A 110,186-nucleotide genomic window follows, 5' to 3' on the forward strand; every position below is an offset into this window, starting at 1 on the left:
CGTCGGCAAGAAAAAGGCCGCCAGAGATCGCGTTCAGGAACTCTCCAAGCGCCGAAAATCGCTTCAGGACAGCCTGAAGGATCTGGAAAAGAAGCAGGAAGAGAAAAACAAGTATATCGGCGACAAGAGCCTGAAGTCGCGCCTGGCCCAGACCGGCCTGCCGCTGACCATCGGTCGCTTCACCATGATTTCCGTTGCGCTCGGCGCCGTTGTGGCACTGGTCCTGCTGATTGCCGGCATGTCGCTGCTTGTCTGCCTCGGTGCCGGCTTCGTCATCGCCTTCGGCCTGCCGCGATGGATCATCGGCTTCCTCGTCAAGCGCCGCCAGAACAAGTTCCTCGAAGAGTTTCCGAACGCTCTCGACGTGATGGTTCGTTCGATCAAGTCGGGTCTGCCGCTCAACGATGCGATCAGGATGATCGCTGCCGACGGCAAGGACCCGGTCAGGACCGAATTCCAGCGCGTCGTCGAATCCCAGCGCATCGGCCTCAGCGTGCCGGATGCCTGCGCCCGCATGCTGCAGACCATGCCGCTCGCCGAGGTCAACTTCTTCTCGATCGTCATCGCCATCCAGAGCCAGGCCGGCGGCAATCTGTCCGAAGCGCTCGGCAATCTTGCCAAGGTGCTGCGCGAGCGGCGCAAGATGAAGGCCAAGGTCTCCGCACTTTCCATGGAAGCGAAAGCCTCCGCCGTCATCATCGGCGCGCTTCCCTTCATCGTTGCCACGCTCGTCTATCTCACGTCGCCGCAATACATGATGGTCCTGTTCACCGATCCGCGTGGACATATCATCATGCTCGCATCCGGTGTCTGGATGACGATCGGCATCGTGGTGATGCGCAACATGATCAACTTCGACATATGAGGACCGGACGGTGAAAGCAATTTCCGCAGCACTCACCGAACCGACGACGCTCTTCGCCATTTTGGTTGCCGTCGCCGTCTTTGCAACGCTCTACACGATCGCCGCATCTTTCATGGACGGCGGCAATCTCGACAAGCGCATGAAGGCGGTCTCCACCGAACGCGAACAATTGCGCGCCCGCGAGCGCGCCCGCATGAATTCGGATAGCAAGGCCAGCCTTCGGACGCAGAACAACCAGTCCGTCCGCCAGATCGTCGAGCGCTTCAATCTGCGCGAGGCGCTGGTCGACGAGGGGACGATCAACAAGCTGCGCGCCGCGGGTCTGAGAACTCAGAATGCGCTGAACATGTTTCTTCTGGCGCGCTTTCTTCTGCCCTTCCTGTTCCTGATCATCGCCACGGTCTGGGTTTTCGTCCTCGGAAATCTCGGTTCCAGACCCTTCGGCATCCGCATTCTGGCGGTTGTCGGCTTCGCCTATGTCGGCTTCTATGCGCCGAATATCTATGTTTCGAACAAGATGAAGAAGCGCCAGGCGTCGATCACGCGCGCCTGGCCGGATGCGCTCGACCTGATGCTGATCTGCGTCGAATCGGGCATTTCGATCGAACAGGCGATGCGCCGTGCGGCCGAAGAGATCGGCACCCAATCGCCCGAACTTGCCGAGGAACTGGCGCTGACCACGGCGGAACTCTCCTTCCTTCCCGACCGCAAGACCGCGCTCGAAAATCTCGGCAACCGCACCCAGCTCGATATCGTCCGTTCCGTCGTCCAGGCGCTCATCCAGGCAGACCGCTACGGTACACCGGTATCACAGGCACTGCGAGTTCTCGCCCAGGAAAGCCGTGACGAGCGGATGAACGAAGCAGAAAAGAAGGCCGCGGCCCTGCCGCCGAAACTGACCGTCCCGATGATCCTGTTCTTCCTGCCGGTTCTCGTCGCCGTCATCCTCGGCCCCGCCGGCATTCAGGTCTCCGACCGCTTCTGATCGTCATCATATTGGACTAGAGCCTTTCCTGGTTAAATTGAAGCGCTCTGCCGGAGCAGGTTTTCGACAGGGCAAAGGCGATTGGCGACGGGCATACCCTACGGTACGTCCGAGCCGATCGCCTTTGATCCTGGCGGAAAGATGCCCGGCCCTTCGGGTTGGCTGAAGCGGGCCGCCTGATCGACCGGCCGGCTTGGCCGTAAGCTTTGGCTACGACGCGCGCCGGCCGGTCGACCATGCGACTTCGCTTGAGCCAACAGAGCGTTTCAATTTAACCAGGAAAGGCTCTAAGGTCCTTGGCGTCATAGGCCATGGAAGGATGTTTTATGCCGGACGAAAACAGGGAAACACTCAACGGCGCCTGCCATTGCGGCACGGTGCGCTTTCACGTCCGTCTGACGGATGGCTTTAGCACGGCAAGGCGCTGCAACTGTTCCTATTGCCGGATGCGCGGAGCGATCGCCGTGTCGGCCGATCTGGAAGACATAGAGATCGTCGCCGGCGAGGATGCGCTGACCCTCTACCAGTTCAACAGCAAGACGGCGAAACACTATTTCTGCTCCGTCTGCGGCATCTACACCCACCACCAGCGGCGGTCGAACACGCAGCAATACGGCATCAACGTCGCCTGTCTCGAAGGCGTCAGCCCGTTTGACTTTGCCGAAGTGCCGGTGGCGGACGGTGTGTCGCATCCGGCCGATGGCCCAGCCGGAAGCAAGTCCCGTCTTTTCGGTGTTCTGAAATTTATCGCGGAATGACGTCTGTTGACTGGGCGGCGGTCAGTTGGTCGCCGTCTTTGCCTTGTCGTTGGCGGCAAGCTTGGCCCAGGAATTCTGCTGGGTCAGCATCGAGCGCAGATAGGTGACATTGGCATCGGCCTGCTGCTGCGAAAGTTCCTTGCGGGCAATCGTCTCGGCTTCCGAGAAGCGCCCCTGAAGGCCCACGACCAAAGCCAGGTTCTGTCGCACGCGGCTGTCGGCAGCCGGCTGCTGGGCGGCACTGCGCATGTAGGTTTCGGCCGTTTTCAGGTCGCCGGAAAGCACGTAGGACATGCCGAGATTGGACATCACGCTCGGTTCGTTCGGCTGCGTCTGCAACGCCATGCGATATTTCTGCCGGGCCTCGTCCGAACGCCCCATCTGGTCGAGCACGGCACCCTCTGCCGAGAACAGCCGCCAGTCCGGATGATCCGGCGTCTGCGCCCGGTCGATCGTGGCGAGCGCCTGTTCGAGCTGGCCGGCGGCCGCCTGCGCCTTGCCATAGGCGGCCAGCACCTGGCGGTCGGTCGGATTGGCGATCGCCACCTGCTGCATCACTGCGAGCGCCTGGTCATTCTTGCCCGTCATGCCGAGAATACTGGCATAGCGCAGCCCGATATCCTTGTTTTTCGGATCCTTGACATAGTCTGCACCGGCCGCCCTTTCGGCCACGGCCAGTTCGGAAGCATTCATCGAATCGAGTGGCGCCGACGAAACCCGGGGAATCGAGCCGGTCGTGATATTGTCGTTCTTCGTCGTGTTGCAGCCTGTGACGATCATGCCGAGGCAGATCATGGCGGCAGCGCGCGCGACCGAGGACCGGGAAAGGGATGAGAGCGAAAAGGCGGTCTTTGCTGCAGTCATCATGGTCTCGTCGATCCGTTGCATTGCCGTCCGTCACCGCCATCGGCAGGTGACGCATTTCCCCCTCAGCAATAAACTGTTAACCCTAACGAACCGTTAATTTCAGTGATTCCTGAAGGTTACGAAGACGCCATGACCCCCTTCCAGCATATTTCCCGCCCGTCCCCGTTCGCGCCCGTCGGTGCCGTCACCAAGCCCGTTCTGGCCGTCACTCCCTCTGTTCTGGACGATGGCACGCTGCCTGCCTCGACCGTTGCCTGGGCGTCCGCTGCAGGCTTCAAGGCGGAAGCCGGCGCCGTTCTGGCTGTCCCCGGCGAAGCTGAAACGGTCTCGACCGTGCTTTTCGGTCTCGGCAGCGATCCGGCCGACGCGCCTTTCATTTCCGGCAAGCTGGCAAAGCTCCTGCCGCCCGGCGATTGGTCGATCGACGCTGCGGGGATCAAGGCCGAACATCTGGCACTGGGCTTCGGCCTCGGCAGTTATTCCTTCGGCAAGTACAAGTCGGAAAAGGCCAGGGAGGCGCGCATCGCCATCCCGGATGCGGTCGATGCTGCCGATATCGAGCGGCAGCTTGCAGGCATTGAACTTGCCCGCGATCTCATCAACACCCCGACAAACGACATGGGGCCGGATAATCTGGAAGCGGCCTTCCGGGCGCTCGGCAGCCATTACGGCGCCACCCTCTTCTCGATCGTCGGGGAAGAGCTGCTGGAAAAGAATTTCCCGCTCATTCACACCGTCGGCCGCGCCAGCGCCGTCGCGCCCCGTCTGCTTGAGATGCGCTGGGGCAAGCAGGGCGATCCGAAGGTCACGCTCGTCGGCAAGGGCGTCTGCTTCGATACGGGCGGCCTCGACCTGAAGACCGCAGCCGGCATGGCGCTGATGAAAAAGGATATGGGCGGTGCGGCCAATGTCATGGGCCTCGCATTGATGATCATGGATGCAGGGCTGCCGGTCGATCTCACCGTGCTCGTGCCGGCCGTCGAGAATTCCGTCGCCGGAAACGCCTTCCGTCCGGGCGATATCTGCAAGAGCCGCAAGGGCATCACCGTCCAGATCGACAACACCGATGCCGAGGGCAGACTGATCCTCGCCGATGCGCTTGCCTATGCCGACGAGACGCCTGCCGATCTTCTCATTGACATGGCGACCCTGACGGGAGCGGCCCGCGTTGCGCTCGGTACCGAACTTGCGCCATTCTTTACCGATGACGAGATGCTTGCCGGCAAGCTGTCGGCCGCCGCGAGGGACGCCGCCGATCCCGTCTGGCGCATGCCGCTGTGGATGGGCTACGACAAAGATCTCCGCACCCGTGCGGCCGATATCACCAATGCCCCTTCCGGCGGCATGGGCGGTGCCATCACTGCGGCCCTGTTCCTCAAGCGGTTTGTCACTGCATCTCCAAGCTGGATCCATTTCGACATCTACGGCTGGAACCCTGCAGACAAGCCGCATGCGCCGATCGGCGGCGAGGCTTTCGCCATCCGCGCGCTCTATCGCGTCATCCAGGATCTGGCGGCCGGCAAGGTCTGACGGGAAAACCGACCGGTAAGAATTTATGACTAGAGCCTTTCCTGGTTAAATTGAAGCGCTCTGCCGGAGCAGATTTTCGACAGGGCAAAGGCGATTGGCGACGGGCATACCCTACGGTACGTCCGAGCCGATCGCCTTTGATCCTGGCGGAAAGATGCCCGGCCCTTCGGGTTGGCTTGAGCCAACAGAGCGTTTCAATTTAACCAGGAAAGGCTCTAGGCTCGGGCCGGTTTCGATTTTGGCCCGGAGTTCTGCATATGCCGGTTGAGCTGACCGCGACCGAGGCACTCGGCCTCTGGCATCGCGTCGCCTTGGAAGAGGTGAGGGGAGAAGCGCCCGACCTGACGCTGCGGCAGATGGCCATCCTCCTCGAGATCTACATGGTGCCGCCCCCGCATACCGTGCGGGGGCTCGCCGAAACGCTCGGCGTCAGCAAGCCGGTCATCACCCGTGCGCTCGATACGATGGGCGAGCTTGGCCTCGTCGAGCGCGAACGGGATGATCGCGATCGCCGCAATGTCGTGATAAAACGCACCGTCGCCGGCGCGCTTTATCTGGAAAAGCTCGGTGACCTGATCATCCGCGAAGGAAGACGCGCCGCGTCTTGAAGGATTTGCCTATGGAACTCGACAGACGCCTCAATGCCTTTCGTCCGGACCTCGCGGCAGACACGCTTGAGGGCAGGGTAGAGGCGGCCCGCTTCGTCAGGGGGGAACCCGCCTCCGTCATCGTGCCCGTCGCGGCCCTTCGTCCCGTGCCCGATCTCGCCCGCGGCATCGATACCGAACTCCTCCATGGCGAAGGCATCCGCGTCTTCGACAGGGCAGCAGGCTTCGCCTGGGTCCAGTCGGACTGGGATGGTTATGTCGGTTACCTGCCGGAAGAGATGATCGGCCCGCAGAGCGCCCCCACCCACCGCATCACCGCCCCGCGCACCTTCCTTTATCCTCAGGCCGAACTGCGCAAGCCACCCGTCACATCGCTCTCCATGGGCAGCCTCATCACGGTCGTCGGCGAGGCGGAGACGCGCGGCACGCGCTATTTCCTGCTTCCAAGTGGAGAAGCAGTCATTGCGGCCCATTGCCTGCCCGTCGGCGAGACTGCGGGCGACGACTATGTGGCGATAGCCTCGCGCCTTCTGGAAACGCCGTATCTCTGGGGCGGCCGATCCGGCTTCGGGATCGATTGTTCCGGCCTCGTGCAACTGGCGCTGATGATGGTCGGCAAAAAGGCGCCGCGCGATTCCGACATGCAGGCCAGCTTCGGCGAGCCGATCGGGCGCGAAGAGCTGCGACGCGGCGATCTCGTCTTCTGGAAGGGCCATGTCGGCATCATGGAGGACGCAGAAACCCTGTTGCACGCCAACGGCCACACGATGACGGTGGCGCGCGAGAATTTCGAGGCCGCGGTCAAGCGTATCGGCTGGCTCTATGATCTGCCGACTGGTTACCGGCGTATAGTCTGAACGGCTTTCCGGCTGTTGTCGACGTGACGTAGGCGATCACAGGAATGTTGCGGTTGGTCCATGGTATCGTCATGTTCCAACCCTTATCTTGATAGAGAAGACAGGCCGAAAGAAATGCAGATCGAGGACTACGGAGTGAATCCCATGCTGAAAGGTGCCTGGCTTTTGCCTGCAGCAATGCTGGTTGCGCTTATTCTGGTCGCACTGCCGGCAACGGTATTCGCGGCGGATAGCAATCCCTTCGGCAAGTCGATGAACAGCTATTTCAAGGATCTTCCGGGCGTTGCTCCACAGACCGGGGCGCAGGCGTCCAAGCCCGATGATTACAGCTGCACCAGCGATATCGGCTATGTGTCCCGTTATGGCGGTCGCTACTATGGTCTCGGCTGGCATGACGTGCCGGTCCGCCTCTATCATTGCAAGGCGGCAAACGGCGCGATCTATACCGGCACGCACATGCCGAACACCCAATGGGTGCCGGGCCTGAACCCGAAGTTCCTGCCCGAATAAAGATTTCGTCGGATAAGCTTGCAGGATGGAGCCCCAGCCGGGGCGCCGCATGCCCGGTTCTCGTTATCTCGATTACTGCTGTGCTTCAGCAACCGGTCGCGGATTGCCGTCGGCGTCGACCGCCACCATGATGAACACGGCTTCCGTCACCTTTTCGCGGGTATGCTCGTAATGCCTGCGGGTCCATGCCTCGATATTGAGGGTGATCGAAGTGCGGCCGACCTTCTTGATGCTGGTATAGACGCAGAGCGTATCGCCGATCTTGACCGGCTTCTTGAACACGATCTCATGGACCGCAACCGTGACCGTGCGCCCGCCGGCAAGCTCGTTTGCCCGCACAAAGGCCGCAAGGTCCATCTGCGACATGACCCAGCCACCGAATATGTCACCTGCAGGGTTTGCGTCGGCGGGCATGGCGATGGTTCTGAGCGTCATTTCCATGTCGGTGGGGGAGGGAGCATTCATAATTGCGGTTCCTTTGCGCGTGATTTCTACGGCGAAGGCCTAGGGGATAGCGGTCCAATTTGACAAACGTCTATTGCGCTGCGCTGCCCTTCGCAAAACGCAAGTCGGGCCGGAAAATGCTTATCGGCGTTTGGGTGGCAGAAGATGAATCGGACATGGTTTGGGAGTGACGTTCCGATGGTCGCAAAAGCTTTGGGAAAGTGGCGGTGCTGCGAGGAAGACACGACCGTTTCTGCAGCGGAGCCGAAACAATTATCCGGGCCGCTCGCTTTGTAAGCAAGTGGCGATGCGAATTTGCAATTTCGGATAATGAAGTCCAATCAAGGACTTAAGAATGGAATGGTGCCCAGAAGAGGACTCGAACCTCCACACCCTTTCGGGTACCAGCACCTGAAGCTGGCGCGTCTACCAATTCCGCCATCTGGGCGACGGAGAGCCATGTACGGGGCAGGGGCTGACCTGTCAACCGGGTTTTTGAAGTTTCTGTGTCAGCCGGCAAAAAACTTTCAAATTGGCTCTTCAGCCTGATGTCTGATCACCCGTATTCGCGGCTTTTCTGTCCAGATGGCCGAGGTCGCGGTCCGGGTCGATAACATCGCGTATCCTCTGCTTGAGCTCCTTCGGTCCCGGAAAGCCGCCGTCGCGTTTCCTCTCCCAGATCAGTGTGCCGTCGATGCGGATCTCGAACACGCCGCCGGTGCCGGGTATGAGGCCGACTTGTCCAAGTGCGTCGCCGAATGTCTGCAGCAGTTCCTGCGCCATCCAGCCGGCCCGAAGCAGCCAGTTGCACTGGGTGCAGTAGAGGATCGTGACATGCGGCCCGGTCGTCGAAGAGGGCGCCGTGGAGGAGGGCGCTGTTGACGAAGGCGCCGCCGCAGGCGCCTGGCCGGGCTGCGAGGCTTCCAGCGCGAGCTTGACCATGGTGGCAAGGTCGCTGTCGGCGAAGCCCGCCTGTGCCGCGCCCTCGAAACTCTTCAGGGCCGCCTGCATGGCGGGGATGGCGACGCCGATATGATTGGCATAGTCGCGTACCACGGTCAGGTCCTTTACCACGCCGGACACGGGAAAGCCGATATGATCGGTTTCGCCAAGCACGACCGGCAGCCGGCCTTTCATGGCCGGGCTTGCCGCGGGGCTGCCGGACAAAACGTCGATCATCCGCTCGCGCGCCAGCCCGGCCCTGCCTCCAAGCTGCAGCGCCTCCTTCAGGCTTTCCCACAGGCCCGACAGCATCATGTTGTTGATCAGCTTCGCGGCTGCCCCATGGCCGAGCGCGCCGACATGGTGGATACGGTCGGACAACACGTCCGCGACCGGCAGGAAGCGTTGGAAATCCCCGTCGGCGCCGCCGATATAAAGGCCGGCCTTTCCGCCAAGCAGGGTTTCCGGACCACCGGAGATCGGCGCGTCTATCAGCCTCGCCCCACGCTGCTCCAGGGCCTGCTGGTGGCTGCGGAGCGTCAGAGGGCTGACCGTACTGGTGTCGACGATCAACTTGCCGGTGAGATCGAGTTCTTCGATCCCGGCAAGGACGGCATGCACGGCAGCATCGTCGAGAAGCGCCAGAATGATGATGTCCGAATCGAGAACCACACGGGCCAGATCGACGGCGATGGTCACACCGGCGAGCTCTCGCGAAGCAAGGTCCGGCGAAATGCCGCTGCGGCTCCATCCGCTGACGGTAAAATCATGCGCGGCAAGTCGCGCCGCCATGGCGCGCCCCATCCGCCCCAGTCCGATAATGCCGATGCGCGTCCTCGTCATGTGTCGAAATTCCTTTCCCTGCTCCGCTTCCGGACATCAGTCCTATCCCGTCCCGCCGACAAAAGCCATTTCCCACAACTGGGGCGGCAGCAAATGTATCGTCAGGGAACAAACAGCGGTTGCGGGCATTGTACCGACTGGAAAAGGAGGAAACGAAATGGCTTATGATCCGAATCCGAATGAAAATCGTCCGGACCTTCGCACCCCGCCGGACCTTCGCACCCCGGTAGAGCCTCGTAGCGGCTCTTCCTGGATGGGCTGGGTCGCGGTACTGGCGGTGATCGTCGTCGGTGCATTCGTCTGGTCGCAGATGGGCGGCTCGTCGACCGATCCGACCACGACCTCGTCGACCACGGCTCCGGCCGCGCAACAGCCGGCCCCGGCTCCGGCAGCACCCGCAGCCCCGGCCACTCCGGCGCCTGCCACCCCCGCAACGCCTGCACCGGCAACGGGCGGCAGCCAGCAGCAGTAAGCACTGACATCGTATGAAAAGCCAAAGGCCGCCCGCTCATCGAGCCGGCGGCCTTTGTCGTTTTGATGACCCGAGAAGCTGCGGCTTCGCTCAGAACTCGTCCCAGCCGGGCTCTGCGGCGAGCGCCGTGGAGCCGACAGTGCGAAGCGTCGCAGCTGCCCTCGCGGGTGCCGGTCGAGCAGGTGCTGCATGCCTTCCGGCAGGAGCCGTGTGAGCTTCCCTGCGTCCCACCATCGGGCCGGTCTGGTCGAAACGGAACTGTTCGAGCAGCGTGAATAGCGCCTGCGATTCATGGGCGAGGCTGCGGCTTGCCGCGGTCTGCTGCTCCACCATCGCGGCGTTCTGCTGCGTGCCGTGATCGACGTCGTTGATTGCCTGGTTGATATTGCCGAGCGCCAGCGACTGTTCGCGCGACGCATCGATGATGGCGACGATGTCCGAGTTGATCCGGTGAACATGCCCGCCAATCTCCTGCAGCGCCGATCCGGCCTTGCTGACTAGGCTGACACCGCTGGTGACATGGTTGCTCGACGTGGTGATCAGCGCCTTGATCTCCTTGGCCGCACCTGCCGAACGCTGCGCCAGTTCGCGCACTTCCTGGGCAACGACGGCAAAGCCCTTGCCGGCCTCGCCGGCGCGTGCCGCCTCGACACCGGCATTGAGCGCCAGAAGGTTCGTCTGGAAGGCAATCTCGTCGATCACGCCGATAATATTGGAAATCTCGCGGGAAGAATTCTCGATCGCGTCCATGGCCTGGATCGCCTGGCGAACTATCTCGCCGGAATGCTCGGCATGGGTTGTGGCTGTCTTCACCAGTGACCCGGATTCTTCGGCGCGATGGCTGGAATCCTTGACCGTCGTGGTGATCTCTTCCAGCGCAGCAGCGGTCTGTTCTACAGATGCCGCCTGACGCTCTGTGCGTTGTGCCAGATCGTCTGCGGCAATGCGGACCTCGTTGGAACTGGCGGCAATGGCCTGCGCGTTGTCAGCAACGGTCGCCATAGCATTGCCGAGCTTGCGGGAAGCGGCATTGAAGTCGGTCCGCAGCTTTTCGAGCGAAGCAATGAAGGGCCGCTCGATCGTCTGCGACAGATCGCCATCGGCGAGCTTGGTAAGGCAGGAGGCCAGCTGCTCGACATTTTCAACGCGTTGCGTGACGTCGGTGGCGAACTTGACGACCTTGATCACTCTGCCGTTGTCGTCGAAGACCGGATTGTAGGACGCCTGGATGAACACCTGGCGTCCGCCCTTGCTGACGCGGGTGAATTCGCCGGCAACGAATTCGCCCGAGAGAAGGCGCTCCCAGAAACGCGCATAGTCTGATGAGGACGCATAGGCCTGATCGACGAAGATGCGGTGATGGCGTCCGACAATCTCGTCGAGCTTGTAGCCGAGCGCCGCCAGGAAATTCTCGTTGGCACCGATGATCGTGCCGTCCGTGTTGAACTCGATGGTTGCCTGAGCGCGCGAGATGGCATTGATCTTCGCAGCGCTGTCCAGTGCATAGAGCTTCGCTTCGGTGATGTCGTTGGCGAATTTAATCACCTTCAGTACCTTGCCGGCACTGTTCTTGACCGGATTGTAGTTGCCGCGGATATAGACTTCCTTGCCGCCCTTGCCGATCCGCTTGAAATCGTTGGAAAAAAACCGGCCCTTTCTGAGATCGCTCCAGAAGGCGGTATATTCCGGTGACCTGGCATAGGCCTGCTCGACGAACATGCTGTGATGCTTGCCCACAAGTTCCGCCGGTTGGTAACCCATCAGGTCGCAGAAGTTTTTGTTCGCCTTTAGGATGCGTCCCTCAAGATCGAATTCGATGATGGCCATCGACAGATCGACGGCGGAAAGTACTTGGTCTGAATTGGACTGAAATAAAGCCATATCTGATGTTCCTCAAAATGAGGTGTGTTGCTGAAAGAACTGGTATTTACATACGATACCGGAGTTAATTTCCTGATAATACAATAGGTTGCATGTTGCTACGCAGGGTTTTGGTTGATTTTCGTAGGCAAACGCCTTGGTTGTTTTTTCGTCGCCCTGTTAACCATTCGTTAACCAAACTGGCCAACGATTGCGTTGTCCGAAACCGCGGTTCCTAGAACCGGCTTGGCCAGGAGAAGCACATGACACTTGTGACGCTGCCCGGAAAAATTCTCGACAAGGCGCATCATACGCTGCTTTTGATGCAGGAGGATGCCGCCTGCCATGCAATCTGCGTGCTGAATGACAGCCGGATCGGCAACGTTCGCTCCAAGCTTCGGCTCATCGAGACGATCGCGGCGCGCAAGCTCGACCACGGTGAAATAGCCTTTGACGGGCGGGTCTGGATCACCACAGCCGATCTGCCGCACCCGACACCGCATTGATAAAGCGGCAGCCCTACCGGCCAAGTGCCTGCAGCGCCGCCATTATGTCCCGCTCGTCATAGGGTTTGCTCAAGAGCCTTGCCCCGGCAGGGGCTCCCTCCGGCAGTCGGCTTTCGCCGGTCGCGAATATGACGGCAAGGCCGGGCTTGATCACCACTGCACGCTGCGCTAGTTCCTCACCGCCGATGTCGGGCAGCCCGATATCCGTCAGCAGGACGTCGATCGAGGCATTGGCGAGTTCGGAAAGCGCTTCCCTGCCGTTGCCGGCCTCAATCACGTCATGCCCGAGTTCCGCCAGGATATCGGCCGTGTTGGAGCGGATGAGAAAGTCGTCCTCGACCAGCAGGATCGTCATCCGCCGGACCTCAGTTGCCGTGGCATCGGGCTGAGCGGTCTGCCGGCCTGCAACCTCTTCAAGCTGCTTCTGGTTGGCGATCACATGGCGCATGCGCCGTGCCAGCGCCTCGCGTGTATAGGGCTTGGAGAGAAGCTCGACGCCGACATCGAGAATGCCGCCGTGAACGATCGAATTTTCGGTATAGCCGGAGGTGAACAGCACCGCGAGATTGGGCAGTCGCTCCTTGGCGCGCCGCGCCATCTCCCGGCTCTTTAGCGGTCCGGGCATGACGACATCGGTGAAGATCACGTCGATCGGTATGCCGCTTTCGACAACGTTGAGACCCGCCTGCGCATCCTTCGCCGACAGAACCCGATAACCGAGATCGGCCAGCGTCTCGATGACGGTGTTGCGCACCTCTTCGTCGTCCTCGACGACAAGCACGGTCTCGCTTCCCCCGACGACCGGGCCACCATGGACCACGACCTCGCGGTCTTCATCCGCCACCGAGCGCGGCAGATAGACCTTGACCGTCGTGCCCTGACCGATTTCGCTGTAGATCTTCACATGGCCGCCCGATTGTTTGACGAAGCCATAGACCATCGAAAGCCCGAGCCCGGTGCCCTTGCCTTCCGGCTTGGTCGAGAAGAATGGCTCGAACACTTTTTCCAGCACCTCCGCCGTCATGCCCGATCCGGTATCGGTCACCGCGAGCATCACATATTGCCCGGCCGCAACCTCGGCATGGCCGCGTGCATAGTCCTGGTCGAGAAAGGCATTGCCGACCTCGATCGTCAGCTTGCCATAGCCCTCCATCGCGTCGCGTGCATTGATGGCAAGGTTGAGCAGGGCGTTTTCCACCTGGGTCGGGTCGGCATAGGTATTCCAAAGCCCGCCGCTGGCGATCACCTCCACCTCGACCGCTTCCCCCAGCGAGCGCCGCAGCAGGTCGTCCATGCCGCCGATGAACCGGCCGATATTGATCACCCGCGGTTCAAGCGCCTGCCGTCTGCCGAAGGCAAGCAACTGACTGGCAAGCTTGGCGCCGCGGCTGACCCCGGCCAGCGCATTGGCAACCCGCCGTTCGGCCTGTTCGTTGCCTGCAATATCCCTGGCGAGAAGCTGGAGATTGCCGGACACGACCTGCAAGAGATTGTTGAAATCATGCGCAACGCCGCCGGTCAGTTGTCCGATCGATTCCATCTTCTGCGCCTGCTGCAGCGCCCGCTCGGCCTGGCGCCTTTCGGCGATCTCGGCCTCGACGCGCGCCTCGAGGCTCTCGTTCAGCTGCTTGAGCTGCTCTTCCGCCCGCAGCCGGTGGCGCACCTGCCGCTCCAGATTGCTGGCATGTTCCTGCAGGCTGGCCTCTGCCGCCCGCTGGTCGGTAATGTCCGTATGCACGCCGACCCATTCCTCGATCTCGCCATCGGCATCGAGGATCGGCACGGCCCGGATCGCAAATGTCCGGTAGATCCCGTCATGCCGTCGCACCCGGTGTTCCCAGATATAGGTCGTCTTGGCGGCGACGGCCGTCTGCCAGCTGGCAACCGATCCGGCCCGATCATCGGGATGGACGGCGTCCGACCAGCCGTATCCCCGATATTCCTCCTCGGATTGCCCCGTCAGGGAAGCCCAGCCCGGCTGCTGGCCCAGCATCCTGCCGTCGGCGGTATTCGTCCACAACACGCCATGGATGGCGTTGACCGCCGCCCTGAACCGGCCATTGCTGCGCCGAAGCGCGTTTTCCGTCTGCTTGCGATCGTCGATATCGATGATCAGCACGTAGATGCCGTCGATTTCGCCCCTTGCGGTTCGGCGTGGCACATAGCGCACTTCCGCCATCCGCTCGGTGCCGTCGGGGCGTCGGATCAGCGTATCGGTGACGACCGTATCGCCCGCCATGGCCTCGTCGATCATCGGCTTGCGGACTCGGTAATTCCTTTCTCCGATCACCTCCGATGCCGTCCTGCCGAGCACCTCGCTACCGGAAAGCCCGAACCATTCGATATAGCCCTCATTGGCAAAGCGATAGACGTGATCGCGGTCGAGAAAGCCGACCAGGATCGGCAAGGCATTGGTCAGCCGGTCCAGTTCCTCGCGGCTCTCGGCAAGATCGGCCACCGCCTTCACCTTCTCGGTATTCTCGAGCACGGTGCACAGCACGCCGTCCACCTTGCCGCTCTCCGCGTAGATCGGCGTGTAGAACAGGTCGAAGATGACTTCCTCCGGCGCGCCGTTGCGGTTGAGCGTCATCGGCTGGTCGCGGAACGACTGCACCTCTCCGCGAAAGCCGGCGGCGAGTATCTTGCTGTTCCACTCCCAGATCTCCGGCCAAATGCCGGGAACCGTTTCGCCAAGCGCACGCGGATGATAATTGCCGGCGATCTCGATATAGCCGTCATTATAGATCATCACATGGTCATCGCCCCACATCAGCACCTGCGGAATGGGCGAATTGACGATCGAATTGACCTTGACCCTCAGGTGTTGCGGCCATTGCGATATCGGCCCGAGTGAGGTCTTCGACCAGTCGAACGAACGGACGAGCGCACCGGCTTCGCCTCCGCCAATAGGCCAAAGGGCGGATACGACCTGATTGTTCATGAAGTCACCGAATGCATGGGAATGAGACAAGCGCGCAGTATATGGAGCAGCGGCCTTGTTTTCCAATGGGTTTCAAGCGGAATTGCGCGATTGGCAAGGAACTGTACGGTCATGGTGAAAAACTGCCTGACGGACTGGCGGGAAGGCACACTGATCCCTTGGCGATCTGGGGCATTTGCAGTTCGGACGGGGCGCTGAAAGCTGCCTCGCATAAATAAAGTAAAGTGACACCTCTCAGCGCCCCGTTCGGCAGTTTTTATCCGCGACTCCGGTCTCTCTGCCTTGGCTTGTTCGGGATGATCTTTCGCCGCCGGGCCCTCCGTCTGAAACGGACGGACTGTCAAAGCCCTGCGAAACCATCCTTCAAAGCCACCCTGTGTGCCGCACAGGCACGCCCGGCGCGCTATTCGGGCATCAAGGGACGACAGGCCGGTCCGTACCTCGCCGCCTCTCCCCGTGTCGCCGGAGGGAGATCATTTTCCGCGGACCCCGGTGATGAAGACTTACGTCCTTCCTTCACCCCCGGAACCGATCCCGCCTCGCCGGCACGACTGCCGGTGTATCCGCGACGGAACGGCATGATTGTAGGCACGGGTTTTGGGGGTGGGGATGAAGATCGGCGAAATTTTTTCCGCGCGGCCTTCAGGCCGCTGCATCACCGTGCGACGATGAGATAGGCCGAGATTGTCAGCACTGACAGGATGGTGGTGATCAGCACCACGCGGCCCGTCAGGCTCGCTTCCCTGCCGTAGAATTCCGCCAGCATGAAAGGCCCGGTGCCGGTCGGCAGCGCGGCAAGCAGCACGACCGTATGCACGGATAGCGGCGCAAGGCCGAGCATTGGGCCGGCGACGATCCATGTCACGATCGGCTGTGCCACGAGCTTCAGCCCGACGAGAATGCCTGTCGTGGAAACCCGGCTTGCGGCTGTGGCTGCCTGTGGTCCGGCAAGGAACAGGCCGAGCGCAATCAGCGCGCAGGGCGACGCCGCGCCCGACAGCAGCTTCAGGAAGGAATCGACGGGCGCCGGCAGGGGCAGGCCCGACAGCATGAAGACTGCGCCGAGAACGGGCGACACCAGCAGCGGGTTCTTGCAGAGCGAAACAAGGGTCTTGAACACGATGTCACGGCGCCGGGTCTCGGATTGAAGCCCAGCCTCGATCAGGATGATGGCGACCGCAAACAGCACGCAGACGGTGATGATGGAGGCAATCAGCGTCGGCGCCATGCCGCTCTCGCCGATGAGTGATAGCACGAGTGGAAAGCCGACAAAGCCGGTATTGGCGTAGCTGGCATTCAGCGCATCGATGGCGGCATCCGCCAGATGCCGGCCCTTCGCCAGCCGCCAGAAGATCGTGCCGGCAAAGATGATTGCACAGCCGGCGCTGAAGGCAACGATGAAGCCCGGCTGCCAGATCTGCTCGACCTTCGCTTTCGCCATGATGTCGAACAGCAGTGCCGGCAGCGCTAGATAGACGACCAGCCTGTTGACCTCCCGCGTGGCATTGGGCCCGAGCGCACCGCTCTTTCGGGCGATCCAGCCGGCAAGAATAAGGGCGAAGATGGGCAGGACGATCAGCAGGTTGGTCAGCATGTCGGAAAGCTCGAATTGGCGATGCCCGTTGCCTAGCCCGGATGATCGATATAATCCAATATCATTTCAATGCATCATCAATACTCCTGAGGTATCGAATGGACACCCGCCACATGCGCTATTTCGTCGCTCTGGCCGAGACCCTGCATTTTGGCCAGGCTGCGGCGCGCATGAACATGAGCCAGCCGCCCTTCAGCAGGCAGATCGCTGCGATCGAGAAGACGCTGGGTGTCCGCCTGTTCGAAAGGAATTCGCGCAGCGTCGCGCTGACGGCCGCGGGAAAGCATTTTCTCGGTGATTGCCGCGCGGTCCTCTCTGCATTCGAAGCAGCCTGCCGCGACGCGCAGCTTGTGGCGAGCGGCGTTAAGGGCGAGCTGAAACTGGGTTTCACCATGTATGCGGCGCAGGTGATCGTGCCGAAACTGGTGCGGCTCTTTTCCGACGCCGTGCCGGACGTGCGGCTGACCCTTGAGGAACGCCTGCCGATCGATATCGACGAATTGCTGGTGGAGGGGCGGCTCGATGCCGCGGTCACCCTCGGCAACCCGACGGCGCCGCATCTGCAGACGCAATTGCTCGCCCGTGACCGGTTGCGCCTCATCGTCCATGCCGGGCATCCGTTGGCTGCGGCTGAAGACGTGGGCCCGCAGGCGCTTGCGGGAGAAAGGCTGATCGCCGCCCCGGCTTCCATCGTCCCGACCCTGCGCCTTGCGATCGGTGCCTATTGCGCGGCGGGCGGCATCGTTCCGCATTTCGCGCTCGAACCGCGCCTGCAGCACACCATCATCCGGCTGGTGGGCGAGGGCCTCGGCGTCGGCCTCATCCCACAATCGCTCTGCAGCGATCTCGGCGAAGGCGTCGTCTCCCGCCCCCTGATCGATCCGCCCGAATTCGATATCGTGCTTTGTGCGCGCACCGCCTCCAAAAACCCGGCCGTTGAACGGCTGTTCGACGTGGCGGGCCGCCTGTCTTTCTAAAGCGCTGGGCCAAGCCTGATCGGACTGCCATCCGAGAAGCGTGAAAACCGGAAGCGCTTGAGATTGTGTCCCACCGCATTGCCCTGGATGAGATCTGCCATGACACGGCCGACCCCGGGGCCGATGCCGAACCCATGGCCGCTCATGCCGGTGGCGACGTAGAGGCCGTCGACTGCGGGCACCCGGTCGATCACCGGAACGACATCCGGCATCGCATCGATCATGCCGGCCCAGGTCTTCTTCAGGCGAACCGGACCGACATTCGGGAAAAGCCGGGCAAATTCGCGCTCCACCAAGCGCAGCCCCTTTTGCGACGCGGCGGGGTTCAGAACGCGCATCCGTTCGAACGGGCTCTGCTCCTCTGCCGTCCAGCTCCGTGGCGTCGACCACGCATCCGGATAGCCCCACGGCGCGGCGGGCATGTAGCCGAGCCCGAATGGATTGTCCAACAGCGCCGGCAGATATTTGATCGCGTGGCGAAACGCATCCGGCCCGACATAGAGCGCGCTGGTGCCGCCGGGCGCCAGCGTATAGCCGCCATCCTGCCGGCGCCGGAAGGCGATATGATCGTCAACCGCAGCACCGGCATGCACCTCCGGCATCGGTTCGGTGGCGGCAACCGTCGAGCGCACGCTCAACTGCGGAATGGAAACACCATGCCGGCGCAAAAACAATGACGACCATGCGCCGCCTGCGACGAGCACGCTGGACGTCTCGATCAGGCCCGCTTCGGTCCACACGCCGCTGATCCGGCCTCCCGACATGTCGAGAACCCGCGCCGCGCAGTTTTCCACGATCACCGCACCCTTGCGCGCCGCAAGCCTTGCCAGCGCCGGAACCGCCAGCCAAGGCTCTGCCCGCATGTCGGATGGCGTCGTCATCGCGCCATGGAAAGCGCGCGACATGCCGGGAATGAGATCCGCCGTTTCCTTGGCACTCAGGAGGCGCGTATCGACGCCATGCCGGCCCGCGATCTTCATGAATTCGTCGTAGCCGGCCATGTCCTTCGCTGCATTGGCGAGATAGGTCACGCCGGTCTGCTGAAGGCCGATATCCTTGCCGCATTCCGCCGCAAGCTGTCTCCACAGCCGGCAGGCCTCGACGACGATCGGCAACTCGTCCGCATCGCGCCCCTGCTGGCGGATCCAGCCCCAGTTGCGCGAGGACTGCTCCGCCGCAACCCGCCCCTTTTCGACGAGAACGACGGCAACGCCCTTTTCGGCGAGATAAAGCGCTGTCGTGACCCCGATCACCCCGCCACCGATAATCACCACATCGGCACGCTTCGGCAGCGGCCCTGCAAACTGGACGGGATCGGCTTCGGAAAACGGAAAATTCGGCACGGCTTGCGTCCTGGCTGGCGGGATGGGGATGCACCCAGTCCTACAGCATCGGCCTGAAAATCGGAATCGATTTTCGCAAAGCGCGATGCATAGAATCAAGACGTTAGATCGTCCTTTGCGCCCGGCCGTCATACCGCGGAACGGGGCGGCTATACGTACGGATAGGGCAGCTTCCCCTTCGTATAATTGAGTCCCAGCCCGGCAGGTGAGACCTTTGTCTGCGAACGGGGCAGACGCCCTGTTCACGCAATCCCTCGCCGGTCGGCCTTGCCCTTCTCCTCCCGAAGAGCTCAGGCAAGGCCGATCCGGAAGCCGCACCATTGAAGGACAAGACAATGAAGGTTCTGAACGACAAGCTTCTTTCCCAGTCCGCTTATTCGCACGAGATCGACATTCCGCTGGAAGCGATCGATATCGCCGACTGGCTGTTCAATCTTCCGGAAGCGGAATACCAGCGCTGCTGCCCGCCCGACCATATCGCTGCGGGCGCCACCTTCACCGACGATGGCCGCCGCATGTCGATCAATGTCGAGATGATCGGCACCGGCCTCGTCGTCCAGCACTATGTTGCGGAAGAAGCGACCCCCTTCTATTGCCGGATGAACTCGATCTCCGACGTCTTCACCCCGACGGGTGAGCGCACCCAGGTCAATGTCATCTGGGAACTGATCGCCGAGGCGATCGACGGCAACCGCACCCGCTATACCAACCGCGTCACCTGCCACCCGACCGATGCCTTCATGGCCTTCATCGAAAAGCACGGCCAGACCTTCGAACAGGCCGCCGCCGCCCGCCAGGCCGCCGGTGGCGATCATAACCACCGCGAAACCCCGCTTTTCGCCGAAAGCATCGCCCGCAAGGCCCGCGCCAGAGCGGCAGTCAAAGCTACGGCCGAGTAAGCTCCGTCTCCCCCGCATAGTAAAACGCCGCCCGTTGGGGCGGCGTTTGCAATAGGGTTTGAAGCTGTGGTCGTTCCGGGTAGGTGCATCTATCCCTAACGTTTCAGTTGTAGGTCTCCGCAGCCACAAAATGGATCGAGCAAGCGGCAGCCGCGCAAGCGACTGCCATACCCCCTATTCAGCCTTTCGGCGGATAGGGATCGTTGCCGTAGGAGTTGCGCTCGCGAATACGACCGTTTTCTCCGTGGATCAGCATTTCCGTACCCTGTTTCTGGGCGATGCCTTTTGCAATGTTGATTGCCTCGCGTTGGGTATCGACAACCTTAGTGGCTCGTTCGGAGCCCGCGCCCTTGACGGCCCAGCCGTCGGCGTGGGGAACGACATGTTGGTTACGCTTGTTGTTCATCTTCAGAATCTTTTCCGGTTAAAGAGAAAGGCCGGCACTTTAGTGCCGGCCTCCATGTTTTCAGGCTGCTCGCCTCTTGAGCGCCATTTCGCGGCTGCCAATGAACTTCCGTTCCTTGAGAACTTCGTTCACGCGACCTGGATTGACGTCGAGGCTTGCCGCGATCCGGTTCTGGAATTCACCGTTCCAGTGGCGAAGCCAGATGTCGACGGCATCATCGAAAGTCAACGTATGGCTCGGCTTACAATTGTCGTTCATTAAACGATCCTTTCGTTTCAAATGGTTACCCTCTTGAAACGGAGGCCGGGAAATGCGATTCTGAATACGCAAACGGTTCAGAGATCGGCATCCCAGCCGTCCGTTCAACGGATTTTGGTTTGTCCGCTGACACCACGGGTCACATTGCAGGTCGGTGCCAGCCTTCCTGTTCTGTGGCCCTTTTTGTTGCAGCCAACCGCGACGGTGCTCGTGGTGTGGTCGGCTATATCTTTTCTCTTCATTCGCTACTCCTTTCCTGCCTTATACTTGGGCGAGTCTTGCTATCCTGTCAAGTTGTCCGGTTCTTATGACGGCCACAAGACATAGTTAATGACATTTATGGGTAGCTTGATTGTCAAGTAATGAACATATTGACATGGCTTTTTTCTAATTCTTTGAAGTTGAAATAATGTTTTAAAACAAATAGTTGTGTACTTGATGTCGAATGATGTTCAAGGGTTTTCTTGAGTCAAGATGATCTCGATTTGATTTGAGTCAAGCTTGACAATCAATGATATAGTTGACGGATTTGTGGGTTTTTGCGATAGTGCGAACGCTGATTAGGAGCGAAATATGGCTGGGCAAAAATCTCGAGCGGCTTTGTTAGACTTTATTGATTACTTGTCCCGAAAGGGGCTGATGAACAAAACTACGGCCTCGGCAAGAAAAGCTGCCGCCAATAACGTTCTTGGGATTCTGGATGAACAGGAGGCAGGAGATATCTCCAGCATTGATTTGGATGAAGTTATGCTTCGTTTCCAAAATCTCAATGGTATGAAATATACTGCAGACAGCCTCACGACCTACAAAAGCCGGGTCCGCTCTGCCATTGATGATTTTCTCAGCTACGTAGAAAATCCGATGGCATTTAAGCCCAGCACGAGCCTGAATCGCAAAGCACAAGATCGTACGCGCGCAACAGATGGCAAGGCCTCTAAAGATAGGAGCCCGATGCGCGCGCCAAATGCCGCTCTTGAGTCTGCATCTCCGCCACTTGTTGCATCGCTCGTCCTGCCAATACCAATTCGGGCAGACTTGACGGTTTACGTCCAAGGGTTGCCATATGACCTCACTCAGGGTGAGGCACTAAAAATAGCCAATGTCATTCGTGCCATGGCTGTTGGCGATTAGCCTCCAAAAGCGGATATCTCTCGAGGCAAATAGATTGCAGGAAGCTGCCGCCCTTAGTCGTCCTTCATCTTCAAGGCTGCGATGAACGCTTCCTGCGGGATGTCGACCTTGCCGAACTGGCGCATGCGCTTCTTGCCTTCCTTCTGCTTTTCCAGAAGTTTGCGCTTGCGGGTGGCATCGCCGCCGTAGCACTTGGCGGTCACGTCCTTGCGCATCGCCGAAATGGTCTCGCGGGCGATTACGTTGCCGCCGATTGCAGCCTGGATCGGGATCTTGAACATGTGCCGCGGGATCAGGTCCTTCAGCTTTTCCACCATGTCGCGGCCGCGCTTTTCGGCCGCCGAGCGGTGAACCAGCATCGACAGGGCATCGACAGGCTCGCCATTGACCATGATCGACATCTTGACGAGATTGCCCTCGCGATAGGTATCGAGGTGATAGTCGAACGAGGCATAGCCCTTGGAGATCGACTTCAGGCGATCGTAGAAATCGAACACCACTTCGTTGAGCGGCAGCTGATAGCTCAGCATGGCGCGCTTGCCGACATAGGTAAGCTCGGTCTGGATGCCGCGACGGTCCTGGCACAGTTTCAGGATGCCGCCGAGATAATCGTCCGGCGTCAGGATGGTGGCCTTGATCCACGGTTCGCGGATTTCGGCGATCTTCACCACGTCCGGCATGTCGGCCGGGTTGTGCAATTCGCGCTCCGAACCATCAGTCATCGTCAACTGGTAGACGACCGAGGGCGCGGTGGCGATCAGGTCGAGGTCGAACTCGCGCTCAAGGCGTTCCTGGATGATTTCCAGATGAAGCAGGCCGAGGAAGCCGCAACGGAAACCGAAACCGAGGGCTGCAGACGATTCCATCTCGAAGGAGAACGAGGCATCGTTGAGGCGCAACTTGCCCATCGCCGCGCGCAGGTCTTCGAAATCGGCGGCATCGACCGGGAAGAGACCGCAGAACACCACCGGCTGGGCCGGCTTGAAGCCCGGCAGCGCCTTCGCCGTCGGTCGCTTGTCTTCGGTGATCGTGTCACCGACGCGGGTATCGGCCACTTCCTTGATCGAGCCGGTGAAGAAGCCGATCTCGCCCGGTCCGAGTGAATCGACGGCCAGCATTTTCGGCGTCAGCACGCCGACGCGTTCCACCTGGTATTTGGCGTCCGTACCCATCATGCGGATGGTCATGCCCTTGGAAAGCACGCCATCGAGAATGCGCACCAGAACCATGACGCCGAGATAGGTATCGTACCAGCTGTCGACCAGCAGCGCCTTCAGCGGGCCTTTTTCGCCGGCTTCGCTCTTCGGCGCCGGCAATTGATGGACGATGGCTTCGAGAACATCGGGAATGCCTAGCCCGGTCTTGGCCGAGATCAGCACGGCCTGGGATGCATCGATGCCGATCACTTCCTCGATCTGCTCCTTGATCCGGTCCGGTTCGGCGGCGGGAAGGTCGATCTTGTTGAGGACGGTGACGATCTCGTGGTTGTTGTCGATCGCCTGATAGACATTGGCAAGCGTCTGCGCCTCGACGCCCTGGGACGCATCGACGACCAGCAGCGAACCTTCGCAGGCGCTGAGCGAGCGCGAGACTTCATAGGCGAAGTCGACATGGCCGGGCGTGTCGATCAGGTTGAGAATATAGGTCTCGCCATTATTCGCCTTGTAATGCAGGCGAACCGTCTGGGCCTTGATGGTAATGCCGCGCTCGCGCTCGATATCCATCGAGTCCAGCACCTGCTCCGACATATCGCGCTCGGCAAGGCCGCCTGTCGACTGGATCAACCGGTCGGCGAGCGTCGACTTGCCGTGGTCGATATGGGCCACGATCGAGAAGTTGCGGATATGGTCAAGGGGCGTTCGGGACGAGGTGCTCATGGCTCGCGCATATAGCAGTGCGAATCCCCGCCGCAAAGCGGAAAGATAAGGCTTTGTTGACGATAAGTGACGGCAACCCTGGATATTGGCAGGGTCGTGCCTCCTTTCGTCATCGGCTGGTCAATTGCCGGCCTGCGCCTTTGCTTCCGCCTGTGCTTCTGCGGCGCCCGGTTCGGTAATGATCGCCGCATTCGGCATCTGCGCGCTTCGAACGCCATGCGTATCGCGCTCGTCTTCCGGTGCCGGACCACGTTCCTTCAGGCGCCAGACGATATAGACGCCATAGGCGATGGCAACCAGAATGATCGCATAGATGAAGGTCTGCTGGCCGAGTTCCGGGGCGAGGAAGGTGATCGCAAGCGGCACGATCGTCGCTGCCGTCGACCATGCGACGAGCAATGTCGAGGAGAGCGGCACGAAATCGCCGGGATCTGCACGGTCATTGGCATGCGCATTGGCGACCGAATAGACGGTTTCCACAGAACCGCCGAAGACCAGGAAGACGATCATCAGAAGCACGAAGGTCGAGAACGACACCATCAGCGCCGCAATGCCGGCCACCACGATCAGGCAGCAGGTGAACAGAAGCACGACACGGCGGTCGAGCCGGTCGGAAATGATGCCGAGCGGATACTGCACGAACAACAGCCCGGTCTGCATCACCAGCATCAAAAGCGCCACCTCGCCCTGCGATACGCCGTTCAGCGTCGCATAGATCGGGGTAAAGCCCTGCACCACCATCGAAAGCCCGCCGGAGGCAAGCACGCCGACGAGGCCGACGGGCGAGATCTTCCAGGCCATCTTGATATTGACGCTGACGCTTGCCGGCGCCGGTGGGTTGGGCAGGCGAGTGAGCCCGATCGGCAGGATCGACAGCGCGGTGACGAAGACGACGATCAGCGGCGCGAGATTGCTGCCCGCCGGTACCTGGCCGAACAGCCAGGCACCGCCGCCGAGCGCCAGCACGAAGGCCATGTAGAAGAACGACATCGCCCGTCCGCGCCATTCGTTGGAAGCCGCATGGTTGAGCCAGCTCTGGGCGATGATGAAATTGACGTTGGATGCCGCGCCATAGATCGCGCGGGCGAGAATCCACCATCCGGCCGGAAGATTGGCGGCCACCAGCACCGCGCCGATGATGACCATCGCCATCGAGCAGGCAAAGAGGCGCGCATGGCCGACCCGGCGGATCAGCGGCCCCGCCAGCACGCAGCCGACAAGTCCGCCGAAGGCAAGCGCCGGCACGGCCATGCGCGCCGCCCAAGCCTCGCCGCTCTGGGTCAGCACGAAAGGCACATAGGTTGCCATGATGCCGCTGCCGATCGCCGCAATCGTCATCGAGATGATGATGCTGGCGATCGAGAAGGGCGATGCCGCCATATGCGACTGCGCGTGGGGTTCAACAGGCGGCTGACTGGTCTGACCCGTCATGCAAGATCTCCGGGGGCTGCGTGCTGTTCGCGCGGCTTCCGCGCCTCCATAGCCTATCGCACCGCATGTTAGCTATCGCACAAACGCCACCGCGTCGAAATTTCCGGCCGATCGTCCAACTGAATTATCGGCGCTTGACTCCACTATAAGAGAATGAAATTCTTAAATCATGGAAAAGACGGATACGGAACTGGAACTGGCGATTGGGGAGCGGCTGAAGATGCTGCGTTCAGCCGCATCGCTGACACTCGATCAGCTGTCGGAGCGCTCGGGCGTCAGCCGGGCGATGATTTCGCGCATCGAGCGCGCCGAGGCAAGCCCGACGGCGGCCCTTCTGGCAAGGCTCTGCGAAGGGCTCGGCCTGACGCTGTCAGCCTTCTTCGCGCCCGAAGAGCCATCCTCGTCTCCGTTCTTGAAGCAATCGGAGCAAAGGCTGTGGCGCGACCCGACGACCGGCTATCTGCGCCGTTCCGTCTCGCCGCCGGGCATGCCGACACCGGTCGATATCGTCGAGGTGGAGTTTCCCGCCGGCGCTCGTGTCAGCTTTCCGCCGCGCGAGGAAAGTCGGGCGATCACCCAGCATGTCTGGCTGTTCGAAGGACGGCTCGACATGATCCTTCCGCAACAGACCTTTGCACTTCATCCCGGCGACTGCCTGTTCATGGATATCGGCGACGCCTTCGACTTCCACAACCCGTCCGATCAGCCCGCCCGCTATGCGGTGATCCTCAATCGGGGACGATAAGATGAAAACAGGAAAATCCGCATGACCGCCACCATCCGTATTCTCGACGGCCAGCAGGCCCGCGCCGCCATCCCGGATCTCTGCGAGGTCCTGTCCGACTGCGTCAATGGCGGCGCGTCCGTCGGCTTCATGCTGCCCTTCGAGCCGCAGGGCGCGGTGGATTATTGGCATGAGATCGCCGATGCGGTGGAAGGGGGCGGCATCATCCTTGCCGTAGCGGAGGTCGAGGGCAGGGTGGTCGGCACGGCGCAGATCGGCCTTGCGTCCAAGCCCAATCAGCCCCATCGCGGCGACCTGATGAAACTCCTCGTCCATCGCTCGGCCCGTGGCCTCGGCCTGTCGCGCAGGTTGGCCGAGGCAGTCGAGACGGAAGCCGCCCACCGCGGCCGCACGCTGCTCGTCCTCGACACGGCGACAGGCAGCGATGCCGAGGCGATCTATCCTCGCCTCGGCTGGCACCGTGTCGGCGTCATTCCCGATTATGCCCTGTGGCCTGAAGGCGGGTTTTGCGACACGACCTTTTTCTACAAGCGGATCGGCTGACCGACCCGCCTGCTTGGCGTCGATTATGCAGTCTTGTGCTGATGCGGCTTGCGCTCGGTGATGAAATAGGTGAGCGCCACGGCGGAAAGTGCCACGCCGATTACCGAGGCCAGCATCCAGCCGCCTTCGGCAAATGCCCATGCACCGATGGCCGAGCCCAGCGCACCACCGACGAAGAAGGTGGCCATGAACAGGCCGTTGAGCCGCGAGCGCAGGTCCGCACCGAGCGAATAGATTGCCCGCTGGCTGATGACGAGCGTCATCGACACGCCGAAATCGAGCAGCACGGCGGCGGCACCGAGGAGGATAAGTGCAATCGTCGAGCCTTCCGGAGCGATATGGGTGATCAGGAAGGCGGCTCCCACGGCAGTGATGCCGAAGGCCGTGGCCGGGCGGCTGAGACCCCGGTCGGCAAGGCGGCCGGCAATCGGCGAGGCGACGGCGCCGGCAACGCCCACAAGAGCAAAGATCGCAATGCCGGCCTGGCTGAGATTGAAGGCGGGGCCAGCGAGAACCAGCGGCGTCACCGTCCAGAACAGGCTGAAAGCACCGAACTGGCAGAACTGGTAAAAAGCGCGGCGGCGCAGCACCGGCTGCGTGGCGTAAAGCGTGCCGAGCGAGACGAGCAGTCCGCCATAGGAAAGCTTGGTATGCGGCACGCGCTTCGGCAGCTGTGTCGCCATGATGAAGACGAGCGCCACCATCACGGCGGCCGACAGGTAGAAGATCACGTGCCAGGATGTGGCCCCGGCAACGAAGCTTGCAACCGGCCGCGCCATCATGATGCCGATCATCAGGCCGCTCATCACATTGCCGACCACCCGGCCGCGATGCTCCTCAGGCGCAAGCCCTGCGGCGAAGGGAACGATCATCTGCACTGCGGTCGAGGCAAGTCCGACAGCGAGCGAGGCGACGAGGAAGGGGATCGCGGCGGTCGAAAGCCCGGCGGCCAGCATGGCGACGGCGGCAGCCCCGATCATGGTGACGATCAGCCGGCGGTTTTCGATGAGATCGCCGAGCGGCACGATGAACAGCAGGCCGAGCCCGTAACCGATCTGGGTCAGCGTGACGATCAGGCCGGTCAGGTGCGGCGGCAAGCCGATCGCCTGCGCAATCGGGCCGGCAAGCGGCTGGGCATAATAGAGATTGGCGACGATCAGGCCGGCCGCGGCGGCCATGACGAAGGTAAGGCCCGCCGTCATGCGGGAATGGGTTATCGGCGCCTTGATCGCCGCGGAGGAACTGTCCATCTTGGGTGTCCTTGAAGAATGCAAAAATGGTCTCAGTCGAGAAGCTTCATCGCTACATCGACAACGGAAAACGTCTGTTCGCGGTTCGGGCTGGTCTTGCCCAGGACCCTGAGGCCCTGGACGATGCTCAACAGCAACCGCGCCGTTCCTCCCGCATCGATCGACCGGCTGACGGAGCCATCCTCCTGGCCCCGCCTGATCAATGCCTCGAATATATGTTCGAACCGATCCATCGAACGCCCGACCCTGACCGCTGCCTCGTCGTCGAAGATTGCAAGTTCCACGGCCGTGCCGACTGCCAGGCATCCGCGGCGGCCCGCTTCGCCATGGGCACCCTCGGCATAAAACGCCAGCATCCGATAGACGCCGTCGCGCCCATCCGATGCCTTGGCCAGTTCTTCATCCAGAAGTGCGTTGCGAACCTGTTTGTACCGGTCGAAGGACGCCAGGAAGATCGCATGCTTGTCCTTGAAAGCCTTGTACAAACTTCCGGCCGTCAATCCCATTGCATCCCTGAGGTCGGCAATCGAGGTGCCGTGATAGCCCTGTTCGCTGAACACCGTGATCGCCTTGTCGAGCGCATCGTTGATATCGAACTCGCGTGGGCGCCCGGCCGGGCGGGTCATGATGGCACCATCGGTATTCATGGCGGTTTGCCTAATAGGGAATGATTGTTTCCAAATAGGCGAAGGTCGCCCTTCGGTCAAGGGGCGATATGCCGGGCCTATGCAGAAATCTCGGAACGGTTTCGATTGTCAGGGGTTGGTCCACTGTCACCAACATCAAAGCTGGAGGACAGACATGAGCAAAAGTGACGTACAGGAAGCTGTAAAGCGCGCCAAGCGACAGGTGGAAAACACCAGTTCCGGCGGCCATCTCGGTGGCACCTATTACGGCCAGAACCCCGATGGCAAGACGTCGTCGACAAATGCCAATGTCGGCAACAACCGCACCAATAGCGGCAGCTGACATCCTGTGCTTGTGAGTTTTCGAGAGCCCCGCCGCGCGCGGGGCTCGTTTCGTATGTAACGACTACCGCGCCGATGGCGGCGCAGATCCAGCAAAAATCCGCGTTACCCTGTCGGCATCTCTCTCCCCTTCGCGTCGTTGGTGTATCATGGCGTATCTTGCGCGCCGGAGGAGGCCCACGGGAGGGTGGAATGGAGAGCAGCAACTATCGTTGGGTCATCGTGTTTGCCGGCGGGCTGATGGGCTGCGTGGCGGTCGGCATCATGTTTTCGCTTGCCGTGTTTCTCGAACCGATCGCCCGCCAGACCGGCTGGTCGCACGCAGCCATATCGATGGCGATGACGGTCAATTTCATCGTCATGGGACTGGGGAGCTTCATGTGGGGCTGGGCGAGCGATCGCTTCGGCACCCGCATCGTCGTTCTGATCGGCTCGCTCCTCGCCGGCCTGTCGCTCGTTCTGGCCAGCCGGGCGGAAAGTCTTTTGTCGTTCCAGATCGCCTATGGCTGTCTTGTCGGCCTCTCGGCCAGCGCCTTCACCGCGCCGATGATCTCGCTCACCATGCGCTGGTTCGACACGCAGAGAAGCCTTGCGGTCTCCTTGGTTTCGGCCGGCATGGGCATGGCGCCGATGACGATTTCGCCTCTGGCGCGCTGGCTGATCACCGAGACAGGCGACTGGCGCACCGCAATGCTGGCGATCGGCATGGGCGCCTGGATCATCCTTCTGCCGACCGTGCTTCTGGTGCGCAATCCGCCACCCATGCGGGAGACTGCCGGTGAAACCGCTTTTGCCGATGATGCCGCAACGCCGCTTTCAACCGTCTTCCGCTCGCCACAATTCCTCGTCCTTGCCTTCACCTTCTTTGCCTGCTGCACGGCGCATTCCGGGCCCATATTCCACATGGTCAGCTATGCCATGTCCTGCGGCGTGGCACCGATGGCGGCGGTATCGATCTACAGCGTCGAGGGGGCGGCAGGTCTTGGCGGGCGCATCCTCTATGGCGTTGCCGCCGACCGGCTGGGCGTCAAGCCGGTGCTGATCACCGGCCTCCTGATCCAGGCTCTGGTGATCGCCGCCTATACGCTGGCGAGCGATATTACCCATTTCTATCTGCTGGCGGTGATCTTCGGCGGCACCTATGGCGGGGTGATGCCTCTCTACGCGGTTCTGGCGCGCGACTATTTCGGCGCGAAAATATTGGGAAGCGTGCTCGGCGCAGCCTCCATGCTGTCGAGCATCGGCATGGCCTTCGGCCCGCTTGCCGGGGGCTGGGCCTTCGACGCCTTCAACAATTACAACTGGCTCTTCTTCGGTTCGGCGCTGGTGGGCCTTGCCGCGGTTCTGATCGCTCTTGCCTTTCCGCCGCTGCCGCAAGGTGAGGCGCGGAAGCTTCAGCCGGCATGACATGCCCATCAAAAAAGCCCGGCAATGCCGGGCTCTTGGATCAGTGATCCTTCGCTTTTCGCTGCGTGCGAGCGGCCGGCGCGGCGGTTTCCTCGGCCTCCCGCTGGAGGCGAAGAATGCGCAATCGCTCGGTCTTTTCCTCGCGCGAATGCACTTCCGCAGCAATGATGGCGCGAGCGGCTTCATCGGTCACGGCGGCCTTTTCCCGGGCGGAAAGCTTGGGCGGGTTAGAGAGTTCTTCCTTGATGGCAGTCATGATCTCTTCCTTCCTGAGGGCGGGGAACGATGGTGTTTGGGCCTCAGCGCGTGCGCGCGGCCTTTTTCGGCGCGGGCAAGAGCCCTTCGCGCTGCATCTTCTTGCGGGCGAGCTTGCGGATGCGCCGCACCGCCTCCGACTTTTCGCGGGCGCGCCGCTCAGACGGCTTTTCATAGGCGCTGCGCGCCTTCATCTCGCGAAACACGCCTTCGCGCTGCATTTTCTTCTTCAGGACCCTGAGGGCCTGGTCGACATTGTTGTCTCTGACGATAACCTGCAAATGACATCCTTTCAGATCTGAAAAGGCCTGATGGCATGAACGAAAAAAGGCCGGGCAAACCCGACCTTTCCGGGACCGGCCGCCTGCACTCGCTGCCGGTACATCCGCGGTCAGGAGAGGCGACTGGCATTCAACGGAACCGACGCCAACGGTAATGCGCTGACTGCGCAAACGGGCCGGACGCGTTGAAGTTTCGATGATGCTGATATGGGGTGCCGATCAGGAAAATCAATAAGATCACGGCAATTAATTCGCCCGCTATGCTTTTGCCGGCCACAAAGCGGCAAGCCCGGACATGCGCTCCGGGCTTGCATTTCAGGGCGTCCGGCGATCAGAGCGTGCCGTTGCGCTGCTGCATGATCATGAACGTGTCGTAGCTGTATTCAGCCACCTGCGTCCACAGATAGGCGTCCTTCTTGAACGCCTGCTGGTGGTCGTAGATCTTCTTGAAGGACGGGCTCTTTTCCGACAGGCCGGCATAAACATCCATGGCCGCCTTGAAGCAGGTTTCCATGATGTCCTTGCTGAACGGTTTCAGGATCGCGCCTTCGGCAACGAGCTTGCGCAAGGCCACCGCATTACGGGCATCGTAATTCGCCAGCATGCTCGTATTGGCCGAGGCGCAGGCGGCCTTCAGGATCGCCTGGTAGTGCTTCGGCAGGCCGTTGAACTTTTCCAGGTTGAAGAAGGCATGCATGGCCGGGCCACCCTCCCACCATGCCGGATAGTAGTAGTACTTGGCCACCTTGACGAAGCCGAGCTTCTCGTCGTCATAGGGGCCGACGAATTCGGTGGCGTCGATCGTGCCTTTTTCGAGCGCGGCATAAACGTCGCCGCCGGCAATCTGCTGCGGCGTCACGCCGACCTTCGACATCACCTGGCCGGCAAGACCGGCAATCCGCATCTTCAGGCCCTTCAGATCGTCGATCGTGACGATCTCCTTGCGGAACCAGCCACCCATCTGCGTGCCGCTATTGCCGGCCGGCAGCGCATAGAGGCCGCGCGGCGCAAGGAATTCGTTGATCAGCGCGTTGCCGCCGTTCTGGAACCAGGCATTGGTCATGCGCGCATTGAGGCCGAACGGGATCGCCGTGCCGAGCGCAAACGCCGGATCCTGCCCGATATAGTAGTAGGAGCAGGTATGCGCCATCTCGACCGTGCCGTCGGCCACCGCATCGGCGGCCTGCAGGCCGGGCACGAGTTCGCCGGCAGCGAAGGTCTGGATGGTAAAATTGCCATCCGTCGCCTCGTTGACGATCTGCGCGATCTCATTGCCGGCGCCGAAAATGATATCGAGGCTCTTCGGGAAGGAGGATGTCATCCGCCAGTTGATCTTCGGATTGTCCTGCGCGAGGGCCGGGGTGGCCAAGGGGATGGCCAGGGGAGCGGTAACCGCTGCCGATGCCGCAACGCCGATCCCGGTCGTCGTCGCCTTCCTGAAGAACTGCCTGCGATCCATGAAAATTCTCCTCCCCTTCGATCTGCCCTCTGCAATCGTGGGGCATTTGATAATCCTATTGATTTGGCGAGAACAAGTCGAAACCCCAGACTTCGTCGCGATTTTTCCGGTTTTCGCCAACTCCGCCTATGCGTCTGAACGCATATGGCCGCGGCGCGCTCATGGCACTTGCATTCGCCGGCGAAAATCCACAATTTAGAATTATTCTAAATTGGAGTTTGCAATGCTGCGCCGCCTCATGCCGTCCTCCCGCCGGTCCTTTTCATCCCTGTCCGAAGAGGAAATTCTAGCACTCGCAATCGGCTCGGAAGAGGAAGATGCGCGTATCTACCTGGGCTATGCGGATGGCTTGAGGGCTGAATATCCGGCTTCCGCAAAAGTCTTCGAGGAGATGGCCGAGGTCGAGCAGACCCACAGGAACATGCTGATCGAAATGTTCCGCTCGCGCTTCGGCGAGCGCATTCCGCTGATCCGCCGCGAACATGTCCAGGGATTCTATGCCCGCAAGCCCGACTGGCTGCGCAAGAACCTGTCGCTCGATGCCGTGCGGGCCGAAGCCGAAGGCATGGAGCAGCAGGCGGCCCGCTTTTATCGCGAGGCGATGAAGAACGTCTCCGATGCCTCGACACGCAAGCTGCTGGGTGATCTGGCGCTCGCCGAGGAAGGGCATGAGGATATCGCCCGCATGCTGGCCGAGCGGAACGTGCCGCCGGAGGCGCTGAGCGAGGAGGATGAGACCGCCCGCCGCCGGTTCATCCTCACCTATGTCCAGCCCGGTCTCGCCGGCCTGATGGATGGCTCGGTGTCCACGCTGGCACCAATCTTTGCTGCCGCCTTCGCCACGCAGGACACCTGGTCGACATTCCTGATCGGCCTTTCCGCCTCGGTCGGCGCCGGCATTTCCATGGGCTTTACCGAAGCCGCCCATGACGACGGCAAGATTTCCGGCCGCGGCTCGCCGATCAGGCGCGGCCTTGCCTCGGGCATCATGACGGCGCTCGGCGGTCTCGGCCACGCGCTGCCCTACCTGATCCCGCATTTCTGGACCGCCACGATCGTCGCCGCCGTCGTCGTCTTCTTCGAGCTCTGGGCGATCGCCTTCATCCAGAACCGTTACATGGAAACGCCGTTCCTGCGCGCCGTCTTCCAGGTCGTGTTCGGCGGTTCGCTGGTCCTTGCTGCCGGCATCTTCATCGGCAATGCAGGCTGAGCTGGATCAGGCGGCCTCTCTGGCATCGGTGCCGAGCGGTGCCGTCAGCGTGAACACGGCGCCGTTGTCGTTGTGGATCTCCGATTGCCCGCCGAGCTGGCGCACGAAGCTTGAGATGAGCTTCGTGCCCATGCCCGTGGTCCGGGCGTCTTCGGCAAGCCCCGGACCGTCGTCACGGATCGTCAGCTTCAATGTCTCGCCCTCGGCAACGAGGCGGACGGTGAGCCTGCCCTGGTCGCGACCGGCAAAGGCATATTTGAAGGCGTTCGATACCACCTCGTTGATGATCATGCCGAGCGGCAGGGCCTGGTCGCGGTCGAGCGCGATCGGCTGCAGGTCGAGATCGAGCGTCACCGGCATGTCGTAGCCGGATGCGATGTCGGAGATCAGCCGGCTGGCATAGGGTGCCACCTCGATCTCCTCGAACTGGTCCGTATTGTAGATCTGCTCGTGCACGGCGATCATCGCGCCGATGCGCCTTGCCATGTCGTCGCGCGCTTCCTGCGGCAGGCGCTGCAGCCTCACCAGCGCCAGAACCGCCTGCAGATTGTTCTTTACCCGGTGATGGATCTCCCGCAGCAGAAAGCGGTTGCGCTCGACGGCCTGTTCCAGTTCGTCATTGCGCAGTGCCGTGCGGTAGAGCAGTGCATAGATCCAGAAGGATGCGCCGACGAGGATCGCCATCAGCGGCACGATCAACAGGGCATCGGCAAACAGATTTTTCCAGAACTGGTCGAGAACCTCCTGGCGCTCGATCGCCGCAAGCGCAAACAGCGGCCAGCCCTGCACCTTCCAGAAGGCCACGATGCGCGAAAGCCCGTCGATCTGTGAGACGGGATTGTGGTAGAAACCGGTCTCGCTCTTGCGGGTCAGCGGATACCATTCCGTCTTGCTGAGATCGACCGGCTTCAGTGCTGGCGGGCGCCGCGCCATCAGCCAGCCGTCGTCGCGCACGACGGATATCGTCGAGTTGGGCCCGAGATTCATCGAGGCCCAGAAGCGATCCAGATTGTCGTTCGGGATGGTGATCGTCGCCACCCCGTTGAACTCGTCCCGCCCGCCGATCCGTCTCGCGATGATGAAGCCAGGTCTGCCGGCGCGCTCATTGTCGAGAAGCCGGCTGAACGTCAGTTCCTCGCCGTCCTTCAACCGCTTGAAATAGGCGCGGTTGGCGTGGTTCGGCAACGTATCGTCTATGGCGCTGGAGTAACGTGTCTGGCCGTCCTGGTCGAGAATGGCATATTGGAAACCCGCCGGCAGTTCGCCGACGGCCCGCTCCATGTCGACGATCAGTTCGGCGGAACTGTCGATCGGCCGTCCGTCGATGGCAGCCTCGATCCGGCGTAGCGCCAGATCGCTTGCCTCCATCATCCATTCCATATGGGCGGCAACCACATGGGCGGACGAAACCGCGCGGGCTTCGCCCTCCTTCAGGGCATTGTTGTAGTTTTCATAGACTGTCAGGGCGCCGACGCTGAGCACGGCAGCAATCAGCACACCGGCAAGCCAAAGCGGCAGGGTTGGCCGGGCGGACCCATGCGGGCGTATCAAGCCTGTCAACCGATTGTCACGCACCGCTGGTCTCCATGGCGGAAAGGTATCGTATGTCCGGGCGGCGATCCGGGCACCTTTCCGAGTCACGAAAACTAGAGACAACAACCCGCCACTGCAAGCAGAGCGGGTTATATGCTTAATAGCTTATTTTTAAAGCTTGGTGTCCGCGGCCGGTCAGCGCAATGCGCCGACGAGCAGATCCCGGCCGTTTTCGATGGTGACCCAGCGCCCCGTGTTGAACGTCGCCTGACGCTTGAGGTAGGTATAGGGGGTCTTGTACCAGACGAGCACGTCGTTATCGAGATTGTCGAGGATGAAGTCGCCATCGGTGGTGCGCAGCGTCAGGACCGCATGGCCTTCGCCATCCGGCTTGCGCACGACGGTGATCAAAAGGTCGGAAAGCGGGAAGCCGGCCTGGGCCAGTTCCTTGCGCTTCTCCAAGGCATAGTCTTCGCAATCGGCATAGACGGTCGGGTAGGCCCAATATTCCTCGACGCCATAGGTCTCAAGATCGGTCTGCGGGATGTAGCGCACGTTGACGGCGTGATTGATGTCGCGCACCGTGTTCCAGGCGGCATCGTCCATCCGGGCGGCCGGCGCGGAGCGGCTCTTGATATCGCATTCGTCGGGAAGCCGCTGGCAGAATTCGTAATGGCCGATGGGCTGCGAGGTCACCGCACCGGTGACCATCGCGGCAGAAGGCTGCTGCGGAGCCGGTATTGCGGCGCTAACCGGTGCAAGCACACCAATGAGGATCGCAGCTACACGCCACGTCTTCAGGGCTATTCTCATCGACCCGTCCCTTAAATTCCTAACAAAAAGTTAAGAGGGGATCGGGCCCAGAGTCAATTGTTCAGCTTTTGTTAAGGTGAGGCTCTTTACGAATATGGTTAAAACTGCTGCATTTCTGTCTCAGGCGGCAGTTCAATCCCGTACAATCATGCTTCTGACGGCCGCTTCCATCTTCTCCAGATCCTGCGGGCGCGACAGTCTGTGGTCGCCATCCCTGATCAGGGTCAGCACGACATCGTCGGCCGGCAGGAATTCCATCAGCTTGAGCGCATGGGCATAAGGCACGTCCGGATCGGCCATGCCCTGCAGGATATGCACCGGGCAGCCCGTCTGGATGATGCCGGTCAGCACCCGGTTGCGCCTTCCGTCTTCCATCAGCGCGCGCGTATAGATGTTCGGCTCGGGGCTGTATTCGGAAAGCTCTTCGAAATAGCCTTTCTCCTCGAGCGACAGGCGTTCCTTGTCGCTCAGCGCCGGTTCGACCAGCTCGCTGGTGAAATCCGGTGCTGGCGCAATCAGCACCATGCCGGCAACTTTCGGGCCCGACTGACGCTTGTTGAGCTCCTGGACGAGCCGCAGCGCGATCCAGCCACCCATCGAAGAGCCGACGAGGATGACGCTTTTCGGGTCTGCCGCCTCGATGACGGCGAGCGCCTCTTCCAGCCAGCGGGAAATCGAGCCATCGCGGAATTCGCCTCCGGAGGCGCCATGGCCGGAATAGTCGAAACGGATGCAACTCGTGCCGGTCGCTTCTGCCAGCGCGTCGAGTGCGACCGCCTTGGTGCCGGTCATGTCGGAGCGGTAACCGCCGAGCCACACCAGCGCCGGTGCCGTGCTGGCAGCCGTTGCCGGGCGCTCGATGACCGCGATCTTGCGGATGTCGGTACCCGTACCTACAGTAATGGCAGCGGTCTTGGCGATGGTTACTTCGGTCATTAGCTCACTCCTGGAAACGGCAGGAGCTATAAAGCAGATTTTAACCGGTTGTCAGGAGGTGATTTTTTCGCGCCGCCATGCTATTGACTTCCACCCGGTAATCGCGACATTCCGCTCGGCTCTTGGCCGCGCGCGATTTTCGTCGTTGCCTGCGCCCGAAACGTTCTAGGAGAATACGACCATTCGCAGACCATTCAAAGCCGATGCCCCCGTCAAGGAGGGCCCGCGCTCCAACCGGGAAATTCGCGTTCCCAAGGTCCAGCTTATCGATGCCGAAGGCCAGAATCTCGGTGCAGTACCGACTGATCAGGCCCTTCGCATGGCCGAAGAGGCGGGACTCGATCTTGTAGAAATCTCGCCGAACAACGATCCGCCGGTGTGCAAGATCCTCGATCTCGGCAAGCTGAAATACGCGAACCAGAAAAAGGCGGCCGAAGCTCGCAAGAAGCAGAAGATCGTTGAAGTCAAAGAAATCAAGATGCGCCCGAACATCGACACGCACGATTACGACGTGAAGATGAAGGCGATGAACCGCTTCTTCGAAGAAGGCGACAAGGTGAAGGTGACGCTGAAGTTCCGCGGCCGCGAAATGGCCCACCAGGAACTCGGCATGAAGCTTCTGTTGCAGGTCAAGGAAGACACGCTGGAGATCGCCAAGGTCGAAGCCGAGCCCAAGCTCGAAGGCCGTCAGATGATGATGGTTCTGGCGCCGAAGTAAGCTTTGCCTCTGCACTTCGATGAGGAGATCGAAGGGCGGTTGGCCGGTCTCAAAGCCCGGCTTTCGAGGAGGATTTCCCCCATTGCGCTTTTGACCGACTGCGGTTATAAGCGCGCGTCCGAACGGTCCGGCAGGGCATGCCGTGGCCGTTCTAAATGCTTGAAGCTGACCTCGTCAGTCGGCTTCGATACAAAAACGGAGTAGCAAAATGCCCAAGATGAAGACGAAGTCGGCTGCCAAGAAGCGGTTCAAGGTAACCGCCACCGGTAAGGTCGTTGCAGCTGCTGCTGGCAAGCGCCACGGCATGATCAAGCGTTCCAACAAGTTCATCCGCGATGCACGCGGCACGATGATCCTCGCTGAGCCGGATGGCAAGAAGGTCATCAAGAACTACCTGCCCAACGGTCTCTGAGACTTTACGGCTTTTTGGATCAGTTAAGGAGATCATGACATGGCACGCGTAAAACGTGGCGTAACATCCCGCGCCAAGCACACCAAGACCCTCAAGGCAGCCAAGGGCTTCTACGGCCGCCGCAAGAATACCATCCGCGCCGCAAAGGCTGCAGTTGACCGTTCGCGTCAGTTTGCAACCCGCGACCGTCGCGTCAAGAAGCGCAACTTCCGCGCTCTGTGGATCCAGCGTATCAACGCTGCCGTCCGCGACGCAGGCCTGACCTACGGCCGTTTCATCGACGGTCTCAACAAGGCTGGCATCGAAGTCGACCGCAAGGTTCTGTCCGACATGGCAATCCATGAGCCGGCAGCATTCGGCGCTCTCGTCGAAGCTTCCAAGAAGGCTCTTGCCTATCTGAAGAACACCGGCACTGCCAACGAGTTTGAAAGCGCGGTCAAGTAAACCGGCGCAAGCGAACCGTTTCGCATTTTTGAAGAACCCGCGCCGGCCAAGGGTCTGCGCGGGTTTTTCTGTTTCGACTTTTGCGCTGATGCGGACCGGCATATCGCGCAAATGTGTGCAGCCACTTATACAACTGGCATGCAATAAGGGGCCGCGCCTGAAACGCGAATCCAAAGGGTCGCAACACGCTTCGGGCGATCCCTTTATAATCCCGGTGGCAGGAGATGCCGTCATTGCCTGATAATATCGTTGATTTGAAAAACCGGCCCAAATTGCCCGCGGCCGATATCGAAACGCTTCTTACGGCCCTTGTTGCGGACGACAACCGGGTGCAGTCGGTGTCGCTGACCTGCGGCACGGTGTGGATCAAGCGCCACGGAGATAAGGGCCGCAACGCCATCGTGGCCGTCCAGCGCGCTATCGCCCGCCTCCTGCGCCTGCCTTTCATGCGTCCGTCGCCGACGGTCAATGGCGAGGGCATGGTGGCACGCGACCTTCGCCGCATGGACAAATTTGCCCGTGCCGATATCCCCACCGCCGCAATCGTCTACTCGTCCGGCAGCGCCATCGTGCTGAGCGACATTACCCCAACGGTCGATCAGCAGCTGCGGACGCTGCGAAAGTCCGATCATGCCGCCTATGACGATCTTCTCGTCTTCTGCTGCGCCGAACTGGGTCGCCTTCATGCGGCCGACCTTTGCCATGGCCGTCCCGTCCCGCGCGATATGTTCGTCAAGGATGGCCGCCTCGGCTATATCGATTTCGAGGAGGAGCCCGAGGCGATCATGCCCTTGCCGATGGCGCAGGCGCGTGATCTCTGGCTGTTCTTCCTGCAGGTGAGTGATAGGGCATTCGACCGTAAGGCGACGCAGGATCGGGCCTATCAGGCCTGGGCGAATACCGCACCTCAGGCTGCAATTGCCGAACTCGGCAAGCTGGGGCGCTCGATGGAGCGCTTTTTATGGTTTGCACGGTTGATTGGCCGATTTCACATGGGTAGAGATTTGCGGCAATTCATCCTGGCCACAACCTATCTGACAACAGTATTCAACGGCTGACGGGCCGCAAAGCAGGAAAAGATGACCGAACTCGAAACATTGAAGAGCGCGCTCCTGGCCGAGATTGCCGAAGCCGGCGACGAAGCGACGATCGAGGCTGTGCGCGTCTCGGCTCTGGGCAAGAAGGGGTCCGTCTCCGAACTCCTGAAGACGCTCGGCTCCATGACGCCGGAAGAGCGCCAGACCCGCGGCGCCGCGATCAACGCGCTGAAGAACGAGATCACCGATGCCATCACGGCGCGCAAGACCGTGCTGAAGGATGCCGCGATCGATGCGCGCCTCAAGGCCGAGACACTCGACGTGTCGCTGCCGGTCCGCTCTTCGCCGGCCGAACGTGGCCGTATCCATCCGATCAGCCAGATCGTCGACGAGATCACCGCCGTCTTCGCCGACATGGGTTTCTCCATCGCCGAAGGCCCGGATGTCGAGACCGACTATTATAACTTCACCGCGCTGAATTTTCCCGAAGGTCACCCGGCGCGCGAGATGCACGACACCTTCTTCTTCCAGCCGGATGAAAAGGGCGAGCGCAAGGTGCTGCGCACTCACACCTCGCCGGTCCAGGTCCGCACCATGGAAGCACAGGATCCGCCGATCCGCATCGTCATTCCCGGCAAGACCTACCGCCAGGATTCGGACGCCACCCACTCGCCGATGTTCCATCAGGTCGAAGGCCTCGTCATCGACCGGAAGTCGAATGTCGGCAACATGCGCTGGGTTCTGGAAGAGTTCTGCAAGGCCTTCTTCGAAGTGCCGTCGGTGACGATGCGCTTCCGCCCGTCCTTCTTCCCCTTCACCGAACCGTCCTTCGAGGTCGATATCCAGTGCGACCGCTCCGGCCCGATCGTCAAGTTCGGCGAGGGCACCGACTGGATGGAAATTTTGGGCTGCGGCATGGTCCATCCGAACGTGCTGCGCTCCGGCGGGCTCGATCCGGACGAATACCAGGGCTTTGCCTGGGGCATGGGCCTCGACCGCATCGCCATGCTGAAATACGGCATGCCCGACCTGCGCGACTTCTTCAACGCCGATGTCCGCTGGATGAACCATTACGGCTTCCGCCCGCTCGACATGCCGACATTGTTCGGTGGTCTGAGCCAGTAAGGAAGGGATAAAACAATGAAATTCACGCTTTCCTGGCTCAAGGATCATCTTGAGACCGACGCCACGCTGGACCAGATCTGCGAGCGCCTCACCGCAATCGGCCTCGAAGTCGATGACGTCGATGACAAGGCTGTCTACAAGCCCTTCGTCATTGCCAAAGTCCTGTCCGCCGAACAGCATCCGGAAGCCGACCGCCTCAAGGTCCTGTCCGTCGATGCCGGCCCCGGCGTCAATGGCGGCAAGCCGCTGCAGATCGTCTGCGGCGCGCCGAATGCCCGCGCCGGTCTGGTCGGCGCATTGGCACGTCCGGGCGACTATGTTCCCGGCATCGACGTGACGCTCGGCGTCGGCAAGATCCGTGGCGTCGAAAGCCATGGCATGATGTGCTCCGAAAAGGAGCTCAACATGTCCGACGATCATAACGGCATCATCGACCTGCCGGTGGATGCGCCCATCGGCACCTCCTTTGCCGCCTATGCCGGCATCGACGATCCGGTCATCGACATCAACCTGACGCCGAACCGCCCGGATTGCACCTCGATCTACGGCATCGCCCGCGATCTCGCCGCCTCCGGTCTCGGCACGCTGAAGGTCCCGGCCAAGCCGGAGCTGAAGCTCGACGGCGACACCACTGTCGGCCTAACGATCGATCTCGACGATGAAAAGCTCTGCCCCGGCTTCGGCCTGCGCCTCGTGCGCGGCGTCAGGAACGGCCCGAGCCCGGCCTGGATGCAGACCCGCCTCAAGGCGATCGGCCTTCGCCCGATCAACGCGCTGGTCGACATCACCAACTACATGACCTTCGACCAGGGCCGCCCGATGCACGTCTTCGACGCTGCCAAGGTGAAGGGCAGCCTCACCGTCCGCCGCGCCAACGAAGGCGAGACGGTTCTGGCGCTCGATACCCGCGAATACAAGCTCGGCCCGAACAATGTCGTCATCGCCGATGACAACGGCGTCGAATCGATCGGCGGCATCATGGGCGGCGAACATTCCGGCTGCGATGAAAATACCGTCGACGTGCTGATCGAGAGCGCACTCTGGGACCCGATCAACATCGCCAAGTCCGGCCGCGTGCTCGGCATCATCACCGATGCGCGCTACCGCTTCGAACGCGGCGTCGATCCCGAGTACATGATCCCCGGCCTCGACCGCACGACGCAGCTCGTCCTCGAGCTTTGCGGCGGCACGCCGGCCAAGGAAAAGATCGTCGGTTACAAGGGCTATGACGCGAAAACCGTCGATTTCCCCTTCTCGGAAGTCAAGCGCCTGACCGGCCTCGACGTCTCGACCGAGGAAAGCCGGCAAATCCTCACCCGCCTCGGCTTTGTCGTCGAAGGTTCTGGTGAACGTGTTTCCGTCAAGGTTCCGTCCTGGCGCCCGGATGTCGATGGCAAGGCCGATCTGGTCGAAGAGGTCATGCGCATCCACGGCGTCGACAACATCAAGCCGGAGCCACTGGAAAATCTCGGCACGGTGAATGGCCGCATCCTGACCACGCTGCAGGTCCGCACCCGCACCGCCAAGCGCGCGCTCGCCTCGCGCGGCATGCTGGAGGCGGTCACCTGGTCGTTTATCTCCGAAGAGCAGGCAAAGCTGTTCGGCGGCGGCTCGTCGGCGCTGAAGCTCGCCAACCCGATTGCCGCCGATATGTCCGACATGCGCCCCTCGCTTCTGCCGGGCCTTTTGACGGCTGCCCAGCGCAATGCCGACAAGGGTTTTGGCGATGTGGCCATCTTCGAAGTATCGGGCACCTACGAGACTGATACGCCGGAAGGCCAGCGTCGCGTCGCAGGCGGTATCCGCCGCGGCACCGCCTCGATCAACGGCGCAGGCCGCATGTGGTCGAATGCCCAGAAGGGCGGCGGCAAGCCGGTCGACGTGTTCGATGCCAAGGCCGATGCGCTGGCGGTGATCGAAGCCTGCGGCCTGCCCATGGCCAATGTCCAGATCGAGCAGGGCGGTCCTTCGTGGTATCATCCGGGCCGCTCCGGCACGATCAAGATGGGCCCGAAGGTCGTGCTCGGCTACTTCGGCGAATTCCATCCGAAGACGCTCTCGGCGCTTGACGTATCGGGTGCGCTCGCCGGTTTCGAAGTCTATCTCGACGCCATGCCCGAGCCGAAGAAGAAGGCGACCCGCACCAAGCCGGGCCTCGAGCTTTCGCCCTTCCAGGCGGTCAAGCGCGACTTCGCCTTCGTCGTCGGCTCAGAGATAGAGGCAGGAACGATCGTCAAGGCGGCCACCAGTGCCGACCGCAAGCTGATCACTGGCGTCAATGTCTTCGACGTCTTCGAAGGCGCCTCGCTTGGTGAGGGCAGGAAGTCGATCGCCATCGAGGTTCTCATCCAGCCGGTCGACAAGACTATGACCGACGAGGATTTCGAGGCCCTGACGGCCAAGATCGTCGCCAATGTCGAAAAGACGACGGGCGGTGTTCTGCGCGCCTGATTTCGGGTGGTGCAAACTTCCTCTGCAAATTAGCCTGCTCCTTCGGGGGGCAGGCTTTTTACTTTGGAGACAGGATGCGCAAGCCGAATTCGATGAAGGGCCTCGAAGACCTCGGCCGTAAGCGGCTGTCGAGGAACTTTTTCTTCCGCGATTTTCTGCATTCCGAAATCGCCGATTTCTATCGCATTCCGAATATCCCCGACGATCCGGATCTCGCCATCGCGGCAGGACGCCATCTCTGCGAGGAATTGCTGGAACCGTTGCAGGCCACGTTCGGCCGGCTGCATATCCGGTCCGCCTATCGCTCGGCAGAGGTCAACGAATACGGCAACCGCAACGGGCTCAACTGCGCCTCGAACGCGTCGAGCGCCGCCGGGCATATCTGGGACATGCGCGATGCCGAGGGCCGCATCGGCGCCACGGCCTGTATCGTCATTCCATGGGCATGGGACAATCATCAGCAGGAGGGTGACTGGCGAAGGATCGCCTGGTGGATCCACGATCATTTGCCCTATTCGCATATGGAGTTTTTCCCCAAACTCTGGGCCTTCAACATCCAGTGGCACGAACGACCGAAGCGCGTCATTTCAAGCTATGCCAAGCCGCGCGGCGTGCTGACGAAGCCGGGCATGGCCAACCACGACAGCAATCACGCGGAGTGCTACGCCGGCTTTCCCACGCTCGCGACCTGATCGCCGGTGAGACGGTATGCTCTGCGGTCACGAATGAAGGTAGTAGACCTTGGAGACGATCAGCCAGCGGCCATCGACTTTCAAGAGCGACAGATAATCCGAAAACCGCATGCCGGCGAACTCGTCGACCACCTTGACCGTCGCCGCGTCGCCCGTCACGTCGATCGCCTCGATCTGGATCAGCGTCTTTGATCCATTGTCCGTCGCCCCCTCGGATGAGACGGCATCGATGAACTCGTTGAGCGACAGCCACTCGACCTCGCCCCGGTAGTTGCCGATGATCGAGGCCTTCGGGTGAAAGGCTTTTCTGAGCGCACCCGCATGGGCAAGCGCCATGCCGTCGACATAGAGATGGACGACCGCTTCGACTGATTGTTCTTCCGACATCGCTGAATTCCTCCCACCTCCGACTATAGCAAAGCCGGAGACGGGAGCAACGTTGCGTTGTATCTGTGACATCGGCCCGAAAACCGACGCTACTTTCGGAAAGCGCGATGCGCGGCGATCTAGCTCAGCGCTTCGGCGTCCATGTCGCGGTGGCGCCATAGCGTGCACCGGCGATCTTGTCCGGCGACAGCATGTCGTCGAGCTTTGCGATTTCCTCGCTGGTGAGCTCCACATCGGTTGCCGCAACATTCTGTTCGAGGTTGGGGATTTTGCGCGCACCGGGGATCGGCACGATGAAATCGCCCTTGGCCAGAACCCAGGCGAGCGCCAGCTGCGCCGCACTTGCGCCCTTTGCCGCCGCCATCTCCTCGATGAGTTTTACCAAAGCCATATTGGCAGCCATATTGGCCTCTTCGAAACGCGGCATGTTCCGGCGCATGTCATGGGCGGCCATTTCCGACGTACTCGTCAACTTGCCGGTCAGGAACCCGCGACCGAGCGGGCTGAACGGCACGAAGCCGATGTCAAGCTCGCGGCAGGTATCGAGAATGTCGCCTTCCGGATCGCGGGTCCACAGCGAATATTCGCTCTGCAAGGCTGTGATCGGGTGAACCTTGTGGGCGCGGCGGATGAGATCGGAGCTTGCTTCCGAAAGGCCGAGCGTCCTCACCTTGCCTTCCTTCACCAGCTCGCTCATGGCGCCCACCGTATCTTCGATCGGCACGTTCGGATCGGGACGGTGCTGGTAGAACAGGTCGATCACCTCGATGCCGAGCCGCTTCAGCGATGCTTCCGCCACTTCGCGCACATGTTCCGGCCGGCTGTCGAGCCCGACCATCGCCGAACCGTCGGTCTTCGACGTGTCGATCTTGAAGCCGAACTTGGTGGCGATCGTCACGCGGTCGCGATAGGGCTTCAGCGCCTTGCCCACCAGTTCCTCGTTGACGAACGGGCCATAGACTTCGGCCGTATCGAAGAAGGTGACGCCGAGATCGACGGCGCGGTGAAGTGTCCTGATCGAGCTTGCCTCGTCCTGACCGCCATAGGCATGGCTCATGCCCATGCATCCGAGGCCGATGGCGGAAACTTCGAGGTCTTTTCCGAGTGTGCGGGTTTTCATGTTTGAGATCCTTCCGGAAAACATTGGGCCGGATCAGAGCCGGCGACATGACATAGATAGGACAGTTTCGGGCCGAGGATAATCGCTGCAATCGAGCGCGGCTTGTTCTAAAAGATAGAACAATGAAGAGAACCCAGCTTTCCCAACTCGCCGTCTTCGCCGCCGTCGCCGAGGCGCGCAGCTTTCGCGCCGCCGCCCGTGAACTGGGCATTGCGCCTTCAGCGGTCAGCCATTCCGTATCGTCGCTGGAGGCAAGCCTTGGCCTCAGGCTCCTTGCCCGCACGACGCGCAGCGTCGCGCCGACCGAAGAGGGCAGGCGGCTGCTCGACACCCTGGCGCCGGCGCTCGGCGATATAGGTGCAACGCTCGATGGTCTCGCCGAGCGGGGTGACCGCCCTGCCGGCCCGCTGCGCATCACCATGACGCGGCTTGCCGCCGAAGACCTGATCGTTCCCCGCAGCGCGGAATTCCTTAACCTCTATCCTGAAATCGAGCTCGACCTGACGACCGATGACCGGTTCGAGGATGTGGTCGCCGGCGGCTATGATGCGGGCTTGCGGCTCGGTGAACATCTGGAGCAGGACATGGTGGCGGTGAGGGCTGGTCCGCGCATCACCGGGGCGATCGTCGCATCTGCCGGCTATTTCGAGACACATCCGACCCCACGCCATCCGGGTGACCTTCTGGCGCATCGCTGCATCCGTCGCCGTTTCGGCAGCGGCGCCATTTATCGCTGGGAACTGGAAAAGGACGGCAAGCCGATTGTCGTCGATGTGCGCGGCCCGCTGATCCTCACCGACCAGACATTGATCCGCCGTGCCGCGCTCGATGGCGCAGGGCTCGCCTATATATTCAACCAGCGTGTCGCCGAGGATATATCGGAAGGACGGCTTATCCGCGTGCTGGAAGACTGGTGTCAGCCCTTCGACGGCTTCTACATCTATTACCCCTCGCGCCGGCAGATGCGCCCGGCGCTGAGGGCCTTCGTGGATTTCTTCCGCCATAGCGACTGATCGCCCGGCGCAGCTTCTTATGCGCAGATCAGGCGCTGGCCGCGTTGAGCAGCTTCATCTGGTCGGCGGAGAGCTTGAGCCTGCCCGCTGCAATCAGCGTGTCGAGCTGGCGGTCGTTGGTGGCGCTGGCGATCGGGGCCGTAACGCCCGGGCGCTGGGCAATCCAGGCAAGCGCGACGGAAGCCGGGTGTGAATGCGTCTCGGCCGCAACTTCATCGAGCGCGGCGAGAATGCGCATGCCCCGCTCGTCGAAATATTTCGCCACCATGCCGCCCCGGCTGGTTCCCTCGCTATCCGCCTTGCTCTTGTACTTGCCGGTCAGGAAGCCGGAGGCGAGGCTGAAATAGGTGATGACGCCGATATCCTGCGCGTTGCAAAGATCCGCCAGAGCGCCGTCCAGACCGGCACGATTGTAGAGATTATACTCCGGCTCCAGCACGTCATAGCGCGGCAACCCGGCCTTCTCCGCTGCCTCCAGCGAGGCCGCAAGCTGGCTGGCATCGAAGTTGGAGCAGCCGATCGCGCGGATCTTGCCCTGTTCCTTCAGCGTCGCGAAGGCGGAAAGCGTTTCTTCATGGGGTGTCTGCGGGTCGGGCCAGTGCGACAGGTAAAGATCGATATAATCGCTCTGCAGCCGCTTCAGCGATCCTTCGACCGCTTCGATGACATGGGCTCTGGAAAGCCCTTTCTCCATGGCGGCACCCTTCGGGGTGGAGCCAACCTTGGTGATGACCACCACCTCGTCACGCGGACGGCCGGACTGTTTCAGCCATTTGCCGATAATGATCTCCGATTCGCCGCCGCCATTTCCCGGCGCCCAGCCGGAATAGCAGTCTGCGGTATCGATCGTGTCGAACCCGGCGTCGAAGAACTTGTCGAGCAGACCGAAGGAGGTTTTCTCGTCTGCCGTCCAGCCAAATACGTTGCCGCCGAAAACGACGGGCGAAATGGAAAGGCCGGTCCGGCCGAGTACGCGCAGGTCCATGATATGCTCCAGATATCCATTGCGGGAAGGAACCGGCGAATGCCGGTTCCTCCTGATTTATGACCATCGATGCGGCGATCAAACGGCGTCCACGGTCACGAAGTCGTTAGCTCCTTCGGGTTCAGACAGCCTCGTTGAGCAGCTTCATCTGCGCGTCGGTGAGCTGCAGCTTGCCGGCATCGAAGATCGAGGTGAGCTGCCTGAGGCTGGTGGCGCTGGCAATCGGTGCGGTGATGCCCGGACGGCTGCCGACCCAGGCGATGGCGATGGATGCCAGGCTCGCCCCCGTCTCGCTGGCAACCTGATCGAGCGCCGCCAGCACCTTCATGCCCTTGTCGTTGATGTAGTCGGGGATGCGATAACCGCGGGCGCTGCCCGTCGCGTCCTCCGGCTTGCGATACTTGCCGGTGAGGAAGCCTGCCGCCAGCGCATAATAGCTGATCACGCCGATATCCTGCGACATGCAGAGCTCCGCCAAAGCACCCTCGAACTTGTCGCGGGTATAGAGATTATATTCCGGCTGCAGCACGTCGTAACGCGGCAGGCCGTTCTTCTCGGCCGCATCGAGCGAGGCCTTGAGCTGTTCAGCGCTGAAATTCGAGCAGCCGATGGCGCGGATCTTGCCTTGTTCCTTCAGCTTGGCAAACGCGCCGAGCGTTTCTTCATGCGGTGTCTCGTCATCGGGAAAATGCGACAGGTAGAGATCGATGTAATCGGTCTTCAGCCGCTTCAGAGAGGCTTCCGCCGCTTCCATCACCCAGCGTGCCTTCAGCTTGTCCTCGCTCATTGAAGGATGGCCGACCTTGGTAACGATGATCGCCTTGTCGCGTGCCACCGAGCCGCGCTTCAGCCAGTTGCCGATCACGGTCTCGCTCTCGCCGCCCTGATGGCCCGGCACCCATTTCGAATAGACATCCGCCGTGTCGATCGTGTTGAAGCCTGCGCCGAAAAACGCATCGAGCAGCTCGAAAGAGGTCTTTTCATCGGCAGTCCAGCCGAAAACATTGCCACCGAAGACGACGGGGGAAATCGACAGGCCGGTACGGCCGAGTTTGCGCAACTCCATGATATTCTCCAGATTTCTGCGTTGAGAGGGGATACGGAGGGGGCTCAAGTTAACCCAAACGCGATTGGCCGCAATCCTTTAAATTGGCCCGCGCGTGCCTTTTTCGAGATTGCCGGGGTAATGCCGGAGATGACGCATTGAACCCTGCCGGCTCGCACCCTAATCTTGCCGCAACATGTGCGAAGGGAGAGAGCGATGTTGCGTTTCGGGATTTTGTCGACGGCAAGGATTGCCAGGGATGCGGTTATGCCGGCGCTACAGGATGCGGAAAACTGCGTGGTCACCGCGGTTGCCAGCCGCGACATGGCAAAGGCGCGTGCGCTCGCCGACCGTTTCGGCGCACCGCATGCCTTCGGTTCCTATGACGAAATGCTGGCCTCCGACACGATCGACGCGGTCTATATCCCGCTGCCGACCAGCCAGCATGTCGAATGGGCGATCAAAGCTGCCGATGCCGGCAAGCATGTCCTCGTCGAAAAGCCGCTGGCGTTGAAGGCATCCGAGATCGAGCCGCTGATTGCAGCCCGCGACAGGAACCGCGTCATGGTCTCCGAAGCCTTCATGGTCACCTATGCGCCGGTCTGGCTGAAGGTGAGGGAGCTTCTGAAAGAGGGCGCGATCGGCGAACTGAAACACGTCCAGGGCGCCTTCAGCTATTTCAACCGCGATGCCGCCAACATGCGCAACATCCCCGAACTCGGCGGTGGTGCGCTGCCGGATATCGGCGTCTATCCGACGATTGCCACCCGCTTTTCGACCGGCAGCGAGCCCCGGCGCGTGCAGGCGGTGGTCCGCCGCGATCCCGATTTCGGCACCGACATCTATGCCAGCGTCAAGGCGGATTTCGGCTCGTTCGAGATGAGTTTCTACGTCGCGACCCAGATGGCCAACCGGCAGGTCATGGTCTTCCACGGCACGGAGGGTTACATCGAGGTCAAGTCACCCTTCAACGCCGATCGCTGGGGCCCCGAGGAAATCGAGCTCTCCAACCAGAAACACACGGTCTCGCAGATCTTCCGCTTCCAGGACAGCCGCCAGTACCGGCGCCAGGCGGAAGCCTTTGCCAGGGCAGTCGCCGGCGAGGAGGCGGACGTCGTGACGCTGGAAAACTCGGTGATGAACCAGCGCTTCATCGATGCCGTCTATCGCGCCGGCCAGCATGACGGCTGGGAAACCGTCTGACCTAGAGCCTTTCCTGGTTAAATTGAAACGCTCTGTTGGCTCAAGCGGAGTCGCATGGTCGACCGGCAGGCGCGCGTCGTAGCCAAGGCTTACGGCCAAGCCGGCCGGTCGATCAGGCGGCCCGCTTCAGCCAACCCGAAGGGCCGGGCATCTTTCCGCCAGGATCAAAGGCGATCGGCTCGGACGTACCGTGGGGTATGCCCGTCGCCAATCGCCTTTGCCCTGTCGAAAACCTGCTCCGGCAGAGCGCTTCAATTTAACCAGGAAAGGCTCTAGCCCCGCCGCGGGTTCTTGTGGCGGAAGACGAAGCGGGAATAGCCGAAGAAGCTGTAGAGCGTTGCGGCGGCCGAGGCGAACACGATCGCCACCGCCGGCTGGATCGGCGCGCGCGCAATCAGCGTCGAATAGATCGCATAGTTGATCAGTGCCGAGGTAATCCCGACCGCCCAGTAGCGAAACCCCTCGACCGCCAGCGAATGTGGCGAGGGTTCGAATGTGCGGTTGCGATTGACGAACCAGGTGAAGCTCATCGCGCCCATGATCGCCGGGATACGCGAGAGGAACGGCCCGATCGGCGTATAGGTCAAAAGGATGTGGTTGACGCCGACATCGATCAGGAAGCCGATGCCGCCGGCAAACAGGAACCATAAAATCCGTTTCATGCCGCGCTCTTTGCGCCTGTTGTTCGGTCATCGGCCGGGACTGACAGGGGCGCGTGTTCGCCGAGCGGCAGGCTCATATAATGGATGCGCAGCTGTTCGGCATGGGAGCGCGAGACGGAATCGAGAATGAGGCCGGCGGTGAACATCAGCGACGAGAGAACCATCAGCACCAGCGAGAAGACCCAGGTCGGCATGCGTTCGACGAGACCGGTCTCGAAATAGGAGACGAGCACGGGTGCCATGAAGATCAGGCTCGCGGCCATGAAGGCGGCGCTGATGGCGCCGAAAAAGGCGAAGGGCCGCGTTTCCTTCATCAGCATGGCGAACATCCAGAGGATTTTGGCGCCGTCGCGATAGGTCGAAAGCTTGGAATGCGACCCTTCCGGGCGACGTCCGTAATCGAGTTCGATCTCGGCCACCGGCAATTTCAGCCGCGATGCATGGACCGACATTTCCGTCTCGATCTCGAACCCGCCGGAAACGGCCGGGAAACTTTTCACGAAGCGGCGCGAAAAGGCGCGGTAGCCGGAGAATATGTCGGTGAAGTCGCGTCCGAAGATCGCCCGGTAGAGGATGTTGAACAGCCGGTTTCCGGCCGCATGGCCCTGCCGCCCGGCATCGTCGTGCACGCCGCGGCGCGTGCCCACCACCATGTCGGCACGCTCGGTCAACAGGATACGGATGAGTTCCTCCGCATCCTTCGGCGAATAGGTGCCGTCGCCATCGGCCATGATGTAGAGATCGGCCTCGATATCGGCGAACATCCGGCGTACCACATGGCCCTTGCCCTGGCGCCGCTCGCGCATCACCTCGGCACCCGCCAGCATAGCCTTCAGCGCCGTGCCATCGGTGGAGTTGTTGTCATAGACATAGATGCGAGCGGAAGGCAGCGTCTCGCGAAAGCCGCGGACCACCCCGTCGATCGTCGATGCTTCGTTATAGCAGGGGATCAGCACGGCAACGGCCAGATTGCCGGCGATGTTGGCGACCTGAGGGCCGGGCGCAAGGCCGGCAGGGGGACTCATGGGGGCGTCGATCATGACTTCCACTCGATACACAGAAAATCTCCGGCAGACGTCTCTCGCCGGTCCGTTTTACTATTTCTTGGGAAGGTTAAGTTTAGGTTTGCGCCGTTTTCATATGGGCACGAAACGGGCAATGAATGACCGATACAATGGCAGATGAGACCTCCCGGCCGCATGCCACCTCTCTTTCCGGCCGGCTCATGTCGAGGCTTGTGCCTTCGGCCTTTCTCTACTGGCTCGTCACATCGGTCTTCATGCTGCTGATCCTGGTGCCGAAGGCCAAGGATTGGATCGGCCCCGACAACGATGATTCCATGCGGCTCGTCGAGATCCGCGATTGGCTGGGTGGCCAGGGCTGGTACGATATGATGCAGTACCGGCTGGGGCTCGAAGGCGGCACGCTGATGCATTGGTCGAGGCTGATCGATGCGCCGGTCGGCTTTCTGATCACGCTGTTTTCGCTCTTCTTGCCCGTCGGCACTGCCGAGAACATGGCGGCCACGGTCTGGCCGCTTCTCCTCGCTTTCCCCGCCTTCCTCGGGCTTGGCCTTGCCGGCCGGCGCCTCGGCGGCGAACTGGCCGGTCGGCAGACGATGCATGTCGCGCTCGGCCTCGGCGCCATCTACGTATTCACCTGCAGCAAGTTTCGCCCCGGTGCACTCGATCATCACAATGCCCAGCTCGCGCTGACCATCGGTATTGCCGCCCTGCTGGCCGATCGTGGTGCCGGGCGTATCGGCCATGCTGCGGCCGGCCTGGCCGTAGCGCTTGCCATCGCCATCGGTGCGGAGACCATGCCATACGTCGCCGTCGCATGCCTTTGCGTCGCAATCCGCTGGATCTGGCAGGGACATAAGTTTGCTCCGGCGGCCCGCGCTTTCGGTCTGGCATTGGCTCTCGCAATCAGCGCCGCCTTTGTCGGTACCATTCCGCCGCATCTCTATGCCTCGGTTACCTGCGACAATCTCTCGCTCGGCTTCTACTCGCTATCGGCGATCGGCGGCATAGGCCTGTTCGGTCTGACCTATCTGCCGGCACTGGCAGGGTTTGCGATGCGCATCGTCGCGGCTCTCGTGTTTGGCGCGGTCCTGGCTGTGGTGGCGGTAGTTGTTGCACCCCAATGCCTGGGAAGCCCGCTCGCCAATCTCGATCCGCTGCTGGTCGATCTATGGCTGAGTGCGGTGACGGAAGCGCGGCCGATCACCGCGGAAATCAGGATCGAGCCGGATGCCGCCGCCGGGTTCTATCTCGTCGGCATGTTTGCCATGCTGATCTGTATCGCCCGGATAAGGCAGGGCAGGGCGCGCGGTGCACACCTCCTCTTCCTGGCTCTGATCGGCGTTTCATGGGCCGTATCACTGGTGCAGGTGCGCGGCGCCTTGTTTGCCAATCTGTTGAGCATTCCGCCCTTTGCCCTTTTGATCGCGGATCTCCGTCAGAAGGTGCGGGAAGACCAGAAGGACATCAAGGCGGCGCTCGCATTCGTCTTGACCACGTTTGCATCAGTCCCTTTCTTCTGGGCCTTCATCGGCGTGGGGGGCAACATGGCGATAGCATCCTTCGGCAACGATGTTGCACCGGCCGAAAACAAGGATGGGGCAGACGCGTGCGGCGATAGCGCCGATATGGCTGCTTTGCGCGCAATGGCGCCCGGCCTGGTCGCCGCGCCTTCCAATAACGGTGCGGAAATCCTGCGCTTTACCCCCCAGCGGGTGCTGACAGGACCGTATCACCGCAACCAGGCCGGCATGCTGGCCGAGCTTCACCTCGGAATGGCATCGCCCGCTGACGCGGAGGAAATGCTCAAATCTGACGGTGTCTCGATTGTCGCGTTCTGCAAGGGAGATCCGCAGACCGGATATCTTATCTCGATGAAGCCGGACGGGCTTTATGCCGCGCTCGCGCAGGGCAAGGTTCCCGACTACCTCTCTCCCGTCCACTCAGACGGAAAATTCCAGCTTTTCACGGTTAATGCCTCTGACCCGAAATAGATCAGGCGTGGCGAAAACTATGAATGAGCGCTCCGGCAACGATAAGGTTGACGAGACCGAAATTGAAGCCGAGAATAGCGATGATGAGGCCGGTCAGGGTCGTGGCCCCGCATAGGGCAGCCACGAGAAAGACAACAGGAATGAGCAGCGCAGCCGCGATAATCGAGGCGATGTTGCGTGTCAGGCCTGCCATGAGGCCAATGGATGTTGCCGTAAGGAAAAGCACGGCGAATCTCCTTCCTTTGTGTCGGAGATCGTATATCCCATCACCCGCTAATAAAGGCTTGCAAGTCATGCCTAACGGCGGGTCTTCATATTTGCTACGATTGTCCGAACACTGTTAAGACTTGGGTCGCATCTTCATGAACCTGAGTCTTATCCCCCTCTTTGGCTGAACGTTGCTGCGTGAGCCGGGTTCCATTATTTCTCCGCAGATGCGTCAAAACAATGCGACGATTGCACTCGCGCTCGTGCCGGTTGAAAGCACCTGAGTAACCCTCAGCGGCAGGAACGAGCCGGCGGAAACGCCTGCAAATGTCAGCGTATCGCCGGACAGCATCCGGACGGCAAGCGTGCCCGCATTGCCGACGAAAAGCGCGCGGCTGGTGGTGGATAGGCTTTCCGTGTCACTCGGCGTGACCGTGATGCCGGCCGATGCCGGGCTTGAAAGCGAAGGCTGGGTATTGGCGAATGGGTCGGTCATTATCTGCTCTCCGGTTCGATGTGGAATGATCATTGCACAACCCTGAGGGGCGGGGACGAAGGCAAGTCAAAATTCTGCCTGAGCAACCGTTTGATTTGGGTCCGGCTCGTCCACATCAAACCGCGCGCATAAGGGTGAAATCCGCCGCCTTATCGGTTAGAACGCTTGCATGAGCAGCACGTTCGCCAGCGACGCCCCCGGCAATGCCCAGAGCAATCTGACCGAATTTTCGGTGTCGGAACTTTCCGGCTCGATCAAGCGCACCGTCGAAAACACTTTCGACCACGTCCGGGTAAAGGGCGAGATTTCCGGCTATAGAGGCCCTCATTCCTCCGGTCACGCCTATTTCAGCCTGAAAGACGATCGCGCCCGCATCGATGCGGTGGTCTGGAAAGGCACCTTCTCGCGCCTGCGGTTCCGGCCCGAAGAGGGCATGGAAGTCATCGCCACCGGTAAGGTGACGACCTTCCCGGGATCGTCCAAATACCAGATCGTCATCGAGAACTTGGAGCCGGCAGGTGCCGGCGCGCTGATGGCGCTGCTCGAAGAACGGCGGCGCAAGCTTGCTGCCGAAGGCCTGTTCGACCAGAACCGCAAGCGGCCGCTTCCCTATCTGCCCCGCGTTATCGGCGTGGTGACCTCGCCCACCGGCGCCGTCATCCGCGATATCCTTCATCGCATTACCGATCGCTTCCCGGTCCATGTTGTGGTCTGGCCGGTCAAGGTGCAGGGCGAGGGATCGGGTGAGGAAGTCGCTGCCGCGATACGCGGCTTCAATGCCGTCGGCCCCGGAAGCCCGATGCCGCGCCCGGATGTCCTGATTGTGGCGCGTGGCGGCGGCAGCCTCGAGGATCTGTGGAGCTTCAATGACGAGATCGTCGTCAGGGCCGCAGCCGAGAGCGATATTCCGCTGATCTCCGCGGTCGGCCACGAGACCGACTGGACGCTGATCGATCACGCCGCGGATGTGCGTGCGCCGACGCCGACAGGCGCCGCCGAAATGGCCGTGCCGGTCAAGGCGGATCTCGACGCCCAGCTTTCCAATCTGTCTGCCCGCCTGCGCGCCAGCGCCTCGCGCCAGATGGATCATCGCCGCCAGGCGCTGAGGGCGCTGATGCGCGCACTCCCTTCGCTCGACCAGTTGCTGGCACTTCCCCGCCGTCGCTTCGACGAGGCGGCCATGGGGCTCGGCCGCGGGCTCGAGCGGACGACGATCGAAAAGCGCCGCAGCTTCGAGCGGGTTTCCGCCGGTCTCCGGCTTGAGCTTCTGACCAGCCGCATGCAGCAGCAGCGCCAGGCACTGTCCGATCGCCTCTTGCGCGCCGATCGCTGCGTCGAGCGGTTGCTGCTCGGAGAGAAGGGCAGGATCGCCCGCCTCGATGCATCGCTGAAGGCATTGCCGGCGCGCCTGTCCGGCCAGCTCCAGCGGGAGCACCAGAACCTCGCTGCATTGATGCGCCAGGCCGATACGGCGATCAGCCATGCCCTGTCGCGCAGCCGTGCCGCCGTGGCGAGCCAGGACCGTGTCCTGCAGTCGCTTTCCTACAAGAACGTGCTTCAGCGCGGTTATGCGGTCGTCAGGGATGCGGGGGAACGCCCGCTCACGCGCGCTGCCGGCGTGCTGCCGGGCAATCTCCTGTCGATCGAATTTGCCGACGGGCGGATTGCTGCAATATCGGGAGAGGAAGGCGAGCCGCCGGAAAGTGGGCCGGCGGTGGTGTCTCCGACACCTGCCCCGCAAAAGCGCAAGGCCGCAAAGCCGGAAGACACATCCGGGGCTCCGAAACAGGGCAGCCTGTTTTAGAAAAGAGAGGCTGGACAGCTCCAGCCAAGGTGATGATCAGGCGGCCTTCCTGGCGGCCGCGGTCTTTTTCGGGGCTTTATCGGCTTTCGGAGCCTTGATCGGCAGGGGCACCAGTTGCGTGATCTCGTCGACCAGCAGACGTGCATTGTCCTGCGCTTTGGCAAGATTGCTGACGGCGTCCGGATCGAGCGCATCGATCAGGGTGCCGGCATCGAACATGTCGCGATAGGCTGCGCGTTCGATCAGCGGGGTGGCGAGAACATCGACGCCCTGCTGTGCCAGCAGGCCCTTGACGGCAAGCAGTGCGCGCGTGGTGATGATCGAGCTGACACGGTTGAGTACTACCGAATGGGCGATGCGAATGCCGCATTCCGCATCGAGCTTCTTCAGGATATCGAGCACCTGCGCGCCACCGGCCGCATCGAGCGCGCAGCCCTGGATCGGCACAAGCACATGGTCGGAAAGGCCGAGCCCCTTGGCAAGCAATGGTGTCACGCCGCAGGGCAGGTCGACGACGATATAATCCGCCCGCTTCTTCAGGTCCTTGATGGTCTTCTCGATAGTGTCGGCATCGACATTGGCGATGATCGAGAATTTCGGCATCTTCGCCGCCCGCGTCATCCAGCGGGAAACCCATTGCTGCGGGTCGGCATCGAGCATGGCAACGCGAAAGCCGCGCCTTGCCAATTCTCCGGCTGCGACAAGCGCCATCGTGGTCTTGCCTGCTCCGCCCTTGGTATTCGCAAATGTAATCACTGGCATTCACAAACCTCCGGTTTAAATGAACACCACGGAGAGAAGCCATTCTTCTTGGCCTGTTCTTATCCGCTTCCGTCGTGATGATTTGCGGATGTTTTATGAGCAAGCTTGCGCAGCCCTTGCCGCAAGCGCGTGGCAGGAAATATTTATGCGTGAATTCTTAAATATATTGGCGCGCCGATCGCTCCGTTCCAATCCGGCATCGAAAACCTTATCTGTAGCGATAGGCGAATGGATCTGAAGGCCGGCCAAGATCGTTGGTGCAGCATTCGTAAATTGGAGAACAGGATCATGAACAGGATTTTGGTCGCATCTGCCGCAGCGCTTGCGTCCGTCGCCGCAATCACGTCTCTCGCTGCCCCGGCCATGGCCGAACAGTCGCGCCTGTCGGAGATCATTTTCGGCAAGGCCTATGACGACAATGTCATGGCCCTGCAGGTAGCGCCGATGTACGGTCATGGCGACCGCTACCAGCTCAATGCCAGATCGGCAAACAGCCTGATCATCCGGCACGCGCAGGCGCAGGCCAAGCGCGATCCGATGCTCCAGCATGCGCTCGCGCTCCGCGGTATTTCGCTTCACAATGTCCTGCGTGTCGAGACGGCCGCGGATGGCGGCAAGATCGTCTATTACCGCTGACCTGCTGGCCTGACCTGCAGCAGAAGGGTGGAGAGCGGGCGTTAAGCCCACTCGCCCTTGCGCATGACCGGAACCTTAGAGCCATCCGGCTTGATCCCGTCGATATCCACCTTGTCGGAGCCGATCATCCAGTCGATATGGATGAGCGAGGAATTGCCGCCCTGTGCCTTGATCTGCTCCGGTGTCAGCGACGCGCCGTCGATGAAGCACTTGGAATAGCACTGGCCGAGCGCGATGTGGCACGACGCGTTCTCGTCGAACAGCGTGTTGTAGAATAGGATGCCGCTTGCCGAGATCGGCGATGAATGCGGCACCAGCGCCACTTCGCCGAGCCGGCGTGCGCCCTCATCCGTTTCCAGAACCTTGTTCAGCACTTCCTCGCCCCTGGAAGCCTTGGCTTCGACGATGCGGCCACCTTCGAAACGCACTTGGATATTGTCGATCAGCGTGCCCTGATGCGACAGCGGCTTGGTGCTCGACACATGGCCTTCCACCTTGAGCGCATGTGGCGTGGTGAACACTTCCTCGGTCGGGATGTTGGGGTTGCAGATGATGCCGTTCTTCGCCTTCGAAGCGCCGCCATGCCATTCGTGGCCGTCTGCCAGGCCGACGGTAAGGTCTGTGCCGGGGCCGGTGAAATGCAGCGCTGCGAAACGCTCGCCGTTCAGCCATGTCGAGCGCGTCTTCAGATTGGCATTATGCTCGGCCCAGGCCGCGACCGGATCGGCGACATCGACGCGCGAGGCGGCAAAGATCGCGTCCGCGAGCTTGGCCACGGCAGCCTCTTCCGGAAGGTCGGGGAAGACTTGGCGTGCCCAGGACGGATTGGGATAGGAAACGATGTTCCAGTTGATGTCGAAATTGGCGATCTTTTCGAGCGCCGGCTTGTAGGCCATCGAATTGGCCTTGTTGGCGCGGGCGACCTTGGCCGGGTCCTGGGCGGAGAGAAGCATCGGATTGTCGCCGGCAACCGCAAGCCGGGCCGCACCACTCTCATAGGCCTTGGCCATGCCCTCGTAGAGCCAGCCGGATGCCTTGTCGAAGCTCGCATCGGCCGCGTGCTGGTAGCGCGCAAGCGTCGTTTCCTCGTCCGAATAGAAGGGCGTGACGATGCCCGCACCCGCCATATAGGCATGCTTGGTGATGAAGCGCACCAGCGGCAGGGCGGCGATCGGCGCCGTGATGACGAGGTCCTGGCCAGGCTTCAGCCCTAGCCCCACCTTCACCGCGACTTCCCCGAGCTTTTCGAGCTTGATCGGATCGATGGCGTTCTGGAAGTTCGGCACGATGGTCATGGCAGGCCTCTTTGGTTTCTATCTCCTGCCAGACTTAGAGAGCTTTGAGGCAAAATTGAAGACCGTGCCGGCGATAAGCACCGGATGCCAGAGAAGAGCTATTTTCCGAGCGCGGTCTTAACCCTGGCAATGTTCTTCTCGTGCACGGCTTCATAGGGCTCGAAATAGATGGCGGCACCGGAGGCAAGATCATCGGCGATAAAGGACTTGAGCGAAGGCTCGACCGTCTCGCCCTTCGATATCGCTGCAGTCAGCCGGTGGAGATAGGACTGGTTTGCGCGGATCAATGACCTGGCATAGCCACCGTCCGCGATACGCTGCGGATCGCCATGCGCCGGCAGGATGCGTTCGATCGGCAGTTTCGCCATCCGCTCCAGCTCGTCGATATGCCTGGCGATCTCTTCGGGTTCGGAAATGTAGGTGATCGTGTCTTCCACCGTATCACCGGCCAGCATCAGGCCTTCGTCCGAAAGCCGGATCACATTGCCGTCGGCACTGTGAATGGCAAAGTGGGCGAGCTCGACCCGGCGCCTTCCGACGCTGAGATCGAGCCTCTCCTCGAACGTTGTTGTCGGCATGACGAGCGGACAGATCGGCGGATCCGCCTTTTCGATCTCTGCGCGATTGTCGGTCAGCCTGTCTGCCGTGAGCTTCAGCGAGATGATCTCGCAATCGGCGAATACCGCGTTGCCGGCGATATGATCGTCATGCCAGTGGCTGAGGACAACGCGGATATCCCGTGCCCCGAGCCCTTCGACATGGGCGCGGATGGCGCGGGCGTGGTCGAGCGAGATATGCGTGTCATGGATCAGCGCCTGTCGGCCATCGACGATGGCATAGGACGCAACGCCGAGCGAATAGGCGCCGTCGTCCAGCCAGTTGGCTTTCTCGCTGTAGAGCCGCCGGCCGGCAATGCGTCCGTCATAATAGGCGAATATGCCCGGTGCCGGATTGAGGATGCGCAGGGTGTCGATCATGCCGGGCTTGTCCGTCATAACGTCCTCTCAGGCAATCAGCGATGCGGCGATCGCTTTCAATGCGGCCTTAGCATCCTGCGGTGCGAGCCTGATCTGCAGGCCACGCTGGCCGCCATTGATGAACACATGCGGCTCTTCGAGCGCGGTGATCTCGATGGCCATCGGCACCAGCTTCTTCTGCCCGAGAGGGCTGATCCCGCCGACATGATAGCCGGTCATCCGCTCGGCATCCGCAGGCTTCATCATGTGAGCGGATTTTCCGCCAAAGGCCGCCGCCAGTTTCTTCATCGAGACCTCGTGGTCGGACGGAACGACTACACAGACCGCCTTGCCGTCGACCTCGGCCATCAACGTCTTCAGCACCCGTCGCGGTTCCTCGCCGATGGCTTCCGCCGCCTGCATGCCGATCCGCTCGGCATTGGGGTCATAGTCGTAAGCCACGGTCGTGAAGGCGACCCTCAGCTTGTCGAGTGTCTGCGTGGCGCGTGTCGTCTTGGACATGGATCAGTCAGCCTGAAAAAGCATCGTCATAGATTTCCGGCTTGAAGCCGATGACGAGCTTGCCGTCTGCCTCGAGCACCGGGCGCTTGATCATCGACGGCTGCGCCAGCATCAGCTCGATTGCCTTTGCCCGGTCGATATTCTGTCGCTCGGCTTCATCGAGTTTCTTGAATGTCGTGCCCGCACGATTGAGCACGATATCGAGGCCCGCCCGGTCGATCCAGTCTTCCAGATGCTTTCGGTCGATGCCGGATGTCTTGTAGTCGTGGAACGTGTAGTCGACACCCTTGCCGTCCAGCCACATGCGGGCCTTCTTCATCGTGTCGCAATTCTTGATGCCGTAGATGACGGTCGCCATTCAGACCTCCTCTTCTGTCGGCGAAGCGATAGCAACAGCATATCGGTGCTGGCAAGCCAATGAGGCAGATCAAATAGGGGCATGCCAAGTCTGCATGGCTGACCTGTGACCGCATGCGTTGTGAAAAAGGGGCTGTGAGGGCATATATTAGTCAACTGAAAAGGAGTTGATCGTCATGTCCGCCCAGACCAAGAACCGTGGTAGCCGCCTCAGCCGTGCATTCGCAATCTTCGGTGCCGCAGTTTCCGCTTCGAACGCCGTTGAAAACCATCGTCGTCCGAAGAACAGCGACCTGACCATCCTCGGCATCGATCCGCGCGCCTTCGACCGCATCGGTTGATATTCTTTCAAGGCCGGAACCGTCTCAGGTGGCGGTTCCATTGCCTTGCCCGTTGGCAAGAAACGGGTTGAACATGCATCGCCGAAGGATCATCCTTCGCCTGAACAGGCCGAGGCGAACATGCAACAGCAGCACTATACCATATTCGAAACCGATGGTGGCTTTTGCGGCATCGTCTGGAACGACGCCGGGGTAACCCGGTTCCAGTTGCCGACCGCCAGCGAAGCTTCCACCGAAAATCTGGTTTTACGCCGCGTTTCCAAGGCGACGAGATCGCTTCCTCCGCTGGAGGTGAAGCAGGTGATTGACCGCGTAAGGCGTTATTTCGCCGGTGAGCGCATCGATTTCTCCGATATCCGTCTCGACCTTGCCGATCAGGATGATGTTTTCAAAAGCATCTACGCCGCGGCCCGTCGCGTCGGCTGGGGCCATACAACGACCTATGGCACCATCGCCAGAGAACTGGGATTCGGCCCCGAGGTCGCCCGTGACGTCGGTCAGGCCATGGCGAAAAATCCGGTGGCGCTGATCATTCCGTGCCACCGAGTATTGGCAGCCGGCGGCAAGATCGGCGGCTTTTCGGCCCCCGGCGGCTCGCTGTCCAAGGCGCGCATGCTTGAACTCGAAGGTGTCAGCCTCGCATCGGCAGAGCCCGCCCAGCAATCCCTCTTTTGAGCAGTCCCGCCCTCAATGGGCAAGCAGTTTGTATCCGGCAAAAGCCGCGATCAGCACGGCCGCCACGATCATGGCGATCTTGCCCAGCCGCTTTTCGATGAAATGGCGAATATCCTCGCCGTAGCGGCGCAGCAGAAAGGCGAGCAGGAAGAAGCGGGCCCCGCGGGTGATCGCCGCCGAGATGATGAACAGCGGCAGGCTGACATGCACCACGCCGGACAGGATCGTCACCACCTTGATCGGCGGCAGATGCGCAAAGCCGGACGTGACCAGCATCAGCAGGATCGTCTCGAACGTGATCCCCTCCTTCAACTGGTTGAACGTATCGAGCTTGCCCCAGAATGCCAGGATCGGCACGGCGATCGCATCGAAGGCGAACGAGCCGATCCACCAGCCGGCAATCCCGCCGAGAACCGAAAACACGGTGGCGACCAGCGCATAACGCCAGGCGCGCTCCGGCCGCGCCAGCGACATGGGCAAAAACAGCACGTCGGCCGGAACCAGAAAGACCGAGCTTTCGACAAAGGCAATGACAGCCAGCCAGATTTCCGCGGACTTGCGGGCACTGAGCGCCATCGTCCAGTCGTAGAGTTTGCTGAGCATCAGTCAGGCGTCCTGTACCATGTCGTGACCGGCAGCCTTGGCTGCTTTCATGAATTTTCGATCGAAAGTGACGAATCTTTCGCAATGGCGCGCCTTGAGAAGATGAAGCGCGTCGGCAAAATCCATACCTTGGGCAAAGAGGTCAAGAGCTTCCGCGACGATTGCCGGTTCTTCCAGTCTGACTGTGGGAAGACCTGCGAAACTCCGTATGGCCGCAAGGCACGCCGTATGTGGTAACCCGTAAACGCTTCGAAGCACCCACTCGACTTGAAGTATCACTGTGATCGAAACGAAAACGTCGTCGCCATTGATGACGGCACGCGCTTGCTTTGACTGCTTCGCGTCGTCGTTTGTCAGGTAACGGATGACAAGATTGGTGTCGATGGCGATCATCAGTCGGGATCGATGCTTTTGGCAAAGCTTCGCCGGGCTTCATCGAGAATGCCCTGTTCCATCTCCTCGACTGTCTTCGGCTTACCCTCGTGCTTGATCATTCCGAAAACATCTTCGGGGCTCGTCGGCGTAAAGATTGGACGCTTTTTCAGAAGCACGCCATCGCGCGTCTCTTCCACGATAAGGCTGGTTCCCGCATCCCAATGCTGCCTTTCAAGCACCGCCTCTGGCAGCGTAATCTCGCCTTTTTCAGAAATTCGCGTGATGACGTCGTCAGTCATGGCAGCGCTCCGGATGAAGATCCGGCTCAGGATAGAGGATCGCGCATTGGCTCACAAGGCAGCCTTTGATGCGGTCAAGGCTGGAAAAGATCGCGTCGATTTCCAGATCACGGTGCGACCTCCCGAACCCGCACCATCTACCAGGCCAGCACCCTCGGTCCAGCGATGGCGCCGATTGCGGTAACGAGCGCGATCGCCAGTGTGTACCAGAGGGCGACGAACGCCGCTCCATCGTTGATGCAGGCGATCGTGTAGGCAAGGCCGCCAAGCGATCCTGCCAGAATGCCCGCAAGTGTACCCGCAAGCCTCGGTCTTGTCGGAATGCCCCTGCGCATGGCCGCAAATATCACGGCAAGGGCAGGAAGGGCAGCAATGACGATCACGCCCATGCAGGATGTAACGGAGGACGCGTGGGCACCGCCCAGGGACAGGCCCGACCGATCGAAACCGGCTCCCGCCAGCATGAACAGGGCGGCAGGAAGCAGCGGCAGCAGCCTCTTGCCTGCAATCCCCGGAATGACGGCATTGCGAACCATCAGGCTGGCGCCGCCTGCCGCCAGCGTCATCGCCACCACCTTGAACTGGAAGGTCCATGTCGTTGCGACATTGGAAAGATCGGGGCGTGGTCCGCTGAGCAGTATCACGGTCGCAAGCGAGCAGATCAGCGCCAGAACCAGTCCTGCAGCCAGAGCCTGACGCAAGGTTGGAGTTCGGGCCTTGCCCCGCTCCCTTGCCCGGTCGCCGGCCTCCATCGCCATCGACCGGATCAGGTCGTCCGTCCGTCCGGCCGGCAGCGACGATATCGTTGCATCCTTCATTTTGATCATCCCTCGAAACTTTTTTGTGCGGCAGCCATAAGCGTCTTCAGCGACCGGTGAAACGCCACCCGAACGGCCCCTTCCGTCGAGCCCAGCCGGGCCGCCGTATCGCGCGCCGATGCGCCATCGATGCCGATCGCCCGCACCACCGATTGCTGTCCGGGCGGAAGGCCGGCAATCATCTTCTCGACATCGGCCGTGTTATGGGCGGGATCCGGTTCGCTTGGCCCGGAAAGACCCGACCATTCTTCCTCGGTAAGTTCCAGCCGAAGTCTCACGTCCCGGCGAAGCCGTCGCGCGGCATCGATCACCTTGTAGCGGGTAATCGCATTCAGCCACGGCATGATCGGGCGGGACGCGTCCCACTGGTCACGCCGAGAATGTACCGCGATCAGAACCTCCTGCACGATGTCCTCGGTCTCCGCGGCATTGAGGCCGAGGCCTCGAAGACGCTGACCGATGATCCGCCGCAGCGAGGCGGAAAATTCACGCAGGAAGGTTTCATAGGCCAGCCGCTGGCCGGATCGCTCCGCCCGCATTGCCGCAGCCCATGATTGTTCGCGTATGTCCATGACATGTCATTCGATCCGCGGGCGCGATTGTTACAGCGGGTCGCAAAAATAAATCCGGCGGGGGCGCCATCACGACGCCGTGAGCCGTGTAACAGCGCGGCGATTGATTTCGAACAGCTCCGATGAAGCCGCAGCTTCACGAACAAGGAGTTATCATCATGAAGAAAATAGCCGCCACCCTGGTCATCGCCGCCGGCACGATGCTTGCCCTGGCAACGGGCCCTGCCTCTGCCGCCCAGGCACCGGTAAAGGCCCATAATGTCGTTCTGGTCCATGGCGCCTGGGCCGATGGCTCGAGCTGGTCGAAGGTCATCCCCTATTTGCAGGCCGCCGGGTTGAAAGTGACATCCGTCCAGAATCCGTTGACCTCTCTTACCGACGACGTTGCCGCCACCAAGCGCGCGCTCGCCCAGCAGGACGGACCGACCGTCCTTGTCGGTCACTCCTATGCCGGAACGGTCATCAGCGACGCCGGTGTCGATCCGAAGGTCAGCGCGCTGGTCTATGTTGCGGCGCGCGCTCCCGATGCCGGCGAGGATTTCACCGCTCTTTCCGGCAAGTTCCCGACCATGCCGGTCCGCGCCGGCGTGGAGACCCATGACGGTTTCCAGACTATCGGAGAAAAAGCCTTCGTCGATCATTTCGCCAATGGTCTTCCGAAGAAAGAAGCCGAGACGCTCTATGCGGAACAGCAGCCGATCGCGGCAACCCTGTTTGCCGGCAAGACGACGGCTGCCGCCTGGAAGGACAAGCCAAGCTTCTACGCCGTGTCGAAAGAGGATCAAACCACGTCGCCGGATCTTGAGCGGTTCCTTGCCAAGCGCATGGGCGCAACCACCATCGAGGTGAATTCCGGCCACCTGTCGCTGGTCTCCCACCCCAAGGAGATCGCCCATCTGATCCTCGTCGCAGCAGGCGTCGAGAAATAAGCGATCCTCGCGCTGAACATGAAAACGCGGCGAAACATCCCTGTTTCGCCGCGTTTGAACTATTGTAGATCAGGCTGTCATGCGCGCCGGATCACTCCCACTCAATGGTTATGATTGAACATAACACTCTGATTTATCGCCACAATAAATCTCGACGCCCCGATAATTTCCGTCGCCCAAACCGTCAGATATGCGCGGCTCTTGATTTCAAAGGAGAATTCGGCCGTTTTGGAAATTCCTCGCTTTCAGGGACTATCGACATCGATCGATCCATTTCTCTCGAATCCACTGGCTGTGCCGCACCACCGATGCGGCCAAAAAGTACCGTCAGCGCATGAATAGTCACGTAAGCCGGGTGGCGCCACGATAACGTCTGATTGTTTCGCGCAAACGCTCGTTTACGGTGTCGGCTCCACGAGGGCCAGAACCAACACCTGAGAGTCGCGAGCGGAAAGCGGGATCACTTCGCCGACTTCCGCCGTGTGTAAGGACGGATGCTCAATCCGCTCCCGCTTTCCTCGGCCATGATCGACGCCAGATTGGGAACGTCTCACACCGATTGTTGCCGAACCTGATCGGTAGAGTGCATGGAGGCTACTGCGTCGGGAATATATCCGCCTCGCCCTTTTGAGCGAAGACTGTGCCCAGGATCAGCTTTCCGGTGTCGAGCTTGTAGGGAAGGAAGACTATGACCGAGTAGTTATCGCTATGGTTCAACGAGACGGCAATGGCATCGGACTCTTCTTCGGTTGAGGGCAATTTGACCCGTACATCGTATACGACGGCCGTCGCCTTATACTCACCCTTGTGTGCAGCAGCGACGAATCCCCCCTTCATGAGGGCTATTACATCGACCGACTTCGAATGTTCGTTTCCGTCATAACCTGCTATCGAGACGAGTTGGCCGTCTGGCCGCATCGCACCGCCGAATGGAATGAATTCCCCATGAGTGGTCAGCATCTGCTCAGCAAAAGGGAGCACTGAGGTCATAAGGGTTTCACAGTCTGCTTTTGGATCGCTCATCGCTTGTTTCCCTCGTCGGCTGGAAAATTATTGCCAGACCCAGCGATTCAATCTGACGGTAGTTCTCTCAATCGCTCTTTCCGGATCAAAAACTACCGTCAGAATTTTTTGCAGGCTTCGGCTCGTTTCGGCAGTTCTGGAGAAACTCCAAAGAAAATCAGCATGTTAGAAAAAGAGGGCAGGTCGATTGACAATGGTTCCCGATATGTCAAGCCATTATCCCCTAACCTTCTATTTTCCTCACGCTATTTCTCTACATAGCCCTCCACAGTATCCCAGACCCTCACTCCCACTCGATCGTGCCCGGCGGCTTCGAGGTCACGTCGTAGACGACGCGGTTGATGCCGCGCACCTCGTTGATGATGCGGGTTGCCGCGCGGCCGAGGAAATTCATGTCGTAGGGATAGAAATCCGCCGTCATGCCGTCGACCGAGGTCACTGCCCGCAGCGCGCAGACGAAGTCATAGGTGCGGTAGTCGCCCATCACGCCGACGGTCTGGACCGGCAGAAGCACGGCAAATGCCTGCCAGATCGTGTCGTAGAGGCCGGCCTTGCGGATTTCGTCGAGATAGATCGCATCCGCCTTGCGCAGGATGTCGAGCTTCTCGCGGGTAATGCCGCCGGGGCAACGGATCGCGAGGCCCGGACCGGGGAAGGGGTGGCGGCCGATGAAGCTTTCCGGCAGGCCGAGTTCGCGGCCAAGCGCACGGACTTCGTCCTTGAACAATTCCCGCAGCGGCTCGACGAGCTGCATGTTCATCCGCTCGGGCAGGCCGCCGACATTGTGGTGGCTCTTGATCGTCACGGAAGGGCCACCGGAGAAGGAGACGCTTTCGATCACGTCCGGATAGAGCGTGCCCTGTGCGAGGAATTTCGGCGCGCCCTTGCCGTCGGCGGCGATCTTGGCGGCTTCCGCCTCGAACACTTCGATGAACAGGCGGCCGATCGTCTTGCGCTTGGCTTCCGGGTCGGTGACGCCTTCGAGCTGGCCGAGGAACAGGTCGGATGCATCGACGGCGACGAGCGGAATGTTGTAGTGGTCGCGGAACATGCCGACGACCTGCTCGGTCTCGCCCTGGCGCATCAGGCCATGGTCGACATAGATGCAGGTCAGCTGGTCGCCGATCGCCTCATGGATGAGGATCGCCGCAACCGACGAGTCGACGCCGCCGGAAAGGCCGCAGATGACGCGCTCGGAACCGACCTGATCCTTGATCTTGCGGATCATCTCGGCGCGGTAAGCTGCCATCGTCCAGTCCGACTTCAGACCGACGATCTTGTGCACGAAATTGGAAAGCAGCTTGGCGCCATCCGGCGTATGCACCACTTCCGGGTGGAACATCGTCGTATAATAGTGGCGGCTCTCGTCGGCAGCGATGGCGAAAGGAGCATTCTCCGAGGTTGCGATCACCTCGAAGCCTTCCGGCAGCTTGGTCACGCGGTCGCCGTGGCTCATCCATACCGGATAACGGCCGCCCTTTTCCCAGAAGCCTTCGAACAGCGGGCTCGACTTCTTCACTTCCACATCGGCGCGGCCGAATTCGGCGGCATGGCCGCCTTCGACGACACCGCCAAGCTGGGTGCACAATGTCTGCTGGCCGTAGCAGATGCCAAGGATCGGCACACCGCTGTCGAACACCGCCTGCGGGGCGCGGGGGCTGCCTTCCGTCGTCACCGAAGCCGGGCCGCCGGAAAAGATCACGCCCTTCGGCTGCAGCTTGTCGAAAGCCGCCTGGGCGTTCTGGAAGGGATGGATTTCGCAATAGACACCCGCCTCGCGGATGCGGCGCGCAATCAGCTGCGTCACCTGGCTGCCGAAATCGATGATGAGGATGCTGTCGGGATGAGCTATCTGGGTCATGGCGAGCCTTTAATGAAGAACCCCGATTTTTGCAACTGCTCAGATGCGCAAATCGCCGGTTTCTAGGGCCTTCGCCAGGCTGTCGATGACGCCGGCCAGCTTCTCGTCGATGACATGCAGATATTCGGTCCAGTTGTCCACGTGTTTCAGCTCTTCCTTCCCATCAGAAATGCCGCGCAGCCCGATCAGGGATATGCCGAAAAGCTGGCAGCAGCGCATCACTGCAAAGGTCTCCATGTCCACCATGTCCGCGGCTACGAGATCATAGGCCGAGCCCGAGACGATATTGCCGCCGGTCGAAAGCGAAGCTTGGGGCACACCTGGAATGATGTGCGGCAGGGGCATGGCCGCCGGATGGTCGAGAAACGGCGTGCGTCCCTTCTCGAAGCCGAGCGGCGAGGCGTCCATGTCGCGATAGGCGACCGACGCGACCTGGTAGACTTCGGCCTGTTCGAGATTGCGCGAGCCGGCGGAACCGAGCGAGACGATCAGATCCGGCAACCGGTTTTCACCCTGCAGCTTCGTCAAGGCATGCGACAGCACGATGGCCGCCTCGACGGGGCCGACGCCGGTCATCAACGGCTTGATGCTGGACTTGAGATGCTGCCCGTATTCGGCATCGACGGCCATCACGAACAATACCGTGTGAGGGCCGAGCTGTTTCAGTTCGAAACTCATTATTCCACCACGTCGATCCGGTCGCGGATCACCATCATCGAGGCCGTCATCGAGGCGATCAGCTTGGCCGGTCCGTCGCCGATCGCATAGCCGCGGCCATCCGCGACGATGATCGTCGAACCGGGCTTGGTGACCTCTCCGCGGAATAAGAACCGCTCGCCGCGGCCGGGAGACAGCAGGTTTACCTTGAACTCGATCGTCAGCAGCGACACGTTCGGGGCAATCACCGTGTAGGCCGCGTAGGTACAGGCCGTCTCCAGCGGAGCCGAAATCACCCCGCCATGCAGAAAACCATGCTGCTGGGTGAGCTTCGGATCGAACGGAAGCTCGATCTCCACCATGCCCTGCTGGATGCGCGTCAGCTCCGCGCCGAGCATTCCCATCGCATTCTGGTTCCGGAAACTGCGCTTGATGCGCTCGTGAAAGTCCCCTGGGTCTGTAATCTTCATGGCCCGCCCTTGCATTCGGCCGAAAGTGGCATGCTGCCGACGGATGGGCAAGCACGACAATATGACAATTGTCAATTCAACAGAACGATCGACAGGTTCAATGCCGTGGCAAATGCGACCCACAGGCCGTAGAGGATGAAAAGCGCTGCCGCCAACCGGTTGGCACGCCAGCTCATGCCGATGAACAGCAGGATGAACACGAGCAAGGGAATGATGATGGCGAGGCCGAGGCCCGGACTTTGGAGCCCGAAAAAGGCCGGCGACCATGAAATATTCAGAAAGCCCTGGATGGCAAAGACGGTGAGCCTGCCGCCATTGTCCTCGTCATACCAGGTCGTGGCGAGCGCCACCCCGATCAGCACGTAAAGCAGGGTCCATACCGGCGCGAAGATCCATGCGGGTGGATTGAAGAATGGCTTTGCCAGCGACTGATACCACGCGCCCGGCAGGTTGCTGACACCACTCAACACCCCGAGCGACACCGAGGCGACGATGAAAAGAATAAAGACGATGGGTTTGGTCATGGGCTGACAGATAGGGCGCCGACCGTTCAGGCACAGGTCAGCCGATCCGCACGATATGCTGGTCCCAGGCGACGTCGCTGCGGCTGCCATTGAACCGTCCGTCATAGGTGGAAACCGCCATGCCATGCGCCGCTGGCGCCACCCCGGCGGCCTCCCGCACGCTTTCCTCCCTCAGCACCAGTCCGCTCTTTGCGTCGAGTATGACGGAGCCACCGGCGATCGGCGATGTCAGCCCGACGATGTTCTCGTGCCGGCTCACCGCGATCGCCCCGACATAATTGCCGAGCCGGGCCGTCGTCTCGTCGGGAAGCTGCAGGAGCGCGATATCGTCCCCTTTCGAAAACCAGCCCGCAAGCGGTGGTGCTGCGTTGCGGGCACCTTCCCACTGGCAGGCAAACCAGATGCGGCCGCCTTCGGCAATGTCGAGATGGCGTGTCGAAAGCTGGCGGAGCGACGAGGGGAGGGAATGCCTCTGCACCACCGCCCCTGTCCTTGCATCCAGCATGACGAGCGACGGTTCCATATGGTCGAGGTTGAGCTTGGTGCGGCCGAAATCCGGATGCGTCTCGATCCCGCCATTGGCGATCACCAGCAGCGATCCGTCGTCCGACACCGTCATGTCATGGGTGCCGATCCCATGCGCATCGAACTCGCCGATCCGCCGGAACCGTTGGCGGGCATCATAGAGCCCGATCATTCCCCGATTGTTGTCGAAGTCGTTCTCGCTGGCATAGAGCACCGCGCCATCTGGGGAAAAATGCCCGTGCCCGTAGAAGTGCCGTCCCTCGGGTGCAGTCATGATGATCGGCTCTGTCTGGCGCGAGGGATCGATGACCATCGCAAACGTACCCGGCCGACGGGCGAAGGCGACGACGCGGCCGGTGGCGGCGCTGTAGGCCATGCCGTGCGCACGGGCGGGAAGCGCCACGCGGTCGATAATCTCGCCGCGCTCGGACACGGTGGCGATGCCGAAGGAACCATCGGGTGCACGAAAGCCGGAAGCGTAGACGGCATCGGCGTGCTCCAAGGCCAGAAGAGAACCGGGCGCAAGCGTTGCCGCAAAGCCGATGCCGGCGGCCTTCAGGAATGCCCGGCGGTCGATCACCGCGCCACACCAGGCCATGTCAGTCTCCGTCGGCGAAGGAAAAGCCGGAAGAAAGGCCGATCGCGCCGCCATATCCGTCATTCAGCCTGGTGATCACCTCCTTGCCGTCGGCAAGCAATGTGTCGAGCTTCTTTCGATCGCCCTCATCCGCAACCGCCTTTTCGAGATCCGGCGTCATGCCCGCGGCAAGTGCTGCCATCGCCCTCAGCTTTTCGTCCGTCGCGGCAACCATCGGCCTGTCCTTCTCCGGCAGAAGCTCGACCATGCCGGATTTGGTCAGCAGTTCGGCAAGCCCGTCGAGATTGGCCTTCACCATCGGCCAGGTGTTTTCCGACCGCCAGAACAGCGCCTGTTTGGGAAACTTCGCCTTGTCGGCGCCCTTGTAGAAGGTTTCGATACGCTGGTCGCGGACGGTTTCGGCGCCATGCACGAGAATACCGAGCAGGCCGGTGATCGCCTCGCCGCTGGTGCGATAGATGGGATTGTCCGGCCCCGGCTGCTCCCAGGCCTTGGCGATACCATCCGGCGCATCCCATATGCCGGCAATCTCGGCCGCGACATTGCCGATATTCCCGGCAACCGCCGCGCTGTAACGGCAGCGGAAGTCATTTCCGGAAATAAGCGTATCTGAGCCCGTTCCGAAGAGCAGGTATTCCAGTGCGCCGAGCCCCTGCGTCGCAACGCTCTTGGTGGCAAGCATCTTCGGGTCGGTCGCTGTCTCATCGGATTTGGACAATACCGCCTGCACCTGCTTGAGCCCCGTGCTCTTGCGGTCGGGATAGAACATGATGCGTTCGAAGCGGTTCTGCTCGATAGCAGGACCAATACGAACGATCTCGATATGAGCCCAGCTGGCGGCGAGCTTGCCGAAACCTACCCTGGCTGCATCGTAATTTTTCTGCGAGGGCGCCTTGCAGAGCGCCTTCATCGTCGTAGCCATCTCTTCGGCCGAGGCCTGAAACGCGTCGTAGCCGGGCCGGATGAAGCCGTTGACGGCAGCCGTCATCACCTTCGTCACCGTTGCAGCTGGCAGTTCCACGGCCGGCGCCGTATCCGCGTCCTGCGCAAATACCGGTAGGGCAGAGGCTGCGGAAAGCAGGGCGGTCAGGCCGACGGCAATGATCTTTCGCATCACAGGGACTCCAGGAAGGTGAGAAGGGCTGAGCGGTCTTGAGCATCCATGGCGGCAAATGCATCGCGGGCCGCCTGTCCTTCGCCGCCATGCCAGAGGATCGCCTCGGTAAGGTTTCGCGCACGTCCGTCATGCAGGAAGAAGGTATGCCCGTTGACGGTCTTCGTCAGGCCGATGCCCCAGAGCGGCTGGGTGCGCCACTCCCGGCCATCGGCCACGCCGACCTGCTGGCCATCGGCCAGACCTTCGCCCATGTCGTGCAGCAGGAAATCCGAATAGGGCCAGATAAGCTGGAACGCCTGCGCCTTGTTGCCGGCATCGCGGCGGGTGACGAATTTCGGCGTGTGGCAGCCAATGCAGCCGGCGGAATAGAACATCTGCTTGCCCTTCAGCACCGTCGGGTCGTCGATGTCGCGACGGGCCGGCACGGCGAGGTTTTCCGAATAGAAGGTGACGAGCGAGAGAACCGGCTCGGGAGCCTCGACCGGGCCTAGCCGTTCCTGCACGCCGGTTGGCATGGCCAGGCACTCGCCTTGTGCCTTGGTGCAGTCACCATGGGAAAACGGATCATCCTTGGTCGAGATCCCGATATCCCCGGCAAAGGCCGACGAACTCTGGTCGCGGATCGAGGCATTCTGGGCCTTGAAGCCGAAGCGACCGAGCTTCAGTTCGCCGCTGATATGGTCGCGCACCAGCGCCGGCCTGCCGGATATGCCGTCGCCATCCTTGTCGTCCGGATCGGCCCTGGCGAGAATATCCGCCTCGTGGATCGCCTGGATCAACCCCATGCCGATCATCGGTGGCGCTATCCTTGGCGATAGCGTCACGTCGCCTTCCATCGGGCCATAGCCGAGATTGCTGACCGAATAGCTTGGCTTGCGCAGGCTGACGATGTCACCATCGCCGAGCGTAACCGGAATTTCCTCATAGGAAATCTCCATCCGGCCTTCCGCAGCAAGGCCCGGAACGGCGAGATCCTGGAATTGCTCGCCATAGACGGCATCGGGGAAATTGAGCTTGCGGTAATCCGCGGTCGCCTCCCGTTCCGCACTGGTGCGGGCAGGTCGCGCCAGTCTCAGGAACATCGAGGTCGCATCCGCAGCCCCTTCCGGCGGGTGGCCCCGCCCGTCTTTCAGGTGGCAGCTTTGGCAGGCGCGTGCGTTGAACAGCGGCCCGAGCCCGTCCGATGCCTGGGTGGAGGACGGGGCGGAAACCCAGAGCTTGGTGAACAGCGCATTGCCGAGCTTGAAGGTCTGCTCTTCCTCGAAGGTGATATTGGGTGAGAAATGCGAAAACGCATCGCCATTGACGATCGCCTTCGTCGTTGCTGCCCCCGCCGGCATGGCCTCGAATTGTTCGGACCGGGAAAAATCCGTCACCGGCTGCGTCACCCGCTCGACACGTTTCAGATCCTTGGGATTGAGATCGGTGCGAGTGCTGGGCAACGGACCATCGCTGCCGCTCGCCATCCATGGCGTCAGCAGCATCGCGGCGGAACAGAGCGGTAGCAGGTATTTTGAGGCGCCGGTCAGGGCCATGGCAAACCGGGCCTCGCCGTCGAGCGAGGCCCGCCTTTTTGTCGATTACTTGAACACGGCGTCGGGGTTATCGAGGCTGTCGGATCCTTCGAGCTCGACAGTCCCAAGATCCAGCGAAGCGATGACGCGCTCGATGCTCTTGGTCTGGCTGGTCAGCCCGTCGATGGCCTTCTGGACGACTGCATTGCCCTTCTTGTTGTTCTCGCCGATCATCTGGTCATAGGCTTCGACCTTCTGGGCGCGGTCCTTCATCACGTTCATCGCCGCAAGCGTGGTATCGAGCTTGCCCATCATCTCCTTGTTCAGCGCCTTGTCCTTGGCGACCACCAGATCGGAAAGCGATGGACCTTTCATCTTGGTCCCGTCGACACGGGTATACTGCCCCGTATAGGCCGACTTGATGCCGATCGCGTCGTTGAGATGGGAGGCATAGGTGTTATCGGAGAAGCAGTCATGCTCCTCTTCCGGATCGTGCAGCAGAAGGCCGAGTTTCATCCGTTCGCCGGCAAGCTCGCCATAGGAGAGCGAGCCCATGCCGGTCAGGATGGTGGTCAGCCCGGCCTTGGGGTCGGCCTCGACATGTTTGGTTGCCTCGCCATCCGGTGCCCAGGCCGTCACCATGTCCTGAAGATCCGAGACGAGAAGCGTGGTCGCGGCCTTGAGATAGGCGGCGCGGCGATCGCAATTGCCACCCGTGCAATTGGCCTTGTCATAGTCTGTATAGGGACGTTCGCCGGCGCCCGGTCCGGTGCCGTTGAGGTCCTGGCCCCAGAGCAGGAATTCGATGGCATGGTAACCGGTCGCCACATTGGCCTCGATCTCGCCCGCCTCGTTCAGGCTGCGGAGCTTCTCCGGCGTGAGTTCGGTGAAATCGGCTTCCTCACCGTTGATCTTGATCTTCGGATTGGCGATGACATTGGCGGTGTAGAGCGCATTCTCGTCGCTCTCGGTCCCATAGGACGCGTCGACATAGTCGATCAGCCCTTCGTCCAGCGGCCATGCATTCACCTTGCCTTCCCACTCATCGACGATCGGGTTGCCGAAACGATAGACCTCGGTCTGCTGATAGGGAACGCGTGCTGCAATCCAGGCGATTTTCGCCGCCTTCAGCGTCTTGTCGCTCGGCGCGGCGATCAGCGCGTCGACCGCCTTGTCGAGCGCCTGGGCCGTGGTCAGCGAATCCTGATATTTCGCATGCGCCAGTTCGGCATAGTGTTTGAGCACGGCTTCGGGTGTGGTGTCCGCTCGCGCCGGTGCCGATCCGAAGACCGATGAAGCGGCAAGAAGCGCCAAAGCGGCGCCGATCAAGGTCTTTTGGGTCATGTCCTCTCCTTCGCGGCGTCTATCCCGTAACGCCGCCCGAGAGAGTTTTTGCGTGATTTAAAACTGGTGTCAAACGTTCTAGTTTAGAATAGTTTGAAATGCTCAACTTTCGGTTCGCAGGGGTGCTGGTGTCGCGGCATCAGGGCGGCAAGTCGCGACCGGAGCTGTCGCGCCTCAGCATACCGGCCGGCAATTCGTGGGCGGCCAACAGAGTTTTTGCCCAAACTGTCGTCAAACCTTCATGGCGCAACGATACGGCCCGGTCATCACTATTGCCATAGGGGGAAAGTATGGCCATTGCCCGAGGCGCTCAGGTCCGCAGCGCATTTTTCATTTCGCTTCTTTGTTCGGTTGCTCCCATCCATGCTCACGCTGCCGACCAGGTCGTCGCAGCCGGCGTATCCGAGACGGAACAGCAGACGGTATCCGGCACCGACAGCCTCGTCATCGATAAGGGCGGTAGCCTGGATGTCGATGACGATGCGATCGTCTGGGACGGAGCATCGCCCGCACCCGGCGTCACGATCACCAATTCCGGCTCGGTCACGGCAACGAAGCGCGGCATCGATACGGACGGTGACGACAATCCTCGCAACATCACCATCACCAACAATGCCGGCGCGTCCATCGCCTCCGATGACGATACGATCCGTGTCGATACGGACGTGACCGATGGCACGATCACCATCGACAATGCGGGTGCCCTCTCCTCGGACGAAGGCCAGATCATCGATCTCGGTTCGGTGGAATCCAAGGACGCGGTGATCTCCATCACCAATGAGGCATCCGGCAGCATGACCGCTGCCGGCAATGATGCGATCAAGATTGGCGGCGGCGCGATCTCGATCGTCAATGCCGGCACGATCTCATCGGTCGAGTCCGAAAGCCGCGGCATCGATATCGGCGAGTATCTGGATGTCAGTTCCGTCCTGATCGACAACAAGGCGGGCGCGACGATCGAAGCCTTTTCGGATGCCATTCGCATCGACAGCGACGAGGATGACGACACCACGGCCACCGGAACGGTGGTTCTCAACAATGCCGGCGTGATTGCCTCCGTCGGTACGGGTGACGAGGCGGGGCAGGCGATCGACTTCGACAAGATCGCCTCAGGCAAGGGCAGCGTCACCATCAACAACTATGCGACCGGCGAAATCACCGCGACCGATGCGGATGCTGTCCGTCCCGGTGAAAACGGTGTCGTCAACAACTGGGGCAAGATCATCTCGAGCGCGCCGGATAATACGTCCGGTGATCCCGATGACGACACGTCCAACGATGGCATCGATTTCCAGGGCCATGCCGGCACCGTGCATAACTATGCCGGCGGCCTGATTTCGGGTGCCCGCCACGGCATCACCTCGGACGTCGATGTCAACGTCACCAACGATGCAGGCGCAACCATCATCGGCCGTAACGGTTCCGGCGTCGGGTCCGACGGCGACGGTACCGTGGTCAATTACGGCACGATCGAGGGCACTATCGACGACAATTCCGTCAATGGCGATGGCGACGGCGTCGATATCGACGGTCTTGCGACCATAACCAACTACGGCACGATCGAGGGCACCGGTGCCAAGGGCGAAAAGGACGGTTCGCCGAACACCAGCGAAGGCATTGCCGCCGGCGGCGGCACAATCCTCAATCTGGGCACGGGTTCGGTCATCAGCGGCACCGACAACGCCATCCTCATCGATGACAGCGATGCGGGTGACGCCCCCTATGCCACCAAGATCGTCAATGAAGGTACGATCAAGGGCGAGGGCGGTTTCGGCATCCGCCTTGTGGGCGAGCAGGACGACGTGATCTCCAACTACGGCACGATTTCCGCCACCGCTGGCCCGGCGATCGAGATGGGCGGCGGCAACGACACGCTGAATATCTACACCGGTTCCAGTATCATCGGCACGATCGATGGCGGCACCGGCACCGATACCATCAACCTGAACGGCAGCGGCAGCTTTGCCGGCGCCGACAATTTCGAGTTGCTCAACGTCTATGGTGATTGGGTCCTGACCGGCGATCAGAGCTATTCCGGCGGTGTTACGGTGGTGGACGGTTCCTTGAGCGTCGATGGCACGCTCGATGCCGCCATGACGATCGACGCAGGCTCGCTGCTCGATGGTAACGGCACATTCAGCGCGCTGAACGTCGCCGGCACCATCGCACCCGGTCATTCGGTCGGAACCATCTCGGTCACCGGCGACTATACGCAGCTTGCCGGCTCGACCTACGCGGTCGAATTCGATGGTACCAGCGCGGATCTGATCGACGTCGGCGGAACGGCGACCATCGCCGGCACGGTCACGGCCACGCCCTATGGCGACAGCGCCATCACCACGCGCCGCTACACGATCCTCACCGCGGCAGGCGGGGTGACCGGCACCTATACGCTGTCCGATGTCGATATTACCGCCTTCCTCGAAGGCTCGCTGGCTTACGATGCCAACAATGTCTATCTCGATGTCGTACGCAACGCGGTGACATTCGCATCGGCGGCGGATACCGACAACGGGCGCCATGTCGCCAGTGCGATCGAAAGCCTCGGCGCCGGCGATGCGCTCTATGAAGCGGTTGCCGGCTCTGCAGACGCTGAGACGGCTGCCTCCGCCTTCGACAAGCTCTCCGGCGAATTCCACGCTTCGGTGAAGACCGCCCTGATCGAAGACAGCCGCTTCATCCGCGATGCCATCACGGCACGCGTCAACAGCGCCTTCGGCACGGTAGCTGCGGGCACACAGCCACCGGCGCAGTCGAATTCCGCCGGCGTATGGGGGCAGGCATTCGGCAGCTGGGGCAAGAACGGCGGCGATGGCTATGCCAGCATCGACCGTTCCACCGGCGGTCTGATCGTCGGTGCCGATGGAGAGGTTTCGGATAGCTGGCGGGCCGGCTTCGCCTTCGGCTACAGCCATGGTTCCTATGATGCCGATCGGCTGTCCTCCTCCGGCAACAGCGACGATTATCACGTCGGCATTTATACCGGCGGCAAACTCGATGGCTTCGGCCTCCAGGCCGGTGCCGCCTACAGCTTCCATGACATCGACACGAAGCGCAATGTCAGCGCTCTCGGCCTCGATCAGCAGCTGAAGGCGGATTACGACGCCCATACGCTGCAGATCTTCGGCGAGGCGAATTACGACGCCAGGGCCGGCAAGGTCGATCTTCAGCCCTTCGCCAATCTGGCTTACGTCTATTTGAAGGAAGGCAGCTTCAGCGAAAACGGCGGCAGTGCAGCCCTTTCAAGTGACGGCAGCAGCGACAGCACGACATTCACGACGATCGGTCTGCGCGCGTCGACGGATGTTGCGCTGGGTGACACGATGGCAAGCCTGCGTGGCGCGGTCGCTTGGCGCCATGCCTTTGGGGACATTCACCCCCAGTCGGACATGTCGCTGGAAGGTGCCGGCTTCTCGATCGACGGTGCGGGTATCGCCAAGAATGCCGCGCTCGTCGACGCAGGCATCGATTTCAAGCTGAGCGACCGCGCGACCTTCGGCATCGGCTATTCCGGCCAGCTGGCCGGCGATGCCTCGGCCCACAGCGCCAAGGCAAGCTTCACCGTGAAGTTCTGATAATCGCAAGCGAATGGCGCGGCCCTCGGTGCGCGCCATTCATGCATTCCGGCAATCAAGCCGGGACAGCCAGTCTCGGGAGCAAGGCCTCAGGCCTTGCGCTGCATCCGGCAGAAGAAGAAACCGTCGGTATCGGTGCTCGCCGGCGTCAATGTCACAGTGCCGGCATCCGTCACGCGCGGGCGCGGAGCCGCGCTGCCGAAGATCTTCGCCCAGTCCGATGCGACCGAGACGATCGAAAAGTCGGGGTTCTCGGCGCAGAACCGTTCGACCTGGCGGTCGTTTTCTTCCGGCAGGACCGAACAGGTGACATACAGCAGTGCGCCGCCCGGTTTGACGAAACGGGCCGCCTCGCCGAGTGCATCCTGCTGCTGGGCAATCCGCTCGTCGAGATTTTTCTGGTTGAGCCGCCACTTGGTGTCGGGCCGGCGACGCCATGTGCCGGTACCGGTGCAGGGCGCGTCGACCAGAACCGCGTCGAGCTTGTCTTTCAGCGCATCGAGTTGGCGGGGGTCGTCGTGAACCTGCACGTTGCGGGTCCCGGCGCGGCGCAGCCGTTCGATGATCGGGGCAAGTCGCTTGCGGTCGGCATCATAGGCGTGAACCTGACCCTTGTTCTGCATCGCAGCCGACATGGCGAGCGTCTTGCCGCCGCCGCCGGCGCAATAATCTAGCACCTGATCATGTTCGCCGGGCTGGACCAGATCCGCGACGATCTGCGAGCCTTCGTCCTGGACCTCGAACCAGCCTTTCTGGAAGGAAAGCTCGGCCGTCACATTCGGCAGGCGCGATGCGCCTTCGCCGGCGGCGATCCGGATGCCGTTGCGGGCAATCGCCGCCGCCCGTGCGCCGGAACGTTCCAGCGCCTTCACCACCTTGTCGCGATTGGCCTTCAACGTATTGGCGCGAAGATCGAGCGTCGGTCGTTCGGCAAGCGCTTTCGCCTCGATCAGCCAGTTGTCGCCGAAATTGGCTTCGAAGGAGGGCTGTACCCAATCAGGAATGTCGCCCTGCACATGCAGGGGAGCATTGTCGAGATCGCGGTTTGCAAAGGCGCTCGCCTGGGCCTCGGTCAGCGCCGGCGGAGCAAACTTGTCCTCGAGGAATTCGGCAGCAAGCGTCTCGGTGGTAAAACCCCATTGCCGCAACAGGACCGCATAGGCCAGCGCCACGGGGCTTTCGTCGTCCATCAGCCAGGCATGGGAAAGCCGCATGCGCAGGGCGTCATAGACGATGTTGCCAATGGCCGCCCGGTCGCCGGATCCGGCGAAACGATGGGCAAGGCCCCAATCCTTCAATGCATCCGCCACCGGGCGTTTGCGCGCTTCGATATCGGCCAGAACGTCTATCGCCCCGCTTACTCGTCCGCCCAGTCGCATGTCACACTCCGTATCGGTTGAACCCGTATGGCAGTGCTCGTAAACGCGATCGGGTCGAAGGGCAAGGGGAGGGGCTTTGTCCGGCCCGCGTCCGATTAGCCGTCGAAACCCTTCATGCCCTTGCCGGCGACCTTCTGGCCATCGGCCAGCACCTGATAACAGACCTGCGCCGTACCGGTGGAAACCATGCCGATGTCCTGGGCGGCTGCCTTGGAAACATCCAGCACGCGGCCGCGAATGAACGGGCCGCGGTCGTTGATGCGAACCACCACGCTCTTGCCGTTTCGCTTGTTGGTCACCAGCACCTTGGTGCCAAATGGCAGCGAGCGATGCGCGGCCGTCAGTTTGGAAGCATTCATCCTCTCGCCGGAGGCGGTTTTGGAGGAAAGAGCATACCAGGAAGCGTGTCCGCATCCGGGCGCAGCATTGGCCTGTGCCTGGCCGAGTAGTGCAAAAGCAGCAATGGCGGCCGTGGCGGCAGTTAGGCGTCGAACTATTTTCAAGTCGGTCGTCCCCGTCGTTAAGTCCCTGCACGTTGCGTGCGGCGGGGCTTAAGCAGGGCGAAAAATGGCGAAAACGTGGGATTTGTCATCACGGAATGTTAATGAAAGTAACATTCGTGATTACATTGTTATCGATGTTTTTAACGAGCCGGCTAATCGATACTGGAATAAAACCTTAGGAATCAGTCTCTAAGCGAAACTCTGTTCCGGTTGGACTCTGCGGAGTCTGGTGATCACGAAACAACGCGAAAAAAAATTGTTGTCGCAGGGTATTTTCTGCCCAAGTTGGACAAATTCTGTGGCGACATGCCGTATATCTTAAGAAATATTAACTCGCAGAAGGCGTCTGGAAGGAAATTTCAACCGTTTCAAAGTGGGAATTTACTCCTCGACAAGCGGCCTTCGAGGCATCCGAAAGTCGGGATAACTTTATTAGTTAGCACTTACATCTTTAGACTTGCGATGATGTCATGGCGGGCGTGCGATCAGCCGCGCCAGACATCCTCATTCCACATCTGGGCGAGCGAAATCCTGTAGTTCGGGAAGGCGAATTGGAAGCCGAGCGCTCGCAGCCTGGCGTTCGAGACGCGCTTGTTGGCGCCGTAGAAGGAGCGTGCCATCGGCGTCATTTCGGCCGTGTCGAAATCGATTTCCGGCGGAGCTTCAACGGCCATGATCCGCGCGGCCTCGACCACCACGTCCTGCGGCGGGCAGGGCTCGTCATCGGTGACATTATATATGCCGGCAAGTTTGCGCTCGGCCAAAAACAGGCAGGCCGCACCGATATCTTCCACGCGGATGCGATTGAAGACCTGGTCTCTCTTTATAATGCGGCGCGCACTGCCGCGATCGAGATTGACGAAGGCGTTGCGGCCCGGTCCGTAAATGCCGGAAAGCCGCAGCGCCGCGACCGGCACGCCGGCAACACGTCCTTCGTGAGCCCAGGCCTCTTCGGTATCCACCCGCTCGATCGAGCGGCCGAGGATCGGGCTGCCGGGGGTTTCCTCATCCACCCATCCGCCGCCGTGATCGCCATAGACCCCGACAGTCGAAAGATAGCCGATCCATTCAAGCTTCGGGCAGAGTGCGGCAAGCCGGCCGGCAACGAGTTTCAGCAGCGGATCCTGATCCCGGCCCGGCGGGATCGATTGTACGAGATGGGTCACATCCTTCAATGCGGCGAGCAGCGTGTCGCTGAACCCGCTGCCGTCGAAGATGAATGACTTTATATTATAGGCAGACAGCGCCTGCGCACCTTCGGCCGTACGCACCGTGCCCGCAACGGCAAACCCCGCCGCTGCAAAGGCCTTGCCGATTGCCTTGCCGGAATAGCCGCATCCGAAGATCATCACTGTCATCATTTCACTCCCGCCATCTGCCATTCGAGCTGCACGTCCGGATCACTATCGGCAATCCGTCCCTGCGCGAATGCGGCAAACGTGTCATCATCCATCAATCGCCTCAAGGCCCAGACCGCCATGGCTCGCACGACGGGCGAGGCATCGTCGGCCAGGATGCGACATTGCGGAACGAGGCCCGGCTCACCGGAATTGCCGGCCGCAATCAGCACGTTGCGGACAAACCGGTCGCGGCCGATCCGCTTCACCGGGGAGCCGCTGAAGAAGGCGCGGAATGTCGCGTCATCCAGCGTCAGCAGAAAGGCGATCGACGGCTCCTTCAGGTCCTCGCGCGCTTTCAGCTTCATCTCCGACGAGCGTGCCGCGAACTTGTTCCACGGGCAGGCCGAAAGACAATCGTCGCAGCCATAGATGCGGTTGCCGATCAGCGGACGAAACTCGGGATCGATCGGCCCCTTGTGCTCGATCGTCAGGTAGGAAATGCAGCGCCGCGCATCGAGCCGGTAGGGCGCGGGAAAGGCGGCGGTCGGACAGGCGTCGAGGCAGGCGCGGCAGGAACCGCAATGATCCTTCTCGCCGGCATCGATATCGAGCTCGGCGGTGGTGAACAGGCTACCTAGAAACAGCCAAGATCCATGGCTGCGGCTGACGAGATTGGTATGCTTGCCCTGCCAGCCGAGGCCTGCAGCCTCCGCCAGCGGTTTTTCCATCACCGGTGCCGTATCGACGAACACCTTCACATCCTCGCCGGCCCGTGCCGCAAACCGGGTGGCGATCTCCTTCAGCCGTCCCTTGATGACATCGTGATAGTCGCGATTGCGGGCATAGACGGATATTGCCGCCTTGTCTTTCATCGCCTGCAGGTAACGCGGATCCTCGTCCGGCCCGTAATTCAGGCCGAACATCACGATCGAGCGCACCTCTCCCCACAGCACTTTCGGATCACCGCGCCGCTCGCGTGTCTCGGCCATCCACTCCATCGTGCCGTGGTGGCTGTCGTCGAGAAAGACCGACAGCCGTTCGGGTGCGCGCGGAATGCTGTCCGGCAGGGTGATCCGACAGAGATCGAAACCCTGCGCTGCCGCTTCCTCGCGAATGAAGGCGGTCAGCTTCTGCCGCCGGCGAAGCGTCTTCTCGTCTTCGCTCTTTAGGGCGCTAGAAATCGAGGTCCGCATAATGGGACACCGGGGTGAGGCCGCGAATGCGTTCGGCCAGCATCGGACGGAAGGACGGTCGCGATTTCAGCCGCTGGTACCAGTCCTTGGCGATCGGGAATTCCGACCAGTCGATCTCGCCGAGATAGTCGAGCACCGAGAGCGAGGCCGCTGCCGCAAGATCGGCATAGCTCAGCCGTTCGCCGGCAAGCCATTGGCGCGAACCTGCGAGCCAGGAAAGATATTTCATATGCTGGCGGATATTGGCGCGCGAGGTGCGCAGCGCCTTTGAATCCGGCGCCCCTCCGCCCTGGGCTGCCGTCATCTGCAGCTTGTAGACCCGCTCGCGCGTCAGCGGCCGAGTGACATCCTGCTCCATCTTCTGCAGGAACCATTCCGTCAGGCGACGGATCTCGGCCCGGTGCCATGGATCTTCGGCCAGAAGCCGCCGCTCGCGCTTCAGGACGCCATGGGTCTCGTCGAGAAACTCCATCAGCACCGAGGGACCACAGAGCACACGCATGCTGTCATCGACATAGACCGGCAAAGTCGCCGCCGGGTTGAGGTTCAGAAACTCACGGCGCTTTTCCCATGGCTGTTCTTCGACCAGATCTGCCTGAAACCCATATTCCGCCAAAATCAGGCGTACAAATCGCGAAGCAGATGACATGGGGTGATGATAGAGGGTGGGCATAGGGGCGTGGGCTTCGATAAAAAGGGTAAAAGGGTGGGGCTGGCCGCTTCCGCGCCCGCCTGACATATGTCAGCTATATGGATTTGGTAGGGCCAACACAAGCAAGCTGCCATAGACTCAACATTCTGCTGCAAACTGCCGCGATTTTCTCAGCAAAGGATTAAGATTAGTGGATCAACCGATCATCAGCGCACTCTTGCTCGGCCTCATTGAGGGGATCACCGAATTCTTGCCGATCTCCAGTACCGGCCATCTCATCATTGCGGAGCAATGGCTGGGTCAGCGTTCGGACCTGTTCAACATCGTCATTCAGGCTGGTGCGATCATCGCGGTGACCATCATCTACTGGCGCCGGTTGCTCAACCTGCTGCTCGGCTGGCGTCAGCCGGAGAACCGCGACTATGCCGCAAAGCTGATCGTCGCCTTCCTGATCACCGCCATCCTTGGCCTGATCGTCAAGAAGCTCGGCTTCGAACTGCCGACCACCGCAACCCCGGTTGCCTGGGCACTGATCATCGGCGGTATCTGGATGATCTTTGCCGAATGGGCTGCAGCCAAGCGGCCGCCATCGACGAAAATCACCTGGCTTGTTGCCGTTCTTGTCGGTATCGCCCAGATCGTCGCCGGCATTTTCCCCGGCACTTCCCGTTCGTCCACGACGATCTTCGTCGCCCTGCTCGCCGGCACCGGCAGCCGCGTGGCGGCAACCGAATTCGCCTTCCTCGTCGGCATCCCGACCATGTATGCGGCGAGCGGCTATGAGTTGCTGAAGGCCTTCAAGGATGGCAGCGCGGCAAACGAGGACTGGACCTCGCTCGGCATTGCCTTCGTCGTGTCGACGGTCGTCGCCTTCATCGCCGTCAAGTGGCTTCTGTCCTTCATCCAGACCAACCGTTTCACCGTGTTCGCGGTCTATCGCATCATCGTTGGCGTGATCCTTCTGGGCATGGCACTGGCCGGCTTCATCGCCGAGTAAGCCGGCGAACTTTCCGTAGCACCCATCATCAAGAACGGAAAAAAGGCGGGGCGCCACCGGCGCTCCGCCTTTCTCATGATGTTCGTTAACTGACGACCCGGTCGACCGCTGGCCGGTATTGCAACGGGAAAACCCGTGCCGGTTTCTGGTCTGGCCGGAGCGGTGCCTTTATCGAATGGACGCCGTGCTGCAGGGATCGACGCCGTAGGCCGGCGCGCAATCAACCTTGCCGCCTGCAGCGGTCTGGGGAGCCATGAATGAGCCTGCAAGAATGACGAGTGCCGCGCACGCAAAAAATAGGGCGATAGGCTTGCCCATGAAGACGCCTTTCAGAAGAGGTGAATGTTGGTCAGAACCAATTTTCTGCGATCGATTTATTGGTCGCTCACAACGAATTCAATATAGGATTTTGCTAAACCTGCGGTTAACGCACAGTCGTCAATCGGTGAGGACTTTATGCCACATAGACAGGTATCGAACTGCACAATCTCAAGCCGTTAGCAACCGCTGCCCAACGGCGAGGCAGCGCAAAACGATGTCCGGATCGGGGTTGGAAATCTCTCAGGCGGCCTTGCCGCTACCGGTAAATTGGCCGTGCGGACGGAAATGCACGAGATAGGAAGCCAGGATCGAACCGGGGACGACCGGTCTGATACCGAGGCCACAAAGCGTGCGGCCTTCCTTTGCGGCAGCGTCCGATACGACATTGTCCTTTTTCAGCAATTCCACCTGATCGGCGGTCAGCGGCGGCGCGACGAACGGGATGAGCGACGCAATGCTGCCGATCAACGAGGCGATCCCGAAGGGAATCGAGATCAGCGGGCGCTCGCGATTGGTCACCCGCAGCACGGTCTCGAGACATTCACGGAAGGTCATGACCTCGGCTCCGCCGAGTTCGTAGATCGTCCCGCTCTTCACGGCGCCATCGACCGACCGGCCAACGACCTCGGCCACATCCTCCACATAGACCGGCTGCAGCTTCGTCTTGCCGCCGCCGATCAGCGGCAGGAATGGCAGACGCCGCGCCATGGCGCCGAACTTGTTGAAGAAATTGTCTTCCGGTCCGAAAATGATCGACGGGCGAAGAATGACGGCGTCCGGCATCAGCGAAAGGATGCTCTCCTCCGCACGACCCTTGCTGCGTGCATAGGACGAGCCGGAATTGACGTCGGCGCCGATCGCCGAAATATGTGTAAGCTTCGCGCCGGCCTTTTTGGCAGCCTCTGCCACCGTGCGCGCGCCCGTTTCCTGGATGGCATCGAACGTGTTGCGTCCGCTTTCGAAAAGAATGCCGACGCAGTTGATCACATGGACCGAACCCTCGACCGCCCGCTCGACCGACTGAGGATAGCGAAGATTGGCCTGGACCAGCGAGATCTGCCCGACATAACCGGCGGGCAGAAGGAAACCGGCGAGATCGGGTCGGCGTACCGCCACCCGCACGCGATAGCCGCGCTTGACGAGCTTGCTGACCACATGACGTCCGACGAAGCCGGAGCCCCCGAATACGGTGACGAGCGGCGGTAGGTTTTTCACGGTCATGGTCTGCCCCGAAAGCTGTCTCTTGTTCTTCGGTCTTAACTGAATCCCGCAACTGGTGAAAGGGCTTTCGACGCCGCAAGCCTGCGCGCAAACGATGTTTTGACGTCGTGTTTACGGCTCTCTTAAATGCCCTCCACCAGCACCATCTCGCCCTCTGCGGCTTCCTGGCGGATCTTGCTCGCCACCTGATATTCCGGCGAGTTGTAGCATTCCAGCGCGGCCTTCATCGACGGGAACTCGATCACGACATTGCGGTGACGCGCAGTGCCCTCGAGTTCGGTAATCGTGCCGCCGCGAGCCAGGAAATGCGCGTCATACTTGTCGAAGGCAAGTTTCGACGCCGCGATGTAGTCCTTGTAGCGCTCGGGGTCGTGAATATCCATCCGTGCAATCCAATAGGCCTTAGTCATCAAATTTCCTCCTCCTTGTGACTATAGTGAGACGTTGGTCGAATCAGGGTGCAAGTCAATATGAAGCGTAACGTACTCCTTGTCGCACTCGCCTTGGTTGATGTCGGATTTGCTCAGGCAGTCGTCCGTCCGCCGCTGGCTCATGCCGCCGCCTGCTCTCAAGGCGTCATGGATGCGCTGCGTGCGCCCGGCGGCAAGGACGCAAGGCCGGTCGAAATCCGCTGCGATGTTTCGCTGACGGCAAGCGATAAAATTACCCGCCGGATCGTCTTTTCCGGCAGCCGCGCTTCCGGCGTCGTGTTCGATTGTAACGGTGCCACGATCGACGGCAGCCTGTCGAAGGAGCGCACGGTGCTGATCCGCTCGGTGCAGAAGGATGGGAAATGGGACGTCCCGACCGGCATCACGATCCGCAACTGCACGATCAATGGCGATCTTCGCATCCGTGGATTGGGCAATAACGGCCAGGCGGAACTGGTGAAAAAGTCGTCGCTCGAGCCCGGCCACACGGCGCGCGCGCAGGCGGCAGCGCCGAGCGGCATCCTGCTCGAGAACCTGACCTTTTCCGGAAGCGGCGGCATTCCCTTCTATATCGCACCGGGCGTCACCGGCGTGACGTTGCGCAATTCGCATTTCACCGGCAAGTCGACGTCGACCGTCGTTTATCTCGATGCGGAATCGGCGCGCAACACCATCGTCGGCAACACGTTCTCGGCGCATACCAGGGGGCGGGAAGTGCTGGCTGTCGATGGCTCGGCGGACAATCGGATCGAGAACAACACGTTCGTCAACCCGCTGACCGGCGGCATCTTTCTATACCGGAACTGCGGTGAGGGCGGCACGGTCCGTCACCAGTCGCCGCACGGCAATATAATCAGCGGCAATACATTCCAGTACGACCTGCCCCTGGCGCGGCCTGCCGTATGGATTGGTAGCCGCCAGGGGGTAAGCCTCTTCAACAGCTATTGCCTCGTCCAGCCGAAAATGCTGCTCGGCGGTCTCGATCACAATGATGGCGCCAACAACAATACCGTCGTCGATAATCACCTGCCGGGCGGCAAGCCGAGCCTGATCGTCGATCAAGGCGCTCGTAACAGGATCGCGAACAATCGATGAGCAGTCTCAGGCGTCGTTGGCGGGCCAGAGCGCCTGACGCATTTCGGCAAGGATTGCCTCGGCCGCGGCCTTCGGATCGGCGGCCTTGACGATCGGCCGGGCAACGACGAGATGGGTGGAACCGTTGGTGAGCGCATCGCCCGGCGTGACGACGCGCTTCTGGTCGCCCGCATCGGCGCCTTTCGGGCGGATGCCCGGTGTGACGATCGCCACCTCGGTGCCGACGATCTCGCGCACCGCAGCGGATTCTTCCGCCGAGCAGACGATACCGCCCATTCCTGCCTCACGGGCCTGTGCCGCGCGTGTGCGCACCAGTTGCTCGGGCGTCTGGGCATAGCCCGCCTCGGTCACGTCGGCGGCATCCATCGATGTCAGGACAGTCACGCCGAGAAGGCAGAGATCGGAACCCTTGGCGGCCTCGACTGCGGCGCGCATCGCCTTCGGATAGGCATGCAGCGTCAGCATCGTCATGCCCATCTTGGCGATGTTCTCGACACCCTTCGCCACCGTGTTGTCGATGTCGAGCAGTTTCATATCGAGGAAGATCTTCTTGCCGTCCTTTGCGAGGTCGCGGGCGAATTCCAGTCCGCCGGCAAAGGCGAGCTGATAGCCGATCTTGTAGAAGGAGACGGTGTCACCGAGCATCGAAACCATCGCCTCGGCTTCGGAAACTGTCGGGATGTCGAGGCCCACGATAAGCCGGTCACGCGCTTGCATGCTGTTCAATCTCCCTGCCATGTTTCGATCGGCGTCCAGTCGCACGAGATGGCGCGATCCGCAAGGGTAAAGCGGAAGAGATTTCCCCCTCCGCCGGGCTGATCCTGCGAGCGCGAGATCGGAATCCGCATGAGATGGCATTTCAGAAGCGTGCCGACGCCGCCATGGCCAACGAATGCAATCGGCGCGGCCGGATCATGATCGGCGAGCACGGCCTCGACGATGGAAACGATCCGCGCTTGCGCATCGGTGGCGCGCTCCCAGCCCCGGAAGCTCTCGTTAGGGTGGGCGAAGAACCAGTCCGCCGCGGCCTCGAATTCCGGCGAGGCCAGAAAGCCGGTGGCGGATCGGTCGTTCTCATGCATGCCGTCGATGATCTCGACTGCCACTCCCGCGGCCTTGGCGAGAATCTCGCCGGTTTCGATCGCCTTCGTCTCGTCGCTGGTAATGATGCGGGCCAGAGAGTGCGCCCATGGAAGCGCGGCCGCCCTTTCCGCTCGCTCGCGGCCTAGCTCGGAGAGACCCCAGCGTGGCACCGGCACGTCGGGGTCGATCAGCACTTGCGGATGGGTGATATAGAGGCCGAAACTCATGCCGGATCGCACTCCGCTGCGGGTCGGGATCGATCCCGCTTATATCGGCCGCTTGACGGGCATATGACCTAAGCGCGCGTATAGGTCCAAAGCTGTGCCGGCGGGATATTCCGCACGACGAAATCGTAATGCTTGATCTTGTAGCGGTCGGGATTGGCGATGATCGGCGAGACCGGACCATAGGTGATCTGCATCACCGGGCGCCCGGCAGGCAGGCGATTGAGCAAGTCTTCCAGCAGCGCGATACGGCGCTCCATCGGAAAGCTGAGGAGCGGGATTGCCGAGACGACGCTGTCGAACGTCTTGTCCCTGAAGGCGCCGAGCGTCTTGTCGAGGTCGAAGGCATCGCCGTTGATGAAATTGACGCCGGAAAACGTCTTGACCAGATGCTGGTAGAAATCGGTCGAATACTCGATCGACACCAGGTCCTTTGGAGCGACACCCTTCTGCAGGATGGCCTTGGTGATGACGCCGGTACCGGGGCCGAGCTCAAGAACGGGCAGGCCGGACTTCGTATCGACGACACTCGCCATCCGTTTCGCCGTGACCGACGAAGTCGGCATGATCGCACCGACCTGTTTCGGGCCGTCGATCCATCCCTTGAAGAAGCGGATCTCTTCGTCAAATTTCCGGCCGAGCCGTTCCTTCAGGCGCAATTCCATCAACTCATCCTCTCCCGCTTTTCTGGCTACCTGGGGCCTCACGACGCAAAAGCAAGGAAAAATGTCGCAAGCAGCAAATGGCACAAAAAAGGCGGCTCGGAATTCCCGGCCGCCTCTTGGGTTTTATACGCGCATTGGCATCAAGACATAGAGCGCGTCATCGCCCGCCGTATCCCGCACCAGGGTTGGCGAGCCGGCATCTGCCAGCATGAAGATCGCATCGTCGCCGGAAAGCTGCGCCGTGATGTCGAGCAGATATTTGGCGTTGAAGCCGATTTCCATCGGGTCGTTTTCATAGCCGACTGCCACCTCTTCCGTGGCGCTGCCCGAATCCGGGTTGTTGACGGTCAGCATCAGCTGGCCTTCCGTCAGTGACAGCTTCACGGCGCGGCCGCGCTCCGACGAAATGGTCGAGACACGATCGACGGCCTTGGTGAAGGTCTGGCAATCGACCCGCATTTCCTTGTCGTTGCCGGTCGGGATGACGCGCTGGTAATCCGGGAAGGTGCCGTCGATCAGCTTCGACGTCATGATGATGTCGCCGATCGTCAGGCGGATCTTGGCATCCGACACTTCGACCGTCACCGCAGCTTCCGGATCATCGACCAGCTTCTGCAATTCGCCGACCGTCTTGCGCGGAATGATGATGCCCGGCATGCCTTCTGAACCCGATGGTGCCTCGACATCGGCGCGCGCCAGACGGTGCCCGTCGGTCGCGACGGCGCGCAGCTTCAGGTCGCCGCCCGCCTCGATCGTGTGGAAGAAGATGCCGTTGAGGTAATAGCGGGTTTCCTCCGTGGAGATCGCGAACTGCGTCCGGTCGATCAGCATCTTGAGGTCGGTCGCCTTCAGCTTGAACGTATGGCTGAACGAACCTGCGGTCAGATCGGGGAAATCGGTCTCCGGCAGGCATTGCAGCGAGAATTTCGAGCGGCCGGACTGTACCGTCATCGAGCCGCCATCCGGATTGGTGGCGAGCAGCACTTCCGAGCCGTCCGGCAGCTTGCGGACGATTTCATAAAGAAGATGAGCGGGAACGGTAGTGGCGCCCGCGGTCTCGACCATGGCCGGAACGGCCTCGGTGATCTCCAGATCGAGGTCGGTCGCCTTCAGTTCGAGATTGGCGCCGGATGCACGCATCAGCACGTTGGAGAGGATCGGGATGGTGTTGCGGCGCTCGACCACGCGATGCACGTGGTTCAGCGATTTCAGAAGATTGGACCGCTCGAGAGTAATACGCATGGACTCAACCGCTTTCGACCTTGGCGATCTGTGGGATAGCTCGCCTGATATTCTTCGGCCTGTCATAAGCCGGACGATGTGGACGGGCAAAATGGCAGAGATCGGCCTTTGAATGCAAGAGCAGAACCGGAGGCGCTTGCGTCATTTCGGCACTCGACTGCCGCTGCACACAGAAAACTTGGATATCCGCCGCTTGCGGGCCGCCATCGTGTTGATCATAAAGAGCCATGATCATCGTTAAGAATTGCAGAGCCAGTGGCCGGACCCTCTGAAGTGCCCCGCGGCTATCGCGTCGCCAATACATTCGTCCCTTCGCGCCCGCTGGAGCCGGCGCTCTATCTGGTCGCGACCCCGATCGGCAACCTCGGCGATATTACGCTGAGAGCCCTGGAAACCTTGGGTGGGGCGGACGTGCTGGCCTGCGAGGATACCCGCGTCACTCGCGTGCTGCTCGACCGCTACGGCATAGCCAACAAGCCCTATGCCTATCACGAGCATAATGCCGACGAGATGGGGCCGAGGCTTCTGGCGGCACTCGAAGACGGAAAATCGGTGGCGCTGGTTTCCGATGCCGGAACGCCGCTCGTCTCCGATCCCGGCTACAGGCTTGGCCAGATGGCGATTGAGGCCGGCCACAAGGTCGTCCCCATTCCCGGCGCATCGGCGCCGCTCGCGGCACTGGTTGCTTCCGGCCTGCCCAACGATGCCTTCCTTTTCGCCGGCTTCCTGCCGGTCAAGGACAAGGCGCGACGGGACCGGCTGGCGGAACTCTCCAAGGTGCCGGCAACCCTGATCTTCTTTGAATCCCCCCACCGCATTGCCGCAACGCTCGCTTCCGCTGCGGACGTTCTGGGGCACGGTCGCAGCGCCTGCGTCGGCCGCGAACTTACCAAGGCCTTCGAGGAGATCAGCCGCGCAAATCTTGGCGAACTGGCCGATGCCTTCGAGAGCCGTACGGTGAAAGGCGAGATCGTCTTCCTCGTCGGTCCGCCGGCTGAGGAAGAGATATCGACCGCGGTCGATGTCGACGCGCTGCTGATGGAACTGGGTGCCTCGATGCCGGCATCCAAGGCTGCCGCCGAAGCTGCTCGCCTGACCGGGCTGCAGAAGCGTGATCTCTACCAGCGTCTTGTCGAGATGAAGGCCCAATGATGAAGGGAAGGAACGGTGGCTGATGGGGCAGGGGCCTGAGGGAAGCCGGCATAGAAGACAGCGCGCCGAACGGCGCGGTCACATATCGGAATATCTTGCGGCCCTTTGCCTCATCCTCAAGGGCTACCGTATCCTCCAGCTGCGATATCGGACGAAGCTGGGCGAGATCGACATCATCGCCCGCAGGAAGACGCTCATTGTTTTTGTCGAGGTCAAGGCCCGCGCCCGCGAGGCCGATGCCATCGATGCGGTCGGCTATGAAACCCAGCGGCGGATAAGGGCTTCCAGCGATATCTGGCTGTCGAAGCGGCGCGATGCACACCTTCTGTCCTGCCGCTACGATATCATCGCCGTTCTGCCCGGCCGGTTGCCCCGCCATTTCATTGATGCGTTCTGATTGAAATTTTGACGGCCGGATGAAGTTTTTGCAAAGCCGTGCACTGTCATGGAACTGAAACAAAACTGTTAAGGTCCTGTCATCGAGCCCCCCTATCAGCGTCCTCAACCCCAATCACGGTGGAGAGGACGACCATGTTCAAGAAACTTTCGATCGCAGCAGCAGCGGTCGCACTGTCGGCGACCTCGTCGATGGCTGCAACCGAGATCACCTGGTGGCACGCCATGGGCGGCAAGCTCGGCCAGAAGCTCGAAGACGTCGCCGCGAAGTTCAACCAGAGCCAGAGCGAATACAAGATCGTTCCGGTCTACAAGGGCACCTATCCGGAAACCCTGACCGCCGCGATCGCTGCCTTCCGCGCCGGTCAGCAGCCCGCCATCGTTCAGGTCTTCGAAGTCGGCACCGGCACGATGATGGCCGCCAAGGGCGCCGTCTACCCGGTCTACAAGCTGATGAAGGACGAAGGCGAGCCGTGGGATCCGTCGAAGTTCCTCGCTCCGGTCACCGGCTACTACACCGATCCGCAGGGCAACATCCTGTCCATGCCGTTCAATTCCTCGACGCCGATCCTGTATTACAACAAGGACGTCTTCCAGAAAGCTGGCCTGAACCCCGACGTTGCCCCGAAGACCTGGGCTGAACTCGGCGAGATGAGCAAGAAGATCGTGTCTTCGGGCGCGGCCAAGTGCGGCTTCACCATGTCCTACGGCGCAAGCTGGGTCGGCCTTGAGAACTACTCGGCCATTCAGGATCTGCCCTATGGCACGAAGCAGAACGGCTTCGGCGGCATGGATGCACGTCTTACCTTCAACGGTCCGCATCAGGCTGCCTTCTGGGATCAGCTGAAGAAGTGGCACGATGACGGTTCCTACAAGTATGGCGGCCCGAGCAGCGGCGCCGATGCGGCACCGGCCTTCTACTCGCAGCAATGCGCCGTCTACATGAACTCGTCCGCCTCGCGCGCAGACGTCATCGCCAACTCGAAGTTCAATGTCGGCTTCGCACCGATGCCTTACGACGACACCGTCACCAAGGATCCGAAGAACTCGATCATCGGCGGTGCGACGCTCTGGGTTCTGAATGGCCAGAAGAACAAGGATGTCTACAAGGGCGTGGCGAAGTTCTTCACCTATTTGTCGCAGCCGGAAGTCCAGGCTGACTGGCACCAGTTCACCGGCTACCTGCCGATCACCAACGCTGCCTACGAGCTTGGCCAGAAGCAGGGCTACTACGCAGCCAACCCCGGTTCCGACATTGCCATCAAGCAGATCACCCGCGGCACTCCGGACGACAATTCCAAGGGCGTCCGCTTCGGCAACCTGAGCCAGATCCGCGATGTTCTCGACCAGCAGCTGGAAGCCGTTCTTGCCGGCAAGAAGACCGGCCAGGAAGCTCTCGATGATGGCGTCAAGCAGGGCAATTCCATCCTGACCGATTTCCAGGCTGCGAATTCCAACTAAGGATCACTCCTTATCCATGCGCCCTTCCCGGTTTTGACCGGGGAGGGCCTTTTCCTTGAATGGGAACCTGCCCGGACCATGACAGCCGGCCTCACCCACGGAAATTGCTCGGGGACCCCGCCATGCAGACCAAGCGCACCGTATTTCAAAGCCGCCTCCTGCCATATGTTCTCGTGGCACCGCAGCTGATCATCACGCTGATCTTCTTCGTATGGCCGGCCGGCCAGGCCATCTGGCAATCCTTTCTACTGCAGGATCCGTTCGGCATGCGGGACAAGTTCATCTGGTTTGCCAACTATACGCGCCTCATGAATGATCCCGATTATCTCAATTCGCTGGTCGTCACTCTGGTCTTCGCCATCGGCGTCACCGTCCTGTCCATGGGCGTGTCGCTGCTGCTCGCCGTCTGCGTCAACCGCGTCATCCGCTCGCAGCGCTTCTACACGACGCTGCTCGTCTGGCCCTATGCCGTGGCGCCTGCCGCATCCGGTCTGCTCTCGTGGTTCATGTTCAACCCCAGTGTGGGCATCATTCCCTATGGCCTGTCTCACCTCGGCTACACCTGGAACCACCGCCTCATTCCGCATGACGCGATGATCCTCGTCATCATCGCCGCCGCCTGGAAGCAGATCTCCTACAATTTCCTCTTCTTCGTCGCCGGGCTTCAATCCGTGCCGCATTCGCTGACAGAGGCTGCCGCAATCGACGGCGCCGGTCCGGTCAAGCGCTTCTGGACGATCGTCTTCCCGCTCCTGTCGCCGACGACCTTCTTCCTCGCCGTCATCAACATCACCTATGCGATGTTCGACACCTTCCCGATCATCGATTCCACCACCGAGGGCGGCCCGTCGCAGTCGACCAATATCCTGGTCTACAAGGTCTATGCCGATGGTTTCGTCGGCCTCAACCTTGGGCCTTCGGCAGCCCAATCCGTGGTGCTGATGCTGATCGTTGTTCTGCTGACCGTCGTCCAGTTCCGCTGGATCGAACGCAAAGTGCAGTACTGATAGGAGCCCCGTCATGGTCGAGAACCGCCCGTTTTTGAACTTTCTCACCCATTTCGTGCTGATCCTCGGCATCGCCACGGTGGTCTTTCCCGTCTATCTCGCCTTCATCGCCTCGACCCGCGGTCCGGCCGACTTCCTCACGGGCGTCGTGCCGCTGACGCCGGGCGACCAGACCTGGGAAAACTATAGTGCGCTTCTCGGCGCCGGATCGACGCGCGCCGGTGCGCCGCCCTTCCTGCTGATGCTCGCCAACAGCCTGGTCATGGCGTTGCTGGTGGCCTTCGGTAAGATATTCATCTCGATACTGTCGGCATTTGCCGTCGTCTATTTCCGCTTTCCCGGTCGCATCATTGCCTTCTGGGTGATCTTCATGACGCTGATGCTGCCGATCGAGGTGCGCATCCTGCCGACCTACAAGGTGATCGCCGATCTCGGCATGCTGAATTCCTATGCCGGCCTCGTCATCCCGGTCATCGCCTCGGCCACCGCCACCTTCCTCTTCCGCCAGTTCTTCCTGACCATTCCGGAAGAGACGATGGAAGCGGCCCGTGTCGATGGTGCCGGTCCCCTGAAATTCTTCTGGGATATCCTTCTGCCGCTGTCGCGCACCAACATCGCGGCGCTGTTCATCATCATGTTCATCTTCGGCTGGAACCAGTATATCTGGCCGACGCTGATCACCACCGATCCGCATTTTTACACCGTGGTCATGGGCATCAAGCGGCTGACCGCCGTGCTTGACGGCGATACGCAATGGAACCTCGTCATGGCGGGTGTCATCCTGGCGGCGCTCCCCCCGGTTCTGGTCATCATTTTCATGCAGCGCCTGTTCGTCAAAGGCCTGGTTGAGACGGAGAAATAACAATGGCATCCATCGACGTCGAAAATGTCGGCAAGATCTATTCAGGCGGCGTGCGCGCGGTGTCCGATATCCGGCTCAACATCGCCGATGGCGAGTTCATCGTCCTTGTCGGTCCATCCGGCTGTGGCAAGTCCACGCTGCTGCGCATGATTGCAGGCCTTGAGACCATTTCAGAGGGCGAAGTGAAGATCGGCACCCGCACCGTCAACAATGTCGAGCCGGCCGATCGCGACATTGCCATGGTCTTCCAGAACTATGCGCTCTACCCGCATATGACGGTGAAGCAGAACCTCGAATACGGACTGAAAAACCGCAAGACGCCGAGGGCCGAGATCGACGCCCGCGTGGCGGAGGCTGCCCGCATGCTGGAAATCGGCCAGTATCTCGAGCGCAAGCCGAAGGCCCTTTCCGGCGGCCAGCGCCAGCGCGTCGCCATGGGCCGCGCCATCGTCCGTAAGCCGGCCGTCTTCCTGTTCGACGAACCGCTCTCCAACCTCGATGCCAAGCTGCGCGTTTCCATGCGTGGCGAGATCAAGCGCCTGCAGCGCCGCCTCGGCACCACCTCGATCTACGTCACCCACGACCAGCTGGAGGCGATGACGCTCGCCGACCGCCTCGTGGTCCTGAATGGCGGCCGCATCGAACAGGTCGGCTCGCCGCTCGATGTCTACCACACGCCGGCTTCGACCTTCGTTGCAAGCTTCATCGGCTCGCCGGCCATGAACCTCGTCAAGGCCGAACTGCAGGGCGACAAGCTGGCCATCGGCCCGGCACTGATCTCGCTCAACGGCTACGCGCCGACATCCGGTGCCGTCACCGTCGGCCTGCGCGCCGAGGACCTGCGCCTCGTTTCCGGTGGCGAAGGCATGCCGTTTGCCGTCGAATATGTCGAGGAACTTGGTTCCCAGCGCCTTGCCCACGGCCTTGTCGGGGATCAGGCGATGACGATCGCGCTTTCCGGCGAAGCAGCTATTTCCGACCGGATGCAGATAGCCATCGATCCCGCAAAACTGCATTTCTTCGATGCCGCGACCGGCAAACGCCTTGGCGCCCAGGTGCCGGCACATGCAAGCGTTGAAGAGGCGCAGCCGGTCGCCTGACATGCACTGATGTGATCGGCCGATTGGGTCGATTGACAATCGACGGCCGGGATTATTCCCGGCCGCATTGCTTTCGGGCGGGCGCCATCCTAAATCAGGCGGGCTCGAATGGGGCAGATACGTTCTCGGGGACAGAATTCATGGTGCATGTTCGCAAGGTCGCAATCCAGATGGACCACATTTCCGGCATCAATATTGCCGGCGATTCCACCTTCGCAATGACCCTCGAGGCTCAATCGCGCGGCTACGAACTCTTTCATTATACGCCCGACCGCCTGACCATGCGCGACGGCAAGATTTTCGCGGCTGTCGAGCCGCTCGTCGTGCGCGACATCAAGGGCGATCACTTCACCCTTGGCGAAAAGACCCGCATGGATCTCTCGCAGATGGACGTCGTGCTGCTGCGCCAGGATCCGCCCTTCGACATGGGCTACATTACCTCGACCCATCTTCTCGAACGGATTCATCCGAAGACGCTCGTCGTCAACGATCCGGCCTGGGTGCGCAACTCGCCGGAAAAGATCTTCGTCACGGAATTCGCCGATCTGATGCCGGCAACCCTGATCTCCCGCGACGTCAACGAGATCGCCGCCTTCCGCCAGGAAATGGGCGACATCATTCTGAAGCCGCTCTATGGCAATGGCGGCGCCGGCGTCTTCCATTCCACCCGCGACGATCGCAACTTCACCTCGCTTCTGGAAATGTTCGGCCAGATGTATCGCGGCGAGCCCTATATCGCCCAGGCCTATCTGCCGGCGGTGCGCAAGGGCGACAAGCGCATTCTGCTTGTCGACGGCGAGCCGGTCGGCGCGATCAACCGTGTTCCGGCCGAAACCGACAGCCGCTCCAACATGCATGTCGGCGGCCGCGCCGAGCCGACCGAGCTGACCACCCGCGAAAAGGAAATCTGCGCCCGCATCGGGCCCGCCCTGCGCGAGCGCGGCTTCATCTTCGTCGGCATCGACGTGATCGGCGACTACATGACCGAGATCAACGTCACGTCGCCGACCGGCATCCGCGAAGTCAGGAAATTCGGCGGCGCCGATGTCGCAAGCCTGATGTGGGATGCCATCGAGGCAAAGCTGAAGTAATTCAGTTGCCTTGCGAAGACTGAAAGAAAAGCGCCTTCGGGCGCTTTTTGCATTTTTGTTCGATTTTTGTTCTTGTTTAAATTCGAGCGCTGTGTCAGCTTATGGTTGTGCTGGCGCGAGGTGTGACACCTTTGTCCCCGGCATCATGGCGGGGGCAGGGCACATGGTTTCACGGGTCAGCACGGTCGCATTTCAGGGCATAGACGGGGTGCCGGTGGATGTTCAGGTCATGGTTGGCCCCGGCAAGGTCGGCATGCAGATCGTCGGCCTGCCGGACAAGGCGGTGGCCGAAAGCCGCGAGCGGGTTCAGGCGGCACTGCATGCGTCGGGCCTGGCTGTGCCGCACAAGAAGGTGACGGTCAATCTGGCGCCGGCAGACCTCCCCAAGGAGGGCTCGCATTTCGACCTTGCCATCGCGCTTGGCCTGATGGCGGCGCTGGGCGCCATTCCCGGCGATGCCGTTGCCGATCATGTCGTCATCGGCGAACTCAATCTCGACGGGACGCTGGCAGCAGTCGCCGGCGCGCTTCCGGCGGCCATCAGTGCCAATGCCTTGGGAAAGGGCCTGATCTGCCCGGCAGACAGCGGCCCGGAGGCGGCATGGGCGGGGCCGGGTGTCGATATTATCGCGCCGCGCAGCCTGATCGCACTCGCCAACCATTTTCGTGGCACCCAGGTCATCTCCCGCCCGCAGCCCGCCATCCGTGCCCTTCCGGCCAACCTGCCCGATCTTGCCGAGATCAAGGGGCAGGAGAGCGCCAAGCGGGCACTGGAGGTTGCCGCCGCCGGTGGCCATAACCTGCTTTTCGTCGGCCCGCCCGGTTCGGGAAAATCCATGCTGGCGGCAAGGCTGCCCTCCATCCTGCCGCCTCTCTCCGCCGCCGAACTGCTCGAAGTGTCGATGATCCATTCGATCGCCGGCCAATTGTCCGGCGGCAAGCTTTCCGATCGCAGGCCCTATCGCACGCCCCATCACTCGGCGACCATGGCCGCTCTCGTCGGTGGGGGCCTCAGGGCAAGGCCGGGCGAGGCGTCGCTTGCCCATCACGGCGTGCTGTTCCTCGATGAGTTTCCGGAATTTTCGCCACAGGTTCTGGATGCGCTGCGCCAGCCGCTGGAAACCGGCGAATGCGTCATCGCGCGTGCCAATCACCGCGTGTCCTATCCGGCAAGCATCCAGCTCGTCGCGGCGATGAACCCGTGCCGTTGTGGCATGGCGGGAGAGCCCGGTTACACCTGCGCCCGCGGTCCCCGCTGTGCCTCCGACTATCAGGCCCGCATCTCGGCCCCCCTGATGGATCGTATCGATATTCGCATCGATGTTCCTTCTGTCGCGGCTTCGGACCTCATCCGGCCGGCGCCGGCGGAAAGCAGCGCGGACGTGGCAAAGCGGGTTCTGGCAGCGCGGGAGATGCAGCGGGATCGGTATATGACTGCCGGCCTGCAGGGTGTTCTGACCAATGCACGCTGCTCGACGGCACTGATCGAGAAGGTGGCGGAACCCGATCCCTCCGGCCTGCAATTGTTGCGAGATGCGGCGGAAAAGTTGAAATTCTCCGCCCGCGGCTATCACCGGGTTCTCAAGGTGGCGAGAACCCTTGCCGATCTCGATGGCAAGCCGACCGTCGGCCGTATCCATCTCGCCGAGGCGATTTCATACCGTATGGCCAGTGAACGACTGGCCATTGCGGCGGCCTAGAGAAATTCCGGCAAAAACGGGAACCGGTTTTGTGCCGGAAATTGCGTGACGTCAGGGAGACAGGTCATTGCCGGCGTCCAATCATCGCCGGCAATGATCGAGATGCGGCTCAGCCGCCAAGCCCGTCGAAAAGCGCGGTGGAGAGATAACGCTCGGCAAAGGACGGAATGATCACGACGATGGTCTTTCCGGCATTTTCCGGCCGGCTGCCCACGTCGATCGCAGCTTTCAGCGCCGCACCGGAGGAAATGCCGACCGGCACGCCTTCAAGCCTGGCCACATGTCGGGCGGTCTCCAGCGCGTCGGCACTCGCCACCGTGACGATCTCGTCGTAGACATGCGTATCGAGAATTTTCGGTGCAAAGCCCGCACCGATGCCCTGGATCTTGTGCGGGCCGGGTTCACCACCGGAAAGAACCGGCGATTCCTTCGGTTCGACGGCAATCACCTTCACATCCGGCTTGCGTGCCTTCAAGACCTGGCCGACGCCGGTGATCGTCCCGCCGGTGCCGATCCCGGCAACGAAAATGTCGACCTTGCCCTCGGTATCGTTCCAGATCTCTTCTGCCGTCGTCCTGCGGTGGATCTCCGGGTTGGCCAGGTTTTCGAACTGCTGGGGAATGATGGCGTCGGGCAGTGTCGCGGCAAGTTCCTCGGCCTTGGCGATCGCCCCCTTCATCCCCTTGGGGCCTTCGGTCAGCACCAGTTCGGCGCCGAGCAGCGCCAGCATCTTGCGGCGCTCGATCGACATCGTCTCCGGCATGGTGAGGATCAGCCTGTAGCCCTTGGCTGCCGCCGCAAAGGCGAGCGCGATACCCGTATTGCCCGAGGTCGGCTCGATCAGTGTGGTCTTGCCCGGCGCGATCCTGCCCTCGGCCTCCAGGCTCTCGATCATCGCCACGCCGATACGATCCTTGACCGATGAGATCGGGTTGAAGAATTCCAGCTTGGCAAGAATGGTGGCGTTCACGCCCTTTTCCTTCGCCAGCTTGTCGAGCCGCACGATCGGCGTATTGCCGATCGTTTCGGTAATGGAGGAATAGATTTTGCCGCGTCCGGGCTTGTTATCCGACATGGTACTCTCCTTGAATATGCTGGAGAAGCTAGGCCTTGGCCCGAAGGAATGCCAGCAACGCCGCTCCGCCGAGCGGCCCCAGATGGAAATTCGTTCTGTAAATGATGAGACGAGAAAAATAATCTTTCCACTGAAAGCCAAAACGGTTTGAAATCGCCTTCCAAAGGCGGCGGAAACACCAAGCTGACATGGGGCTTGCTGCATTCCGGATGCCGGTATACGCCTTGCCTGTCGCCCCTGAATGAGGTTTTCGGCCATGAATATTCGTCAATATCTGGTCGTTCCCGGCCTCGCATTTGCGGTGGCTTTTTCGATCCTTGCGCCCTGCATGGCCGCATCGTCCCAGCCGGAGCCCGTACAGACCATCGTCTTCATGCGCCATGGGGAAAAGCCTGCGGCCGGCCTTGGCCAGTTGAGCTGCCAGGGGCTTAACCGGGCGCTGGCCCTGCCGCCGGTTCTCGCGCGCCTGTTCGGTCGCCCGGATCGCCTCTTTGCGCCGGATCCGGCCAAACGCAAGGAAGACGAAGGGACCGAGTATGATTACATCCGTCCGCTTGCCACGATCGAGCCGACCGCCATTGCTGCCGGGCTGCCGGTCGATACATCCGTCGGCTTCGACGATCTGGATGGTTTGAAGAAGGCGCTTGCGCCGCCGCCCGGACATCCCGAACTGGTCTTCGTCGCCTGGGAGCACAAGCAGATCGTCAAGCTGCTAAAGTCGCTCATCAAGGCGGGTGGTGGCGACAAGGATCAGGTGCCGAAATGGAAGGGCGAGGAATTCGACAGCCTTTACATCCTGCGCCGGCCCGTTTCAGGCTCAGGCCGCGTCACCTTCGAACGGCTTGAGGAAGGGCTGGATGGCCAGCCGCAAACCTGCCCCGGCCAGCAGGGCTGAGATGGTGGTTCAGACGCCGGTCGAGCCGAAGCCGCCGGCACCGCGCACCGTTTCCGTCGTCTCGCTGATCTCGGCAACCCGCACCTGCGTCACCGGGGCGATCACCATCTGGGCGATCCGCATGCCGCGGGTAATGACGAAATCCTCGTCGCCGAGATTGATCAGCAGCACCTTCACCTCACCACGATAGTCGCTGTCGATCGTGCCCGGCGTGTTCAGGCATGTGATGCCATTCTTGAACGCGAGGCCCGAGCGCGGACGGATCTGCGCTTCGAAACCGTACGGAACTTCGAAGATGAAGCCGGTCGGCACCAGCGCTCGCTTGCCCGGAGCAATCGTCATCGGCTCCGCGTCGTTGACGGCAGCACGCAGGTCCATGCCGGCCGCCCCCGCCGTTTCATAGGAGGGCAGGTCGAGGCCATTGCCGTTCGGCAAACGGACGAGATTGAGCATCGGCGAAGAAGGGGTGTGAGCGTTCATCGGGCCATTACTTTGCCGCTGCGATCCGCAGGTCAATTGCAATGAGAGGCTTTAGTCGCTAGATACCGCGGCAATTCACAGGATTCCAAGATATGGCCGAAACTCTGGCAGAGGCGGTTTCCCGCCGCCGCACATTTGCGATCATCGCCCACCCGGATGCGGGCAAGACGACGCTTACCGAAAAACTGCTTCTGTTCGGCGGCGCCATCCAGCTTGCCGGCGAGGTCAAGGCCAAGAAGGATCGCATCCAGACGCGTTCCGACTGGATGAAGATCGAGCGTGAGCGCGGCATCTCGGTCGTCACCTCGGTAATGACCTTCGAATATGCCGACAAGGTCTTCAACATCCTCGATACGCCCGGCCACGAGGACTTCGCCGATGACACTTATCGCACGCTGACGGCGGTCGACGCCGCCATCATGGTCATCGACGCCGCCAAGGGTATCGAGCCGCGGACGTTGAAGCTGTTCGAAGTCTGCCGCATGCGCGACATCCCGATCATCACCTTCGTCAACAAGATGGACCGCGAAAGCCGTGACATCTTCGAGATCCTTGACGAAGTCGAGGAAAAGCTGGCGCTCGATACCGCCCCGATCACCTGGCCGATCGGCCGCTCCAAGAGCTTTTGCGGCTCCTACCAGCTGGCGACCAACAAGGTGCGTGGGCCGGATAGCGAAGAGGCGATCTCCGTCAATGGTCCGCAGGCCGTGGCCGACCGGCTGCCGGAAAACGAACGTGCCGCCTTCGTCGAAGAGGTCGAACTCGCGCTCGAAGCCTGCCGTCCCTTCGACCGCCAGGCTTTCCTGGAAGGTCACATGACGCCGGTCTTCTTCGGTTCGGCCCTGCGTAATTTCGGCGTTCGCGATCTGATCAATGCGCTCGGCGATTTCGCACCGCCGCCGCGCGACCAGGTTGCCGATATCCGCACCGTCCATGCCGCCGAAGACAAGATGACGGCCTTCGTCTTCAAGATACAGGCGAACATGGACCCGAACCACCGCGACCGCATCGCCTTCGCCCGCATCTGCTCCGGCAAGCTGGAGCGCGGCATGAAGGCAAGGCTGGCGCGCACCGGCAAACAGCTTGGCCTCACGGCGCCGCAATTCTTCTTTGCCTCCCAGCGCCATATCGCCGATACCGCCTTTGCCGGTGACGTCGTCGGCATTCCGAACCACGGCACGCTTCGTATCGGCGATACGCTGACCGAAGGCGAGGCACTGGTCTTCCAGGGCGTGCCGAACTTCTCGCCGGAAATCCTCCGCCGCGTGCGGCTTGAAGACGCGATGAAGGCGAAGAAACTCAAGGAAGCGCTGCAGCAGATGGCCGAGGAAGGCGTCGTGCAGCTGTTTTCGCCCGAAGACGGGTCTCCCGCCATCGTCGGCGTCGTCGGCGCGCTGCAGCTCGATGTGTTGAAGGAACGCCTGTCGGCCGAATATTCGCTGCCGGTTTCGTTCGAAATGTCACGCTTCTCGGTTTGCCGCTGGATTTCGGCTGACGACAAGGCGGATCTGGAGAAGTTTCTCACCGTCAAGCGTGGTGATATCGCCCGCGATCTCGACGGCGACCCGGTCTTTCTCGCGCAGGACAGTTTCTCGCTGCGCTATGAAGCCGAGCGCTACCCGGCGATCAAGATGGCTGCGATCAAGGAATATCACGTCGTCAAGGCGGCGTGATATTCGGCGCGCGTCAATCCTCCAGCTTCAGCTCCGCCCGCCCGCTGGTGAGATCGGAGATCAGCCGTGAAACGGTGTCCGTCTCCGCTTCCGGCACGCGCAGCACGATGTCTGCGCCGGTGGTGGTAAACTGTTCTTCGGCAATGGCGAGGTCGGGCACGCCCAAAAGCTTCGCCTTCACCCGCGCGAGATCGGAAAAATCGAGCTTTGCCACTCCGATCACGGTCGGCTTTACTTCCATCAGCGGCGCTGCCCTGAGGCAGGCAGCCGCCGTACCGCCATAGGCGCGCACCAGCCCGCCGCTGCCGAGCAGGATCCCGCCGAACCAGCGGGTGACGATGACAACCACATGATCGAGTGACTGGCCGTCTATGGCGGCCAGGATCGGTTTGCCCGCAGTCCCGCTCGGTTCGCCGTCGTCGGAAAACCGATAGGCCGTCCCGATGCGCCACGCCCAGCAATTATGGTTGGCGTCGGCCTGGCCATGTGCCGCGATGGCAGCCTTCGCTTCCTCCTCGGTGGAAACGGGAACCGCATTCGCCAGAAAACGGCTCTTCTTGATGACCTGCTCGAATGCGGCCGCTTGCACTAGCTGAAACATGCTCGAGCAATATCGCCGCGGCGTTGGCAATGGAAGTGGCAGCGCGTCCGCCGCGATTTGAGTGATGCCGCATTGGCCTCATGGTTCGGTCGGTCGACCTGATGTATTCAATGGAATATATCGATTATTGCCGATACGGGAGAAGATGCCATGGTGCGTGAAAACGAAATTCGCCAGAACGAAGTGGGTGTTGTGCCGCCCGAGCCGACCGATGCCGGCCTGACCTTCATCGGCAGGATTTCCACACCCTGGACGTCGCGCATGGAAACACCGCGTCAGGGGCGCCACGATGGTCCGCTCTGCCGGATAGAGATCTACGAGCCGTGGGTTCAGGCCCTGCAGGGCGTCGAGGCATTCGAGCGGCTGGAAATTCTCTATTGGCTGCACCAGTCGCGACGTGATCTCGTGCTGCAGAGCCCGGCCAGCAATGGCAAGGTCCACGGCACGTTTTCACTGCGTTCGCCAGTCAGGCCGAACCCGATCGGAACCTCGATCGTCGCCCTGGAACGGATCGAAGGCAATGTGCTCCTTGTACGCGGGCTCGACTGCCTCGATGGCACCCCGTTGATAGACCTCAAGCCGGATCGCGCCTTGTTCAAGCCGATCGCGCCGCCGCAAAAGGGCGATTTCGAGACCAGCGACGCCGCACCCCATTGCCAGAAGGCATGAACGCAACGGCGGAAAACGCGAAGGCCGCGGTGTGGGGCGCGTTGCATTTGCAACCGACCGTTTCTTGAACCATCGGCCGTTCTTGGGTCCCTTCACTCCAGTGTTGGCGAAGTTCTTGCCGGCACAGCCTCGCGGTTGCGGGGATAATGACGATATTCAGGAGCAATCATATGATCGAAGCCATTTTCGCCTTCCGGGCCAAGCCGGGCAAGGAAGACCAACTGCGCGAAGCGACACTTGCCATCGTCGAGCCGACGCGACGGGAGGCAGGCTGCATCCAGTTCGTCGTCCTGGAAGACGTCAATGCGCCGGGCACCTTCTTCATTCGCGAAACCTGGCGGGATCAGGCGGCTCTCGACGAGCATTTCGCCCAGCCCTATCTGCAGGCACTTGTCGAAATCCACAAGGAGGTTCTGGCGGAACCGCTCAAGCAGCACACGCTCAAGGTCTATCCCTGACTCTAGCTCTTTTTATCCGAGCGGGCGGTGGAGTGCGCTCCACCGCTCCTTGTCGTCAGTCGATGGCGACCATCACGTCGGATGCCTTGATCACCGCATAGGCCTCTGCCCCGACGGCAAGGCCAAGTTCGTCCACCGCCTCGTTGGTGATCGACGAGGTCACGATCAATCCGCTGCCGAGATCGATGCGGACATGCGCGGTCGTTGCACCCTTGGTGACGTCGATAACCTTGCCCTTGAAGCGGTTGCGCGCGCTGATTTTCATTGTAAAGGCTCCATCTGCGGTTGGCTTGCGTCTTCCCGCAGCCAATGACCTCCGGCAGCCGCTGTCAATCGGATAGATCAATCCGCCGTCAGATCCGCAAGGAAATCATCGCACCAACGGTTGATGTCGTATTCGGTCAGATGGTTCATCATCTTCTCCCACCGCTGCTTGCGCTCTTCGAGCGACATGCTGAGGCCGCGGGCGATCGCATGCGCAGTCCCCTCGATGTCGTAGGGATTGACCAGCAATGCCCCGGAAAGCTCACGCGCAGCACCGGCAAAGCGCGACAGCACCAGCACGCCGGGATCTTCCGGGTCCTGCGCAGCCACATATTCCTTGGCGACGAGGTTCATGCCGTCGCGTAGCGGCGTCACCAGCCCGATCTTGGCGAGGCGATAGAGACCGGCGAGAAGCGGCCGCGGTATGGAGCGGTTGACATAGCGGATCGGCGTCCAGTCGACCTGCCCGAGAGCGCCGTTGACCCGCCCCGCCTGCTCGGCCACCGTCCGCTGCATCTGTTCGTATTCCGGCACTTCCGAGCGCGATTTCGGGGTGATCTGCAGATAGGTGACCTGGTTCTGGTAGGCCGGGTTCAGGCGCACGAATTTTTCGAATGCGTCGATGCGCTGGGTGATCCCCTTGGAATAGTCCAGCCGGTCGACGCCGATGATGAGATCGCGACCCTCGATGCTTTCGCGCGCCTTCTTCACCATCGCATTGCGCGAGGCCTTTACGGCATACTGGGCGAAAGGCTTGGTCTCGATCGAGATAGAATAGGCGCCGCCCTTGAACGTATGGCCGTAGGTGGAGAATTTCTTGCCGCCCTCCAGCCGCTCGCCGATCCCTTCTCGCACCAGTCCGCCGCCGAAATTGTCGAGGTCATAGTCGGTCTGGAAGCCGACCAGGTCATATTGCGACAGGCCGCGCATGATCTGCTCATGCACCGGCATGGCAAACAACACATCCGCCGGCGGCCAGGGGATATGTAGGAAGAAGCCGATCTTGTTCTTGAAACCCATCTGCCGAAGTTCGGCAGCAAGCGGGATGAGGTGATAGTCATGCACCCAGATGATGTCGTCGTCTTTCAAGAGCGGCGCCAGCTTGTGGGCGAAGAAGCGGTTGACGCGAAAATAGCCCGCCATTTCCTTGCGGCCGTATTCTGCAAGATCCAGCCGGTAGTGACAGATCGGCCATAAGACCCGGTTGGCGAAACCGTGGTAATATTCCTCGACATCGGTATCGGTGAGGTCGGTCAGCGCATAGGTGATGTTGCCGTGCTCGCGAATATCGAGCTTCTCCGGCTCCCGGTCACCGCTGGAATTCCCCGACCACCCCATCCAGATGCCGCCGCGCTCCTCAAGCGCTGCCTGCAGGGCGACCGCAAGTCCGCCGGCCGGCGCATCGCCTGCCTTCTTGGGAACGGTGACACGGTTCGAAACGACCACAAGTCGGCTCAAGGCAAATTCCTTTCAAATATCAAATAGCGTAGGGCCGGGCGCATCAGCGTGCGAGACCGGCCAGAATGCTGCGAAGTTCGCCGGCAGAGGCGATCAGCATCGCCGCCCGGCTGGACGTGCCATCCGGCAAAATCGCTCCGCCGATCCGCACCGATAGGCCGCCAAGCGCATTGGTGGCGGCAAACATCGCCTCATCTGTCAGATCGTCGCCGATTGCGACAGGCAGCCGGCCGGCAAAGGGTGGGGTGGCAAGATAGGCCCTCAATGCCTCTCCCTTGCTGGCGCGGGCGGGCCGCAGCTCGATCACCATCTTGCCGCGCTGCAGGGTGAACGCATCGCCCGCGTCTGCCGCGGCACGCTCCATCAGCGCTTCGAGATCGGCCTGCCGCTCCGGCGCCTGGCGATAGTGAGCCCCGACGGCCGCTCCCTTGTCCTCGATCAGCACGCCGTCCCATCGGCTCGCCTCTTCGGCGATACGCATCTTCAGCGCCTCGAATTGCGGCGTCACTGAAACCCGGTCGATCGTGCCGTCGGCCAAGCGCCGCTCCGCGCCATGAAGCCCGGCAATCGGAAAGCGATAGGGTTCGAAAAGCCTGTCGGCATAGGAAAGCGCCCGGCCGGTCACCAGCGCCAACGCGCCTGAAAACCTGTTCGCCAGGCGGTCGAGGTCGGAAGGCAGCTCGGCCGGCACCACTATGCCGTCCGGGGTCGGCGCAAGATCGATCAGCGTGCCGTCTATGTCGAGAAAAAGCGCCCAGCGGTCAAACTGTGCGAGCAAGTCCGAAAGCCTGTTTCCGGGCGGTGAAAGATCGGCCGGGTGTGGGCCGGACTTGGGCTGTATCTGCTGCGACATAAAGGGGTATCTAGGCTTCAAGCCCGGCGCGGCAACCCTTCATGCCACGGAATGGCCGCAAACGGGGCCGTCTGTACGGTATCGTTCGGACGGATAGCGGCCGCCGGTTTCTTAATTTTCGTTGCAAAATGTGATCTTTTCGCAGTCGCAAAATTGTCATGAATCTTGGTAGCTTCATATTTCGTTAGGCGAATGAATCGACCCTTCCATGAGCGCGGTGTGTCTGCCGCAAAAATCGACCGGAGTGACAGGACAAATGTGCCGTTGGGCAGCCTATAGAGGCGAACCGCTTTATCTCGAAGAGCTTGTTTCATCGCCTGCGCATTCCCTGATCGAACAGTCCCATTGTGCCACGCGCGCAAAAACGGCGACAAACGGCGATGGTTTCGGCATCGCCTGGTATGGTGACAGGCCGGAGCCCGGCCGCTACCGCGATGTGCTTCCGGCCTGGTCAGACTGCAATCTGCGAAGTCTCGCCCGCCAGATCCGCTCCCCCCTGTTTCTCGCGCATGTGCGGGCAGCCACCACCGGCGCGACGCGTCGGGACAACTGTCATCCCTTCGTCCATGGCCGCTGGTCTTTCATGCACAATGGCCAGATCGCCAATTTCGACCGGATCCGCCGGTCCATGGAAGGCCTTCTGTCGGATGAGCTGTTCGCCGCACGCACCGGCACGACCGACAGCGAGATGATTTTCCTCCTCGCCCTGCAACTGGGCCTCGATGCCGATCCTCTTGGCGCGATGGAAAAGGCGGTTGCCACCGTCGAGGCGCTGTCGATGGAAAAATCGGGCGAAGCCCTGGTGCGCTTCACCTCCTGCTTTTCCGATGGCAAGCAGCTTTATGCCGTGCGCTACGCGACCGACCACAGGCCGCCGACGCTTTACGCGGCGCCCATGGGTGGCTCTGCCGGCGCCCGCAGCGGCTATTGTCTCGTCTCCGAACCGCTGAATGACGAAGCCGATACCTGGGTGGAAATTCCCGATGGCAGTGCCGTCAAGGTCTGCCCGGACGGCATGCAGGCGCTGCTGTTCCAGCCCCGGCTGCTTGCGGAAGCGGCCTGAAAATTCAGCCGAGCTCCTCTAGTCGAGCCTCTGTGCGATCAGCGCCGCAAGCCGCTCGGCCACATCGTCCTTGGCAAGGTCCGGCCATTCGTCGATCCCCTCCGCCGAGATGATCTTCACCCGGTTGCGGTTGCCGCCCATCACACCGCTTTCGGGAGAAACATCATTGGCAACGATCATGTCCGCGCCTTTGCGTGCCAGTTTGGCTCGGCCGTTCGCCTCGACATTTTCCGTTTCCGCAGCAAACCCGACGACCAGTTTCGGCCGTTTTTGATGATGGCCGACGGTTTTCAGGATGTCCGGGTTTTCAGTAAGGGCCAGGGGCGCAGGCGCTTCGCCGGGTTGCTTCTTGATCTTCTGGCCGGATGACGCAGCAACGCGCCAGTCGGCGACCGCCGCGACCATGACAGCGATATCGGCCGGCAGGTGGCGTGTGACCGCCTCGAGCATCTCCTCGGCGCGTTCCACATGCACGGTCGTCACGCCGGCAGGGTCGGGGATCGTCACAGGTCCGGAGATAAGCGTGACATCGGCACCGAGCCTGGCGAGGGCTGCCGCAATGGCGTGTCCCTGCTTTCCTGAAGAGCGGTTGGCAATATAGCGCACCGGGTCGATCGGCTCGTGCGTCGGCCCCGAGGTGACGATGGCGGTACGCCCCTTGAGCGGCTTCGCCCCGTCGTCCAGCATGCCAATCACGGCATCCACGATCTGCAGCGGCTCGGCCATGCGGCCGACCCCTGCCTCGTTGCTTTCGGCCATCTCTCCGGCCATCGGGCCGATAAGGGTAATGCCGTCACCCTTGAGCGTCTCGACATTGCGCCTTGTCGGCGCGGCGGCCCACATCTTCGGGTTCATGGCAGGCGCCAGCAGCACCGGCCGGTCGGTGGCCAGAAGCACGGTGCTGGCAAGATCGTCGGCCAGGCCGTTCGCTATCTTCGCCATCAGGTTTGCCGTGGCCGGCGCGACCAGCACCAGATCGCAGTCGCGCGCCAGTCTGATATGTCCGACATCCTGCTCGTCTTCGCGCGAAAAGAGATCGGCATAGACATGGCCGGAAGAGAGCGCCCCAACCGCAAGCGGGGTGATGAATTCCTGCGCCGCCTTCGTCATGATCGGTCTCACCTCGGCACCGCGTTCACGCAGGCGCCGGATCAGGTCGAGGCTCTTATAGGCCGCGATGCCGCCGGAAATGATGAGAAGGATGCGCTTGCCGTTCAGTACCATGATCTTGCCTGCCTGCCGATTGGCCGGAAGCTAAGGTTTCAACCTCCAACTTGCAATCTTCTTTCCCGTCGCGTGGTGAACGGGGAATGGCTCTACTTGCCTGCGACACCACGCTACGCTACCAATCTGCCATGGCCGGATGCGGCCAGCCGCCCGCGGTTTTCTCGCCATGGTGAACGCATCCACCCGACCTTCATCCTTGCCACCCGGCCAATGATGACGAACGGATCAGCAATGCGGGCCCTGATCTTCCGGTTCGTCCATTGAAGGGATGATGTCATGCGCGATTTCCGCGATGCGAAACTGATGGCCAAGGCACTGCGCGAGGCGCTTGCCGAAGCAAAAGTCGAGATTTCCCATAGCAAGGCACTGGATGTGGTCTCCGCCCAGTTCGGTTATGACGACTGGAACGTTCTGGCAGCAAAGATCGACGCAGCCGGTCCGGTGCAGCGGAAGGACCCGATTTCGATCCAGCCGGCCATCCCGATCTTCCGCATCTTCGATGTCGCCAAGGCCATGGAATTCTACCGCGATTTCCTAGGCTTCACCGTCGATTGGGACCACCGTTTCGCACCGACCGCGCCGCTCTATTGCCAGATGTCGCGCAGCGGCATGCAGATCCATCTCTCCGAACATGCAGGCGATGCGTCGCCCGGCGCCCGCGTTTTCGTGCCCATGTCCGGGGCTGCTGCCTTCCACAGGGAACTGACGGCCAAGAACTATCCCTACATGCGGCCGGGCCTGGAACAGGCGCCCTGGGGTCTGGAAGTGACGGTGATCGATCCGTTCAGCAATCGCATCACCTTCTGCGAACGCGAGATCAAGGGGTAGCCTGCAGGTCGCTCAGACCAGGCCGAACAGGTTGAGGGCAATCGGCGATCGCTGCTCCT

115 protein-coding genes, 1 tRNA gene and 1 pseudogene (2 of these 117 cut by a window edge) are annotated in these 110,186 nt (G+C 61.2%); 49 read left to right on the plus strand and 68 right to left on the minus strand.

Annotated features, from left to right (window positions below; genetic code table 11):
• The 3 genes from NCHU2750_RS20170 to NCHU2750_RS20190 all read left to right on the plus strand — a co-directional run.
• On the plus strand, positions 1–865 hold the 3' portion of the coding sequence (locus tag NCHU2750_RS20170; RefSeq protein WP_119942539.1) for a type II secretion system F family protein. 149 nt of this gene lie to the left of the window's left edge; only the last 865 of its 1,014 coding nucleotides appear in the window; its start codon lies off the left edge, out of view; its stop codon occupies positions 863–865.
• Between the two features lie 10 nt (positions 866–875).
• On the plus strand, positions 876–1,850 hold the full coding sequence (locus NCHU2750_RS20175) for a type II secretion system F family protein (protein WP_119942541.1): 975 nt from the start codon (positions 876–878) through the stop codon (positions 1,848–1,850).
• Between the two features lie 326 nt (positions 1,851–2,176).
• On the plus strand, positions 2,177–2,608 hold the full coding sequence (locus NCHU2750_RS20190; RefSeq protein ID WP_119942543.1) for a GFA family protein: 432 nt from the start codon (positions 2,177–2,179) through the stop codon (positions 2,606–2,608).
• Between the two features lie 21 nt (positions 2,609–2,629).
• Here NCHU2750_RS20190 and NCHU2750_RS20195 read toward each other — a convergent pair whose 3' ends face one another.
• Positions 2,630–3,472, minus strand: coding sequence for a tetratricopeptide repeat protein (locus NCHU2750_RS20195; RefSeq protein ID WP_119943603.1), 843 nt, complete (start codon positions 3,470–3,472; stop codon positions 2,630–2,632).
• A 132-nt stretch (positions 3,473–3,604) separates the two neighbouring features.
• Here NCHU2750_RS20195 and NCHU2750_RS20200 point away from each other — a divergent pair, with 132 nt between their 5' ends.
• From NCHU2750_RS20200 to NCHU2750_RS20215, 4 genes are all read left to right on the plus strand, one after another.
• A complete protein-coding gene (locus NCHU2750_RS20200; protein WP_119942545.1) occupies positions 3,605–5,005 on the plus strand; it encodes a leucyl aminopeptidase family protein in 1,401 nt (466 codons plus the stop codon).
• 257 nt (positions 5,006–5,262) lie between these two features.
• On the plus strand, positions 5,263–5,613 hold the full coding sequence (locus NCHU2750_RS20205; protein WP_119942547.1) for a MarR family transcriptional regulator: 351 nt from the start codon (positions 5,263–5,265) through the stop codon (positions 5,611–5,613).
• Positions 5,614–5,624: 11 nt separating this feature from the next.
• Positions 5,625–6,470 (plus strand): C40 family peptidase, encoded by an 846-nt coding sequence (locus tag NCHU2750_RS20210; protein WP_119942549.1) that lies wholly within the window; start codon positions 5,625–5,627, stop codon positions 6,468–6,470.
• Positions 6,471–6,614: 144 nt separating this feature from the next.
• On the plus strand, positions 6,615–6,980 hold the full coding sequence (locus NCHU2750_RS20215) for a hypothetical protein (RefSeq protein WP_162939688.1): 366 nt from the start codon (positions 6,615–6,617) through the stop codon (positions 6,978–6,980).
• A gap of 72 nt (positions 6,981–7,052) precedes the next feature.
• Here the strand turns inward: NCHU2750_RS20215 and NCHU2750_RS20220 are convergent, their stop codons facing one another.
• The 4 genes and pseudogenes from NCHU2750_RS20220 to NCHU2750_RS20230 all read right to left on the minus strand — a co-directional run.
• Positions 7,053–7,445 (minus strand): acyl-CoA thioesterase, encoded by a 393-nt coding sequence (locus NCHU2750_RS20220; RefSeq protein WP_119942553.1) that lies wholly within the window; start codon positions 7,443–7,445, stop codon positions 7,053–7,055.
• A gap of 340 nt (positions 7,446–7,785) precedes the next feature.
• A tRNA-Leu gene (locus NCHU2750_RS20225) sits at positions 7,786–7,872 on the minus strand.
• A gap of 92 nt (positions 7,873–7,964) precedes the next feature.
• A complete protein-coding gene (locus tag NCHU2750_RS30845; protein WP_205583910.1) occupies positions 7,965–8,366 on the minus strand; it encodes a SelT/SelW/SelH family protein in 402 nt (133 codons plus the stop codon).
• Positions 8,367–8,414: 48 nt separating this feature from the next.
• Positions 8,415–9,209 (minus strand): annotated as a pseudogene (locus NCHU2750_RS20230) (NAD(P)-dependent oxidoreductase); the annotation flags it as partial.
• Positions 9,210–9,366: 157 nt separating this feature from the next.
• Here NCHU2750_RS20230 and NCHU2750_RS30615 point away from each other — a divergent pair.
• Positions 9,367–9,681 carry a hypothetical protein gene (locus tag NCHU2750_RS30615; protein ID WP_162939689.1) on the plus strand — a complete coding sequence of 105 codons (315 nt, stop codon included), beginning with the start codon at positions 9,367–9,369 and terminating at the stop codon, positions 9,679–9,681.
• Positions 9,682–9,771: 90 nt separating this feature from the next.
• Here the strand turns inward: NCHU2750_RS30615 and NCHU2750_RS20240 are convergent, their stop codons facing one another.
• Positions 9,772–11,562, minus strand: coding sequence for a methyl-accepting chemotaxis protein (locus tag NCHU2750_RS20240; RefSeq protein WP_119942557.1), 1,791 nt, complete (start codon positions 11,560–11,562; stop codon positions 9,772–9,774).
• A 242-nt stretch (positions 11,563–11,804) separates the two neighbouring features.
• On the opposite strand from NCHU2750_RS20240, the gene NCHU2750_RS20245 reads away from it, so the two are divergent.
• Positions 11,805–12,047, plus strand: a complete 243-nt coding sequence (locus tag NCHU2750_RS20245; protein WP_119942559.1) for a hypothetical protein — start codon at positions 11,805–11,807, stop codon at positions 12,045–12,047.
• Positions 12,048–12,060: 13 nt separating this feature from the next.
• Here NCHU2750_RS20245 and NCHU2750_RS20250 read toward each other — a convergent pair whose 3' ends face one another.
• The gene (locus tag NCHU2750_RS20250; protein WP_119943605.1) at positions 12,061–14,988 is read right to left on the minus strand and encodes a PAS domain-containing protein; all 2,928 of its coding nucleotides are present in this window, start codon (positions 14,986–14,988) and stop codon (positions 12,061–12,063) included.
• A 655-nt stretch (positions 14,989–15,643) separates the two neighbouring features.
• On the minus strand, positions 15,644–16,582 hold the full coding sequence (locus NCHU2750_RS20255; protein ID WP_119942561.1) for an AEC family transporter: 939 nt from the start codon (positions 16,580–16,582) through the stop codon (positions 15,644–15,646).
• 98 nt (positions 16,583–16,680) lie between these two features.
• Here NCHU2750_RS20255 and NCHU2750_RS20260 point away from each other — a divergent pair, with 98 nt between their 5' ends.
• Positions 16,681–17,559 carry a LysR family transcriptional regulator gene (locus NCHU2750_RS20260; RefSeq protein ID WP_119942563.1) on the plus strand — a complete coding sequence of 293 codons (879 nt, stop codon included), beginning with the start codon at positions 16,681–16,683 and terminating at the stop codon, positions 17,557–17,559.
• On the opposite strand, the gene NCHU2750_RS20265 is transcribed toward NCHU2750_RS20260, so the two are convergent.
• Positions 17,556–18,902, minus strand: a complete 1,347-nt coding sequence (locus NCHU2750_RS20265; RefSeq protein ID WP_119942565.1) for an NAD(P)/FAD-dependent oxidoreductase — start codon at positions 18,900–18,902, stop codon at positions 17,556–17,558. The two genes, NCHU2750_RS20260 and NCHU2750_RS20265, sit on opposite strands and share 4 nt — an antisense overlap.
• A 335-nt stretch (positions 18,903–19,237) precedes the next feature.
• Here NCHU2750_RS20265 and NCHU2750_RS20270 point away from each other — a divergent pair, with 335 nt between their 5' ends.
• Positions 19,238–19,801 carry a hypothetical protein gene (locus tag NCHU2750_RS20270; protein ID WP_119943607.1) on the plus strand — a complete coding sequence of 188 codons (564 nt, stop codon included), beginning with the start codon at positions 19,238–19,240 and terminating at the stop codon, positions 19,799–19,801.
• A gap of 178 nt (positions 19,802–19,979) precedes the next feature.
• On the opposite strand, the gene NCHU2750_RS20275 is transcribed toward NCHU2750_RS20270, so the two are convergent.
• The gene (locus tag NCHU2750_RS20275; RefSeq protein WP_119942567.1) at positions 19,980–20,207 is read right to left on the minus strand and encodes a DUF2188 domain-containing protein; all 228 of its coding nucleotides are present in this window, start codon (positions 20,205–20,207) and stop codon (positions 19,980–19,982) included.
• Between the two features lie 60 nt (positions 20,208–20,267).
• Positions 20,268–20,465 (minus strand): hypothetical protein, encoded by a 198-nt coding sequence (locus tag NCHU2750_RS20280; RefSeq protein WP_119942568.1) that lies wholly within the window; start codon positions 20,463–20,465, stop codon positions 20,268–20,270.
• A gap of 573 nt (positions 20,466–21,038) precedes the next feature.
• On the opposite strand from NCHU2750_RS20280, the gene NCHU2750_RS20285 reads away from it, so the two are divergent.
• Positions 21,039–21,596 carry a hypothetical protein gene (locus NCHU2750_RS20285; RefSeq protein ID WP_119942570.1) on the plus strand — a complete coding sequence of 186 codons (558 nt, stop codon included), beginning with the start codon at positions 21,039–21,041 and terminating at the stop codon, positions 21,594–21,596.
• 53 nt (positions 21,597–21,649) lie between these two features.
• Here NCHU2750_RS20285 and lepA read toward each other — a convergent pair whose 3' ends face one another.
• Together lepA and NCHU2750_RS20295 are read right to left on the minus strand one after the other, a co-directional pair.
• On the minus strand, positions 21,650–23,473 hold the full coding sequence (gene lepA, locus NCHU2750_RS20290) for a translation elongation factor 4 (protein ID WP_119942572.1): 1,824 nt from the start codon (positions 23,471–23,473) through the stop codon (positions 21,650–21,652).
• Between the two features lie 120 nt (positions 23,474–23,593).
• Positions 23,594–24,904, minus strand: coding sequence for an MFS transporter (locus tag NCHU2750_RS20295; protein ID WP_502703809.1), 1,311 nt, complete (start codon positions 24,902–24,904; stop codon positions 23,594–23,596).
• A 169-nt stretch (positions 24,905–25,073) separates the two neighbouring features.
• Between NCHU2750_RS20295 and NCHU2750_RS20300 the strand changes: the two genes are divergently transcribed.
• Together NCHU2750_RS20300 and NCHU2750_RS20305 are read left to right on the plus strand one after the other, a co-directional pair.
• The gene (locus NCHU2750_RS20300; RefSeq protein WP_119942575.1) at positions 25,074–25,649 is read left to right on the plus strand and encodes a helix-turn-helix domain-containing protein; all 576 of its coding nucleotides are present in this window, start codon (positions 25,074–25,076) and stop codon (positions 25,647–25,649) included.
• A 21-nt stretch (positions 25,650–25,670) separates the two neighbouring features.
• On the plus strand, positions 25,671–26,192 hold the full coding sequence (locus NCHU2750_RS20305) for a GNAT family N-acetyltransferase (protein WP_119942577.1): 522 nt from the start codon (positions 25,671–25,673) through the stop codon (positions 26,190–26,192).
• Positions 26,193–26,215: 23 nt separating this feature from the next.
• Here NCHU2750_RS20305 and NCHU2750_RS20310 read toward each other — a convergent pair whose 3' ends face one another.
• Positions 26,216–27,442 (minus strand): MFS transporter, encoded by a 1,227-nt coding sequence (locus tag NCHU2750_RS20310; RefSeq protein WP_119942580.1) that lies wholly within the window; start codon positions 27,440–27,442, stop codon positions 26,216–26,218.
• 32 nt (positions 27,443–27,474) lie between these two features.
• Positions 27,475–28,089: a TetR/AcrR family transcriptional regulator gene (locus tag NCHU2750_RS20315; protein WP_119942582.1), complete on the minus strand. Its 615-nt coding sequence runs from the start codon at positions 28,087–28,089 to the stop codon at positions 27,475–27,477.
• A gap of 154 nt (positions 28,090–28,243) precedes the next feature.
• Here NCHU2750_RS20315 and NCHU2750_RS30620 point away from each other — a divergent pair, with 154 nt between their 5' ends.
• Together NCHU2750_RS30620 and NCHU2750_RS20320 are read left to right on the plus strand one after the other, a co-directional pair.
• Positions 28,244–28,411: a hypothetical protein gene (locus tag NCHU2750_RS30620; RefSeq protein ID WP_162939690.1), complete on the plus strand. Its 168-nt coding sequence runs from the start codon at positions 28,244–28,246 to the stop codon at positions 28,409–28,411.
• 191 nt (positions 28,412–28,602) lie between these two features.
• Positions 28,603–29,817 carry an MFS transporter gene (locus NCHU2750_RS20320; RefSeq protein WP_119942584.1) on the plus strand — a complete coding sequence of 405 codons (1,215 nt, stop codon included), beginning with the start codon at positions 28,603–28,605 and terminating at the stop codon, positions 29,815–29,817.
• A gap of 40 nt (positions 29,818–29,857) precedes the next feature.
• On the opposite strand, the gene NCHU2750_RS20325 is transcribed toward NCHU2750_RS20320, so the two are convergent.
• The 3 genes from NCHU2750_RS20325 to NCHU2750_RS20335 form a co-directional block, all read right to left on the minus strand.
• On the minus strand, positions 29,858–30,073 hold the full coding sequence (locus tag NCHU2750_RS20325; protein ID WP_119942586.1) for a hypothetical protein: 216 nt from the start codon (positions 30,071–30,073) through the stop codon (positions 29,858–29,860).
• 43 nt (positions 30,074–30,116) lie between these two features.
• Positions 30,117–30,353, minus strand: coding sequence for a 30S ribosomal protein S21 (gene rpsU / locus NCHU2750_RS20330; protein ID WP_119942588.1), 237 nt, complete (start codon positions 30,351–30,353; stop codon positions 30,117–30,119).
• A 331-nt stretch (positions 30,354–30,684) separates the two neighbouring features.
• Positions 30,685–31,812, minus strand: a complete 1,128-nt coding sequence (locus tag NCHU2750_RS20335) for a TRAP transporter substrate-binding protein (protein ID WP_119942590.1) — start codon at positions 31,810–31,812, stop codon at positions 30,685–30,687.
• Positions 31,813–32,035: 223 nt separating this feature from the next.
• On the opposite strand from NCHU2750_RS20335, the gene mbfA reads away from it, so the two are divergent.
• Positions 32,036–33,022 carry an iron exporter MbfA gene (mbfA, locus tag NCHU2750_RS20340; RefSeq protein WP_119942592.1) on the plus strand — a complete coding sequence of 329 codons (987 nt, stop codon included), beginning with the start codon at positions 32,036–32,038 and terminating at the stop codon, positions 33,020–33,022.
• A 6-nt stretch (positions 33,023–33,028) separates the two neighbouring features.
• Here the strand turns inward: mbfA and NCHU2750_RS20345 are convergent, their stop codons facing one another.
• The 3 genes from NCHU2750_RS20345 to NCHU2750_RS20355 form a co-directional block, all read right to left on the minus strand.
• Positions 33,029–34,597, minus strand: a complete 1,569-nt coding sequence (locus NCHU2750_RS20345; RefSeq protein ID WP_162939691.1) for a sensor histidine kinase — start codon at positions 34,595–34,597, stop codon at positions 33,029–33,031.
• 153 nt (positions 34,598–34,750) lie between these two features.
• Positions 34,751–35,368 carry a transglutaminase-like cysteine peptidase gene (locus tag NCHU2750_RS20350; RefSeq protein WP_119942596.1) on the minus strand — a complete coding sequence of 206 codons (618 nt, stop codon included), beginning with the start codon at positions 35,366–35,368 and terminating at the stop codon, positions 34,751–34,753.
• A 132-nt stretch (positions 35,369–35,500) separates the two neighbouring features.
• Complete coding sequence (locus NCHU2750_RS20355; RefSeq protein WP_119942598.1) at positions 35,501–36,304, minus strand: alpha/beta hydrolase; 804 nt, start codon at positions 36,302–36,304, stop codon at positions 35,501–35,503.
• A gap of 181 nt (positions 36,305–36,485) precedes the next feature.
• On the opposite strand from NCHU2750_RS20355, the gene infC reads away from it, so the two are divergent.
• The 7 genes from infC to NCHU2750_RS20390 all read left to right on the plus strand — a co-directional run bounded on the left by infC (position 36,486) and on the right by NCHU2750_RS20390 (position 43,183).
• Entirely contained in the window at positions 36,486–37,022 is a 537-nt protein-coding gene (infC, locus tag NCHU2750_RS20360) for a translation initiation factor IF-3 (protein WP_119942600.1), read from the plus strand.
• A 208-nt stretch (positions 37,023–37,230) separates the two neighbouring features.
• On the plus strand, positions 37,231–37,434 hold the full coding sequence (gene rpmI, locus NCHU2750_RS20365) for a 50S ribosomal protein L35 (RefSeq protein ID WP_046793986.1): 204 nt from the start codon (positions 37,231–37,233) through the stop codon (positions 37,432–37,434).
• A 39-nt stretch (positions 37,435–37,473) separates the two neighbouring features.
• Positions 37,474–37,878, plus strand: coding sequence for a 50S ribosomal protein L20 (rplT, locus tag NCHU2750_RS20370; protein ID WP_119942602.1), 405 nt, complete (start codon positions 37,474–37,476; stop codon positions 37,876–37,878).
• Between the two features lie 233 nt (positions 37,879–38,111).
• Positions 38,112–38,936 carry a BUD32 family EKC/KEOPS complex subunit gene (locus NCHU2750_RS20375; RefSeq protein WP_162939692.1) on the plus strand — a complete coding sequence of 275 codons (825 nt, stop codon included), beginning with the start codon at positions 38,112–38,114 and terminating at the stop codon, positions 38,934–38,936.
• Between the two features lie 21 nt (positions 38,937–38,957).
• Positions 38,958–40,040, plus strand: a complete 1,083-nt coding sequence (gene pheS / locus NCHU2750_RS20380; protein ID WP_119942606.1) for a phenylalanine--tRNA ligase subunit alpha — start codon at positions 38,958–38,960, stop codon at positions 40,038–40,040.
• Positions 40,041–40,055: 15 nt separating this feature from the next.
• Positions 40,056–42,491, plus strand: a complete 2,436-nt coding sequence (gene pheT, locus NCHU2750_RS20385; RefSeq protein WP_119942608.1) for a phenylalanine--tRNA ligase subunit beta — start codon at positions 40,056–40,058, stop codon at positions 42,489–42,491.
• 74 nt (positions 42,492–42,565) lie between these two features.
• Positions 42,566–43,183: a hypothetical protein gene (locus NCHU2750_RS20390; RefSeq protein ID WP_119942610.1), complete on the plus strand. Its 618-nt coding sequence runs from the start codon at positions 42,566–42,568 to the stop codon at positions 43,181–43,183.
• 27 nt (positions 43,184–43,210) lie between these two features.
• Here the strand turns inward: NCHU2750_RS20390 and NCHU2750_RS20395 are convergent, their stop codons facing one another.
• Both NCHU2750_RS20395 and NCHU2750_RS20400 read right to left on the minus strand, forming a co-directional pair.
• On the minus strand, positions 43,211–43,570 hold the full coding sequence (locus NCHU2750_RS20395; protein WP_119942612.1) for a nuclear transport factor 2 family protein: 360 nt from the start codon (positions 43,568–43,570) through the stop codon (positions 43,211–43,213).
• 124 nt (positions 43,571–43,694) lie between these two features.
• Positions 43,695–44,690 (minus strand): aldo/keto reductase, encoded by a 996-nt coding sequence (locus NCHU2750_RS20400; protein ID WP_119942614.1) that lies wholly within the window; start codon positions 44,688–44,690, stop codon positions 43,695–43,697.
• 122 nt (positions 44,691–44,812) lie between these two features.
• Here NCHU2750_RS20400 and NCHU2750_RS20405 point away from each other — a divergent pair, with 122 nt between their 5' ends.
• Positions 44,813–45,703: a LysR family transcriptional regulator gene (locus tag NCHU2750_RS20405; protein ID WP_119942616.1), complete on the plus strand. Its 891-nt coding sequence runs from the start codon at positions 44,813–44,815 to the stop codon at positions 45,701–45,703.
• 28 nt (positions 45,704–45,731) lie between these two features.
• Here NCHU2750_RS20405 and NCHU2750_RS20410 read toward each other — a convergent pair whose 3' ends face one another.
• The gene (locus tag NCHU2750_RS20410) at positions 45,732–46,688 is read right to left on the minus strand and encodes an aldo/keto reductase (protein ID WP_119942618.1); all 957 of its coding nucleotides are present in this window, start codon (positions 46,686–46,688) and stop codon (positions 45,732–45,734) included.
• A 121-nt stretch (positions 46,689–46,809) separates the two neighbouring features.
• Complete coding sequence (locus tag NCHU2750_RS20415; protein ID WP_119942620.1) at positions 46,810–47,754, minus strand: aldo/keto reductase; 945 nt, start codon at positions 47,752–47,754, stop codon at positions 46,810–46,812.
• Between the two features lie 195 nt (positions 47,755–47,949).
• On the opposite strand from NCHU2750_RS20415, the gene NCHU2750_RS20420 reads away from it, so the two are divergent.
• Entirely contained in the window at positions 47,950–48,936 is a 987-nt protein-coding gene (locus NCHU2750_RS20420; protein ID WP_119942622.1) for a Gfo/Idh/MocA family protein, read from the plus strand.
• A gap of 272 nt (positions 48,937–49,208) precedes the next feature.
• Here the strand turns inward: NCHU2750_RS20420 and NCHU2750_RS20435 are convergent, their stop codons facing one another.
• Positions 49,209–49,598, minus strand: a complete 390-nt coding sequence (locus tag NCHU2750_RS20435) for a GtrA family protein (RefSeq protein WP_119942624.1) — start codon at positions 49,596–49,598, stop codon at positions 49,209–49,211.
• Complete coding sequence (locus NCHU2750_RS20440) at positions 49,595–50,623, minus strand: glycosyltransferase (RefSeq protein ID WP_119943611.1); 1,029 nt, start codon at positions 50,621–50,623, stop codon at positions 49,595–49,597. Before NCHU2750_RS20440 ends, NCHU2750_RS20435 begins: the two co-directional genes overlap by 4 nt.
• Before the next feature lie 137 nt (positions 50,624–50,760).
• Here NCHU2750_RS20440 and NCHU2750_RS20445 point away from each other — a divergent pair, with 137 nt between their 5' ends.
• Entirely contained in the window at positions 50,761–52,614 is a 1,854-nt protein-coding gene (locus NCHU2750_RS20445) for a hypothetical protein (RefSeq protein WP_245480292.1), read from the plus strand.
• 1 nt (position 52,615) lies between these two features.
• On the opposite strand, the gene NCHU2750_RS20450 is transcribed toward NCHU2750_RS20445, so the two are convergent.
• Positions 52,616–52,840 carry a hypothetical protein gene (locus NCHU2750_RS20450; protein WP_119942626.1) on the minus strand — a complete coding sequence of 75 codons (225 nt, stop codon included), beginning with the start codon at positions 52,838–52,840 and terminating at the stop codon, positions 52,616–52,618.
• Between the two features lie 213 nt (positions 52,841–53,053).
• Complete coding sequence (locus NCHU2750_RS20455) at positions 53,054–53,317, minus strand: spike base protein, RCAP_Rcc01079 family (RefSeq protein ID WP_119942628.1); 264 nt, start codon at positions 53,315–53,317, stop codon at positions 53,054–53,056.
• A gap of 169 nt (positions 53,318–53,486) precedes the next feature.
• Here NCHU2750_RS20455 and xseA point away from each other — a divergent pair, with 169 nt between their 5' ends.
• On the plus strand, positions 53,487–55,121 hold the full coding sequence (gene xseA, locus NCHU2750_RS20460) for an exodeoxyribonuclease VII large subunit (RefSeq protein ID WP_119942630.1): 1,635 nt from the start codon (positions 53,487–53,489) through the stop codon (positions 55,119–55,121).
• A 36-nt stretch (positions 55,122–55,157) separates the two neighbouring features.
• Here xseA and NCHU2750_RS20465 read toward each other — a convergent pair whose 3' ends face one another.
• Positions 55,158–55,883 carry an AAA family ATPase gene (locus NCHU2750_RS20465; RefSeq protein WP_119942632.1) on the minus strand — a complete coding sequence of 242 codons (726 nt, stop codon included), beginning with the start codon at positions 55,881–55,883 and terminating at the stop codon, positions 55,158–55,160.
• Positions 55,884–56,171: 288 nt separating this feature from the next.
• Here NCHU2750_RS20465 and NCHU2750_RS20470 point away from each other — a divergent pair, with 288 nt between their 5' ends.
• The gene (locus NCHU2750_RS20470; RefSeq protein WP_119942634.1) at positions 56,172–56,519 is read left to right on the plus strand and encodes a hypothetical protein; all 348 of its coding nucleotides are present in this window, start codon (positions 56,172–56,174) and stop codon (positions 56,517–56,519) included.
• 41 nt (positions 56,520–56,560) lie between these two features.
• On the opposite strand, the gene NCHU2750_RS20475 is transcribed toward NCHU2750_RS20470, so the two are convergent.
• The 4 genes from NCHU2750_RS20475 to NCHU2750_RS20490 form a co-directional block, all read right to left on the minus strand.
• Entirely contained in the window at positions 56,561–57,814 is a 1,254-nt protein-coding gene (locus NCHU2750_RS20475) for an aminopeptidase (RefSeq protein ID WP_119942636.1), read from the minus strand.
• Positions 57,815–57,912: 98 nt separating this feature from the next.
• Positions 57,913–58,809 (minus strand): MBL fold metallo-hydrolase, encoded by an 897-nt coding sequence (locus tag NCHU2750_RS20480; RefSeq protein ID WP_119942638.1) that lies wholly within the window; start codon positions 58,807–58,809, stop codon positions 57,913–57,915.
• 9 nt (positions 58,810–58,818) lie between these two features.
• Positions 58,819–59,292 carry a Cys-tRNA(Pro) deacylase gene (gene ybaK, locus NCHU2750_RS20485; protein WP_119942640.1) on the minus strand — a complete coding sequence of 158 codons (474 nt, stop codon included), beginning with the start codon at positions 59,290–59,292 and terminating at the stop codon, positions 58,819–58,821.
• Between the two features lie 7 nt (positions 59,293–59,299).
• Positions 59,300–59,650: an ArsC family reductase gene (locus NCHU2750_RS20490; RefSeq protein ID WP_119942642.1), complete on the minus strand. Its 351-nt coding sequence runs from the start codon at positions 59,648–59,650 to the stop codon at positions 59,300–59,302.
• A gap of 175 nt (positions 59,651–59,825) precedes the next feature.
• On the opposite strand from NCHU2750_RS20490, the gene NCHU2750_RS30625 reads away from it, so the two are divergent.
• Together NCHU2750_RS30625 and NCHU2750_RS20495 are read left to right on the plus strand one after the other, a co-directional pair.
• Entirely contained in the window at positions 59,826–59,990 is a 165-nt protein-coding gene (locus NCHU2750_RS30625) for a hypothetical protein (protein WP_162939693.1), read from the plus strand.
• A 120-nt stretch (positions 59,991–60,110) separates the two neighbouring features.
• On the plus strand, positions 60,111–60,665 hold the full coding sequence (locus tag NCHU2750_RS20495; protein WP_119943615.1) for a methylated-DNA--[protein]-cysteine S-methyltransferase: 555 nt from the start codon (positions 60,111–60,113) through the stop codon (positions 60,663–60,665).
• A gap of 12 nt (positions 60,666–60,677) precedes the next feature.
• Here the strand turns inward: NCHU2750_RS20495 and NCHU2750_RS20500 are convergent, their stop codons facing one another.
• From NCHU2750_RS20500 to NCHU2750_RS20520, 5 genes are all read right to left on the minus strand, one after another.
• Positions 60,678–61,268, minus strand: a complete 591-nt coding sequence (locus tag NCHU2750_RS20500) for a YqaA family protein (RefSeq protein ID WP_119942644.1) — start codon at positions 61,266–61,268, stop codon at positions 60,678–60,680.
• A gap of 3 nt (positions 61,269–61,271) precedes the next feature.
• Entirely contained in the window at positions 61,272–61,661 is a 390-nt protein-coding gene (locus NCHU2750_RS20505; RefSeq protein ID WP_119942646.1) for a type II toxin-antitoxin system VapC family toxin, read from the minus strand.
• A complete protein-coding gene (locus NCHU2750_RS20510; protein ID WP_119942648.1) occupies positions 61,661–61,942 on the minus strand; it encodes an AbrB/MazE/SpoVT family DNA-binding domain-containing protein in 282 nt (93 codons plus the stop codon). Before NCHU2750_RS20510 ends, NCHU2750_RS20505 begins: the two co-directional genes overlap by 1 nt.
• A gap of 137 nt (positions 61,943–62,079) precedes the next feature.
• Positions 62,080–62,760, minus strand: a complete 681-nt coding sequence (locus NCHU2750_RS20515) for an NrsF family protein (RefSeq protein ID WP_245480293.1) — start codon at positions 62,758–62,760, stop codon at positions 62,080–62,082.
• Between the two features lie 5 nt (positions 62,761–62,765).
• Positions 62,766–63,332, minus strand: coding sequence for a sigma-70 family RNA polymerase sigma factor (locus NCHU2750_RS20520; protein WP_119942650.1), 567 nt, complete (start codon positions 63,330–63,332; stop codon positions 62,766–62,768).
• Positions 63,333–63,490: 158 nt separating this feature from the next.
• Between NCHU2750_RS20520 and NCHU2750_RS20525 the strand changes: the two genes are divergently transcribed.
• On the plus strand, positions 63,491–64,261 hold the full coding sequence (locus tag NCHU2750_RS20525; protein ID WP_119943618.1) for an alpha/beta hydrolase: 771 nt from the start codon (positions 63,491–63,493) through the stop codon (positions 64,259–64,261).
• A 594-nt stretch (positions 64,262–64,855) separates the two neighbouring features.
• On the opposite strand, the gene NCHU2750_RS20530 is transcribed toward NCHU2750_RS20525, so the two are convergent.
• The 9 genes from NCHU2750_RS20530 to NCHU2750_RS20570 all read right to left on the minus strand — a co-directional run bounded on the left by NCHU2750_RS20530 (position 64,856) and on the right by NCHU2750_RS20570 (position 73,894).
• On the minus strand, positions 64,856–65,284 hold the full coding sequence (locus NCHU2750_RS20530) for a hypothetical protein (RefSeq protein ID WP_119942652.1): 429 nt from the start codon (positions 65,282–65,284) through the stop codon (positions 64,856–64,858).
• A 283-nt stretch (positions 65,285–65,567) separates the two neighbouring features.
• Entirely contained in the window at positions 65,568–67,145 is a 1,578-nt protein-coding gene (gene guaA, locus NCHU2750_RS20535; protein WP_119942654.1) for a glutamine-hydrolyzing GMP synthase, read from the minus strand.
• Between the two features lie 39 nt (positions 67,146–67,184).
• A complete protein-coding gene (locus NCHU2750_RS20540) occupies positions 67,185–67,823 on the minus strand; it encodes a 5'-methylthioadenosine/S-adenosylhomocysteine nucleosidase (protein ID WP_119942657.1) in 639 nt (212 codons plus the stop codon).
• On the minus strand, positions 67,823–68,272 hold the full coding sequence (locus NCHU2750_RS20545) for a PaaI family thioesterase (RefSeq protein WP_119942659.1): 450 nt from the start codon (positions 68,270–68,272) through the stop codon (positions 67,823–67,825). The genes NCHU2750_RS20540 and NCHU2750_RS20545 overlap by 1 nt, the downstream gene beginning before the upstream one ends.
• Before the next feature lie 71 nt (positions 68,273–68,343).
• The gene (locus NCHU2750_RS20550; protein WP_119942661.1) at positions 68,344–68,796 is read right to left on the minus strand and encodes a TspO/MBR family protein; all 453 of its coding nucleotides are present in this window, start codon (positions 68,794–68,796) and stop codon (positions 68,344–68,346) included.
• 37 nt (positions 68,797–68,833) lie between these two features.
• The gene (locus NCHU2750_RS20555; RefSeq protein ID WP_162939694.1) at positions 68,834–69,919 is read right to left on the minus strand and encodes a DUF1513 domain-containing protein; all 1,086 of its coding nucleotides are present in this window, start codon (positions 69,917–69,919) and stop codon (positions 68,834–68,836) included.
• Position 69,920: 1 nt separating this feature from the next.
• Positions 69,921–71,033, minus strand: a complete 1,113-nt coding sequence (locus NCHU2750_RS20560; protein ID WP_119942665.1) for an imelysin family protein — start codon at positions 71,031–71,033, stop codon at positions 69,921–69,923.
• Positions 71,033–72,571 carry a di-heme oxidoreductase family protein gene (locus NCHU2750_RS20565; protein WP_119942667.1) on the minus strand — a complete coding sequence of 513 codons (1,539 nt, stop codon included), beginning with the start codon at positions 72,569–72,571 and terminating at the stop codon, positions 71,033–71,035. The genes NCHU2750_RS20560 and NCHU2750_RS20565 overlap by 1 nt, the downstream gene beginning before the upstream one ends.
• 45 nt (positions 72,572–72,616) lie before the next feature.
• The gene (locus tag NCHU2750_RS20570; protein ID WP_119942669.1) at positions 72,617–73,894 is read right to left on the minus strand and encodes an imelysin family protein; all 1,278 of its coding nucleotides are present in this window, start codon (positions 73,892–73,894) and stop codon (positions 72,617–72,619) included.
• Between the two features lie 290 nt (positions 73,895–74,184).
• Between NCHU2750_RS20570 and NCHU2750_RS20575 the strand changes: the two genes are divergently transcribed.
• Positions 74,185–77,469: an autotransporter outer membrane beta-barrel domain-containing protein gene (locus NCHU2750_RS20575; RefSeq protein ID WP_119942671.1), complete on the plus strand. Its 3,285-nt coding sequence runs from the start codon at positions 74,185–74,187 to the stop codon at positions 77,467–77,469.
• An 89-nt stretch (positions 77,470–77,558) separates the two neighbouring features.
• On the opposite strand, the gene NCHU2750_RS20580 is transcribed toward NCHU2750_RS20575, so the two are convergent.
• From NCHU2750_RS20580 to NCHU2750_RS20600, 5 genes are all read right to left on the minus strand, one after another.
• Positions 77,559–78,848, minus strand: a complete 1,290-nt coding sequence (locus NCHU2750_RS20580; RefSeq protein ID WP_119942673.1) for an RsmB/NOP family class I SAM-dependent RNA methyltransferase — start codon at positions 78,846–78,848, stop codon at positions 77,559–77,561.
• A gap of 95 nt (positions 78,849–78,943) precedes the next feature.
• A complete protein-coding gene (locus NCHU2750_RS20585; RefSeq protein WP_119942675.1) occupies positions 78,944–79,351 on the minus strand; it encodes a septal ring lytic transglycosylase RlpA family protein in 408 nt (135 codons plus the stop codon).
• 485 nt (positions 79,352–79,836) lie between these two features.
• A complete protein-coding gene (locus tag NCHU2750_RS20590; protein WP_119942677.1) occupies positions 79,837–80,709 on the minus strand; it encodes an SDR family oxidoreductase in 873 nt (290 codons plus the stop codon).
• Complete coding sequence (queG, locus tag NCHU2750_RS20595; protein WP_119942679.1) at positions 80,709–81,884, minus strand: tRNA epoxyqueuosine(34) reductase QueG; 1,176 nt, start codon at positions 81,882–81,884, stop codon at positions 80,709–80,711. Before queG ends, NCHU2750_RS20590 begins: the two co-directional genes overlap by 1 nt.
• Positions 81,865–82,557 (minus strand): glutathione S-transferase family protein, encoded by a 693-nt coding sequence (locus NCHU2750_RS20600; protein ID WP_119942681.1) that lies wholly within the window; start codon positions 82,555–82,557, stop codon positions 81,865–81,867. The genes queG and NCHU2750_RS20600 overlap by 20 nt, the downstream gene beginning before the upstream one ends.
• 169 nt (positions 82,558–82,726) lie before the next feature.
• Here NCHU2750_RS20600 and NCHU2750_RS20605 point away from each other — a divergent pair, with 169 nt between their 5' ends.
• Positions 82,727–83,533 carry an undecaprenyl-diphosphate phosphatase gene (locus NCHU2750_RS20605; RefSeq protein WP_245480294.1) on the plus strand — a complete coding sequence of 269 codons (807 nt, stop codon included), beginning with the start codon at positions 82,727–82,729 and terminating at the stop codon, positions 83,531–83,533.
• A gap of 561 nt (positions 83,534–84,094) precedes the next feature.
• Here NCHU2750_RS20605 and NCHU2750_RS20610 read toward each other — a convergent pair.
• The gene (locus NCHU2750_RS20610) at positions 84,095–85,075 is read right to left on the minus strand and encodes a complex I NDUFA9 subunit family protein (protein ID WP_119942683.1); all 981 of its coding nucleotides are present in this window, start codon (positions 85,073–85,075) and stop codon (positions 84,095–84,097) included.
• A gap of 122 nt (positions 85,076–85,197) precedes the next feature.
• A complete protein-coding gene (locus NCHU2750_RS20615; protein WP_119942685.1) occupies positions 85,198–85,485 on the minus strand; it encodes a DUF1330 domain-containing protein in 288 nt (95 codons plus the stop codon).
• A 60-nt stretch (positions 85,486–85,545) separates the two neighbouring features.
• Here NCHU2750_RS20615 and NCHU2750_RS20620 point away from each other — a divergent pair, with 60 nt between their 5' ends.
• Positions 85,546–86,601 (plus strand): right-handed parallel beta-helix repeat-containing protein, encoded by a 1,056-nt coding sequence (locus NCHU2750_RS20620; RefSeq protein WP_119942687.1) that lies wholly within the window; start codon positions 85,546–85,548, stop codon positions 86,599–86,601.
• A 6-nt stretch (positions 86,602–86,607) separates the two neighbouring features.
• Here the strand turns inward: NCHU2750_RS20620 and pyrF are convergent, their stop codons facing one another.
• From pyrF to NCHU2750_RS20645, 5 genes are all read right to left on the minus strand, one after another.
• Positions 86,608–87,318 carry an orotidine-5'-phosphate decarboxylase gene (pyrF, locus tag NCHU2750_RS20625; RefSeq protein ID WP_119942689.1) on the minus strand — a complete coding sequence of 237 codons (711 nt, stop codon included), beginning with the start codon at positions 87,316–87,318 and terminating at the stop codon, positions 86,608–86,610.
• 5 nt (positions 87,319–87,323) lie between these two features.
• The gene (locus NCHU2750_RS20630; RefSeq protein ID WP_119942691.1) at positions 87,324–87,911 is read right to left on the minus strand and encodes a histidine phosphatase family protein; all 588 of its coding nucleotides are present in this window, start codon (positions 87,909–87,911) and stop codon (positions 87,324–87,326) included.
• A gap of 68 nt (positions 87,912–87,979) precedes the next feature.
• Entirely contained in the window at positions 87,980–88,573 is a 594-nt protein-coding gene (gene pmtA / locus NCHU2750_RS20635; RefSeq protein WP_119942693.1) for a phospholipid N-methyltransferase PmtA, read from the minus strand.
• Between the two features lie 123 nt (positions 88,574–88,696).
• Positions 88,697–89,815 (minus strand): DNA polymerase III subunit beta, encoded by a 1,119-nt coding sequence (gene dnaN, locus NCHU2750_RS20640; protein ID WP_119942695.1) that lies wholly within the window; start codon positions 89,813–89,815, stop codon positions 88,697–88,699.
• A 4-nt stretch (positions 89,816–89,819) separates the two neighbouring features.
• Positions 89,820–90,050, minus strand: coding sequence for a hypothetical protein (locus tag NCHU2750_RS20645; protein WP_119942697.1), 231 nt, complete (start codon positions 90,048–90,050; stop codon positions 89,820–89,822).
• A 20-nt stretch (positions 90,051–90,070) separates the two neighbouring features.
• Between NCHU2750_RS20645 and rsmI the strand changes: the two genes are divergently transcribed.
• The 8 genes from rsmI (at position 90,071) to NCHU2750_RS20685 (ending at position 98,583) form a co-directional block, all read left to right on the plus strand.
• Positions 90,071–90,967, plus strand: coding sequence for a 16S rRNA (cytidine(1402)-2'-O)-methyltransferase (gene rsmI / locus NCHU2750_RS20650; protein WP_119942699.1), 897 nt, complete (start codon positions 90,071–90,073; stop codon positions 90,965–90,967).
• Positions 90,968–90,989: 22 nt separating this feature from the next.
• Positions 90,990–91,364, plus strand: coding sequence for a YraN family protein (locus NCHU2750_RS20655; protein ID WP_119942701.1), 375 nt, complete (start codon positions 90,990–90,992; stop codon positions 91,362–91,364).
• Positions 91,365–91,498: 134 nt separating this feature from the next.
• The gene (gene ugpB, locus NCHU2750_RS20660) at positions 91,499–92,824 is read left to right on the plus strand and encodes a sn-glycerol-3-phosphate ABC transporter substrate-binding protein UgpB (RefSeq protein ID WP_119942703.1); all 1,326 of its coding nucleotides are present in this window, start codon (positions 91,499–91,501) and stop codon (positions 92,822–92,824) included.
• A gap of 122 nt (positions 92,825–92,946) precedes the next feature.
• Positions 92,947–93,831, plus strand: coding sequence for a sn-glycerol-3-phosphate ABC transporter permease UgpA (gene ugpA, locus NCHU2750_RS20665; RefSeq protein ID WP_119942705.1), 885 nt, complete (start codon positions 92,947–92,949; stop codon positions 93,829–93,831).
• A gap of 13 nt (positions 93,832–93,844) precedes the next feature.
• A complete protein-coding gene (gene ugpE / locus NCHU2750_RS20670) occupies positions 93,845–94,693 on the plus strand; it encodes a sn-glycerol-3-phosphate ABC transporter permease UgpE (RefSeq protein WP_119942707.1) in 849 nt (282 codons plus the stop codon).
• Between the two features lie 2 nt (positions 94,694–94,695).
• Positions 94,696–95,793: a sn-glycerol-3-phosphate import ATP-binding protein UgpC gene (locus NCHU2750_RS20675; RefSeq protein WP_119942709.1), complete on the plus strand. Its 1,098-nt coding sequence runs from the start codon at positions 94,696–94,698 to the stop codon at positions 95,791–95,793.
• Positions 95,794–95,933: 140 nt separating this feature from the next.
• Positions 95,934–96,884 (plus strand): glutathione synthase, encoded by a 951-nt coding sequence (gshB, locus tag NCHU2750_RS20680; protein WP_119942711.1) that lies wholly within the window; start codon positions 95,934–95,936, stop codon positions 96,882–96,884.
• A gap of 163 nt (positions 96,885–97,047) precedes the next feature.
• The gene (locus tag NCHU2750_RS20685) at positions 97,048–98,583 is read left to right on the plus strand and encodes a YifB family Mg chelatase-like AAA ATPase (protein WP_119942713.1); all 1,536 of its coding nucleotides are present in this window, start codon (positions 97,048–97,050) and stop codon (positions 98,581–98,583) included.
• A gap of 109 nt (positions 98,584–98,692) precedes the next feature.
• Here NCHU2750_RS20685 and cysK read toward each other — a convergent pair whose 3' ends face one another.
• On the minus strand, positions 98,693–99,658 hold the full coding sequence (gene cysK, locus NCHU2750_RS20690) for a cysteine synthase A (protein WP_119942715.1): 966 nt from the start codon (positions 99,656–99,658) through the stop codon (positions 98,693–98,695).
• A 256-nt stretch (positions 99,659–99,914) separates the two neighbouring features.
• Between cysK and NCHU2750_RS20695 the strand changes: the two genes are divergently transcribed.
• A complete protein-coding gene (locus NCHU2750_RS20695) occupies positions 99,915–100,553 on the plus strand; it encodes a hypothetical protein (RefSeq protein ID WP_245480295.1) in 639 nt (212 codons plus the stop codon).
• A 9-nt stretch (positions 100,554–100,562) separates the two neighbouring features.
• Here the strand turns inward: NCHU2750_RS20695 and dut are convergent, their stop codons facing one another.
• Entirely contained in the window at positions 100,563–101,033 is a 471-nt protein-coding gene (gene dut / locus NCHU2750_RS20700) for a dUTP diphosphatase (protein WP_119942717.1), read from the minus strand.
• Between the two features lie 92 nt (positions 101,034–101,125).
• Here dut and NCHU2750_RS20705 point away from each other — a divergent pair, with 92 nt between their 5' ends.
• Positions 101,126–102,706 carry a peptide chain release factor 3 gene (locus NCHU2750_RS20705; RefSeq protein WP_119942719.1) on the plus strand — a complete coding sequence of 527 codons (1,581 nt, stop codon included), beginning with the start codon at positions 101,126–101,128 and terminating at the stop codon, positions 102,704–102,706.
• Positions 102,707–102,719: 13 nt separating this feature from the next.
• On the opposite strand, the gene NCHU2750_RS20710 is transcribed toward NCHU2750_RS20705, so the two are convergent.
• Positions 102,720–103,307 (minus strand): IMPACT family protein, encoded by a 588-nt coding sequence (locus NCHU2750_RS20710; RefSeq protein WP_119942721.1) that lies wholly within the window; start codon positions 103,305–103,307, stop codon positions 102,720–102,722.
• A 150-nt stretch (positions 103,308–103,457) separates the two neighbouring features.
• Between NCHU2750_RS20710 and tsaA the strand changes: the two genes are divergently transcribed.
• Positions 103,458–103,976 (plus strand): tRNA (N6-threonylcarbamoyladenosine(37)-N6)-methyltransferase TrmO, encoded by a 519-nt coding sequence (tsaA, locus tag NCHU2750_RS20715; protein ID WP_119942724.1) that lies wholly within the window; start codon positions 103,458–103,460, stop codon positions 103,974–103,976.
• Between the two features lie 170 nt (positions 103,977–104,146).
• Positions 104,147–104,434: a putative quinol monooxygenase gene (locus NCHU2750_RS20720; protein ID WP_119942726.1), complete on the plus strand. Its 288-nt coding sequence runs from the start codon at positions 104,147–104,149 to the stop codon at positions 104,432–104,434.
• 55 nt (positions 104,435–104,489) lie between these two features.
• Here the strand turns inward: NCHU2750_RS20720 and NCHU2750_RS20725 are convergent, their stop codons facing one another.
• From NCHU2750_RS20725 to otsB, 3 genes are all read right to left on the minus strand, one after another.
• A complete protein-coding gene (locus tag NCHU2750_RS20725; protein ID WP_119942728.1) occupies positions 104,490–104,699 on the minus strand; it encodes a TOBE domain-containing protein in 210 nt (69 codons plus the stop codon).
• Between the two features lie 77 nt (positions 104,700–104,776).
• Positions 104,777–106,156, minus strand: coding sequence for an alpha,alpha-trehalose-phosphate synthase (UDP-forming) (otsA, locus tag NCHU2750_RS20730; protein WP_119942730.1), 1,380 nt, complete (start codon positions 106,154–106,156; stop codon positions 104,777–104,779).
• A gap of 43 nt (positions 106,157–106,199) precedes the next feature.
• Positions 106,200–107,009: a trehalose-phosphatase gene (otsB, locus tag NCHU2750_RS20735; protein ID WP_119942732.1), complete on the minus strand. Its 810-nt coding sequence runs from the start codon at positions 107,007–107,009 to the stop codon at positions 106,200–106,202.
• Positions 107,010–107,265: 256 nt separating this feature from the next.
• Here otsB and NCHU2750_RS20740 point away from each other — a divergent pair, with 256 nt between their 5' ends.
• Complete coding sequence (locus NCHU2750_RS20740; protein ID WP_119942734.1) at positions 107,266–108,072, plus strand: class II glutamine amidotransferase; 807 nt, start codon at positions 107,266–107,268, stop codon at positions 108,070–108,072.
• An 18-nt stretch (positions 108,073–108,090) separates the two neighbouring features.
• Here NCHU2750_RS20740 and coaBC read toward each other — a convergent pair whose 3' ends face one another.
• Positions 108,091–109,296, minus strand: a complete 1,206-nt coding sequence (gene coaBC, locus NCHU2750_RS20745; protein ID WP_119942736.1) for a bifunctional phosphopantothenoylcysteine decarboxylase/phosphopantothenate--cysteine ligase CoaBC — start codon at positions 109,294–109,296, stop codon at positions 108,091–108,093.
• A 279-nt stretch (positions 109,297–109,575) separates the two neighbouring features.
• Between coaBC and NCHU2750_RS20750 the strand changes: the two genes are divergently transcribed.
• Positions 109,576–110,127, plus strand: a complete 552-nt coding sequence (locus NCHU2750_RS20750) for a glyoxalase superfamily protein (protein WP_119942738.1) — start codon at positions 109,576–109,578, stop codon at positions 110,125–110,127.
• 12 nt (positions 110,128–110,139) lie between these two features.
• Here the strand turns inward: NCHU2750_RS20750 and NCHU2750_RS20755 are convergent, their stop codons facing one another.
• Positions 110,140–110,186 carry the end of a LysR family transcriptional regulator gene (locus tag NCHU2750_RS20755; protein ID WP_119942740.1) on the minus strand. Its footprint extends 826 nt past the window's final position, so 47 of the gene's 873 nt are visible here — the last part of the coding sequence; its start codon lies beyond the right edge, outside the window; its stop codon occupies positions 110,140–110,142.

Source organism: Neorhizobium sp. NCHU2750 (assembly GCF_003597675.1).
In the GTDB taxonomy this organism is placed as follows: Bacteria; Pseudomonadota; Alphaproteobacteria; order Rhizobiales; family Rhizobiaceae; genus Neorhizobium.

Coding starts and splice junctions, on each gene's coding strand:
- NCHU2750_RS20190 (WP_119942543.1), top strand. CDS start 2,177: ATGCCGGACGAAAACAGGGAAACACTCAACGGCGCCTGCCATTGCGGC.
- NCHU2750_RS20195 (WP_119943603.1), bottom strand. CDS start 3,472: ATGACTGCAGCAAAGACCGCCTTTTCGCTCTCATCCCTTTCCCGGTCC.
- NCHU2750_RS20200 (WP_119942545.1), top strand. CDS start 3,605: ATGACCCCCTTCCAGCATATTTCCCGCCCGTCCCCGTTCGCGCCCGTC.
- NCHU2750_RS20205 (WP_119942547.1), top strand. CDS start 5,263: ATGCCGGTTGAGCTGACCGCGACCGAGGCACTCGGCCTCTGGCATCGC.
- NCHU2750_RS20210 (WP_119942549.1), top strand. CDS start 5,625: ATGGAACTCGACAGACGCCTCAATGCCTTTCGTCCGGACCTCGCGGCA.
- NCHU2750_RS20215 (WP_162939688.1), top strand. CDS start 6,615: ATGCTGAAAGGTGCCTGGCTTTTGCCTGCAGCAATGCTGGTTGCGCTT.
- NCHU2750_RS20220 (WP_119942553.1), bottom strand. CDS start 7,445: ATGAATGCTCCCTCCCCCACCGACATGGAAATGACGCTCAGAACCATC.
- NCHU2750_RS30845 (WP_205583910.1), bottom strand. CDS start 8,366: ATGGTCAAGCTCGCGCTGGAAGCCTCGCAGCCCGGCCAGGCGCCTGCG.
- NCHU2750_RS30615 (WP_162939689.1), top strand. CDS start 9,367: ATGGCTTATGATCCGAATCCGAATGAAAATCGTCCGGACCTTCGCACC.
- NCHU2750_RS20240 (WP_119942557.1), bottom strand. CDS start 11,562: ATGGCTTTATTTCAGTCCAATTCAGACCAAGTACTTTCCGCCGTCGAT.
- NCHU2750_RS20245 (WP_119942559.1), top strand. CDS start 11,805: ATGACACTTGTGACGCTGCCCGGAAAAATTCTCGACAAGGCGCATCAT.
- NCHU2750_RS20250 (WP_119943605.1), bottom strand. CDS start 14,988: ATGAACAATCAGGTCGTATCCGCCCTTTGGCCTATTGGCGGAGGCGAA.
- NCHU2750_RS20255 (WP_119942561.1), bottom strand. CDS start 16,582: ATGCTGACCAACCTGCTGATCGTCCTGCCCATCTTCGCCCTTATTCTT.
- NCHU2750_RS20260 (WP_119942563.1), top strand. CDS start 16,681: ATGGACACCCGCCACATGCGCTATTTCGTCGCTCTGGCCGAGACCCTG.
- NCHU2750_RS20270 (WP_119943607.1), top strand. CDS start 19,238: ATGAAGGTTCTGAACGACAAGCTTCTTTCCCAGTCCGCTTATTCGCAC.
- NCHU2750_RS20275 (WP_119942567.1), bottom strand. CDS start 20,207: ATGAACAACAAGCGTAACCAACATGTCGTTCCCCACGCCGACGGCTGG.
- NCHU2750_RS20280 (WP_119942568.1), bottom strand. CDS start 20,465: ATGAACGACAATTGTAAGCCGAGCCATACGTTGACTTTCGATGATGCC.
- NCHU2750_RS20285 (WP_119942570.1), top strand. CDS start 21,039: ATGGCTGGGCAAAAATCTCGAGCGGCTTTGTTAGACTTTATTGATTAC.
- lepA (WP_119942572.1), bottom strand. CDS start 23,473: ATGAGCACCTCGTCCCGAACGCCCCTTGACCATATCCGCAACTTCTCG.
- NCHU2750_RS20295 (WP_502703809.1), bottom strand. CDS start 24,904: ATGACGGGTCAGACCAGTCAGCCGCCTGTTGAACCCCACGCGCAGTCG.
- NCHU2750_RS20300 (WP_119942575.1), top strand. CDS start 25,074: ATGGAAAAGACGGATACGGAACTGGAACTGGCGATTGGGGAGCGGCTG.
- NCHU2750_RS20305 (WP_119942577.1), top strand. CDS start 25,671: ATGACCGCCACCATCCGTATTCTCGACGGCCAGCAGGCCCGCGCCGCC.
- NCHU2750_RS20310 (WP_119942580.1), bottom strand. CDS start 27,442: ATGGACAGTTCCTCCGCGGCGATCAAGGCGCCGATAACCCATTCCCGC.
- NCHU2750_RS20315 (WP_119942582.1), bottom strand. CDS start 28,089: ATGAATACCGATGGTGCCATCATGACCCGCCCGGCCGGGCGCCCACGC.
- NCHU2750_RS30620 (WP_162939690.1), top strand. CDS start 28,244: ATGAGCAAAAGTGACGTACAGGAAGCTGTAAAGCGCGCCAAGCGACAG.
- NCHU2750_RS20320 (WP_119942584.1), top strand. CDS start 28,603: ATGGAGAGCAGCAACTATCGTTGGGTCATCGTGTTTGCCGGCGGGCTG.
- NCHU2750_RS20325 (WP_119942586.1), bottom strand. CDS start 30,073: ATGACTGCCATCAAGGAAGAACTCTCTAACCCGCCCAAGCTTTCCGCC.
- NCHU2750_RS20335 (WP_119942590.1), bottom strand. CDS start 31,812: ATGGATCGCAGGCAGTTCTTCAGGAAGGCGACGACGACCGGGATCGGC.
- mbfA (WP_119942592.1), top strand. CDS start 32,036: ATGCTGCGCCGCCTCATGCCGTCCTCCCGCCGGTCCTTTTCATCCCTG.
- NCHU2750_RS20350 (WP_119942596.1), bottom strand. CDS start 35,368: ATGAGAATAGCCCTGAAGACGTGGCGTGTAGCTGCGATCCTCATTGGT.
- NCHU2750_RS20355 (WP_119942598.1), bottom strand. CDS start 36,304: ATGACCGAAGTAACCATCGCCAAGACCGCTGCCATTACTGTAGGTACG.
- rpmI (WP_046793986.1), top strand. CDS start 37,231: ATGCCCAAGATGAAGACGAAGTCGGCTGCCAAGAAGCGGTTCAAGGTA.
- rplT (WP_119942602.1), top strand. CDS start 37,474: ATGGCACGCGTAAAACGTGGCGTAACATCCCGCGCCAAGCACACCAAG.
- pheS (WP_119942606.1), top strand. CDS start 38,958: ATGACCGAACTCGAAACATTGAAGAGCGCGCTCCTGGCCGAGATTGCC.
- pheT (WP_119942608.1), top strand. CDS start 40,056: ATGAAATTCACGCTTTCCTGGCTCAAGGATCATCTTGAGACCGACGCC.
- NCHU2750_RS20390 (WP_119942610.1), top strand. CDS start 42,566: ATGCGCAAGCCGAATTCGATGAAGGGCCTCGAAGACCTCGGCCGTAAG.
- NCHU2750_RS20395 (WP_119942612.1), bottom strand. CDS start 43,570: ATGTCGGAAGAACAATCAGTCGAAGCGGTCGTCCATCTCTATGTCGAC.
- NCHU2750_RS20400 (WP_119942614.1), bottom strand. CDS start 44,690: ATGAAAACCCGCACACTCGGAAAAGACCTCGAAGTTTCCGCCATCGGC.
- NCHU2750_RS20405 (WP_119942616.1), top strand. CDS start 44,813: ATGAAGAGAACCCAGCTTTCCCAACTCGCCGTCTTCGCCGCCGTCGCC.
- NCHU2750_RS20410 (WP_119942618.1), bottom strand. CDS start 46,688: ATGGACCTGCGCGTACTCGGCCGGACCGGCCTTTCCATTTCGCCCGTC.
- NCHU2750_RS20415 (WP_119942620.1), bottom strand. CDS start 47,754: ATGGAGTTGCGCAAACTCGGCCGTACCGGCCTGTCGATTTCCCCCGTC.
- NCHU2750_RS20420 (WP_119942622.1), top strand. CDS start 47,950: ATGTTGCGTTTCGGGATTTTGTCGACGGCAAGGATTGCCAGGGATGCG.
- NCHU2750_RS20435 (WP_119942624.1), bottom strand. CDS start 49,598: ATGAAACGGATTTTATGGTTCCTGTTTGCCGGCGGCATCGGCTTCCTG.
- NCHU2750_RS20440 (WP_119943611.1), bottom strand. CDS start 50,623: ATGAGTCCCCCTGCCGGCCTTGCGCCCGGCCCTCAGGTCGCCAACATC.
- NCHU2750_RS20445 (WP_245480292.1), top strand. CDS start 50,761: ATGACCGATACAATGGCAGATGAGACCTCCCGGCCGCATGCCACCTCT.
- NCHU2750_RS20455 (WP_119942628.1), bottom strand. CDS start 53,317: ATGACCGACCCATTCGCCAATACCCAGCCTTCGCTTTCAAGCCCGGCA.
- xseA (WP_119942630.1), top strand. CDS start 53,487: ATGAGCAGCACGTTCGCCAGCGACGCCCCCGGCAATGCCCAGAGCAAT.
- NCHU2750_RS20465 (WP_119942632.1), bottom strand. CDS start 55,883: ATGCCAGTGATTACATTTGCGAATACCAAGGGCGGAGCAGGCAAGACC.
- NCHU2750_RS20470 (WP_119942634.1), top strand. CDS start 56,172: ATGAACAGGATTTTGGTCGCATCTGCCGCAGCGCTTGCGTCCGTCGCC.
- NCHU2750_RS20475 (WP_119942636.1), bottom strand. CDS start 57,814: ATGACCATCGTGCCGAACTTCCAGAACGCCATCGATCCGATCAAGCTC.
- NCHU2750_RS20480 (WP_119942638.1), bottom strand. CDS start 58,809: ATGACGGACAAGCCCGGCATGATCGACACCCTGCGCATCCTCAATCCG.
- ybaK (WP_119942640.1), bottom strand. CDS start 59,292: ATGTCCAAGACGACACGCGCCACGCAGACACTCGACAAGCTGAGGGTC.
- NCHU2750_RS20490 (WP_119942642.1), bottom strand. CDS start 59,650: ATGGCGACCGTCATCTACGGCATCAAGAATTGCGACACGATGAAGAAG.
- NCHU2750_RS30625 (WP_162939693.1), top strand. CDS start 59,826: ATGTCCGCCCAGACCAAGAACCGTGGTAGCCGCCTCAGCCGTGCATTC.
- NCHU2750_RS20495 (WP_119943615.1), top strand. CDS start 60,111: ATGCAACAGCAGCACTATACCATATTCGAAACCGATGGTGGCTTTTGC.
- NCHU2750_RS20500 (WP_119942644.1), bottom strand. CDS start 61,268: ATGCTCAGCAAACTCTACGACTGGACGATGGCGCTCAGTGCCCGCAAG.
- NCHU2750_RS20505 (WP_119942646.1), bottom strand. CDS start 61,661: ATGATCGCCATCGACACCAATCTTGTCATCCGTTACCTGACAAACGAC.
- NCHU2750_RS20510 (WP_119942648.1), bottom strand. CDS start 61,942: ATGACTGACGACGTCATCACGCGAATTTCTGAAAAAGGCGAGATTACG.
- NCHU2750_RS20515 (WP_245480293.1), bottom strand. CDS start 62,760: ATGAAGGATGCAACGATATCGTCGCTGCCGGCCGGACGGACGGACGAC.
- NCHU2750_RS20520 (WP_119942650.1), bottom strand. CDS start 63,332: ATGGACATACGCGAACAATCATGGGCTGCGGCAATGCGGGCGGAGCGA.
- NCHU2750_RS20525 (WP_119943618.1), top strand. CDS start 63,491: ATGAAGAAAATAGCCGCCACCCTGGTCATCGCCGCCGGCACGATGCTT.
- NCHU2750_RS20530 (WP_119942652.1), bottom strand. CDS start 65,284: ATGAGCGATCCAAAAGCAGACTGTGAAACCCTTATGACCTCAGTGCTC.
- guaA (WP_119942654.1), bottom strand. CDS start 67,145: ATGACCCAGATAGCTCATCCCGACAGCATCCTCATCATCGATTTCGGC.
- NCHU2750_RS20540 (WP_119942657.1), bottom strand. CDS start 67,823: ATGAGTTTCGAACTGAAACAGCTCGGCCCTCACACGGTATTGTTCGTG.
- NCHU2750_RS20545 (WP_119942659.1), bottom strand. CDS start 68,272: ATGAAGATTACAGACCCAGGGGACTTTCACGAGCGCATCAAGCGCAGT.
- NCHU2750_RS20550 (WP_119942661.1), bottom strand. CDS start 68,796: ATGACCAAACCCATCGTCTTTATTCTTTTCATCGTCGCCTCGGTGTCG.
- NCHU2750_RS20555 (WP_162939694.1), bottom strand. CDS start 69,919: ATGGCCTGGTGTGGCGCGGTGATCGACCGCCGGGCATTCCTGAAGGCC.
- NCHU2750_RS20560 (WP_119942665.1), bottom strand. CDS start 71,033: ATGCGAAAGATCATTGCCGTCGGCCTGACCGCCCTGCTTTCCGCAGCC.
- NCHU2750_RS20565 (WP_119942667.1), bottom strand. CDS start 72,571: ATGGCCCTGACCGGCGCCTCAAAATACCTGCTACCGCTCTGTTCCGCC.
- NCHU2750_RS20570 (WP_119942669.1), bottom strand. CDS start 73,894: ATGACCCAAAAGACCTTGATCGGCGCCGCTTTGGCGCTTCTTGCCGCT.
- NCHU2750_RS20575 (WP_119942671.1), top strand. CDS start 74,185: ATGGCCATTGCCCGAGGCGCTCAGGTCCGCAGCGCATTTTTCATTTCG.
- NCHU2750_RS20580 (WP_119942673.1), bottom strand. CDS start 78,848: ATGCGACTGGGCGGACGAGTAAGCGGGGCGATAGACGTTCTGGCCGAT.
- NCHU2750_RS20590 (WP_119942677.1), bottom strand. CDS start 80,709: ATGACAGTGATGATCTTCGGATGCGGCTATTCCGGCAAGGCAATCGGC.
- queG (WP_119942679.1), bottom strand. CDS start 81,884: ATGCGGACCTCGATTTCTAGCGCCCTAAAGAGCGAAGACGAGAAGACG.
- NCHU2750_RS20600 (WP_119942681.1), bottom strand. CDS start 82,557: ATGCCCACCCTCTATCATCACCCCATGTCATCTGCTTCGCGATTTGTA.
- NCHU2750_RS20610 (WP_119942683.1), bottom strand. CDS start 85,075: ATGACCGTGAAAAACCTACCGCCGCTCGTCACCGTATTCGGGGGCTCC.
- NCHU2750_RS20615 (WP_119942685.1), bottom strand. CDS start 85,485: ATGACTAAGGCCTATTGGATTGCACGGATGGATATTCACGACCCCGAG.
- NCHU2750_RS20620 (WP_119942687.1), top strand. CDS start 85,546: ATGAAGCGTAACGTACTCCTTGTCGCACTCGCCTTGGTTGATGTCGGA.
- pyrF (WP_119942689.1), bottom strand. CDS start 87,318: ATGCAAGCGCGTGACCGGCTTATCGTGGGCCTCGACATCCCGACAGTT.
- NCHU2750_RS20630 (WP_119942691.1), bottom strand. CDS start 87,911: ATGAGTTTCGGCCTCTATATCACCCATCCGCAAGTGCTGATCGACCCC.
- pmtA (WP_119942693.1), bottom strand. CDS start 88,573: ATGGAATTGCGCCTGAAGGAACGGCTCGGCCGGAAATTTGACGAAGAG.
- dnaN (WP_119942695.1), bottom strand. CDS start 89,815: ATGCGTATTACTCTCGAGCGGTCCAATCTTCTGAAATCGCTGAACCAC.
- NCHU2750_RS20645 (WP_119942697.1), bottom strand. CDS start 90,050: ATGATCATGGCTCTTTATGATCAACACGATGGCGGCCCGCAAGCGGCG.
- NCHU2750_RS20655 (WP_119942701.1), top strand. CDS start 90,990: ATGGGGCAGGGGCCTGAGGGAAGCCGGCATAGAAGACAGCGCGCCGAA.
- ugpB (WP_119942703.1), top strand. CDS start 91,499: ATGTTCAAGAAACTTTCGATCGCAGCAGCAGCGGTCGCACTGTCGGCG.
- ugpA (WP_119942705.1), top strand. CDS start 92,947: ATGCAGACCAAGCGCACCGTATTTCAAAGCCGCCTCCTGCCATATGTT.
- ugpE (WP_119942707.1), top strand. CDS start 93,845: ATGGTCGAGAACCGCCCGTTTTTGAACTTTCTCACCCATTTCGTGCTG.
- NCHU2750_RS20675 (WP_119942709.1), top strand. CDS start 94,696: ATGGCATCCATCGACGTCGAAAATGTCGGCAAGATCTATTCAGGCGGC.
- gshB (WP_119942711.1), top strand. CDS start 95,934: ATGGTGCATGTTCGCAAGGTCGCAATCCAGATGGACCACATTTCCGGC.
- NCHU2750_RS20685 (WP_119942713.1), top strand. CDS start 97,048: ATGGTTTCACGGGTCAGCACGGTCGCATTTCAGGGCATAGACGGGGTG.
- cysK (WP_119942715.1), bottom strand. CDS start 99,658: ATGTCGGATAACAAGCCCGGACGCGGCAAAATCTATTCCTCCATTACC.
- NCHU2750_RS20695 (WP_245480295.1), top strand. CDS start 99,915: ATGAATATTCGTCAATATCTGGTCGTTCCCGGCCTCGCATTTGCGGTG.
- dut (WP_119942717.1), bottom strand. CDS start 101,033: ATGAACGCTCACACCCCTTCTTCGCCGATGCTCAATCTCGTCCGTTTG.
- NCHU2750_RS20705 (WP_119942719.1), top strand. CDS start 101,126: ATGGCCGAAACTCTGGCAGAGGCGGTTTCCCGCCGCCGCACATTTGCG.
- NCHU2750_RS20710 (WP_119942721.1), bottom strand. CDS start 103,307: ATGTTTCAGCTAGTGCAAGCGGCCGCATTCGAGCAGGTCATCAAGAAG.
- tsaA (WP_119942724.1), top strand. CDS start 103,458: ATGGTGCGTGAAAACGAAATTCGCCAGAACGAAGTGGGTGTTGTGCCG.
- NCHU2750_RS20720 (WP_119942726.1), top strand. CDS start 104,147: ATGATCGAAGCCATTTTCGCCTTCCGGGCCAAGCCGGGCAAGGAAGAC.
- NCHU2750_RS20725 (WP_119942728.1), bottom strand. CDS start 104,699: ATGAAAATCAGCGCGCGCAACCGCTTCAAGGGCAAGGTTATCGACGTC.
- otsB (WP_119942732.1), bottom strand. CDS start 107,009: ATGTCGCAGCAGATACAGCCCAAGTCCGGCCCACACCCGGCCGATCTT.
- NCHU2750_RS20740 (WP_119942734.1), top strand. CDS start 107,266: ATGTGCCGTTGGGCAGCCTATAGAGGCGAACCGCTTTATCTCGAAGAG.
- coaBC (WP_119942736.1), bottom strand. CDS start 109,296: ATGGTACTGAACGGCAAGCGCATCCTTCTCATCATTTCCGGCGGCATC.
- NCHU2750_RS20750 (WP_119942738.1), top strand. CDS start 109,576: ATGCGCGATTTCCGCGATGCGAAACTGATGGCCAAGGCACTGCGCGAG.